Below are 115,343 nucleotides of genomic sequence, written 5' to 3'. Positions count from 1 at the left end.
AAGCATCGGTTGCGGTCACATTTTCTGGGGAAGCAGCCGACATGATGTACGAGAACGAGCACATTCATTACGTGATCCCTTCAGAAGGCTCCAACTTGTGGTTCGATAATATGGTCATTCCTAAGACCTCACAAAACGAAGCCGGCGCCTACGCCTTCTTGAACTTTATGCTGGAACCCGAGAACGCTGCACAAAACGCAGAATACATCGGCTATTCCACACCTAACCAAGCAGCCATGGCATTACTGCCAGACGAGATCACCGAAGACGAACAATTCTATCCATCCGATGAATTGATGGAACACCTCGAAGTCTATGAAAACTTAGGTGCTGAGTATCTGGGCATCTATAATGATTTGTTCTTGGAATTGAAGATGTATCGGAAATAAGCAAACTGCCATTAAGCAGGGAATGGATCCTGTTTAATGGCAGTTTTTTAGTAATGAATAGTCTATTTCAGCACTATACGAATATAATCATCAAAAAATTAAGTGTCTATTGATCCAAATCATTGGTAAAATATCTTCATTCAAGTTCTATTCCGCAATACTGCTTCCTCCTCCCAAGTTGCCGGATTCAATGGATCGTTAGAAGCTGTTTTCTGGTTGATGAGCTCTTGATAGGTATTGCTTTTCTTTTCTAAATAAGCGACTCGTTTTTGCGCTTCTGTAAGTTTAACGAGCGCTTTTTCTTTTTGCGATTGAATGATGTCGGCTCTTTCTTTGATCGTCGAATCGCCAAGGAGGCAAAGCGAAATATAATGCTTAATGGCTTCTAAAGACATGCCTGTTTCGCGCAAATTCTTGATACCAGTTAACCAATTGATGGAAGTCTGATTAAAAACCCGTCTGTTGTTTTTGTCCCTGATCAAACTAGGAACCAAACCCATATCGGTATAATAGCGAATCGTGTGTTCAGACAATTCAGTGATCGTGGCTGCTTCTTTGATAGAGTAAATGTTGGTCACGCCTTTCATAATTTGCTGAAGTCAAGCAAGTCGTTTGAACGTATTAGTAAAAACTGTTGTAGATCATTTTCTTTTTATATCGCGTATTATAGCACAGATAATTTTGTGGAGAAAAGTAGCTTCCTATTTGAGAGCCTCAAAAAGACAAAAGGTGGAAGAAAAATGATTGTTAGAAACTCCTTGACTTCGAGTGACTCGAAGATGCTAAAGTTTAGCTAGCTTAACGAGTGCATAAGGTATCGATGAAGGAGGGAATTGTAATATGAAGAATAGAAAAATCAGAAGTTTAGCAGTTTCGCCAATCGGAATGGGGTGTATGGGGTTTTCTCACGGATATGGAAAGGTGCCAGAAGAAAAAGAGAGTATTGCATCTATTCGCAAAGCTTACGAATTTGGCTGTACATTTTTTGATACAGCAGAAGCTTATGGAAAAGAAATGTTTTATTCTGGACATAATGAGGAGTTGGTGGGTAAAGCACTGTCGCCTTTTCGAAACAAAGTTGTTCTTGCCACCAAGTATCATCTCGACGAAAAAGAAGTGAATGAAAGCACAACTCTTTACACAGCCATCCGTAACCATTTGATTGCTTCAATGGAAAAATTGCGCACCGATTATGTTGATCTCTATTATCTTCATCGAATCAATGAACAGCTTTCTTTAGAAGAAATAGCTGATGTGATGGGACGATTGATCAAAGAAGGTATGATCAGAGAATGGGGACTCTCACAAGTTTCCGTGGAGACACTTGCTAAAGCACATGGGATTACCCCCGTTGGTGCTGTGCAAAATCTCTATTCAATGGTTGAGCGTGATTGTGAGCGAGAGATTTTCCCCTATTGTCTTGAGAACGAGATCGCCGTCGTTCCTTTTTCACCAATCGCTAGTGGGTTTTTATCTGGAAAAGTCACACCAGATACATCCTTTGAAGGGGATGATGTTCGCAAATTCGTCCCTCAGCTGGCTAAAGAAAACCTCGTAGCCAATCAACCGATTTTAAATATGCTAGCAGAAGTCGCTCAAGCAAAGCAGTCGACAAATGCCCAAATTTCATTGGCGTGGATGCTTCACAAGTACCCGAATGCAGTGCCGATTCCTGGATCAAAAAATCGAGGCAGGATTTTGGAAAATCTAGCTGCTTGGGATGTACAGCTTACAGATACCGAGTTTCAAGTAATTGAAAACCAATTGAATCAAATACCTGTATATGGCCATCGAGGACATGTCGAATCACAACAACAATCTTTCGGAAAACAGTGGGACAAACACTAAATAAAGAAAAAGTTGGAAAAGCAGACTGCATGACAAATGTAGTCTGTTTTTTTGCGTATAGTTCATTAACAGAAATTTTTGCCATCTTACTTCTCGCAATAAATGATTCTTGTTTCACCCACTAAAAAAGCTGATCAAAATATTGCGCGATGCTTAAAAAAGAATTATGATGTGCTTATCTATTATATCTATCAAGATCCTTTTATTGCTTGGAATTATACGAAGCAACGTGAAAAAATAGAAGGACGCTTTGTTCCTAAAGAACATTTTATAAATGCTTTTTTTCAATCAAGATATAACTTGATTAAAATGAAGGAATTGTATAAAGAAAATGTGACCGTTAATATTTTTATAAAAGATTTTCAGAATCGCCATTCTCATACGTTGATGGCAGTTGACAATGTATCGTTCGCTTTGCCATTAACATACACAAAGGAAGAATTGGAGGAGAAGCTCAATGACTGAGAAAGAAAAAGTAGAAACAATCATGATACAATATCATCGAAACTTCTCGATCTTACAGAAAAAGGCAACGCCTAGCGAATTGAAAACAGTTTTAAACTTTGTTGCAGAAGAATCGAACCGTAAACAGCGAGTGCTTGTTGGCTTAGAGAAAGAAGAATAAGTGGTCAATGAAAAAATTTAGGTTTCTTAAGAATGACCATTGAACAAGTAAAACCCGAGATAAGAAGCAAGCGCTTCTTATCTTTTTTTGTATCATTATGGCGGCGTGCCATAACGTTAGGATCAAAATAGAATAAATTCACAAAAAGTGCTTGACCTAAAGTTAAATCTAGGTGGTATCTTTTTAGATAGAAGAAATGAGCAGCGATTGTTGAAACTCAAAAAATCACGATTTCCCTTTAGGATAACTTGCTATTTCTCGGTTTGATAGGAATTCTAAAAAGAGCGTCTAGCTCCGATTGCCGCATTTTTTTATTCCAGAGAGCGATCCACTCATTTCGACTTCGTGTCTTTTTCCTTGTGAGTAAACACACGAATCATTCAAACATTTCTACAGGAGGTACGTACATGTTATTAGAAAAAATCAAAAGCCCTAAAGAGTTAAAAGAATTGACCAGTGGGCAACTTCAAGAACTGGTAGTAGAAGCACGAACTGCTTTATTGGAAAAAATCAGTCACCATGGGGGGCATAATGGCCCCAATCTGGGGATGGTTGAGATGACGATCGCGTTGCATAAAGTCTTTGATTCTCCCACAGATAAGCTGATTTTTGATGTGTCTCATCAGACTTATATCCATAAAATGCTGACAGGACGCGCCCATGCCTTTCTCGATGCTGCGAAGTTTGATGCGGTTTCTGGTTACACGAATCCGAAAGAAAGCGAGCACGATCTCTTTACGGTCGGTCATACCTCCACCTCAGTTTCGTTGGCAAATGGTGTGGCGAAAGCCCGTGACCTAAAAAATGAAACGTATAACGTCGTTGCCGTGATTGGTGATGGTTCTCTATCAGGCGGTTTAGCGTTTGAAGGCTTGAACAATATCGTGGAATTAGGCACCAATACCATCGTGATTCTCAACGACAATGACCAATCGATTGCAGAAAACCATGGGGGGATGTACCAGAATTTGCGGGCATTGCGGGAAACCAAGGGGCAAGCAGCAGACAATCTGTTCAAAGCGATTGGTTTTGAGTACCACTATTTGGATGAAGGAAATGATCTCGCTGCCTTGATCGCTTTATTTGAAAAAGTGAAAGACATTGATCATCCTGTTTTATTACACATTCATACGATCAAAGGCAAAGGCTTCAAGTTTGCGGAAGAAAATCGTGAAAAGTTTCATGCAGGCGGTCCCTTTCATTTAGAAACCGGCGAATATATTTCTACTGGCGGCAATCAAGTAACGTACAATAGCTTAACGACGGATTATTTATTAGAAAAAATGGCGACAGATCCTACAGTCGTGGCAGTAAATGCTGGTACACCGATGCTGCTTTTTTCTCCAGAACAACGAGAAAAAGCAGGTAAACAATTTGTAGATGTGGGTATTGCAGAAGAACATGCGGTATCGATGGTTGCTGGGTTAGCAAAAAATGGAGCGAAACCTGTCTGGGCCGTTTTTTCTACCTTTATGCAACGTAGTTTTGATCAAATTTCCCATGATTTGGCCTTAAATCATCTGCCGGGAACGATTCTGGTATACGGTGCATCGATTCATGGAATGAATGACGAGAGCCATCTGGGAATTTTTGATATTCCATTTTTGGCACATATTCCCAACCTTGTTTATCTTGCGCCAACCTCTAAAGAAGAATATCTAGCAATGTTGGATTGGTCGTTGGAACAAACTAACGCTCCAGTTGCGATCCGGGTACCGGTTGGACCTGTCAACGAAACGGTACGAGCAGCCTCTACTGACTACAGCGATCAAAAAAATGAAGTGACTCAAGCTGGCACGCAGGTAGCCATCGTCGGTGTTGGGAACTTTTATGCGCTAGCGGAAGAGATCGCAGAACAATTGAAAATGCAACATGGAATTACGCCAACGGTGATCAATCCTAAGTTTATTTCAGGGGTCGACAAAGAGTTGTTGGATGCTGTGGCACGATCGCACAAACTCGTTGTCACGTTGGAAGATGGCATACGAGAGGGTGGCTATGGACAAATGATTGCCAGCTACCTAGGTGATCGTGAGATTGTCGTCAAAAACTATGGCTTAGAAAAGAAATTTTATGATAATTACCGGGCAGCGGACGTTTTATCTGAACTTGGTATCACCGTTGAGACAATTACGAAAGACGTTATGGAACAGTTACAGCAATCAATTCACTAAAGCATTCTGAGTAGTTACAGTCGATTTATGAAAAGAAGGAAACCTTGCAGAAAATATACTGCAAGGTTTCTTTTTTTTAGACAAACATAAATGAGTTCCAGCAATCGCCATAGAAACCTAGCAAAATACAGAAGACCAATGCTTTTCAAGCATAAAGCCCAAGCGCGTTAAGCATTGGTCAACGAGGACAATCTAGCGAATAATAAGGTAGTGAAAGGATCACTTTGTCATCTTGGACTATTGGGTTCAGAGACAAGGAAGAAAAGGTGTTTTTAAGGAAAGGGGTATTTATGAAATTTTTTTCTATGAAGTTGTTGGCACTGCTGTCGGTGGCAATGGTTGTCTATTCGGCACCGGCGATTTCTGCCAATGTCCCAGCGATTGCGGCAAGCTTTCCAGAAGTTGATGCGGTCTACATTGGGTTACTGACCACGATTCCATCATTGTTTCTTTTACTGGGGATTTTTACTACCAGCATGATCGAAAAAAGGATCGGCAAAAAATACACGATGGTCACCGGCTTGGTCATTGTGGCGGTTTTTGGCACGCTGCCGGCATGGTATCAGGGGAGCTTTCCCGTCTTGTTTCTTTCTCGAGGGATTCTTGGCTTCGGGATCGGCTTATTCAATCGTTTGGCGATTCAAATGATTAGTTTGCTGTTTCAAAATGAGCCGCAAAAGAAAGCCAAAGCTCTTGGATTAGAAAGTGCCGTTGGTGGTTTAGGTGGTATCTTTATGACTTTGCTGGTTGGGCAGCTAGTGAAAATCAGTTGGGAAATGTCCTTCTTGGTTTATGGCTTTGCCCTGATCAGTCTCTTCTTTGTCCAGCTGTTTATTCCAAACGAAACACAGGCTGTGACTAATGAGACGTTATTGGCGAACGTCACGGTTTCAAAAGAACGGAAACAGCGATCATTCGTTCTGGGTGTGCTCTTGTTTCTAATCGTTGTCTTATTTATTAATTACAATTTACAGATCACACCATTGTTATTGGAAAAAGGAATCGGGGACGCCACTGAAGGCAGTAACATGATTGCCGCCATTGCGACGGGAGCATTCATCGCCGGCAATGCCTTTGGCTTGATATACAGTCGCCTACATCGCTGGTTGCTGCCCATTGCGGCATTGCTTGCAGGAAGCAGCATCTATTTGACTTATCCATTGCAGACAGTGGGGCTACTCTTGGGTTGTTCTTTATTATTAGGCTTTGCCTTTCGCAGCATCATGCCTTTTTTCACCCACTTGCTGACGACTGGTGGTGAAGCAGAAGCTAAGTTTGGCACGATCGTCTCGATCGTTGCTTACAATTTAGGGGTCACGCTCGCACCCTATGCATCACGCTTGCTGATACTAGTCAGCGGCAATGAAACAGCAGGGATGCAGATGATCTTATCAGGGGGCATGCTATGCCTGATTGGTATGATCGCCCTTTTGGGAAATAAATTCTTTTTGTATTTTGAACGAGGGTAGGCATACGCTGGCGTGCTCCACGCTTTTCTGTCTTCAATTCATCACTTTCAGTGCTTTTAGATAGAAAGAAACGTGAATGAATGGGACGTGTAAAACTAACAGCAGCAATCAGAAGGGAGAACCAGATGTATCTTTTTCAAAAAATTGAAGAAGCAGCGTTTAAACAAAATGATGCAAGAAGGACGATCGGTGATTTTTTACTAGGCAATCGGGAAAAAGTCAGTGAGTATACTATGGAAGAAATCGCAAAACTGACCCATACCTCAAAGCCGACGTTAGTCCGTTTTGCAAAATATTTTGGCTTTTCCGGTTGGAAAGAATTTGTGTATGCCTTCGTGCATGAACTGGCACACTTTGATGATGGCTCAGCAACGATCGATGTGAATATCCCTTTTGGTGAGGCGGCAGACACATTAGAAATCATTGAAAACTTGGCGAACTTACGCATGCAGACGATTAAAGAAACAGCGGCACTTATGACGGTAAAAGACCTGAATCAAGCCGCTCGACTCATCAATGGCGCTCAAAACGTTGTCATCTATGGGCGTAGTCCAAATTCGTATTTCGGGCAGCTGTTTAAACGCAACTTAAACACGATTCATAAAAAAGCCTTTGTTGCGGATACGGACGAAGCGGGCTTGATTTCCCAAACGCTGACCCCGAAGGATTGTGCCATTCTTATCTCTTATTCTGGAAATAATTCAGAGACCTATCCTATGAAAAATGTGAAAACATTGCTGAAAAATGGTGTGCCAATTATCAGTCTTACGAGTGGTGGGGACAACTATTTGCGGGACTATTCGACGATCGTCTTGACGATTGCTAGCCGAGAAAAACTATATTCTAAAATCGGAAATTTTTCCACAGAAGAATCGATTCAATTCCTTTTGACGGTTTTGTTTGCTCAGATTTTTTCCCTCGATTATCAGGAGAATATCCAAATGAAAATCAGCAACGCTCGTTATTTAGAAACGAGCCGCAAAACGACGTTTAAAGAGATGGCAGAAGAATAAAAGGACCACACCAAAAACGGTGTGGTCCTTTTTCCCTATTCTAAATTGTTGGAAGTGGTTGATTTCAATTCGATCGGCTCACCGGCAGCAACTAGACGAATCCGTTTCGGATTGACGATCCGATCGTACAAAGCTTCAGGGTCCCCATTAAAAGCATCGATATGCGGAGCATCCACTGTTCCCCAATGGGAGAGGATCAATTCAGCATGAGGATAGGTATTTGCCAGTTTCACGGCGTTCTCAAAGCCGATATGCCAAGCGTTGTCGTTAAAGTCAAACAAGATCGCATCTGGTTGAGGCATCTCTAATTGTTCTGGTAAAAGACGAGAATCGCCAGGAATCCACAAGGAACCATCCGGAGTATCGATCCAAAAGCCGCAATAGTCCTCAATTTGGAAGACACGGTCAAATTTTGTCGTCTCATTTTGCCAAAGGTGATACGCCTTTGTTAAAGAAATCTCCAAATTTTTAACGGTGAATGAATCATAGATTTCGTGACCTTGGGCAGCAACTTGAAAGTGCTCTTGCATAAGTTCGGCAACATATTTGGGTCCATGGAAGCTATCGGTAACCGGGACTAATTTTTCAATCGTCGGAATGCCGTAGTGATCATTATCTGAATGGGTGATCAATACCGCATCTAAGTGAGGGACTGCCGCCGGTTTGATTGGCAGATCGATCAGTAACGGCAGGTCAAATCCTTCTAAGACCGGATCGACCATGATACATGTACCACGGCTGTTTAGAAGAATACCGGAGTTTCCTAACCAGCGAATGATCGTTTGATCTGTTTTTTGAAAAGCTTCTTCATGAAAGAGAATCGTTTTTGGGGGTATTGCTTGTTTCGCGTTTGTCATGTTTCTTCGTTCCCTTCGCCTTTTTTTTATAAATCCAACCTAGAATAGCCGTTCATAACAGGCTAGACCAAATCGTTGATTCAGTAAGGATTGCTTCAATGGTTGGGGGAAGAAGCAGTGGTTTGATCCGTTGTTGCGGGATCATCGGGGCGCTCTTTTTCGGTTGGTGGGGCCATTACGTTGAAAAAGCCTATTATGATCGCGATAAATCAAAAGTAACACAATCATCTAGTAAATTATATCATTGTTTCTAGTGGCTTCGTCAAGGCGATGTTTGGTCTTTTAATGGAATGGATTTCGAAAAAAGAGCGGTTTTTAATGAAAAGATGAAATCCATTTCGTCTTTAGGAAAATATATTGGAAACGCTCTCTATAAATGGTACATTGCTGGCAGAAAGAACAGTATGTTATACCGGTAAGCACATACAACATAGATTTTCTTTGAAATTTATTTAGGGGTGGAATGTATGAGTGAAAATTATCAATCATTAGCAAAAAAAATCGTCCAGTATCTGGGGGGACAAGAAAATATCACGGATGCCTATCACTGTCAAACCCGATTGCGCTTTAAAGTCAATGAAGAAAAGCGTATAGATCAAGGAGAACTAGAGGCGCTCGATGGGGTTGCCAAATACATCAATAACGCAGGGGTACATCAAGTCGTGATCGGAACACATGTCAAAGATGTCTATGAAGAAGTCACAAAATTGGTTTCGCTTCAATCATCAGGGGCGTCGGAACCTGGGGAGAAAAAAGGACCAGCAGCTGCAGTGATCGATTTTGTGGCAGGAACGTTTCAACCAATTATTCCCGCACTGTCCGGTGCCGGAATGGTTAAGGCAGTTTTGGCTTTATTGATCGTTTTTGATGTGATCACGGCTGATTCGCAAACCTATTACATGCTGAATCTTTTTGCAGATGGTGTTTTCTTCTTCTTACCAATGATCCTGGCCTTCACTGTGGCACAAAAATTGCGATGCAATCCGATTTTAGCGGCTTCAGTGGCTGCTATGATGATGCATCCTAATTGGGGTGCCTTGGTCACAGCAGGCGAACCCGTTCACTTTTTTGGGGTTATTCCTTTTACATTAGCAAATTATACGGGATCAGTCATTCCGATCCTGATCGTGATTTTTTTCCAATCGTATGTCGAAAAGTTTTTGAACAAAGTGATTCCAAAATCAGTGGAGCTGGTTTTTGTTCCGATGCTAACATTCTTGATAATGGGTACATTAGCCTTCTCGCTATTTGGACCGATCGGTAGTATCTTGGGTGGTTATTTGGCAACATTCTTTACCTTCTTAAGTGTCCATGCTAGCTGGGTTCCAGCGGTTTTGATTGGGGGCTTTTTGCCAATCATGGTGATGTTTGGATTGCACAATGGGATTGCTCCTTTAGGGGTGATGCAAATGGCAGAACTTGGGTATGACAGTATTTTTGGTCCAGGGGCATTGGTCTCAAACATTGCTCAAGCAACCGCAGTAGCAGTTGTCGCATTGCGTACGAAAGAGAAAAAAACTAAGCAGTTGGCGGTATCAGGGGCAATCACTGCCTACATGGGGATTACCGAACCCGCTTTATATGGCATCAATTTGCCCAAAAAATATCCGTTGGTTGCGGCAATGATTGGTGGGGCTTCTGGTGGTTTGTATGCTGGCTTGACCAATACGCATCGCTTTGCGACCGGTTCGTCTGGTCTCCCAGCAGTCTTACTATATATCGGTGATGATACGATGCGCTATTTTTGGAACATCATTATCGCATTGGTGATTGCAGCTGTGGTGAGTGGGGCCGTTACCTATGTCTTAAGTTTCAAATATGAAACAAAAGTGACAATTGATGTTCCGGAGATGAAAGCAGTAGTACTAGAAGATACCGGCTTGATCAATCCTGTACCGGGAATCGTGATTCCGTTGAATCAAGTCAAAGATGACGCATTTGCTTCTGAAGCACTCGGAAAAGGATTTGCGGTCGATGAACCCATCGGTGAAGTCATTGCGCCTTTTGATGGAAAAGTCGCTGCTGTTTTTCCTACCAAACACGCGATTGGCTTGGTTTCAGACACCGGAATCGAATTGTTGATCCATGTCGGTTTAGACACAGTGGAACTAAATGGTCAGTATTTTGATGCTTTAGTAGAAGCAGAGCAAAAAGTTACAAAAGGGCAGCGATTGCTGACGTTTGATGTACCGCAGATAAAAGCTGCAGGATATGTCACACAAGTACCGATCATCGTTACCAATACACCACAATATACCGCAGTCGAACGTGTGAAAGAAGGTTTGGTAGCTAAAGAAGAGGAAGTACTTGTAGTCAAAGTTTAGGAGGAAATAACATGGGATTATCAGATGATTTTTTATGGGGCGGTGCAACGGCTGCCAATCAAGCAGAAGGTGGTGTATTAGCAGGAGGACGTGGCTTATCAAATGTCGACCTCTTACCAACTGGTCCTGATCGCGCAAAGGTCGCTGCGGGTGAACTGGAAATGTTGGAATGGCAGGAAGATTCTTTTTATCCAGCCCAAACGGCCATTGATATGTACCACCATTATATGGAAGATATTGCCCTTTTTGCCGAAATGGGGTTTAACGTGTATCGGATGTCACTTTCTTGGTCACGGATTTTTCCGAATGGCAATGACGAAGCGCCCAACGAAGAAGGACTGCTTTTTTATGAGAAAATCTTCAAAGAATTGAGAAAACATCAAATCGAGCCATTAGTCACGATTGCCCACTTCGATGTTCCGCTGCATTTGATCAAGGAATTTGGTGGCTGGAAAAATCGCCGACTCATTGATTTCTATGTGACTTATGCGGAAACCGTCTTCCAACGCTATCGCGGGTTGGTCAAATATTGGCTGACGATCAATGAAATCAATATTTTGCTGCATCAGCCCTTTGTAGGTGGCGGGATCGTCTTTAAAGAAGGGGACAATCGTCAAGAAATCAAATACCAAGCAGCGCATCATCAGTTAGTCGCCAGTGCCTTAGCAACCCAAAAGGCTCATGAAATCGATCCGACCAATCAAGTTGGTTGTATGCTGGCTGGTGGCAGTCATTATCCTTATACTTGCCGACCTGAAGATTATCAAGAAGCAATCGATCGTGATCGCGAAGGCTATTTCTTTATCGATGTGCAAGCCCGAGGCAAATACCCCAATTATGCCTTGAAAAAATTTGAGCGAGAAGGCTTAACAATCAAAATAACACCTGAGGACGAGGCGATTTTAGAGGCTTCTCCTGTTGATTTTGTCAGTTTTTCTTATTACTGTTCGCGAACGGTCAGTGCCCACCCAGAAGACTATGCGCAAGCGACAGGGAATCTCTTTCCATCAATTAAAAATGAACATCTATCATCGACTGAGTGGGGGTGGCAGATTGATCCGTTAGGACTGAGAAATTCATTGAATCAATTGTATGATCGCTATCAAAAACCGTTGTTTATCGTAGAAAATGGGTTAGGGGCGATCGATACCCCTGATGAGAATGGGTTTGTCGCAGACGATTATCGGATCGACTATTTAAAAAAACATATTCAAGCCTTCAAAGATGCAGTGACGATCGATGGCGTGGAACTACTTGGTTATACTACTTGGGGTTGTATTGATCTTGTAGCAGCCAGCACCGGTCAAATGAGTAAACGCTACGGCTTTATCTACGTGGATCGAGACGATCAAGGCAACGGCACCTTGAAACGAACCAAGAAAAAATCCTTTGAGTGGTATAAAAAAGTGATCGCTTCAAATGGGGAAGTTTTATAGCATACAAAAAGAATGACACATTTCCTCGTGTCATTCTTTTTGTATTGTGTCATCTAACATCAGGAAAGGGAAGCAGCAACTCTTTTTTCACGAGCCAATGATTGGCGCTTTGCAACGGCTTGCTATTTTTTCCCTGCAAAATGCGTAAAACGGACAAACTGATTTTGGGCTTCTTCTTGTAAAAATTCTTTTGGTGTCAGCTGAAATTCTTGTTTAAAGCAGCGTAAAAAATGGGTATAGGAGTTGAAGCCGCAAGCTTCGAACGTGGCGGTGGCGCTTCTGGTTTTACGTAAAATTTCTTTGCTCTTTAAGAGTCGTTTCTTTACCACATAGGCATGAAAGGCGACGCCAGTTTCTTTTTTGAAGGTCCTTGAAAGCGAGTATGGGCTCATGAAAAGGGCTTTGGCGACGGTCTCTAAGGAGAGATCAGCGGTCAAATGCTGATTGATATAGGTAATAGCAGCCAAAATGTCTTTATTTTTATAGAGTGAGTCGGATAAAAATAGCGGTTCTTTTTCCTGATAGGCAATCGTATTGATGGAAATCAAAAACGCAATCAAATGATTTTGATAAAGTAAGTCGGTGCCATAATTGCTATCCGTTTTTTTGCGTAAAGGACGCAATAGCTGGTCTAGTTGGTCGGCATCGATCGATAAAATACGACTGTTGATGCCGCCGTTGCTACGAAAACAGGCAGTGAGATCTGTTTGGGTAGTGGAGAGGGCAGCGAGATAACTAGGATTGATATACAGGTAGGTTCGCTCGAAAAAATCAGAAGTTTGATGAACGATTCGATGCAAGACGTTTGGAGGAATCAAGATGATCGTACCAGGTTCTAGAGGGAATTCTCCGCCATCGATAAAGAAGACCGCTGATCCTTTTAAGGTACAGTGAATCTCATAAAAACTATGGTAATGATAAAGGGTATTGTTTTCTTCTACGATGTCTTTGATATGAAAGGCCTCAAAACGATCGTTGATCATCGTATCCGCACTTTGCTTCTCCATGATTGGCTCCTTTCGTACTCGTTTGTTTTTATCATACAAGAATAGATAGTAAAGTGTCAATAACTGCTATTTTTGTGTAAATGTAAGCGTGTTACGATCAATCTATCAAAGAGAAATGAGAGGATGAACCCAATGGTGATTTTAGAACAGTTATTTGTGGAAAAACGTGTTGTAGAAGAAAAAATTGATCGCATGATCGAAAATTTAACGACGATCAAGGATGATAATGGCGAATTTCTATTAGACTTTGACGGCTTGATCGTTGATGATAAAAGCTGGGGGATTTGGAACTGGCCGCAAGGGGTGGGACTATACGGCATTTATAAAAACTACCAAATCACCAAAAATCCCAAAGCGCTCCAAGTTGTGGAAGAATGGTTTGAGCAGCGGATGTTAGAAGGCGCGCCGCCTAAAAATGTCAACACGATGGCGCCGCTTTTGGCAATGGCGTATCTTTATGAAGACACCAAAGATTCTCGTTACTTGCCGTACCTTGAACAATGGGCGGAATGGGTCATGCATGATATGCCGCGAACCGATGAAAATGGTCTGCAGCATGCGACCTATGGACCAGAAAATCGCAACCAGCTTTGGGACGATACCTTGATGATGACCGCTTTGCCTTTGGCGAAAATTGGCATGTTGCTGAATCGTCCGGCCTATATCGAAGAAGCAAAACAACAATTTATGATCCATATCAAATACTTAGTTGATAAAAAAACTGGTCTTTGGTTCCACGGCTGGACCTTTGAAGAACGCCACAATTATGCGCAAGCGCTTTGGGCAAGAGGCAACTGCTGGATCACCATTGCGATTCCTGAGATCATTGACATTCTCGACTTGCAAGAAGGAGATGCGTTACGAGGCTTCTTGATCAATACCCTCTTAGACCAACTAGCTGCCTTGCAAGAAATGCAAGATGAAAGTGGTTTGTGGCACACCTTGTTAGATGATCCTAGCTCGTATGTGGAGGCTTCTGCGACGGCTGGTTTTGCCTATGGGATTTTAAAAGCCGTTCATAAGCGTTACATTGACAAAGCTTGGGAAGATGTTGCCTATAAAGCGTTAGCCGGTTTGATCGAACAAGTCGCAGAAGATGGAGAAGTCCAAAATGTTTCCATCGGTACTGGAATGGGAGAAGACTTGGAGTACTACAAAAACATCGCGATTACAGCAATGCCTTACGGGCAATCACTGACAGTTTTAGCATTTACTGAACTATTGGTTTCATTTTGTTAAGTTAAACACCTTACGTAATAAAGAGAGGAGCAGACAAAGATGATCAAAAAAGCGATTCGGATGAAGCTACATCCTGGTTATGAAGCAGAATATGAAAAACGGCATCGCGAACTATGGCCAGAACTAAAAGAGCAGCTCATAGCACACGGGGCGAAAAGCTACCAGGTTTTCTTAGATCCAGAAAGCCTTGCGTTGTTTGGCTACCTTGAGATTGAAGATGAAACCCGCTGGCAGCAGTTAGCGGCAACCGAGATCAACCAAAAATGGTGGCAGTACATGGCAGAACTTATGGAAACAAATCCGGATGATTCGCCAGTGACACAGGAGTTAAAGGAAGTCTTTACGCTGTAAGCTAGACAAAAATGTTTATTTCTTAAAACGAACACGGTCGCATCAATTGTTTGACATCAATTACTGGTTAGTCAAAGAGGTAGTTCGCTCACGAATGTGAGCGGACTACCTCTTTTGTTGAAATAGCAACACAGTCATTTCGGATAGAAGAAACGTTAAGAGAGAAGTGCTTTTTCTTGCTGCTTCAAAAATTTCTTTGGTGTCATACCGGTAATCTTTTTAAACGTTTGAACAAAATATTCGGGGGCATTACTAAAGCCCGTCATCGCTGCCACTTCGTAGACTTTGTAGTTTTTCTTCAGCAGTTCTTGTGCTTTTTGGATGCGGTATTCGGCTAATTTTTGATTGAAGCGAATCCCGGTTTCTTTGTAATAGGTTTTTCCTAAGTATTCAGGATTTAAGTACAAAAGATGGGCGGCGATCCATTTCAATGACAATGCTTCATGGTCATAATATTCTTCGATGATCAGGTTGACTTTTTGGGACAGCTGCATGTTCTCGCTATCGTCTAAGCTGCCCCGCATCAAATCGATACAGTGAAGCAGCATAAACTGGAGTTCGTGCCAATTATTCAAGAGCATGATCTTTGGGGAATAGTCATCAAAGTAGATGTCTTTTTTGATGCGATGGTTTTCAAAAATTGCCGATAACAAATCGTTGACCTGCAGCCGCAATAGTTGGACAGGGTAAAGCTCCATGCGACAGGTAGAAAAAAAGTTTTCCGTAAGAACTTGGGCTAAAGTCAGTTCGCCTTTGTCGATCAATGCCAAAAGTTTTTCACGGTATTCCATATAGAGACTATTTTCATAGACATTTTCTTGTGAGATTTGGGCTTCTTGGATGACTTCAAAGGTATCAAAATAAAACTCCTTATCCAAGTTCCGCTTGCCTAAATGATAACTGAGTAAAAATTTTTCGGGGGTTTCGACCCAGCAATTGATGGCGATCCCTTTTCCTAGATGCGCAGCCTGTACCTTCGTTTTAAAAAAGAGATTAAAGGTATTTTCCGTACTGAAGTTCAGGATATAGCCAACTTTGTTTTGATGACCGATCACCAACTCGTGATGGTTCTCATAGCTTTCGATCCGCTTGGCGATGGCGTGATAGAATTTCGAATCAAATAAGTACATACAAAATGGAAAAACGAACGATTCAGGCAGCGGTTCTTCTCCGCAGCTATTGATGTATTGTTCAATTTGTTGTTTTAAATAGAGGGTAGATTCCATTTGACGACGTTCAGAACGTTCGATCGTCTCAGCCAACGCTTCTGAAAGCTTGCTCGGAAAAACAGGTTTTTCAAGGAAAAATTTGACCCCTAAAGCCATCGCTTCTTTGGCAAAGGAGAAGCTGCCAAAGCCTGTCAAAATAATGATTTGAATCGCAGGATTGATGGCTTTTAATTTTTTGATCAAGGCAAGTCCATTGACTTTAGGCATATTGATGTCGGTAATCACGATGTCGATGGTGTTTTGCTGACAAAATGCCAAGGCTTCTTCACTGTCTGTGTAAATTCCTTTGACCACTAATGGGAAATCAAAAGAAGCAACGAGGTTAGCCACACCATTTGCTATCAAGGGTTCATCGTCAACAACGAGGATATTTTTCATGTTTCACTCACTCCTTTTAAGGGGATCACAAAGCGCACCGTCGTCTTTTTGAAGGGAATCGAGGAGACGATGGCTAAGGACGCTTGATCACCATAATGCAGTTGCAATCGTTTTTGAATATTGGTCAATCCGATGCCGCCTTCTTTTTCAATCGAGAAGTTGGCTTTAAAACCAGGGCCATTGTCAGAGACACTGACTTGGAGAAAGGTTGCTTGTTGTTCAATCGTAAGGACGAGGCGACACGTCTCCTTCATATCATTGACGGCGTATTTAAAGACATTTTCAATCAATGGTTGAATCAGTAACTTAGGAATTTTAAAGGACAAGTCATTCACCAAAATTACTTCGATATACTCGATCCGTTTCCCGAAGCGAACGTTTTGAATATTGATATAGGCGTGCACGATATCTAATTCATCTTGTAGCGTTGTGAAGTCAGACTTGGTATCGATTTTTTTTCGAAACAAATAGGCAAGGGAGGTGACCATCTCTGAGATCTGCCACTGCTGATTTTCAATGGCGATCCAGTTGATCGAGTCTAACGTATTGTATAGAAAATGTGGATCTAATTGCGCTTGCAATCCTTTAAATTCGATTTCTTGGGACAATATACGCATTTCATAATTGTCCTTGATCAAGGCATTTAATTCATCGATCATCGTATTGTAGCTTTCATAAAGGACCATGATCTCTTCTTGACTATTTTCTGGGACAGCGAGGGTCTTTAAAGAGGCCAGTTTTTTCGTTTTCCGCAGAACGGCCATTTGCGAAGCCAAGTCAGCTAAAGGGCGGGTCAGCTGATTGCTTATTTTCCGAATCACAACAATAATCAAACATAAAAAAGGCAAACTCACAGCGATGGAAAGGCCTTGTAGTTTATAAAGATCAGCTAAGACTTGATTTTCAGGCAGTAAATAAATGAAGGTCATATTCGGCATCGTCTTCCGATCCATTGCGTAGTAGTACTGGCGATTATCAAACGTCATGGAGCCGATCGATCGCTGGAAGGTTTCCATTTTTTGCTGCAAGGTATTTTGATCCGCAGCGAGGGTTTGCTCGTCATTTGCGGTACTATAAAATTGGTTCTGATACGCCATGAAAAATTGGTTTTGTTCGGAGACAATGGGAAGACTTTCGATCTCGTTACGAAAGAAGGACGTATTCACTAGAAATATCACCGTACCAATATAGGTTAAAGAAAGATCGGCTGTTGAATAGATTTTTCGCAGGTAGACACCTTGAGAAAGGTCCTTTGCAAAAAACCAACTCCCTTTGGCAGGCTTATCGGGCAAAGTCTCGATCATATCTTTGATGGTTTGGCCATTAAAGATATGGTCGGTCTCGGCTAGAAAGTTGATCATGTTTTCGTTCGTTGGGGTAAAGAGATAGACGTTTTGAATCGTTGATTCATTGCGTACGAGGGCGTTGATTTCTGCACTTAAGGCATTCTTTTGGTCGATCGCCTCTAAGGATTGCAAGGAATCTTGTGCCAAGATCCTTTGTAGGCCATTTTGGATCGGTGCACTATCGATAATGCGAAAAGAGAGGGTTTCGACGGCAGTTAAACGCTTGGCGATATTTGTTGAAATGATCGAGACATCTTTATACGCGGCTTCTTTCAGCTGCGCCATGTAGACTTGTCGCCAAACTAAGGTCAGGAGAACAGCCAATGAGACGATAATTGCCACCGTCGCAAAAAAGACAAAATGTAACTGTCGCTCAAAAGGCTGCTTTTTAAAGTGATTGATCAGCTTCTGGGACTTCATGGACACTGCCTCGCTTTGCTTGCAATTGTTTGGTTTTTTCAATCATCTGACCATGAAAAAATTCAGCGAAGAACAAGAAAATCACCAGTCCAAAGACGAGTAACAAAGAGGTTTTGGCAGTCAATAAGAGAAACAATAAATACCAGGTAAACAACAAGGCAAGGCCTTGCAGTGGGTAGCGAAAGACTAGAAAGATACTGACGTACAAGGTCTGTTTCCAAGCGTGTTGTTCGGCTTTGGCATAGGTCATAAAGCTGATGAATGCAGTGTAAAGGAGGAGAATCGTTAAAAGTAAATAGACAGGACGCAGCCAAGCCATTTCAGTCGGGAAAAAATGAGTAATCCGTAAGTTAAACAACAACAGGAGTACTGTACTTAATAGTCCAATGCCAAAAAGGGAAAAGGTGCGAAAGGCTTGCTTGTAGGCTTGCCAGAAGGCAACAGCTGAATAGTCATGACCAGTTTTACGAAAATCATGTAAACATTTGATCGTGACAGCGGTGGCAGGACCGAAGCCAAAAATCCCCAACCCTAAAAGGGTAAAGAAAAGCCATAAAAGGTTTAATTTAGCAAAATAAGCTGTTACCGTAAAAAGACGAAACAGTCCGGTTTGTATTTTTTTCATTGTTTCCACCTACCTTGTTTTTTGAAAAGTAAGCCTTTTCAACGCTAGTATAGCATAGTATATTGGAAAAAATAGAGCATGTCTGTTTTTTTACATTTTTCATCTGTTTTTCTATTTTTTTCTAGCTATTGCCCGTGAAGGCTTAGCCTTCAGCAAAAACGACAGTCTAGTTTTTCACATATTTGCTCTTGTTTTTTCATTTTTATTAACGAGGATTTCCATTACAATCACCTTGTAAGCGCAAACAAAAAGGAGTGTAGAAGAATGAAGAAAACTTTTTTAAAAGCAGCGAGCTTGTTGTTTCTTGGTGCGACCTTAGCAGCTTGTGGCAATAACGGCAATAGTAGCGGAAGCTCAGAAGCTGATGCAGATGGGAAAACGACGATTTCCTTTACCTGGTGGGGCTCAGAAGTCAGACACGAGAAGTATATCGAATCGATCAAAGAATTTGAGAAACAAAATCCTGACATCAAAGTTGAATATGAATATGGTTCTTGGGATGACCATTGGAAAAAACTAGCGACAAAAGCGGCTTCTGGAGAATTACCTGATGTGATCCAGATGGATGTGCAGTACATTGCGCAATATGGAACGAAAAATCAATTAGCAGATATGTCGGAATTTATCGGCAATGAGATTCAAACCGATGATATCAAAGAATCGATTTTAGCAACAGGCGAGTTAGATGGAAACGTTTTCGGCATACCAACTTCTGTCAATACTATGGCGATGCTCTACAATCCATCATTGGTAGAACAAGGGGGCACTGGGATTGACTTTAGCAATTATACCTTCGATGACCTTGTAGAAAGTACGGCAGCGATCGCTGAAGCAACAGGTGATTACGGTTGGAACGATAACAATGACAACAGTACGATTTTGCAATACTTTTTACGTACTAAAGGCGAAGATCTATACCAATACGATGCAGACGGCAAACCAGAGATCGGTTTTACCAAAGAAAACTGGGTTGAATTTATGGGGGCTATCGCAGATCTTACGGAAGCCAAAGCAATGCCAACCGCAGAAGTGACTAGCAATGCCAACAGTATGGATCAATATCCGTTTTCACAAGGAAAAGCAGCTTATATGATGACTTGGTCCAATCAATACTTGACCTATAAAGCCTCCGCCGCAGAAGATGTCGAAATCAATTTGGCTCGTCCTTTTGACTCAGAAAACGGGGCGATGGCGTATCGACCAGGGTTCTTTTATTCGATCGCGAATGCTTCTGAATCAAAAGAAGCAGCTGCGAAGTTTGTTGACTTTTTAGTGAATAGTGAAGAAGCCAATAAGATCATCGGTACTGAGCGGGGGATTCCTTCCAATGATGCCATCAAAGAATTGCTTTATGCCGACATGACACCAGAAGAACAAGAGTCCTCTGATTTCTTAGATGATATTGCAGACATCGTCGGTGATCCATCCCCAATCCCACCAATTGGGTTTGCTGAAATCAACACGTACTTTAAAGAGCTGTACGCAGAGATCACTTATGGCACGATGACACCAGAAGAAACTTATGATGCCTTTACGCAACGCTGCGAAGAAATTTTTGCAGAAAACTATCAATAAGCATAGCTGTGGCGCCTTTACTGACTTTTTCAGTAAAGGCGTTTTTTTAGGAGAAGCACTGGAGGAAAAAAATATAGGTCCTCTAGTTTTTCACATTTCTGTGCTTTTTTTTCTATTCATTCTTAAGAAGTACTTCGTTAAAATCAACTTGTAAGCGTAATCAACTATAGGAGGTAGGAAGTGAAAATTATGGAACTACAATCAAAATCACCCACGGCCAAAGAACCTGGGAAACTCAAAAGCTGGTTTAATCGATTACCAGAATCAAAACAGAATATGGTTACAGGCTACTTATTTATCTCACCCTTCATCATTGGCTTTTTTGCTTTTATAATCGTCCCGATGGGGATTTCTCTTTTTATGTCTTTTCATGACTATGATCTATTGACAGAGGCGCAATTTGTTGGCTGGAATAACTTTATAACGATTTTTACGAATGATCCCAAGTTTGTTCAGTCACTGACTGTTACGCTGAAATATGTTGTGTTGGCAGTCCCTTTACGGCTGATCGTCGCATTAGCAGTGGCGATGCTGATCAACCGCCCATCGAAATTAAGCGGCGCTTATCGGGTATTATTTTATATCCCTTCGATTTTAGGTGGGAGCGTGGCGGTATCGATCATGTGGCGGAATCTTTTTGGCGATTCAGGGTTGATCAATGGCGTGCTAGCGGCGATCGGCTTAGACCCGATCTACTTCTTTAAAAGTCCTGGCTTAGCGTTGATGACCTTGATTTTATTAGCAGCGTGGCAATTTGGCTCGTCGATGTTGATTTTCTTATCCGGTTTGAAAAATATTCCGAAAGATTATTACGAAGCGGCGGAAATTGATGGGGCAGGAAAAATCAGACAGTTTTTCAATATCACGGTCCCAGTCCTGACGCCAATCATCTTTTTCAATCTGATCTATCAAACGATCATGGCCTTTTTGACGTTTACACCTGCGTTTATCATTTCGAATGGGACGGGTTCACCCCGTAACGGCACGTTAGTCTATTCCTTGTACATGTATCAACGAGCCTTTACCGATTTCAAAATGGGCTATGCTTCAGCCTTAGCGTGGATTTTACTGGTCATCGTTGGGTTGATTACGATTCTGTTGTTCGCAACATCGAAATTTTGGGTGTTTAAAGAAAACGAGGAGGTTTGATTGATGCGTGAACAAAAACAAAATTATTTCTTTGATGCCGTGATCTTAGTTGCTGCATTACTGATGCTTTATCCGATTTTCTGGCTGCTGTTTAGTGCCTTTAAACCTAGTAGTGACATTTTTCGAACGGCAACGGAGTTGATCCCCCGCAGCTGGACGTTAGAAAACTTTACCAAGGGGTTTGAAGGGATCGCAGGGATTCCCTTCATTCGCTATATTTTCAACTCATTGCAAATCGCGTTGATTTCAATGGTAGGGGCGGTCTGTTCTTCGGCTGTCATTTCTTATGGATTTGGTCGGATTCCTTTCAAAGGAAAAGGCTTTTGGTTTGCTTGTATCTTGGTCACGATGATGCTACCGCAAGAGATCATCATGGTGCCTCAGTATCTTTGGTTTAATCAATTAGGCTGGCTTAACTCGATTCGTCCAGTGACCGTTCCTTCATACTTCGGACAAGCCTTCTTTATTTTCATGATGGTCCAATTCGTCTCTGCGATCCCGACAGATTTAGATGAAGCAGCAAAAATGGACGGCTGTGGACGGGTCGGTATTTTCTTCCGCGTGATTCTACCGTTGATGAAGCCTTCCTTGGCAAACGCTGCGATCTTCTCTTTCTATTGGAAATGGGAAGAACTGATCGGACCGATGCTGTACCTCACACGTCCGCAAAACTACACGGTATCGATTGCCTTGAAGCAGTTCCTGGATGCTAGCAGCACCTCCAATTGGGGAGCCATGTTCGCGATGTCTGTGGTCTCCTTGCTGCCTGTGTTGATCATCTTCTTTATTTTCCAAAAATACATTGTTGAAGGCATCAGCACGACTGGTCTTAAATAAGTATGGAAAAAGATATTCGCTGTTTTGGAATATCTTTTTTCTATTGAATGAATTCGTTGAAGAAAGGACAAACCGATGGAACCATTTCAAGTAATTGATTTTCATGTCGTACCAAGCACGATCGGCGCTCATCAAGCGACCCTTATTTGGGAGAAGCCGCTGCACGCTCAAGCTATTTTTGGTTATCAATTGTTTTTAGACAACGATTTGATCCAAACCAGACCAACAAACAAGACGCATTGGACGTTGACAAACTTATCTGCCGATCAAACGTATCAAGTAACGATCATCTGCCTCGATCTTCAGGGATGTCTGCTTACAAATACCGCAGTCACGACGACCTTTCGTACAAAGAAAAAAAGTGTTGTGTTAGATGTTACGCAAGCACCATACCATGCTGATAGCGAAGGCAAAGAAGATAGTACCGCCATTCTCCAGCAAGCGATCAACGATTGTCCTAGCAACGGCACAGTCTGGATCCCAACAGGGGCGGTGATCCTTTCCGGTGCGTTGGAGCTAAAAAGCAATATGATTTTTCAGGTAGATGGCACATTGCAAGCAAGCCTCGACATAGAAACGTATCGGGTTGCCCCTCACGATTATTTAGGAAGCGTGAATCAAGAGGGGTTGCCATTAAGCCGTTATGAAGGCTGGGAATTGTTTTGTTTTCGTTCATTGATCAACATTGGGTATATCGATCGGGGCGATCGAGGGCGTATCGTTTGTGAAAATGTCCGTCTTTGTGGCAAAGGAACGATCATTGGTGGCGGGAATCCATTAGGACTAGCGATGCGAAACCCTTATGCAGACCGTGAACAGTATCCAGAATATGTTTCTGATGGAAAACCTGGAAGACGAGTAAGGGGACGTTTGATCTGTATGATGCAGGCCAAAAACATCCATTTGACAGAGCTGACGTTGATTGATCCACCATGCTGGACTGTTCATATGATTTACTGTGACACCGTTGTGACCCATGGGGTGACTATTCAGTCCAAAGGCATCGACAATGGCGATGGTTGGGACCCAGATTCTTCGCAAAATTTGCTGATTTTTGACACCGTTTTTGATACGGGCGATGATTGTATCGCAATCAAATCTGGCAAAAATCCAGAAGGAAATCAGATCAATAGACCAGCGAAAAATATTCGGCTGTTTGATTTGACTATTCGAGGGGGACATGGCATCGCGATTGGTAGTGAGCAATCTGGTGGTGTTGAAAATATCGCTTTTCGAGATTGTCAACTGACCAATACGCTTTATGGACTAGAATTGAAAGCGCAGAATGATCGTGGTGGCTATATTCGTCAAGTGACGATCACCGATTGCCTGTTGGATCGTTTCATGGCTCATCCTGTTGCTTACAATGCCGATGGTCAGGCAGCACAACAGTTACCGATCATTTCGGATATTTTGGTCAAGAATACCCGTATCGTAGGGCAGAACCCTTTGGTCGAGCTAAAAGGGTTTGTCGATGAACAAACACAGCAGGTTTCACCGATCCAACGCGTTACTTTTGAGTCAGTTGCCTTTGAATCAGCTAAAGGGCAAAAGAAAATGATTTTTGAACAGTGTCAGGAGGTCAGCTTTAAAGAGGCAGCGATCATTGATCGAGCGGCCATAAGTGACGCAATAAGTTGCCAAGAAACAGTCGAACTATCCATGGTGGGGCAAAAGAAACGCACGTAGAACAAGCTTTTGGAAATGATCTGCGTTGGTTTTCCCAATGAGAAACAGTTAGTTAAGCACCTTATTTCCTTCCTTGACAGGTTGCGCCTTTTTGCTTTTGTAGACAAAAAGGCGCATTTTTCTAACAAGAAAGGACGTTACAAAAAAAGACGATCCTCAGAAATCAAAAAGGACTTTCTTTTGCCGCTAAGGGGACTATAGTAAAGAATGTAGGAAAAAAGGACGCCAGAAAGCACATGGGAAAAGACAACGAGATGTGCCAAGAGGAACGCTTTACTTGATGGACAGCGCCAGTAAGAAGCACTTAGTTCTATCCAAATAAATGATAGATGAAAAAAGGTTGGCGATGCGCAAATTTTTAAAAGTCATGGATATCGATAAACCTATTTGTAGCGTAAAACAAAAGCGTAGGAGGTAAGCAAGAATGGAAGACATCACGCAATTATTGCAACGAGAAATTGACCAAGCATCAACTGTGCAGGGAACAGTGATTACACCACCCGGCGCCTATCAAATCGGCGCGTTGTTTTTAAAAAGCAATGTGCACTTGATTGTCTCAGAGGATACGATTCTGTATGGTAGTCAAGAACTGGCCGATTATCCCGAAGTAGATAATCGGGTCGCAGGGATCAATATGAAGTGGCCTGCAGCGATGATCAATGTTTTTCACGCAGAAAATGTCATGATCTCGGGAAAAGGGAAACTTGATGGTCGTGGAGAAACATGGTGGCAAACGTTTTGGGGAACAGATGAAGCCAGCGGGATGATGGCGGATTATGCAAAGAAAGGCTTACGCTGGGCAGCAGATTATGATTGCAAGCGTCCACGAAATATCCTTGTTTATGAAAGTCAGCAAGTAACCATCAAAGATATTTCGTCGGTACAGTCGGGTTTTTGGAATACACAAATCACGTATTCTCACCACATATTGATCGACGGCATCACGATAGACAATGGAAAAGGGCCTAGTACTGATGGCATCGATATTGATTCCTGTGAAGAAGTCACCATTCAAAATGCCTACATTTCCTGCAACGATGACAATATCTCGATCAAGGCGGGACGTGGGGCAGAAGCCTTAGCCCAGCAAAGAAGCTGTCGGAAAATCACGATCAAAGACTGTCAGTTAGGGTACGGTTCAGGAATTGCCATTGGCAGTGAAACTTCAGGTGGGATCGAAGAGATCAAAATCCAAAAAGTCGTCTTTGAGCAAACTGGTGCAGGGTTTCGGATCAAATCCGCCAACAATCGAGGTGGATTTATACGCAAGGTCACTGCTTCGGATTTAACGATGAAGGATGTTGGCTTTCCTTTTCTCTTACAAACAAATTGGTACCCAGATTATAGTTATCCAGAACTGCCAGCTGATTATGCGGAAGAGATTCCCGACTATTGGCACAAATTGATGGCACAACCTGCTATTCCAGTAGGTCCAGCAAAGGTCTGCGACATTACTATTGAAAACGTGCAAGCTACCAAAATAGGACAACAAAGCGTGCGTGCTTTCTTCATCGAGGCCAGCCAAGCAGAACCGATCCGCAATCTAACAATGAAAAATCTTTCCATCCATGCCGACGAGTTCGGCAAGATTGCAGGGGTCGAAAACTTAAAGATGGTGGAAACGATCGTCACTGCGTTAGCGCCAACCTTGGATCAAAATGATGTGTATGAGCGGTAGTACTCTTTCTGTCGGATATGAATGAGTGGTGATCCGCTTAGTACTACAAAACTGATGAATTATCAAAAAAGACCAATGAGTTGGTCTTTTTTTCATGATAAGATGTTTCCAAATCTCTCACGAATAAGAACATCAGTACTTAGGCTACTTTTTCTACAACGAGAATTTAAGAATGATAGGAATCAGAAAAACTGCGATAATTAAATTAATTGAGCGAACTAAGAACACGAAGAACTATTTATTCTTTTTTCCTATAATTTACGATACCTGCAAATGTAGAGCAAAACTCCCTACCCAGCCATATATCAACGATTAACAAAAAATGTCAATTGCTGGAAATCCTGCTTTTCGTTATGCTTTTGGTATTGAAAGCGGTTTATTTTAATCGAGCTCAACAACAAAATCTAAGGAGGAAAAGTAGTGAAAAAATTAAGTACGATTCTTGGTTTGGGGTTACTATCAGTCGCCTTTTTGTCGGCATGTGGGAAGGAGGAAGCAGGTTCCACAACAGATTATGATACGATTTCGATTTTATCGCCGTACATTGAAACTGAACCACCTGCAAGTGACAACGAGATTTTGAAACAATTAGAAGCTTACACTGGCAAAAACATTGATATTACCTGGGCACCCAATACATCCTATGAGGATAAAATGAATATTACGTTAGCTTCAGATGATATTCCAGAAGTGATGGTCATTCAAGGAAAATCAGGAGGATTTATCAAGTCAGCAGAAAATGGGACTTTTTGGGATTTGACCGACTATTTAGCTGATTATCCTAATCTCTCTCAGTCTAACGAGGATGTTTTGCGTAATTCTTCTGTGAATGGCAAAGTGTACGGAATTTATCGGAAACGTGATGCGATGCGGACGGCGGTGATCATCCGAAAAGATTGGTTAGAAAACTTAAACTTAGAGGTACCAGAAACGATCGATGATCTTTATGAGATTGCCAAAGCATTTACTGAGAACGATCCCGATGGGAATGGTGAAAATGATACGTTTGGTTTGATTATTCCCCAATGGCCTGGCTCGATCAATTCAAATAGTCCTTACGATGTGTTAGCTACTTGGTTTGGGGCAGGAAATGCTTGGAAAGAAATAGACGGCACTTTAGAGCCATCCTTTATGCAACCAGAATACCTAGAATCAATGCAATTTGTTAAAGATATGGTGGAACAAGGCTATGTCAATCGTGATTTTGCAACCATGGCAGCAGATAAATGGGATGAGCCGTTTATCAATGGACGTGGTGGGATCATTATTGATACGTATTCACGAGCAGCACAAATCAGTAATAAATTATTGCAAGCTGGAGAAGAAGACCTCGTCGTCTTTACAGGGAATTTAAAAGATAATAGCGGTACGATGAATGCGTTACCGACAGATGGCTATTCTGGTTTCTTGGCGATTCCTAAGTCGAGTGTCCAGACAGAGGAACATCTAAAAGAGGTGTTGACGTTCCTTGATAAATTAAATGATAAAGAAGCACAGGTATTGCTGAACAACGGAATCGAAGGAATCAATTTTGAAGTAGTGGATGGAATGTCCGTCGCACTAGAAGGATCAGAAGCTGAAGCGTTAGCCAATGCGGTCAAAGGGTACTCACAAATTGGGATGAATGTAACGGAAGATACCCTGTACTATATTGCTAAGCCTGATACAGAAGCGGCTACTGAAAGCTATGAAAAACGATTGTCATTGATGGAAGCTGATTTAGAGCACGCTGTCTTTAACCCAGCAGCCTCCTATAATACAGATACGTATGTAACAAAAGGGGCACAGCTTGATCAGATCATTAGTGATGCGCGGGTTCAATTTATCGCAGGACAAATCGATGAAGCGGGTTGGGAAGCTGCGATCGAACTTTGGAAGAATCAAGGAGGCACGCAGCTGATGGAAGAAACGAATGCCCTTCATCAAGCACAATAACGACAGTCGAAGAAGGTTGAGTGGATCTTGCTCTCAACCTTTTTCTTTTTCAATAATTTTTTTCAGCTAATAAAATGGAGTAATAGTCAAGTGAGACGAGACAGGTAGTGAGAAATCAGAAAAGAAAAAATGGAAACAAGCAAATGAAAACCCTAATCTAACGCTTGATATCAAAGAATTCAAAAAAAGTCAATTGTTAGAAATGTAGGTCAAGTTTACTATGAAAAGAGAAAAGCAGCTCATATACGCATAAAAGGAGAAGAAATGTTAGCGAAATTGATCTATGAAAATCCGCTGAATCAAGCAGCAGATATTCAACACTTTATTGCTGAAGGAGAGCCCAAGATTACTTTCCAAGACGGGATGATTCTGGCGAATACGTATTCTGAAGAATCAAACAAACAACCACATTTTGTTTTATGGCTGCCTCAACAATTTCCAGCGGACCTACGAATCACCTGGCAGTTTCAACCACTGGCTGAACCAGGCTTATGTATGCTCTTTTTTGCAGCAGCCAATCGCAAGGGTGGCTCGATCTTCGATTCTGGAGTACCCAAACGAACCGGGGCATATCCCGAGTATCATTCTGGAGGGATCGATGCTTACCACCTTTCTTATTTTCGAAGAAAGTATGAGGAGGAACGGGCGTTTGAAACGTGTAATTTGCGCAAAAGCCATGGGTTTCATCTGGTCGCCCAAGGCGCAGATCCACTTCCGAGTGTAGCAGATGCCCGAGGGTTTTATCACCTAAGAATCGATAAGGTAGGTGCAACGATCTCCTTTTGGATCAACGACTTATTGGTGTTAAGGTACCTTGATGAGGAACAGTTTGGTCCCATATTAACCAAAGGAGCGATCGGATTTCGGCAAATGGCGCCAATGAAGGCCCGCTATAAAGACTTAAAGGTATATTCCTTAGAGGAGGAACGGTGATGAATTGGCAGAAAGTATATCAAGCAGCAGATTTTGTCTTTTATTGTTTGCTGATAAATGTAACCGTTATTATAGGTGCGCTAGTAGGTGGGATCATCTTTGGACTGGCGCCTAGCATACAAGCAGGATTCCACGTAGCAAAGAAAACCCTTAAACAGGAATCGCCGCCTTTTTTTCAAACGTTCTTTCGGTATTACCGCAGGAACTTTTGGCGATCGAATCGCTTGGGCTTACCGATCATTCTCTTTTATTTGTGCCCCATGGTAGTGATCCAGCAAGGATTTTTAGCGGCATTGACTCAAACAGGCTTGATCCTATTGATCGTTAGCCAATGCGTCGCGATCGCTGTGATTAATACATTGCTTAGCATGTACGAATATTATGTGCTCCCAACGAAGAAGTACCTAGGCGCTTCACTACGCTTTCTTTTCTTTCAACCTATTGGCACCTTTTTAGGCGTCCTTTGGTTTGGGATTTGTAGTACGATCAGCTTTTTTCTCCCCGGTCTCCTGCCATTTTTAAGTATTGGGATGTGGATCATTGGCACAATGGGGATTTACTTGAAATTATTTGATGAAAATGAACAAAAGCTAAAGCAACAAAACGATGCAGTTCAACCTGCAGAGAGGGAAGAGGAGGAAATCGAGCATGGCATTGAAATGGCTCAAAAATAAACCTAAGGGAAAACGTGGGCTGAGTTTTGGGTATCCATGGGAAAAAGGAGCTTTACAACCTGAGGTTCTAAGTGAGGAACTGTTTTTGCTGGGGGAGGAGCCGCTGCAAACGAAAGTACTGGCTTACTGGCCAGATGGCAGTGTGAAATGGACAGGACACAGTGGTCTGGTGGCAGAAACGACGCAGTTACTTTTTCAAAGAAAACAGCGTGTCCAGAAGAAACAGGCGATTGCTAGGGAAGCATACAACGGTATTTATTTTGACAACGGTACGATCAAAGGCTTCTTCCCGAAACATGGGGAAGGGAAAAATGTATTGGACTGGGTAGCGGTCAATGGGCAGAAAAAATTGCAAGATCTTCACGCAATCCTGCAATACCAAAACAAAAAGGTGCAGTCCAAAGTAACGGACTTGATGTTGGAAGAAAATGGTTCAGAAAAAGCCGTTATCAAAGTATCGGGCGTCATTGAGATCAATCAAGAAGTGGTGCAAGAGTTTATTTTACGGTTCCGTATCTTTCGCGAAATCAGCAAATTGGAAATCATTCATACGGTCATTATCATCAAACCACTTGCTTATGAAGGCATGGGGGTAGCATTTGATTATGCGTTGACAGGTGAAAATTGGAATCGACAAGTCAAATTTATTGCAGATGCTGTGTATCATGAAGCGGCGCAATTGTTACTTTCACGGCGACACTATCAACAAAACATTCCCTATCAAGAACAAGCCAGTGGACAGCTCGTTTCATTGACCCCAGCGGACGAGCCGATGCTGTCTCATGCGGTGGAAAATGCTATTTGGGACAATTTTCGGGTCAATCAAATCAATCATCGGTCATTTGAATTAGAAAAACAGACAGAACCTGGGTACTGTTGGTTGCCCATTGGGGATGGTGAGCGTTATTCAGGTACCTTTTACGCTGGGGGAGAAACCGGCGGCGTTGCTTGCAGTATGGAGAAATTTTGGGAAAAAGCACCATCTGCGATCGAGGTGGCAGGCATCACCCAAAAAGCAACCCGAATCACGATGTGGCAGTGGTCACCGAATGCCAAGCCAATGGATTTTCAGCACTATTCCAAACGGGATCATGTGCTTAGCGGATACGAAGGAATGGAAGAGATTCGTTCGACGGCAGTTGGCGTAGCAAATACGACGCGTTGTTGGTTGGATCTTTATGAGGAAGCCCCGTCAGAAGAAGTGTTGCTGGACTTAGCTCAAGAAAACCAAGAACCTGCCCAGATCGTTTCATTGCCAGAGCGTTATCAAGAGACGAGGGTTTTTGGCAAGATCAGTTTACCAGACGAATCAACGAAAACGAAACAGTTGCTGGAGCAACAATTGGCTGAGATGCGTCAATTCTATTTAGCAGAAGTCCAACAAAGAAGTTGGTATGGCTATTGGAACTATGGTGATGTCATGCATACCTATGATCAGTTTCGACACCAATGGCGCTACGATCTTGGTGGGTACGCTTGGCAAAACACTGAATTGGTCCCTAACATGTGGCTTTGGCTAGATTTCTTACGGACTGGTGATCCAAGCGTCTACTATCTGGCTGAAAGCATGACGAGACATACTTCAGAAGTCGATCAGTATCATGCTGGGGAATACAAAGGATTAGGGTCACGGCATAATGTCGTTCATTGGGGTTGCCAAGCCAAAGAAGTTCGAATTTCAATGGCGGGTCTCCATCGCTACTACTACTATTTGACAGCGGATGAACGCATTGGAGAGATTATGGAACAAGTCAAAGACAATGAAACCTATGCTTTTGATGCGTTACCACCGATGCGCGAGTTTTATGAACGAGAAACGAAGCGGATACCGATTCGCATCGGACCAGATTGGGCTGCGCTAGTCTCAAACTGGTTTACCCAGTGGGAACGGACGAATGATCCTGTGTACCTTGAAAGAATTCGCACCGGCATCACCTGCATCAAAGCCATGCCCCAGCGCCTATTGTCTGGTCCCACAGTGTTATTTGATCCACAAGACAAAACCTTATCTTATATGGGAACAGGGAATTTTGGCGGCTATCACATGGTCATCTCCTTTGGGGCGCCGCAAGTTTGGTTAGAACTTGCTCAAGTGCTGGAAGACCCAGAGTGGACAGAGATGTTAGGGGAGTTTGGCTGGTTTTATAGCTTGAGTCCTGAAATAAAAGCAGAAGAGTCAAACGAGGTACTGACGGAACCTCATTTTGCCTGGCCAATGTTTGCGTCGACGATGATGGCCTTTGCTGGGCGAGTGCGTAACGATCGAGCAATCAGTCAAAGGGCTTGGCAGTTATTGCTTGATAATGACAAATCGGGTGTTCCATTGCCGATCGAAGCGACCATTGAAGCAGCGACAACGTGGAAAAAAATAAAAGAAATGCCGTGGGTATCGACCAATGTGTTGTCACAGTGGGGGCTAAATACGATTTGTTGTTTAGCACTGATTGGAGCGGAATTAGAGGAGGAGAATGAATGGAAACAACAATAAAAAAAGTGCCGAAAACGAAAGAGCAATGGGGGAGTTTTCTCAACCATTTTAAACAAAATAAATGGCTCTATATTTTGACGATTCCCGGGATCATCTATTTTGCAGTATTTCGTTATGCGCCGATGTATGGGTTGATCATTGCTTTCAAAGATTATGTGCCCTTTTTAGGAATCGCAGATAGCCCATGGGTAGGAACACAAAATTTTATGGATTTCTTCAATAATCCTGATTTCTTTCGAATCTTGTGGAACACGTTGATGATTGCCTTTTTAAACATTTTCTTTTCGTTTCCAGCACCAATCTTTTTGGCACTGTTACTGAATGAATTACGCAACAAGCTGTTTCAGCGGACCATTCAAACCTTCGTCTATGTACCGCATTTTCTTTCATGGACGATCGTCGTTAGTCTTTGGCATATTTTATTCAACATCGATCATGGAGCGATCACTCAATTTATCGCTTCGTTGACAGGCGTGGAAATCGATTTTCTCTCAGACCCGCAATGGTTCCGCCCCATGATCGTGATGCAATCGATTTGGAAAGAGATCGGTTGGGGGACCATTATTTATTTAGCTGCCTTATCAGGTGTGGATCAGGAACAATACGAAGCCGCGATCATGGATGGTGCAGGACGTTTTCGTCGTGTGTGGCATATCACTTTGCCTGCGATTCGTTCGACGATCATCATTATGCTGATCATGCGGATCGGGTCGATTTTGTCTACTGGGTTTGATCAGATTTTCTTGATGACCAATCAGTTGAACCGAACAGTAGCAGATGTTTTTGATACGTATGTGTATATGATGGGGATCACCAATGGCGCTTACAGTTACTCAACAGCCGTCGGATTATTTAAATCGATCGTTGGGATCATCCTCGTACTTTGTACCAATAAATTAGCGAAACGCTTTGGCGAAAGCGGCTTATACTAAGGAGGAAAAAGATGGATACTTTACACAATACGAAGGCAGGGAAAATATTTGACATTTTTAATGCACTATTTTTGGCATTGATTGGGTTATTCATGGTGATTCCTTTTATTTATGTGATCGCAGGTTCATTTGCTACGGAGTTAGAATTGACCACACGTTCGTTTTTCTTATGGCCAAATGAGATCAGTCTCGACTCCTATCGCTTTATTTTTTCAACCAACACCTTTATCCGTAGTTTGCTTGTAACGGTCGGCGTTACCATCGTTGGCACGCTGGTGCAGCTTTTCTGTACCTTCACCTTTGCCTATCCTTTATCACGCAAGCACCTAAAAGGACGGAACACCTTGTTGAATCTCGTGATTTTTGCAATGCTCTTTTCAGGTGGGATGATCCCAACGTTTATCGTGGTGAAAAATTTAGGACTGATCAATTCTTATTGGGCATTGATTTTGCCAATCGCGATCAATCCCTTCAACTTAATGATCATCAAAAACTTTTTCCAAGAAATGCCGATCGAGTTGGAAGAATCCGCCAAGATGGACGGCTGTACGGAACTAGGGATCTTATGGAAAATCATTTTGCCTTTATCAAAACCAGTGATCGCGACCTTCACCCTTTTTTACGCCGTTGGTATCTGGAACGACTTCATGAGTGGATTGCTCTATATCAACGATTCAGCAAAATGGCCGATTCAGTTATTGTTAAGACAGATCACGATGGCCTCCAGTGGTGCCAATGCGTTAGCAAGTATGGACCCAAACTATGTGCCGCCTGAACAAGGAATCAAATTTGCAGTCATCATTGTGGCGACTTTACCAATTTTGATCTTCTATCCGTTTTTGCAAAAACATTTTGCCAAAGGAATGCTGATTGGATCCGTCAAAGGATGATACACTTCAATAGTTGTGGATAGGTTGTCATGCGTTTTTTCGCATGACAATTTGTTACATAAAATCTATTACAAGGGTGTTTGGGAATGAAGTACTTTAAAACAGGCGGTTTTCATCGAAAACTGCAGCTAGCCAGTCTATGGATCGTCGTGCCGCTATTAGCCGTTGCAATCTTTTTGCATGCCTATTTGATCGGACCATTACAACGATCGTATCAAGAACTAAACAATCGCCAAGTCGAAGGAATCGTTAGTAACATCAACCAACAGTTCTCGCAGCTGGAAGTGACTTTAAGCGTTTGGGGGCAATCGTTTCAAAGGCGCTACCAAGAAGATTTATTGGAAACGACGAATTATCAGACGTTGATCCAGCTGTCGGAAGAATTGTTTTACTTAACCAATAGCTCCAATTATGTCAATCGAATCGGTATTTATTCGCTCGGAGAGGCGCCCTTTGGGATTGAAAGTGGCGGCACGTATGAATTAACGCTCGAGCAAACCAAAACAGCATTTGAACGCTATCGGATCGATAATGGTAGGCAGTATCAGTGGAAGATCATTGAAGAAGAGGATGAATTGATTTTTGTACAAAACATTGATAGCCAAGGCGAAGATCAGCCTAAAATTTTTTTAGTTGCAACGATCGACGAGCAATCATTGTTAAAGTATTTTTATGATACTCAAATTGAAAATGGACTCGCAGCGATTTCCTTTAATCATGAGAGTTTTCGTTTTATTGGCGATCAGAACTTAGCGAATGTTATCCAACCGCTGAGTGAGGAGCATCAAGGAACCTGGGTCGAATCGATCAATGGCAATGATTATAGCATGATCGCCGTAAACAGTACGCGACTCAACCAAATATGGACGTTTTATACCGTCGTTCCCTTAGCATTGATTACCGAGCCAGTCACTCATTTGGCTAGAGTGCTGATCGTCGTAAGCATTCTTTTTATTGCTTGTGTGGCAGTCATGAGTCTCTTTTTGGCAAAAAAACAATACCAACCTTTTGAAAAAACGATGGATCAGCTCTTTGGTAATACCCAATGGAAAAAAGAAAACGATCTGGAGTTTTTGGTGGACCGTTGGCAACAATTAAGTCGGGAAAAAGGATTGTTGCAAAATCAGGCGGAACGCTTTCAAGATTCGCTGAAGCGACAAGTGATCCAACATTTGATGGAAGGGTATTATGGCTATTTATCGGAGGAAGAATCGCAACAATTACTGCAGCAAAAAAACTGGTGCTTAAGTGACCAAGGGTATCGCCTGTTTTATTTCCAACTCAATGATCTATTAAGCAATCAAGCAAATTCACAAGATGAAACCCACATTTTGTTTGCCTTAGAAAACATTATAGCGGATGTCACAGCCATGTTTTTCCCTGAATCAACCATTGTTTCTTCAAATGAAGGACGGATTTTGGTTTTTGTGGTCAATCAAGAGCAGCTACTGACAGATTACTTCACGATGATCACCAAGCAAATCAATTTGATCGTCTGCCGTTATGTCACCATCGTTAGTTCGCAACAAGAAACAGAGATTCGCAAGTTGCCTGAAGTTGCCCAACGTCTCAAAAAGCAAATCCATCTGCAACGGTTGATTCCCGAAAATCAAGTGCTTCAAGGAGAGAAAATGCGCCCGCTGCCGAAGTATTCTCTTTCGCAAGAAAATTTGATTTTAACAGCGCTGAAAAGTGGCTATCATGAAGAATTGCAACGAAGTGTCCAGCGGTTTTTAGAACAGGTCGTGGCAGAAAACAATCAACAGGCTGCGGTGATCTATGTGGTCAATCGACTGTACGATCAAGTCGATTACCTTTTAAATGAAAATGGGGTCTCACGAACGGATTATGTATCGAAAACGGTTGTGTTAGAGCGAATCGAACGACTTTTGGACATCAATCAGATCCAAGCCTTTTTGTACCATCATTTCTTAAAACCCGTCTCCATCCTCTGGCAAGAAAATGTCGCTAATTCTTATAGTGAAATGATCCAAAAAGTAGCGGAGTACATCCAATCTGATTTTCGCAATGAACAAATTTCGTTAGAATACGTTGCGGATCGTTTCGAAGTAGACCCAATCTTTTTGAGTAAGGAGTTCAAGCGTGCCAAGCAGGTCAACTTTATTGATTATTTAACCAATGTTCGCATCGTAGAAGCAAAACGGCAGTTGCTCGAAACTGATCACCAAATCAATGAAATTGCAGAAAACCTTGGGTATAATCCCAGTTACTTCAATCGTTTATTTAAAAAGTGCACGGGAATGACCCCAGGACAATATCGAAAAGGTCAGAGCTGATCACTGTTGGTTGCTGCGGAAAAGCTCGTATTTTCGCAGCTTTTGCTCTGATTTTTCCATGTTTTCGTCAGCAAATGTTTTGTATAATAGAAAAGAAAGCGATTTCTAATGCAGCTTATGTTCAGCAAGAAAACCAGTGGACTTGTCGAAGTTGTTGGAAATCTGATAGTAAATAGATGGAGGAAGAAAAGAAATGAAAATCGTTCTAGGCGGAGATTCAACCGTGGCGGATTATCCCCTTGATCAACAGCCAATGATGGGCTGGGGACAAGCTTTACCAAGCTATCTGTCCCCAGAAGTAGACGTACACAATTTTGCGAAAAACGGCAGTACGACTCGTTCGTTTATCGAAGAAGGGTTGTTTAAGCAACTCCTGCAAGAAGTCGAACCGAATACAGTCGTCCTACTGCAATTTGGACATAATGACCAAAAAGAGAAAAATCATGTCACGATGGAGGCGTACATTGCTCATTTGACAGACATGATCCGTCAAATCAAAGAAAAAGCAGGAATTCCTATCCTGTGTACACCTGTTGAACGACGTGTAGGGGAAGAGGGACGACTGGCGCATACGTTGTCAGCATTTTTACCTGTCTTAAGAGAACTTAGTCGAACGGAAGAAGTGGATTTGTTTGATTTAAATCGCTATACCTATCATTATTATGACACATTAGGACTAGAAGCTTCCAAAGCGCTCTTTGTTTGGTTAGCACCGGATGAGCACCCCAATTATCCTGCAGGTCTCGCAGATGATACCCACTTTTCAAAGGTCGGGGCGCATATGATCGCTCGCTATGTAGCGATTCGTTTACAGGCGTTTTTCCATGAGCAACCACTGTTTCCTGATATTTATTACGGCGCCTGCATGTATCCAGAAGTCTGGTCGGAAGAAATCATGCAAAGTGATAGTCAAACGATGAAAACGTTGGGCATGAATTTTGCTAGAATTGGGGAATTCATGTGGCGTGACTTGGAGCCTCAACCTGGAGAATATGATTTTGCGTTGTTGGAACGTGCGCTAGAACAGTACCAAGCAAATGGCATCGATGTTTGCTTATGTATTCCAACGCCAACTCCGCCCCGCTGGTTTACAAAACAGTACCCAGAAGCTTTAATCACTAATCAAGATGGGACGAAGATGCATCATGGCTCAAGACAGCATGTCTGTACCAACAACGAGGACTTTCGCCGCTATGCCTATCGTTTGACGAGAAAAATCGCTGAGATTGCCGAAAAACATGAAAATGTCGTTATGTTGCAATTGGACAATGAGTTTAAATGTCATGTCGATCTATGTTACTGTACGACGTGCCAAACGCGTTGGCATACGTATTTAAAAGACAACTATCAATCCGTGACCAACCTCAACGAGTGTTGGGGCACGAAGGTGTGGAGTGAGTGGTATGACGCATTTGAGGATGTCGTCTTGCCACTAACGACCCCGTTTTTGCATAATTCTTCCCTGATGAATGCCTTTCGCCGCTTTACCACCGATACGTTGAATGAGTTTGCGCATGATCTTTGTCATTTTATCCGAATGGAGACCGCGTTACCCATTACCCATAACTCCGCTTTTGGGTTTAACTTGCAAAATGATGAGCTATTTGCTGATTTAGATATTGCCGGTTTTGATACGTATGCACCGGCAGACAACTATCCAGCGTATACCATGAACTTGGATCGTTGGCGGAATGTCAAACCGCGCAACAAGGAAATGTTATTGTTAGAAACTTGTACCGCCAATGCCGGTCATATTGAAAACTATGCGGCACCTCGTCCTCATGGGTTTGTCACAAGTGAAGCGTTCATTGGCTATGCTGGTCATTTGAAATCCTTCTGTTTTTGGCATTTTCGTGGACATCGCTATGGTGTGGAGCAACCCCATAGCGCCGTGTTAACTGCTTGGGGAGAGCCAGATCGTGGGTATGAAGAGGTAGTTCGGATTGGCGAACTAAGACAACAGATCGCACCACTTTTAGCGGAAACGAAGTATGTATCTGCAAAAATAGCCATCATCTACTCGGACTACTCGAAACGCTTTTACACGATCGATCATGGGGGTATTTATGATTATCGCAGCCTGTTTACCGAATTTTACGGCAGTCTGATTCGCCAAGGGATTCGTGTAGAAATCATTCAAGAAAATAGTCCGTTAGAAGAGTATGATGTTGTTCTTGCCCCATTTGTTCGTTGGATCAGTCCTACCTTGCTGAAAAAATTTGCCGCCTTTACTGAAGCAGGAGGCAAGCTGATTTTAGGCCCGATGACGGGGGATCGGACAAAAGAGCTAGCGTGGCCAGCGACGAATGGCTTAGATCGTTTAGGAGAATGGCTCGGGTTTGACCAAATCCAGCAGTTTACGGTGAAAGGACTGACTTATCAGCTAACCTATGACGGCCTAAAAGAACCTTTGGATCATTTGGTCACAGTTTTTCATTGCCCAGAAGATTGGGAAACGATCGGACGAGGGAATGACCAAACGCTACTAGCTAAGAAACAACTGGCTCAAGGAGAGATCATCTATTTAGGTGCGCTACCTAGCAATTTACCAGACAGTTTGATATGGCAGTCGTTTTGTCACAAAGAACTTTTCCCTTATGAATCAGAGCGCCTGTTGATCAAATGTTCGGAAGGTGTGATGAAGTATCGCCGAGAGTCAGCGACCCATGTCCAACTCTGGATCAGTAACTTAGGGATGACGACAGCTGACTTTACCTTACATCTCCCCGGTTTCGAACGCTTATCAGGTGAAGCGCTGGCGCGGGGTAACCATAGGCTAGAACCTTATGAAAATTTGATTATTGAATGGGAAAAAACAGTAGAAAGCGAGGAGTCAGATGATTCATTTAGCCATCCGAGGGCATGACCTCTCAGGAGAATATACACCCAAGCAGCTAGCACAAGCGGTAGGAGCAAAGAAAATAAGAAACGTTCAGTTTGCCTTGAATGCGTCTTTTCCAGACCTAAGTGCTCCTGAAAAAATGAGTCCAGGTATGGGGACCTTCTTCAAGAATGAATTCCAAGAACAAGGCGTTCAAATCGCTTTGTTAAGTTGTTATAGTAACTTGATTCATCCCGAACCAGAGGAACGAGAGAAAATCTTACAGAAATTTGAGCGCTACTTATTCCATGCCCGTTATTTTGGTGCCAGCATGGTGGCTTCAGAAACAGGCTCAGTCATTGCCGCGCTGGGATATAGCGAAGAGAATTTTTCGGATGAGGTTTTTGAAGACTTGATCCATGTGATCCAGCGACTCGTTCGAGTAGGAGAAAAACATAAAACCATGGTAGGGATCGAAGCAGGAATGAATCATCCGTTGTATTCGAATCAGCGCATCGCCGAGCTGATTGAACGTGTTCCTTCTGATTATCTAGGGATCATTTACGATCCAACGAATTTGATCACCGCAAAAACGGCTGCTGATCAAGTTGCATTGGTAGAAGAAGCGTTTACTCTTTTTGGCGAGAAAATCGTCTGCTTGCACCTAAAGGATTTTCAACTCTCGAGAGAAGAAGTGATCCCTGTCCCGTTAGGTGAAGGACAAATACGGTATCCAGAAATTTTACAGCTTCTGATCAAACACAAGCCATACTGTTACGTGGTGTTAGAAGAAACAAAAGACGCTGGGATCGATCGTGCGGTGGCGTTGATTGAAGGCTTAGATTTAAAAAATTAGCTGGGTGCTTGTGTAAATGATTGTTTAAGAGAACACGGGAGTGATTTTCTTGTTTTCTTCAAAGACGCTGACATTAATGCAAACTTTTATCTAGCATAGAAAAGTTGTTTATGGTGAGATTTCATCTAAACAGCTTTTTTATTTTCATAAAAATAGAAAATGTAAGGTAAGGTTTGCTATTATAGAATAAAAAGAAAGCGTTTTGGAATGTTGCATTCGGATAATAGATCAAATGGAAAAGGATTTAATATTTACGAGACATGTAAAAGAGAGAAAGGAGGGACCAATGGCAAACATGCAAGACGTGGCAAAACTTGCCAATGTATCTGTGACCACCGTCTCACGAGTGATCAATAACAGAAAATATGTCAATGAAGAAACAAAGCAGATTGTGCTAGAAGCAATTCAAACACTTGATTATGTACCAAATGAATTAGCACGGTCCTTTTATTACAATTCCTCAAAGATGATCGGCTTGCTGATCTATGATTTGAAAAATGATTTTTATAATCAATTTATTACCCGAATCGAGTCGCAACTGATTGAGAAAGGCTATAGTTTGATGATTGGTACCACACAAGGAAATCCTGAAAGAGAAGCCTATTTTTTGAACTTGTTTCTCGCAAATAATATTGATGGGTTGATCTTATGTACCAATCTTTGTACGCAAGGTCCATTGTTGCAAAAGGTTCTCAAATTACCTCTAGTGAGTGTGGGTAGAGTCCTTAGCGATGAAGTATCCTCCGTTTCTGCGGATAATACCTCAGGTGGACAGTTGGCAGCACAGATCTTAATCCAAAATCGTTGTCGCGAGATCCTCTTCGTTAATGGACCAAAGACATTACATTCCGTTCAAGAAAAATCAGCTGGTTTTTATTAAGTGATGGACCAATACCCAGAGATCCATGTTCACGAGGTCATACTCGATTTTGTAAATGTCACGCAAACTTCCTTTGATCAACTTTTTCGTCAATGGCCTTCTATCGATGGCATTTTTGCGGCAAGTGATTTTTTGGCAGCCTGCGCTTTACGTTCCCTTCATTCACTGGATAAAAAGGTTGGTGAAGCGATTCAAGTGATTGGTTATGAAAACACCAATGTTTGTCTTTGTACTAACCCTTTGCTTTCGTCCATCGCACGACCTTTAGAGGAGATGGTGGATTGGACGACCCAGCTACTTTTTCAAGAGGTACAAGGAGACAAAACCGCACCAAGACACGTCCTCTTGAAAAATTCATTTGTCCCAAGAGAAACGACTCAATGGAAGTGATGGGAAAAGAAGCAACCGCTTGCAGCTTTCTTTTGATTGTCTTGGGATAGCCGCAATTCTATAATGAAATGGACTGGAATAAATCCAGACTGATGAAGTTGCTAAGTGATAGGTGTTGATAGCTAGTACTATTTTTTCGAAAAAATGGTTCCGTTTACAAAAGATTCTGTAAAATAGCGAACGGTTTGAAGGATAACGCCTCAAGAAGAGTGTACCTAAAATGCGATCACAAAAACAAATTAACCTAAATGTAATAAGAAGGAGTGAATAACCATGTGGAAAGCAAACTATCATACCCACACAACTCGATGCAAACATGCACGGGATTCTGATGAAGACTATGTGATCAAAGCCATCCAAGCTGGCTTTAAGGAAATCGGCTTCGCTGATCATTGTCCCTGGCCCTTTGAGGATGGGTATGTCTCGCCCATGCGGATGGATGTTGCGCAATTGGAAGATTACGTTTCATCGGTGAAAAGCTTACGGGAAAAATATCAAGGACAAATCGATGTGAAATTAGGATTAGAGTGTGAATATTTTGAAACAATGATTCCTTGGCTAGTTGCAGAGAAAGAAAGGCTGTCGATCGACTATTTGATTTTTGGCAATCACTTTCCTGAAATCGAAAGCAATCACTATTACGACCATACACCCGGGGATTCGGTAAAAGCGATCAAAGATTATCTCCGTGTTTCTTTACAAGGGATCGAATCAGAAATTTTTGCTTATATGGCACACCCAGATGTGTTTATGCGGGGCTATAAAACCTTCGATTCCCATTGCGAAGAAGTTGCTTACCGTTTATGCGAAAAAGCCAAAGAGTATCAGCTGCCATTGGAGTATAATTTGGCGGGCTATACGAATGGTGGCTATCCGCATCCTGAATTTTGGAAGATCGCTAAGGAAGTCGGCTGCTCTTGTATTATTGGGATCGATGCCCACGAGAGTGCGGCTTTCACAAATACAGAAATTTACGAAAGAGCTCTTTTAGAAATCGATGCCTTAGGATTAACAAGGATCGATCGGCTCTTCTTTGCGTGAAGGAAAGAAAGTTGATTGTTTTGGAAATAAACATGGACGCCAGTGGGGATCACTAGCGTCCATGTTTATTAGAATTGCCATTCTTGAATTTTTTTCAAGAGTACCGCTTTGTCGGCAGCTTCCGCAAAGGAATGCTGAGCGGCAGTTTCGTTTATGAAGCGCATCTCTGATTCGGACATGTCGCAATGATGAGCCATTTGCAGGTATTCATTGGTCAATGTCGTATTTGAGACCGTTCGGTTATCGGTGTTCAAACAAAAAGGGACCTTGGCTTCCAGCCATTCTCTTAATGGGTATGCCGAGTATGTGGGAATCGCACGAGTATGAACATTGCTGGTAGGACAGCCTTCGATACAGCGCTTTTGTTCTCGAACAAACGCTTGAGCAGTGTGATCTCCTTTTAAGGCGATGCCGTGGCCAATCCGCTGCGCACCGCTTTCGATGGCTTGATAAATGTTTTGCACACAGCCGCATTCGCCTGCATGTAAGGTCAGCTGGACACTTTGGTTCTTGAGGAACACTTGATAGCTGGCAGCTAAATCAGGGACGTACCCGTCTTCTTCTGGACCTGCTAGATCAATACCGACTACTTTTTCATCGGTAAGAGCGATCGCTTCATCAAAAATCGCCGTAATAGCTGGTAGGTCTTCTTGACGCATCCCAATGACCAAAACATTGCCTTTGATTGGGTAGCGTTTTTCTGCTCGTGCGATGCCTTCGATCACGGCTTGGATGGTCTGGCTGCAAGTGAGTCCTTTGTCCATCGATAAGCTGGGGGCAAAGCGGATCTCAATATAAGCGACCCCATCTTGAGCGGCTTGTTCCATCACGTCATAGGCAGCAGCTGCTAAAGCTTCTTGTGTTTGCAAATACGGCCGAACGAAATCAAAGCAGCGAAGATAATCCCTCAGGTCATGACAATCTTTGGGGGCTTGCATCTGTGCTTTCACAGCTTCGATGTCTTGAGCGATGGGAAGCTCTTGCTGATTGGCGATGGCGATCAATGTTTCTGGACGAATGGAACCGTCGAGATGGCAATGAAGTTCTACTTTGGGAAATGCTTGGATTTGTTGTTGAGTAAGCACAGTGTTCCTCCTGTCTAGGTCGAATTTTTTTTAAGTATGAATATAGCATACTTCCAAAGCCCATGCTACCCAAAAAAGGAAATTCTCATAGAAAGCAAACCAGCAGCCGCGAATTACTTGTGCGGCTGCTGGTTTTATTGTGGGAGAGTGGCTCAAATCAACTCCGATAGATCGGTAAAAGGCAATGACAGATCATGAGCGGCTTCTTTTGAAGTAAATGCGCCCTCATAGGCGATGACCCCTTTGGCAAGGGCCTCGTTTTCTCGCAACGCTGCTAAAGGGTCTTTCGCTAGCTGCTGGGCATACGGTAATGTGGCAATGCTCAATGCGATGGTTGCCGTTTGCGGCACAGCACCCGGCATATTCGCCACTGCATAGTGAATGACTTCTTCCCGGATATAGGTTGGCTCGTCGTGGGTGGTGACTTTGTCTTCGGTCTCGAAAATTCCGCCTTGGTCAATGGCAATATCGACGATCACGGATTTTTCAGGCATCTGTTTCACCATGTCGCGGGTCACTAAGCACGGGGCTTTTTGTCCTGGCAATAAAACGGCTCCTACCACCAAGTCTGCGGATTGGATCGTTCGCTCGATATTCAAACGATTGGAATACAAAGTTTGGACTTGACCAGAAAATTGTCGATCCAGCTCTTGTAAGCGTGGGATTGAAACGTCTAAAATTGTCACTTGTGCGCCTAGACCTACGGCGACTCTCGCGGCATTCTCGCCGGCAACGCCACCACCAATGATCGTTACCCGACCTTGACGGACGCCGGGAACACCCGAAAGCAGGATCCCTTTTCCGCCATAAATTTTTTCGAGAAATTGCGCGCCAATTTGAACAGACATTCTTCCAGCGATCTCACTCATGGGAGACAGTAAAGGCAGGGTGCCGTTCGCCAGCTGGACGTTCTCATAAGCAACAGCGATCACTTTGCTGTCGATCAACGCTTGAGCAAGCTGTTGATTGGCGGCTACGTGGAAATAGGTGAATAAAACCAGTCCCTCATGCAAAAAGGGGTATTCTTCTGGTAAAGGTTCTTTGACTTTCATAACCAATTCAGAGGCCCAAACCTCTTCAACGGTAGCAATCGTAGCGCCGACTTCCTGATACGCTTGATCAGAAAAGGTTGATCCTGCACCAGCGCCTTGTTCAACGAAGACTTCGTGTCCGTCTTGGACTAACTCATAGACTCCGGAGGGCGGCAATGCCACACGATTTTCATTGTTCTTGATTTCTTTGGGGATACCGATTTTCATAGACTTCACACCTTTCTTTCTTCCATTATAATAGAAAGCGGATTCCCAAGGGGAGAAAAAAGGGTTTTTTTATTAAAAAAGTAAGATCCAGTTGCTGCTTTCGGGACGACAAAGAAAAAAGCCCCACAATGGGACTTTTTTCGAACAATCAGCTGAAGGTCCAAAAGCGTAAGCTTTGATCAGCGATTTCATCTAGTGTGTAGTAAGTAGCGTAGTGGGATTTTTCCGGATCATCATTGGGATCTAAGACAAACACTTGATCGCCCATCATTCCACCTAAGACCATGATATGGCCGCCATCTGTAAATTCCCCTGGGGTCATAGAAACGATGACGGGATGATTTTGTTGCAAGTAGGCTTCAACGCTAGCTATGTCAGTACTAAGATCATAATAGTTGTAGCCGTTTGCATCGGCAAAGTCAGAAAAAATCCGCCAGTCCGTTCCTTGGCCGTCAACGTAATAATGATCTCCTGCCCAATCAAGGACTTCCGGTGGCGTAATGTAATAGCCTTCAAGATAGGATTGAACCATCGCAAGAGAAGCGATCGCACAGCCGTTTTCTGCTAAGGTTTGGCTGCCGTCATTGCCATAGGATCTATCGGCCCATTCTTCGTTCGTCTGCAGGAAAATCGGTGTTGTGATGTCCATTTCCCCTAAGTAAGCATTGATATCTTCACTAAAAATAGCTTGAGAGTAAATATATTCGTCGTCATAACTCTCATCATAGGCAACGACGGTGTGCACGTGTTCGGACAACTCTCCGTACAACACGTGATGAGAGATTCGATTGAACCCTATCCAAATCAACACCAATCCTGCTAAAACAATCATTGGCCGACGCTTTCGATAAACATCTGTCTGTTTTTGCATTTTTCCCTCCTTGTTTTACGAATCGTACGTATTCATCCTGTTCTTTTAAGTAAAACAAAGGAGGGGGAGCTTGTCATCGGCCTACAGACCGATTCCACGATCAACTTTCAAATGCCTCTAGTTCTAAGCTAGTATGTTCCCATGCTTCTAATAGGGCTTCTTGTTCAGTGCGGGCTTGTTCTAACGCTTGATTCAACGCGGTCAATTTTACATGATCATTCAACGCTTCTGGTGCGGTCATGTCTTGTTCCAGTTGCTGGATCGTTTCTTCTATCGTGGCAAGCTCTTCTTCGATTTGGGCGACTTTTCGCTGTAAGGTTCTAACGGCTTTTTGCTGTTCTTTGCTTTGGACAAAGTTTTGCTTGCCCGCTGAGATGGTGGTTTCGGTTGTTTTTGCTTCCAACATTGCTGCGATCTCAGCTTCTTCTTGTTTCTTTTCTAAATAATAATCGTAATCGCCTAGATAGAGCTTGCTGCCGTTTTCAGACAGTTCCACGACCTTGGTGGCGATTCGATTGATAAAGTAGCGGTCATGAGATACGAAGAACAACGTGCCTTCATAATCGATCAGGGCATTTTCTAAGACTTCTTTGCTGTCGATGTCTAAATGGTTGGTTGGCTCATCCAAAATCAAGAAATTGTCATGGTCCATGGCTAATTTTGCCAAAGCGACACGGGCTTTTTCGCCACCGCTTAACAGCGTGATCGGCTTTTCAACATCTTCTCCCGAAAATAAGAAGCTGCCTAATATATTGCGAATCTCGACTTCAGGTGTGGTACTGTGGTCATCCCAAAGATCATGGAGGATCGTTTTTGTTGAGTGCAGATCGGATTGAGTTTGGTCATAGTACCCGATTGAAACATTGGCGCCAAAATGCACCTTTCCTTGAATAAAGGGGATTTTATGAATCAGCGATTTCAGTAAGGTTGACTTGCCGATCCCATTCGGCCCCACTAAAGCGATCGCATCTTTGCGACGAACATCTAAGTCGATGGGCGCCGATAAAACTTCTTCTTCAGAATAACCGATAGCGGCATTTTCTACTTGCATCACAACATTTCCTGAAGGTTTTTCAATGGAAAAAAGGAAGTGGGCGGATTTTTCATCTCCTTGCGGGCGATCCAACCGGTCCATTTTCTCTAATTGCTTACGGCGACTTTGCGCGCGTTTGGTGGTAGAGGCACGGACAAGGTTGCGGGCAACAAAGTCTTCCAGTTTATTGATTTCTTCTTGCTGCTTTTCAAAGGCTTTCCATTCGCTTTGCAGCTGTTCAGCTTTCAAGGTCAAATAGCGGCTGTAATTGCCTTTGTAGTGGCGCATTTTTTGCCGACTCATTTCGTAGACTTCGTTGACAACTTTGTCTAAGAAGTAACGGTCATGGGAAACGATCAGCAACGCACCGGCATATCCTTGTAGATAGTTTTCCAACCAAGATAACGTTTCGATGTCTAAATGGTTGGTCGGCTCATCGAGGATCAAGATATCAGGTTTTTGCAGCAGCATTTTTGCTAATGCCAAGCGGGTTTTTTGACCACCGGAAAGGGTATCGATCGGCTGTGTGTAAAAAGAAGGATCAAACTGAAAACCGTGCAAGACGGAGCGAATTTCATTTTCATAGCCATAGCCGTTTTTTTCTGCAAATTCATGTTGCAATTGATCGTATTCTTTCAGAAGATTGCCAGAGTCAGCAGCAGGATCTGCTTCGGAGATGGCGATCTCTAAGGTACGCATGCGCTGCTCCATCTGTCGAACCGTTGCAAAAGCTCCTAGCATTTCTTCCCAAACGGTGGCCTGACTAGCAAGTCCGGTATCTTGAGCTAAGTAGCCCATCGTAGCGGTCTTGTTTTTAGCGATCGTTCCTTTATCAGGACTTTCGAGTCCAGCAATAATTTTCAGCAGCGTTGATTTACCAGCACCGTTGCGCCCAACAAGCGCGATTCGGGAATTGCTGGCAATCTCTAATTGGATATTTTCAAATAAAACCTCGGCTCCGAAAAGACGGGCGATTTGGTTGGCTTGTAATAAAATCATGTGTATGTCATTCCTATCTTTAAGAAACTTGTCTGTATCAAGGTTACAATACTACAAGTCTATCATATTTTAGGGGAAACGGCGATTGGGAAAAAGTTTGATTTTACCATTATAAAATTTATATTTCAAATTATGAGCATTCAAATTGATTTTTGAACAATGTATTTGTTATGATAGCTTCATCACAAGTGAATTTTTCACAATGGGGGAGTATTCTTTGAAAGATCATCAAATTCCAAAGGCAACAGCGAAGCGATTGCCTTTATATTATCGTTACTTGCGTATTTTGCACCAAGCTGGCAAATTAAAAGTTTCTTCGACCGAACTAAGTGAAGCTGTTCAAGTTGATAGTGCGACGATCCGCCGCGACTTTTCCTACTTTGGTGAATTAGGAAAACGCGGCTATGGCTATGACGTTGAAAGCTTGATGCAGTTCTTTGCGAAGACATTGAACGAAGACCACATGACGAATGTAGCTTTAGTCGGTGTCGGAAACTTGGGGAGCGCCTTGTTGAAATACAAATTTCACCAAAGCAACAGCATTCGGATCAGTGCTGCATTTGATGTCAATGAAGATCTAGTTGGTCGAATCGTAGATGGTGTGCCGGTCTATCCAATGGATGACATGAAGGAACAAGTGAAGATCCAGCAGATCGATGTGGCTATTTTGACGGTTCCCGCACAACATTCACAAGATTTAGTGAACGAGCTTGTGAAAGCTGGCATTAAAGGAATCTTGAACTTTACACCTGCACGGATCACTGCACCAAAAGGCGTGCTGATTCAAAACGTTGACTTAACCAATGAATTGCAAACATTGATTTATTTCTTGCATTCAGGCAACGTCTTGTCCCATGAAGAACCAGTAGAAGAACCATCACTAAGCGAATAATCGCATCACATAAATAGGAACCAGCAAAACAGCTGCCAGATCGTAGTATATACAAGGATCTGACAGCTGTTTTTTGCTTTCATTCACTGAACTTACTCGTCTAACTGGTCAAAAAGTGATTCGTAAGAATCTTGCTCTTCAACGCTTGTGAGTGCTTCTTGATACCGCAAGATTTGTTGAGTCAAACGTGTGAAATCGATGATGCGGGCTTCGCGATGCACTTCTTTCCCATTTGCGAACAAGAGGACGACGGGAACCGTCAAGACCGAAAATAAACTGGCTGCTTCTGGCTCTGTCAGCGTGTTGATGGTAAATAGTGGGAGTTGTTGGGTTTGTGCCAGTGTTTGGATGCGTGGTTTGTCCGCAACACAAATACTGCAATTTGGTTGAGAGAGATAGAGTAGTGCCAACGGATGTTGGGCGAGCCTCTCTTGGATCGGTTGATTTTTTTGCATAAGTCATTCCTCCATGGAAAATGTACGCTGTTCTTGAGGAAAAGTCAAAATATCTGATAGTTGCTGATCATTTAGGTGAACAAGAAGGATTTAAAGATAAGGAAAATCTAAAGCAACGATTAAAAAAACAGACTGCTTTAAAAAAAACGTTGTATAAAAAAAGGAAAAAACGTATAGTAATTCCAGCGTTTCGAATTTATTGATAAAGAAGGTTAAAGTTATGTTTCAGGCATTACCGAATTCTGTCCTGCAAATGAGTGTTATTTTTTTATCTATCGTCATTGAAGCCTTGCCCTTTGTCCTATTGGGCTGCTTGATATCAGGTGCTTTACAAGTCTTCTTGACGCCAGAAAGAGTCACGAGACTCTTACCAAAAAACAAATTGGCATCGATCACTGTTGGTTGTGGCCTGGGGGTCTTTTTTCCTTCCTGCGAGTGTGGGATCGTACCGATCGTTAATCAGTTCGTAAAAAAAGAAGTGCCAGTGTATACGGCGTTTGCCTTTATGCTGACTGCACCGATCATCAATCCTATCGTGATTTTTTCGACATTCATTGCCTTTGGAAATTCCGCGAAGTTCGCCTTTTTGCGTGTACTGGGCAGCTTATTGGTCGCAATGGTCGTGGGGATCTGGCTGGCGTATTTTAACAAACAAGAGGTCTTAAAAACACGGCTTGCCAATCAATTAAGTGGCGGGAATGAGCAAGTAGCTCACCCACACCATCATGGGCATGATCACGCCCACCATCAAACAGAAAAGACCAGTCATCCGCTTCTTCGGCAGATTCGTCATTTGCTACAGCATAGTTTGGATGAGTTTTTCGATACTGGGCGTTATTTGATCATTGGTGCGTTGATCGCCTCAGCGATGCAGACCTATCTGCCAACTGGCTTGATGCTGACATTAGGCTCCACGAAGCTGTTAGCGGTTTTCGTCATGCTGCTGTTGGCACTGACATTATCCCTATGTTCCGAAGCAGATGCCTTTATCGGCTCTTCGTTGTTGAGTTTATTCGGCACTGGACCAGTCGTCGGTTTCCTGGTTTTTGGTCCAATGGTAGATATTAAAAACCTGTTGATGATGAAGCGGTACTTTTCGGGGCGTTTTATTGCTTCTCTGGTTGGTTTAGTCGCAATCGTCGTTTCAATTTATGCATGGGTGGTGTAAAGAATGATTCGTTTTTTGATCTTATCAGGCTATTTTGAATTAATGATGTATTTGCAAGTGACGGGCAAACTCAATCAGTTTATCAACATTCATTATCGCTATCTCGCTATTTTATCTATGATCATTTCTTTATTGTTGGCTTTGGTCCAGCTGTACTTTTGGGTCAAACAAGAGCCCGAGCATCATCATGACGACGAGCACCAGCATGGATTAGAGAAAAAATACCAACGAGTGATTGCGTATTTTCTATTAGCCTTACCGATCATCGTGGGTCTCTTTTTTCCCACCGTTAGCTTGGATACGACGATCGTTGAAGCAAAAGGGTTTAATTTCCCCCTAAGTGAAGAATCTGTGGGGGATCCAGAAATGACGACCCAATATCTGAAACCCGATACAAGTCTTTATTTTAACAAAGAAGATTATGACACTCAGATGGATGCAGCCTTGGCACGTTACGCCAAAGATGAGACGATTGCGGTAACGGAAGAAAATTACTTGGAAGTCATGGAGTTGATCTATACGTACCCGAGTGAATTCATTGGTAAGAAAATCACCTATGATGGATTTGTGTACCATGCAGATCAAGATGATGCCAATGAAATCTTTTTGTTTCGTTTTGGCATTATCCATTGTGTGGCTGATTCAGGCGTTTTCGGTTTACGGGTGGAATTGCCGCAGCAAGCGACTGCAGAAAATAACCAGTGGCTCCACGTGGAAGGGACGATCCAATCGAAGTACTATCAACCCTTCAAACGAGACTTGCCGATGGTGGTAGCAGACCAAGAGAAGACGATTGAAGCACCAGAAAACCAGTATGTCTATCGCGCTTTCTAGCTTTTTTTAAGAAAGTTCATAGAAACATCATAAACCTTTGTTATAATGAAGAAAATCTAAGCATATGTTTGTAGTTTTATCAAACGTTTAGTACAATATAGTAGGAACATATGCTAAAATCTATACAAAAGAGAGGTGTCGTGAAATGGGTTTTACAGATGAAACAGTTCGCTTTGATTTTGATGATAGCCGTAAAAAAGAAGTCAGCGAAACATTAGCTATCGTCTACCGAGCATTAGAGGAAAAAGGATACAATCCGATCAATCAAATCGTCGGTTATCTCCTTTCTGGCGACCCGGCTTACATTCCTCGTTATCGGGATGCCCGGAATTTGATTCGTCGTCACGAACGGGATGAGATCATGGAAGTTCTGATCCGTTATTATTTAGGCAATCACGGGATCAACCTATAATGAGAATCATGGGATTGGATGTTGGTTCGCGGACAGTCGGCGTGGCGGTCAGTGACCCAATGGGCTGGACAGCACAAGGGATCGAGATCATTCGCATCAATGAAGATGAAGGCAATTTCGGTTATGATCGACTTGCTGAATTGGTGAAAGAATATGAAGTCTCACGTTTTGTGGTAGGACTACCTAAAAATATGAATAATACGATCGGACCTAGAGCGGAAGCTTCTATGGCTTACGGCGCAGCGATCGAACAGCAATTCGGTTTGCCGGTCGTTTACCAAGACGAACGTCTGACGACCGTTCAAGCAGAACGAATGCTGGTAGAACAGGCGAATACATCGCGTGCCAAACGAAAAAAAGTGATTGATAAATTAGCAGCAGTCATGATTTTGCAGAATTATTTAGATGGTGCTGGGAAACAGCTGTTTTAATTTACAGAAAAGAGGAAAATAAATGTCAGAACATACACACGATCATAACCACGATCACGATCATGAAGGACATGAACACATTACTTTGATCGATGACCAAGGAAATGAAACCTTATACGAAATTCTATTAACGGTTGACGGTACGGAAGAATTCGGCCGCAACTACGTCTTGCTTTATCCAGCAGGCGTACCGGAAGAAGAAGACGTTGAATTACAAGCGTACGCTTATATTGAAAACGAAGACGGTTCTGAAGGTGAATTAGAACAGATCGAAACAGAAGCAGAATGGGATATGATTGAAGAAGTCTTCAACACATTCATGGCGGAAGAAGAAGAATAACAAGCTGCAAGTGCTGATCCTTTCCATAAGGGATCAGCACTTTTTTTGATTTTTAACGACTGTTTATTATAGAAGCAAGCCTGCTTTTTTGAAAGGAATGAGTAAAATGAATCACGTAACGATTTTTGAGCTTGAAAAGATCGCAGAAGAGCAGCTAGTTTTTGCGGTGATCATCAGCAAGTATCAAGAAAAGCTCGTCTATGTCAAACACAAAGAACGAGACACATTAGAAATACCCGGAGGTAAGCGAGAATCAGGAGAAAGCATCACAGCGTGTGCCGCCCGTGAACTAAAGGAAGAACCAGGAGCCAAGCACTTTACTCTAGAGCCGTTATTTATCTATGGGGTAGAAAAAGACGGGGAGACCGATTACGGCTTGGTGTTCGAAGCCCAGATCACGGACTTGGAGGATGAGTTGACCTCAGAGATCGAAGCAATCTATGTAAGGGCAAAGCCGCCTGTCAGTTGGACATATCCAACGATTCAGCCGTTGTTATTGGCAGAATATCTTAAACGAACAAAACAATAATTCAGCTAGTTCAAATGGAGGGCTGTCTTGAGTGGAAAAGTAAAGTAAGCCTATTTGACAGGAGTGAGCGAATGAGTTGCGTGATCCTACAATCAGGCGTAGGATAAAAATGTAAACGTTATCTTATCGGAGAGTAGGGAAAGGCATGGAAAAAATCTATCAAGCAAGTACAGCAGAAGGAGCAATTGATTTTATCAATATGCGCGATTTGGAGATCGCCGCAGAGGAAGTGATTCCTAAAGGTGGGTATGGCTATATCAGCAGTGGTGCGGGGGATATTTTTACCTATCAAGAAAATGAACGCGCCTTCAATCACAAATTGATCATTCCTCATGTCTTAAAGGACATTGAATTACCGGACACAACGTTGTCCTTTGGCGGTGACACGTTGTCAGCGCCAATCATTATGGCGCCTGTGGCTGCCCACGGCTTAGCAAATGTTGCGGCAGAGCAAGCGTCAGCCAAAGGTGTGTCACGTTTTGGCACGATCTATACGGCGAGTTCGTATGCCTCTTGTACGTTGGAAGAAATCCGAGCGGCTGGAGGTCAAGAAGCGCCGCAGTGGTTCCAGTTTTATATGAGTAAAGACGATGGTATTAACAAAGACATCTTGGCGATGGCAAAACGCAATGGCGCCAAAGCGATCGTTTTGACCGCAGATGCAACCGTGGGGGGCAATCGAGAAACGGATCGCCGCAATGGCTTCACCTTTCCGTTGGCAATGCCGATCGTTCAGGCTTATCAATCAGGGATCGGACAAACGATGGATGCCGTTTACGGCTCCTCAAAACAAAAATTAAGTCCTCAGGATGTCGCTTTTATCGCCAAAGAATCTGATTTGCCGGTTTATGTCAAAGGGGTGCAATCAGAAGAAGATGTGGAACGAGCATTAGGGGCAGGTGCACAAGGGATTTGGGTCTCAAATCACGGGGGACGCCAATTGGATGGTGGTCCAGCTTCCTTTGATTCCTTGCAGATCGTGGCTGAAGCAGTAGCAGGTCGGGCGCCGATCGTCTTTGATAGCGGGGTACGGCGAGGACAACATGTCTTTAAAGCGATTGCTTGCGGAGCAGATCTGGTGGCAATCGGTCGACCAGTGATTTATGGGTTGGCTCTAGGTGGTGCCACCGGTGTTCAACAAGTCTTTGATTTCTTCAAAAAAGAATTGGAGATGGTCATGCAGCTTGCGGGGACGCAAACGGTGGCAGATATCAAAAAAGCCGTCTTACGGGACAATCATTATTTATAAGCAATCCCTCAAAAAGCACTCGAGTCGTTGACTCAGGTGCTTTTTTCAATGATCCTTTCTGATCCTGAAGAGCAGAGCCAACAGTTCTTTTTGCCGTAAAAAGTGTATATGATTTTGAAACAATTGCAAAATCCGCTACACTTAAAAGAGACCAATAAACTAAAGGAGAGAGATTGATGATTCCAAAAATTATTCATTATTGCTGGTTTGGCGGCAATCCATTAGGTGAACAAGAAAAGAAATACATGGATACCTGGAAAAAATATTGTCCGGATTATGAGATCAAACGTTGGGATGAATCAACGATCGACCTTTCAAAATTCGGTCCTTATCTAAAAGAGGCCTATGACCAAGAAGAATGGGCATTTGTGTCAGATGTGGTTCGTTTGTATGCGTTAGTGACAGAAGGCGGTATTTATATGGATACTGATATCGAGGTGGTCAAACCTTTAGATGAGCTCTTGACACTGGAGGCATTTATGGGCTTTGAGATCGAAACCAAGATTTCTACTGGGATCATTGGAGCGGTGCCGCACCATCCCTTTATGGAAGAATGGTACCACGATTACGATGACCGAAAATTTGTCCGGGCAGAAAAAACGGAAGATGTCGTCACCAATGTGATCCGAGTGACGGAACTGCTGCAAAACCACGGATTAGAATTGAATAATCAACGACAAACCGTTAAGGGCGTAGAGATCTTCCCGCAAATGACGTTTTCACCAAAAAGCTATATCACGGGTGAGGTCGAGGAAGATCCGAGTACGATGGTGATCCATCAGTTTTCTGGCTCTTGGTTATAAAAGAGTAAGTCTATGAAAGGACGGACAGTGGGGAAAGCTGTCCGCCCTTTTTGCTTTTGCAAGGGATAATGGAGATGTGATAGAATAGCTTGATAAAAAAGGAGGCGTTTTGATGGCTATCAAACGATGTACTTTGGCAGATTTAGAAGAATTGGGAGAAATCAGCGTATCCACCTATTACGATACATTTGCTCCTTTCAATACGGAGGAAAATACTCGTATCTATCTAGAAGAAGCCTACAATCTGCCGAAACTGACCCGAGAGTTAGAAAATCCGCAATCGGCGTTTTATTTTTTACAAGAAAATGATCAAACCGTAGGATATATCAAACTTAACTGGGGTGAGGCGCAAACGGAAGCGATTGCCCCAGAGGGGTTGGAAATTGAACGAATCTATATCAAAAAAGAACATAAGCGCAGAGGCTATGGCAAAACACTGCTGCTGTTTGCTCAAGAGACCGCCAAAGCGCTGCAGAAAAAGTCGATCTGGTTAGGTGTTTGGGAATTTAACGACAATGCGTTGGCTTTTTATCATACGATGGGCTTTGTAAGAGTTGGCAGTCATTCCTTTTTTATGGGGGATGATGAGCAGACGGATTTCTTGATGCTGAAAGAACTTTGAAATCTGCCTTTGTATGAGGAATTAGAAATTACTTTCCATTTTTTTGGCAATCAAGTATAGTTAAAGGGATTGATGAAAAAAGAACGATTGGTGAAAACCATCGCTAAGGAGAGCAATTGTAAATGGAAAAACAGAGAAACGAAAGTATTTTGTCACGTTTTCTTAAAGGCGTGGTGATTGCCTTGGGCTTTATCTTGCCTGGTGTTTCAGGTGGCGTATTGGCAGCCATCTTAGGCATTTATGAGCGGATGCTGCGCTTTATGGCACATCTGACGAAGAATTTTAAAGAGAATCTCCTCTTTTTCCTGCCAGTAGGGATCGGGGGAATCGTAGGGATCGGGCTTTTATCAAAGCCATTAGAGTGGCTGCTGCAAAACTATCAAATCATCGTTTTGTGGGGCTTTGCGGGGGCAATTATTGGGACGTTACCAGCACTTGCTAAAGAATCGACCTTGAAAAGCAAACGGACAACCGGCGACCTGCTTTGGTTCTTCGGCAGTATGGTCATCGGCTTCTTGTTCCTCTATTTTATGGGCGATATCTTAGGAACGATCCCTGCCAATTTCATTGGTTTTGTGATCGCCGGCGGTCTGATCGCGTTAGGTGTTTTGGTTCCCGGCTTGAGTCCTTCAAACCTTTTGCTCGTTTTGGGCCTTTATGATCCGATGTTGAAAGGCTTTAAGAGCTTTGACATCATGGGGGTCTTTCTACCGATCGCCATTGGCGGCTTGGCAGTGATGCTGCTGTTTTCGAAATTGATGGAGTGGCTATTGAGCCATTATCATTCAAAAGTCTATCACTTCATTTTAGGGATCGTTATTGTCTCAACGATATTGATCGTGATTCCTCCGGTGGCAAACTATAGCGGCTTTACTTGGGTAACAGCCGTCATCGGAATTATCTTGTTTGTCTTGGGGGCTTGGTTAGGTCTTTGGATGAGCAAGCTGGAAGAAAAATACAAGTAAATCAAAACGGCACATCGTTTGGCGATGTGCCGTTTTTGTTAGGTAATGATTCGGGCAGCTAAGAGAAAGCGTTGGTGGACAGCCAGTAGTAAAAAGATTGGAACGTTTGATAACGATGTGATACAGGTTTAAAAACTGTTCTATTTTTGTTGAAAGATTTCCTAGTGTTTGGTATATTGTAGTCTATATAAAGAAGAATTTTTCATGTGTTACAGTTTAGATAATTGTTTGAGGTTATTGAGAAAAAGGAGGGACAAGCATGCAAGATGCGACCTATTGGGCGGAACAATTGCGGCAAGGACAAATCAGCTTTGCCGAGCGGGTGGCGATGATCGAAGAAAAAGTCAATCAACAAAATTCGCTTTTGAATGCGCTTGTAACATTTGATCCGCAAGCAGCGATCCAGCATTACGAGCAGCATCTTCAAAAAACGGTTTTTGGTGGACAACCCATGCCGTTAAAAATACTCGGCCAAACCAAAGCAGGGTGGCCAGCAACGTCAGGAGCCAAACTGTTTGCAAAAGCACGAGCCAGCCGCACGGCTCATTTTGTCTCTCGTTTAGAAGAGGCGGGCTTTGTGCCGTTAGGGCAAACCAATGCACCAGAATTTGGATTCAAAAATATCACTGATCCAACATTGTATGGGCCTACACGTAATCCGTGGAATCCTGCCTATTCAGCTGGTGGTTCCAGTGGTGGTGCGGCAGCGGCAGTGGCTTCGGGGATGTTTCCGATTGCAGGTGCCAGTGATGGCGGCGGATCGATCCGCATTCCAGCTTCCTTTAGCGGATTGATCGGTTTGAAGCCAACCCGTGGCACGATGCCAGTGGGTCCTAGTGAATGGCGCAGTTGGCAAGGCGCTTCCATCAACTTTGCGTTGACGCTTTCTATGCGTGATACGGAACAGTTGTTTTATGCGTTGCGGACGTCACAGCCGGCAGCCCCTTATCAGGCACCGCAAGTAGAATGGCATCATCAGCAAGCGAGTCAAAAACCGCGGTTGAAGGTTGCTTTTACTACCGCATCGCCGACCGGTGGACAAGTGTCTGAAACTGCCATCCAAGCAGTCCGAAGTGCAGCCGCATTTTTAGAAAAGCAGGGGCACGAAGTCATTGAAGTGGGCTATCCAGTGGATGGTCAGCAAATGATGACCACTTATTACGCCATGAATGGTGGCGAAACAGCTGCGATGTTTGCTGAGATCGATGCTGCTCGTCAAGAACCGGTCAGACGGGAAGAGATGGAATTGATGACCTGGGCACTTTACCAATATGGCAAAAAACTGCCGGCCGCCGATTACGTTCTTGCCTTGCAGTGGTGGGATCAGCTGGCAGAAAAAATGGAAGAAGTCTTTTCGACCTATGATCTCTTTTTAACACCGACGACGGCTTTTCCAGCCCCTTTGATCGAGGAAGACTTACAAAGCGATAGCATTCGCCAAAGACTGCATGAGATCGAATCGCTTGGAAAAAGTGCTGCGGGTGAGTTGATCGAAGAAATGTTTGCCAAGAGCTATACTCTGACACCTTACACTCAATTAGCCAATTTAACGGGGCAGCCAGCCATCAGCTTGCCAACTGCTCTTAGCGAGGAAGGGTTGCCGCTAGGGATCCAATTTATGGCGTCTAAAGGCAGAGAAGATCTGCTTTTCCAAGTCGGCTATTTATTTGAAACACAGCAACGATTTCTGTTGCCAAAACAAGGAAACTAAGAGGAGGATATTATGAAACAAGTTAGAAAAGGGAAAATCGTTGCAATGGTTGGCTTTTTAGGTTTATTTACGGGGGTCCTGTTAAGTGCCTGCAGCAAACCAACGGAAGAAGACTCAAGTCTAAGCAAGGTGGAAGAAGCCAAAACATTGGTTGTTGCTACTTCGGGAACCTTGTATCCATCGTCTTACTATAACGATGAAAATGAATTAGTGGGCTATGATGTCGATGTGGCAAAAGAAGTCGCCAAACGATTAGGCGTAGAGATCACATTTAAAGAGTACAATGTCGATGGACAAGTTTCTTCTTTAACACGTGGAGAAGCCGATTTTGCTGCCAACGATTTTGGTTTGACGGATGAACGGGCGGAAAAATTCAGTCTCTCAACGCCTATCAAATACTCGTTCGATAGTATGATCGTGCGTAAAAGTGATGACTCAGGGATTGCTTCTTTAGAAGATTTGGATGGCAAAAAAGCTGCTGGTGAACCGAATACCAGCTACATGCGCTTAGCCGAATCTTATGGGGCAGAATTAGTGACTTACGACAACGCAACGAATGATCAGTATTTGACAGATGTTGCGAATGGTCGAACGGATGTGATCTTGAATGATTACTATTTGCAAAAAATGGCGGTTGCTGCTTTGCCAGATATCCCTGTAAAAATTTTAGAAGATGTCTACTTTAATCCGAATGAAACGGGCTTCTTATTTGTGAAGGATCATAAAGCATTGCAGGAAAAAGTGGATGCTGTTTTAGCAGAAATGAAAGAAGACGGCCGTTTAAAAGAACTTGCAGAAACGTATTTTCAAACCGATATTTCAGTAAAATCTGATCAAGCGATCCAAACGGTTGAAACAGACTAATGTATATTCCAACCCTTGATTTGCCGTTGATGTGGGACTCATTGCCCTATTTGCTGTCGGGCTTGTCCTATACGGTCGGCATTGCTGTCGTTTCTTTTCTAGGTGGCAACCTCTTAGGGATCATGCTCACCTTCTTAGGGATGCTGGAAAACCCCATCATTAGAGGGTTCGTGCGGGGCTATCTCTCATTTCTAAGAGGCGTCCCAGCGTTGGTCTTGTTGTTCCTACTGTATTTTGGCTTGCCTTATCAATTGTCGGCGCTTAGTGCTGCGATCATCTGTTTTACATTGACCAGCAGCGCATTTATCGGGGAAATCTACCGAGGATCAATTGCTGGTGTGGATCGTGGGCAATTTGATGCTGCCTATGCGTTAGGGTTATCCTTTACGAAAACGATGCGTCTGATTATTTTGCCGCAAGCCTTTCGTATTTCTGTACCGGCTTTGAGTAATGTGGCAATGGATTTGTTGAAAGGGACCTCCTTGGCAGCAATGATCACGATTCCTGATATTTTTCAAAAAGCTAAGATCGTTGGCGGACGAACTTTTGATTACATGTCCATGTACGTGCTAGTTGCCATCATCTATTGGCTGTTGTGCATTTTGATTGAAGCCGGGCAAAAGCGATTAGAACAACATTTTTCAAAACGCTTTGCTGCTAATGATACTGTAAGACAATAAAAAAAGAGCCGAGGCCCTTCAACTGCTGTCAATGTTTCCTTGTGAGACATTGACAGCAGTTTTTTCTTTAGGTAATGAAGCAGCACCACAAGTTAGCCAGAGAAAAAAGGCAGAATAGTATCGCGTTTACTCTGGACGGTTTTTTATAAATTCGATAAAGGTAATGATTTCAGATAGTTGATATTCAGTAAAGTCCTCATTGATTCTTGAAGCCACACGAATCTGTTTCATAGAGAGGGCTTCCAAATCATTCGGACGTCCATGTAAATAATCGAGACTGACATTGAAGTAATCAGCAAGTTCTTTTTGGATCTCAATATCGGGCATCCGATTGCCTTGCTCATACGAAGCATAGGTTGTTTTGGCGATTCCTAAATATTTTGCCATTTTTGCTTGTGTTAAACCAGATCGCGTTTTCCGCAACTGTCTTAAACGATCTTTAAACATGAAATCCCCTCCACAAAATTATTCTACTATGACACGATAGAAGCAGAAAGAAATTAATGTTTTATATCACTAATAGAGTTTTATTGCATTTACAAAGTACTCGATATGTAATACTATTTATGTGAAGAAGGATTACTACCTGTAAGAATCAGCAGATAGTGAATCGTTCTCAAGGATTTTTTATAGCACGAAGGAGGGGAGAAAAAAGGAACAGATACAACAAAATGGAAGCGTTTCATAGAAGGAGGAAGGGAAATGAAAAAAGTATTGATAATTTGTGCAGCAGGCATGTCTTCATCGTTGATCGCCAAAAAAGGAACAAGCTTTTTAACCACAGAAGGTTGGTCAGTGAGGATCGATGCCATCTCTGCTTCAGAGGGGATCGCTACGATCGCCAAGGATGACTACGATTTATATCTAGTTAGCCCGCAAACGAAAATGCATTTTGCCAATTTAAAGAAAAGCGCCGATAAATACGGCAAACCAATCGTGAATATTCCCCCGCAAGCGTATATTCCGATCCCAATCGGAATCGAGAAATTAGCACAGTTAGTCAAAGAAAGCATTGCATTAGAAAAAAGTACGAAATAAATGGAGGCAGGCTATGGATAGTGAAAAAATACAAGAAATATCCTTTGAACTTATTTTAGCAAGCGGTGATGCCCGCACGATGATTCATCAAGCCTTTGAACAGATGCGAATCAGTAGTTGTCAAGAAGCGCAAGAGTTGTTGGACACAGCCAATGATTCATTAGTCAAAGCCCACCGCATCCAGTCAAAAATGCTGCAAGAATATGCTTCAGGGACCTCATTTACCTGCGATATCTTGTTGATCCATGCACAAGATCATTTGATGACAACCATGACCCTCAGAGAGGTTGCACTAGAAATGCTAAGGATTTATCAAAAGATGAATCGCCTTGAAGAAGCGATCCAATGCAGGAGTGCAGATGGCGAGTAAGCAAGCAAAAGTCGCGCAAAGAGATGCATCGCAAAAACTGACGAAGAAAAATCTCTATTTTCAACGTCTGTTGTTTTTGCGGTACTTAGTCGCATTCTCTTTCTTTTTTAACCTATATTGGCTGTTAGCTGCTTCTTTGGCAGGGCAATGGCTGCGTGTGGTTCCACTGAGCCTGTTGCTTTTTTCAATGGGAGCGATCAGTGAGTTTATCCGCTTATATGGACACCACGCAACCATCGTCCGCAAGCAACTCTTTTTTACTACTTGGTATTTACGCCTTCAAATGGGGACAATGGCCATTCTTTTTTTATTGACTTTTTTTGGAGTGACAGAAGTTATTTTCCCCTATTTCACCTCGCAAAGTACGGAGTATGTTCGCATAGTTCTCTGGATAAGTGGCGTCTTTGCTTGGAGTGGTATCAGAAAACTGAAGAAAATTTTTCGTAATAAAGATCGACAATGGCAATGGATACGTGAATTTGAAGAGATAGAAAGAAAGGGTGATTGAATTGACAGAATCGAACAATAAACTATTTCAACTTTTGGAAAAAGCAGTAATGGGTCCGATGGGAAAGATTTCCCAATACAAAATCGTTCGTAGCATCATGGCGGCAGGGATGGCGTCGATTCCTTTTACGATCGTAGGCTCAATGTTTTTAGTATTCAACATTTTACCGATCACGTTTCCGTTTTTAGCTGACTTTTTTGAAGTGACTTTTTTGAATTTCAGTGATTTGTATATGTTAGCAAATAGTACGACCATGGGGTTATTGGCATTATATTTTTGTATCGTTCTGGGCTATGAGTATTCCAAGATCATTCAAGTCGAGGAGAATCTCGACCTGACGCCGATCAATGGGGCGTTGTTAGGTGTTTTTGCTACATTGATGTCGATTCCTCAGCTTGTTTTTGACGGCGGAAAAATGACACGGATGAATGATGTGGAAGAAGGGCTGATCAATGGCTGGTTGATTGGTGCCGATGGAGTCGCACGTCTAGGAACTGTTGGTATTTTCACCGGTATCGTGATGGCGGTCGTTGCCGTTCAGCTGTATCGTCTCTGTGTAAAAAACAACTGGGTCATCAAAATGCCCGAAGAAGTGCCTGAAGGTGTGGCTCGTAGTTTTACAGCACTGATACCAGCCTTTGTAGTGGCAGTTGTGGTTCTGACCATCAATGGTGTTTTAGTTGTTTTTGGGACGGATATTTTTCAACTAGTGGCAATTCCGTTTGGGTTTGTTACCCACCTTACGGATAGTTGGTTGGGAATCATGGTGATTTACTTCCTCGCGCATGCCTTGTGGTTGGTAGGGATTCATGGATTCAATATCATTAGTCCACTGATCACCCCGATCATGTTAGCTAATTTAGCTGCCAATGTTGAAGGGGCGAGTTTCCCATTAGCAGGCCAATTTACCAACGGGTACGTGACATTAGGTGGTTCGGGAGCAACCCTTGGTTTTACCTTATTTATGATCTACATTGCTAAATCGAAACAGATGAAAGTATTAGGGAGAGCTGCCATCGTCCCGTCGATTTTCAATATCAATGAACCGATTATTTTCGGGGTGCCGATCATCTATAATCCTTATTTAGCAATTCCTTTCTTGTTAGCACCGATGGCATCCGCCACGATCGCGTATTTTGCCACAAGGATGGAATTGATTCGTCCCATGATCGCCAATATTCCTTTCCCAACACCCGTTGGACTTGGTGGTTTTATTGGCACCGGTGGAGACTGGCGTGCAGGCGTCGTTGCCATTGTTTGTGCAGTTGTTTCTTTCTTGATCTATTTTCCATTTGCGAAGTTTTATGACACAAAATTGCTGAAAGAAGAACAAGAAGCCGCATAAGACGAGCAGTTGGGGAAACAGCAAGTAGCTACATTATCTCTATAGAAAAAACAATCGTCCCTTTGCAGTTGAGGGGATAACTGTTTTTGCGATGTCCCTTCTTTTTCATGGTAAAATAAAGAAAAGCAAATCGAGGAGGGTCTTTTATGAAGTATGAATGGCGCAAACTAGAAAAAGAGCTTTATCTTCCCAAAAAACCAACAGTGATCGAGGTGCCAACGTATCAATTTATCAGTTTGAGCGGCAGCGGCGATCCGAATCGTCCTGAATTCAGCGAAGAAATCGCCGCTTTATATACGATTTCTTATTCACTCAGGATGGGGTTAAAAAAAGGAGCTTTTGGCAATGAACCCTTTGAATACACGGTCTTTCCTTTAGAAGGTGTGTGGACCTCTCTGACAAAGCCAGAGGGTGCCATCAACAAAGAAGAATTGATCTATAAAATCATGATTCGCCAACCAGAGCCAGTCACGGAAACACTGTTTCAAGAACAGCTCTTGGCAGTCAAAGAGAAGAAAGACAATCCAAATCTAGAGAAGCTCATCTTTGAACGTTATGAAGAAGGACTGTGTCTGCAAGCAATGCATACAGGCTCTTTTGATACTGAAGCGGAAACATTTGCGCAAATGAAGGAGCTGTTAAAACAAGAACAGTTAGTGATCCGTCCAACGATGGACACGTTCCAGCATCGAGAAATCTATTTGTCTGATCCGCGAAAAGACTCACCAGATAAAGCCAAAACCGTCCTGCGATGGGCAGTAGAATCAGAAGGTGGGATTCAGTGAATAAAAACTATTTAAGCATCGACATCGGCGGCACGAAAATCAAATCGGCTGTCATTGATCGCTCGGGGAATATTCTGACACGAGGACGGATGGATACGCCGAAAAGTCTTGCGGAATTTTTGACGGGGATTGAAACGATCGTTGAGGACGTTCATGGAAGCATTCGGGGCATTGCGGTTAGTACCCCGGGAAAAGTCAACCCAGAGACAGGGACAATCTCGTTTGGCGGGGCATTGCCTTTTTTAGATGGGGTCTCCTTAAAACAGCTGCTGGCAAAGTACCAAGTGCCGCTGGCTTTGACCAACGATGGCAAAGCAGCCGCATTAGCTGAATGGTGGCTAGGAAACCTTAAAGGGATTCAAAACGGAGCTGCCATAACATTAGGTACTGGTTTGGGCGGTGGCGTAATCGTTGAGGGAAAACTGATCCAAGGTGCACATTTTCAAGCCGGGGAATTAAGTTTTCTACTAAATGCCACTAAGAGAAGCGATGCTCCAGAAAACGCTGAGCAACCAAATAATCAGGGATTGACCCTGCAGCAATTGGCAGGTTTTAGCGGTTCAGCGGTCGCCATGATTCGCCGCAGCGCCCAACTGCTAGGCTTAGCTGATCTTGCGGATGGTGAAGCAGTTTTTGACGCCATCAATCAGAAAGAGCCACAGGTCTGGGCGCTGTTTACAGCGTATTGCCGAGAAATCGCGTGTGTCATGCTCAATGTTCAAGCCGTGATCGACTTAGAGCGCTTCGTGATTGGCGGTGGCATCAGTGCCCAAGCGATCGTAGTGGAAGAAATCGACCGTCAGTATCAGCAACTGCTAGCTAGTTTACCGATTTTGCAGCAGACTTTGACGAAGCCGGAGATCCAAGCGTGCAAATTTCAAAACGATGCAAACTTATTAGGGGCACTCTATCATTTCTTTTTGGAACATGAGATGAAATAAAATAGACCAAAAAACTGCCGCGAACCAACGATTCGCGACAGTTTTTTTAAGCTTTTTTCTTGGTGTCTTTGTCTTCGTCACCTAGGTAATCTTTGCTAGTGAAGGCACTGTGGAAGTATTTGCCTTCTTGACCGTAATAGCGGTTATAGCGCTGCTTGAATTTGCGGAACACGTAAACGACAAGAACTTTTAGCAGACAATAAATTGGAATCCCGAAAATCACCCCAACGATCCCCATCAAATCACCCATCACTAATAAAACAACCAGAATCGTAATAGGATGAATTTTCAATCGGTCACCCATCACACGGGGCACGACTAAATCCCCATGAAGCAACTGTACAGCAAACCAAGCAATCAAAAATTTAACCAACATCCCGGTGGAGTCTTGTGCGGCAATGAAAAGTCCCGGGAAAAAGACGATAAAAGGACCAATATAGGGGATGATGCAAAGCAGACCAGCGGCGATCGCCAGAATACTGGCATACTCTAAGCCAATCAATAGGAAAACGACCCAATAGATCGCCCCTAAAATCAAGGAAGAAATGATTTGTCCTTTCAAAAAGGCACCGACTTGTATGTCAGAGATCTTGACGATTTCATTAAAGTCTTTGCGAAAACGTGGTGGCACTAACGAGAGAACTGAAAAATAAAACTTGTTGGGGTTGCGCAATAAGAAAAAGGCAATGATCGGTCCCGTAAACAAAGCGATGAACAAGGTCGAAATCGTTGAAAACAAACTGCTGAGCCCAGCAGCACCAGTTTCCCAATAGTCTCCAATAAAACTCATGATGTTGTTGGTAATATTTTGCAATGTGTCTGTAATTTGTGCCATCTCATCTTGAAACGGGGTATTTTCTAAAAAGGCGGTCGCGTTTTTCTCAAAGTCACTGACCAAACTCGGTAAGCTGTTGATCAGATCGGTGGTTTGCTGCTCCAAAATCGGGTAAAGCTGGAAACCAGCAAAGACGATCAATAAAAGAATCAAAAGATAGATCCCAGCAATCGAAACACTGCGGGGAATTTTTTTCGATTCCAATTTATCGACTACCGGGTTAAACAGATAGTAAAGGATCAGCCCAAATAAAAAGGGTGGGATAATAGCTGTAAGTATGGCTGAAAAGGGTGTAAATAAAAAAGAAATCTGATTTAGCAAAAAGACAGCAACTGCCGACAAGATAATCAGTCCTAAGACATAATAGCTTGTTTTGCCGCCTAAAAAGTGGATCAATCGGTTATTTTTCATAATAAGCCTCGCTTTCTTAGCTACATTATAACGAAAGACCCCTATTCTGTAAAAAAACAACGTACCTTTTGAAAAAACTACGCTCATATTCTCAATATCTTTATAATGAAAGAATATCTTTGATAAGGGGTTAACTGATGGCATCTTTCTTCAAAGCAGGCCAAAAATGCTCCCGTGTTTACAACACAGGAGCGAAAAGAATTATTTGCGCACTGTCGTCAAGGTACAGCGACCAACGGCTGTTTTTAACCCGCTAGCTAACCAAATAGTGGCTTGCCAAGTTTGGATACGAGCGCCGATACGATCAGGACTAGCTTCTACGATCAGGGTTCCTTCTTGAGCGGCGGCTAGATGGTTGACTTGTAGGTCAACGCCGGCGGCGAAGGCTTCTTCTTGAGCCAAAGCTTGATTGGCGCCGATGCTGCAGGCAGTCTCGATCAAAACGCCGTTAATGCCACCGTGAACGAGACCAAAAGGCTGTTTGTGCTGTTCTTTGATTGGCATCCGTAAACGAACAAAATCGGCTGTTGCTGCTTCTACTTCGATTTCTAAAGCTTCTAGTAAGTTCATTTTTTGCTCCTTTTTCTAAGAAAGTTACCATGATTATAGCACGAGTTTTGGTAGAAATAGCCGAAGTTCTAAGAAAGACAGCAACAGGTGGAGAAGTCTTAAGAAATTCCCTTAAACAAAGCAATTTCTAACGAAAAGCGACTAGATATGTGTATAATAGAGCTATGTGAATTGAGGAGGAACAAGTAATGAGAGAATGGAAAACCTTAAAAGAGTACGATGAAATTTTATTTGAACAACATGGAAAAGTGGCGAAAATCACGATCAACCGCCCAGAAGTCCACAATGCGTTTACACCAAAAACGGTGTTTGAAATGATTGATGCGTTTTCAATCAGTCGCGATGAACCAGGCATCGGCGTGATTATTTTGACAGGCGCCGGCGACAAAGCCTTTTGTTCAGGCGGAGACCAAAAAGTCCGTGGTCACGGTGGCTATGTTGGGGAAGATCAGGTTCCTCGCTTAAACGTATTGGATCTGCAACGCTTGATCCGCACGTTGCCAAAACCGGTGATCGCCATGGTCAAAGGCTGGTCGATCGGCGGCGGGAATGTTTTACAATTAGTTTGTGATTTAACGATTGCCGCTGACAATGCTAAATTTGGTCAAACAGGACCAAATGTCGGTAGTTTTGATGGTGGCTATGGTTCGGGCTATCTTGCACGGACGATCGGACATAAAAAAGCCAAGGAAGTTTGGTTCATGACAAAACAATATACTGCCGAAGAAGCATTGGCGATGAACTGGATCAATACAGTCGTTCCTCTTGATCGAGTAGAAGATGAAACGATGGAATGGGCCGAAACGATGCTGCAAAAGAGCCCGTTGGCGTTACGTATGATCAAAGCATCAATGAATGCCGATACGGACGGATTAGCTGGCATTCAGCAATTGGCCGGCGATGCGACCTTATTGTATTACACGATGGATGAAGCCAAAGAAGGTCGTGACGCGTTTAAAGAAAAACGTCAACCAGACTTCGACCAATTCCCTAAATTCCCATAATGACTGGGAGTTGGCTGCAAAGGCAAGCACAACTTCATCCAGAACGACCAGCTTTTTATTGGCATGAAAAAAGCTGGTCGTTTGCTGCCTTGCAAAAAGAGGTTTATGCTTATGCTGCTTATTATCAAGCCCAATTCGTTGTTCTGCCAAACCGGGTAGCCCTTTTTAGCAATAACTCCCCTGAAATGGTCTTTACGATCCTTGCATTGTGGGAGTTGGGGATCGAAGTCCAGCTGTTGAATACGCGATTGACAGCCGCTGAAATCACCTTCCAATTGCAAGATGCCCACTGCGACTGGGTGATCACGGCGGATCAGGCAGCGGTCCCGGGTGTTCGCAGCCTGACCTTTGGACAAGCGATGGAACAGGCGAAGGCTCTTGCCAGTTCTTTTGATCCTTCGTTTGTTCCTAATAAAGCAATCTATCAAGCAGAACAAGTAGCTTCGATTATGTATACATCCGGTACGACGGGCAATCCCAAGGGTGTGCCGCAAACCTTTAGGAATCATCTAGCAAGTGCCGAAGCAACTCAAAAGAATTTAACGATCACTAGTGAGGATTGTTGGCTTTGTGCAGTTCCGCTGTATCATATCAGTGGATTATCAATTCTCTTGCGTTCCTTGCGACTTGGAATGAGTGTTCGTTTGTATGAGCGCTTTGATGCTGGAGAAATGGCGAAAGATCTTGAGGCAGGAAAAGGGACGATCGTTTCTTTGGTGGCGAAAATGTTGACAGATTTGCTGCCGTTGGTGCCCCAACAAGGCTTTGATTCGTTGCGTTATGTACTGCTAGGCGGCGGTCCGATTGCCAAAAGTGTATTGGAAAAATGCCAGCAAAAACAGCTTTCTGTGATCCAATCCTATGGGATGACAGAAACCTGTTCACAAGTGGTGGCATTGCCGCCAGAAAAAGCTTCAGAAAAAATCGGCTCCTCAGGGGTTCCCCTGCAAGGTGTCCATTTACGAATTGCGGTTGATGCGAAAATGGCAGATCATCAGACTGCTGAAAGTACCCAGTCGATCGGAGAGATCCAACTGCAAGGACCGGCGATCACGACCCGTTACTTAAACGATCGCAGTCCACAGCAGTGGGATCAAGAGGGCTGGTTTGCCACAGGAGATCTAGGGTATCTTGATCAAGAGGGCTTTTTGTATGTAGTCAGTCGTGCAAGCGAACTGATCATATCTGGTGGAGAAAACATCTATCCCGCAGAAGTGGAGCAAGCCTTGTTGCAGCATCCAGCGGTCAAAGAGGCAGCTGTGGTGGGGGAACCAGACGAGGAGTGGGGACAATCTGTCGCGGCTTATTTAACGTTAAATGAGTCCGTCCGACTCCAAGCGTTGTTGGATACATTAGAAGGGCAGATCGCCCATTATAAATTTCCGCGCCGTTTTTATCACGTGCGAGAAATGCCGCGCACAGCAAGCGGCAAACTTTTAAAACGGCTATTGCTGAGTGAAGAAAGAGTGAACTACATTGAACAGCAAATCATCAAGTAATTATGAAGCAGCGATCGCTGCCGGGAAAACCTATTTGAGTGAGTATCAGCCTTTAAAAAGGTGTGACTTACTGGCTCTTTATGCAGCGGCACAAGAATATCAAGGGGAACGCTATTTCTGGCGTACCCCTGATGAAACGACTAGTCTGGTAGGGTTGGGTTGGTTAGCCACTTTTTCGCAACCCAAACTTGCAGACTTTTCAGAAGTCCGCTCTCTCTTAAAGCAAGCCCATTATCAACCAGAGGCACCTTTGCAGGCGCAGTTGGTTGGTGGTTTTGCTTTTGATGAACAGGCAGAAGTCAGTCAGGATTGGGCTGAGCTAGGTGCCGGTCTCTTTGCGTTGCCAGAAATACTGGTCAGCAAAACTGATGATCAGTGTGGCGTCGTTTATACAGTAGCCGCTTCTTCCGAGGAACAACGACAACAAAAAGTCGCTGCCTTACAGGAAAAAGTCGCAAGCTGGTTGAATGCCAACCCGGACAAGAGTCTTGTAGCAGAAACGCCTGCTTTTCAGGCACAAGAGGAACTAGAGGTGCCCCAATGGCTGCAAGCGGTCGAAGAGACAGTGGCAGCCATTCGCTCGACTGAAACACCGTTGAAAAAAGTGGTTCTGGCCAGGAGAATGAAGATAGAAACGAAGCAGTCGATCATTAGTGCTGGGGTGTTGCAACGGTTGGCGCAACAGCAGCCGAATACCTATCTTTTTGCCATCGAACATGGGGGCCATGTTTTTGCTGGTGCGACGCCAGAACGCTTGCTAAAAGCGACTGTCGATCAGTTTGAAACGGTAAGTATCGCAGGTTCCGCGCCAAGAGGCAAAACCAAAGAAGAAGATGAGGCACTGGCACAAGCCCTCTTAGCGGACGCAAAAAATACCCATGAACATCAAGTAGTTGTCGATCGCTTGGAAACGGCATTGGCTACTTTGTTAGCTGACGGTTTTCAATCAGAAGCCCGCTCCGTCATCAAAAATCGTGACATTCAGCATTTGTTTGTTCCTTTAGCAGGGCAAAGAAAAGCAGGAGTCAACTTTCTGAGCGCCGTGCAAAAACTACACCCGACCCCAGCATTGGGGGGAGAACCGAAAGAAGCAGCCGTCTCTTGGATTCGTACCCATGAACCAGCCAGCAGAGGGATGTACGGTGGACCGATCGGTTGGTTGGGTATTCAAGAAGATATTGGCGAGTTTGCAGTGGCCATCCGCTCAGGATTCTTTAGCGGCAATCAAGCAACGCTGTATGCAGGCTGTGGGATCGTTGCCGATTCAGATGCGGAATCCGAACGTCAAGAAACACGGTTAAAATTTCAACCGATGAGGAGAGGGATCTTAGGAGATGAATAACCAGACAGTCATGACAGACTATTTATTAGCGGCAATCCAAGGACTAAAAGCAGCGGGTGCGAAGCGAGCGGTTATTAGTCCCGGTTCACGCTCAACGCCATTGGCGCTACTATTGCATCGTGATCCTGAGATCACCTGTATGGTGGCTGTCGATGAACGTTCGGCTGCTTTTTTTGCTTTAGGGATGTCCAAAGTTGATCTCCAACCGACGATCTTACTGTGTACCTCTGGAACTGCAGCAGCCAATTATTATCCAGCAATTTGTGAAGCAGAGGCCACCAACTTGCCATTGATCGTCTTAACGGCTGATCGCCCGCCAGAACTGCGGGGCGTTGGGGCGCCACAAGCAATGGACCAACAGAATTTGTATGCCTCTCACGTCAAAAAGATGGTAGAGATGACGGTGCCAGAAAACGATCCTGCTTTGTTGCGTTATAGTTTTTGGCAAGCTACAACTTGCACGATCGAAGCGCAAAAACAGCCGAAAGGCCCGGTCCAAATCAACTTTCCATTACGGGAGCCGCTGTTGCCTGACTTTAGTCGCCAATGCAGTATTCAGCAAGACGTGAGCTATCTGGCACCACAACAAGAGCTGTCAGCTGAGATGATCACCCAGCTAGCCCCTTACTTTGATAAAAAAGGTATTCTGATTGCTGGAGAAAGCCTTACGATCGAAGAAGCGCAGCAGTTGCTGGCTTTTTCAGAGAAATTAGGCTGGCCGATTGTCGGCGATCCATTGACCAATTTGGCGACAGCCGGTACCAAAGTAGGAACATTTATCAGTCAAGCCGATCTTATTTTCCCGCAATTGACTTCTGCCTTCCAACCAGAGGTGGTCGTGCGTTTTGGTCGCTTACCAGTCACTAAAAATGTCCTGTTATGGTTGAACAAAGCAGCGGATACGACGACGTGGCTCTTTGTTGATCCATCGGGGCAGTGGCAAGACCAGTTGCATCGGGCAAACTATTTGATCGAAGCAGCGATCAGCACTTTCGTGGTGGCCATCACCCAGTTGCCGATCGTCAAACATACGGCGTGGCAACAACAATGGCAAGCACTTCAAGCGCGGGCAGATCAGGTGATTGCTGCAAGTCCGCAGTTGAAACAATGGGATGAGAGCAGCGCTGTGCGCATGCTCCAACAATGTCTACCTGAAGAAGCGCAAATTCTTTTGGCAAACAGCAATGCGATCCGTTTCTTTGATCGCTACGGCAGCAAAACTTCCTCCACTTATCGAGTGTATGGAAATCGGGGCGTCAATGGGATCGACGGCCTTGTCTCGACCGTAGCTGGGATTGCTTCAGCCAGTCAAAAGCCTACCTACTTGTTGATTGGTGATTTAGCGTTGTACCATGATATGAACGGCCTACAACTACTGCGTCAGTATCAATTGCCAGTAACGATCATTTTACTGAATAATAACGGTGGTGGGATCTTTTCCTTTTTGTCACAAAACACCTTAGAACCAAACGACTTTGTCCCGCTCTTTGGCACGCCGTTAGACCTTGAGTTTCAAAAAGTGGCGGCCTTATATGAGGCAGATTGGCACACACCGACCTCTTTGCTAGAGTTTCAAACGATTTTAACGGAAACAAGCCAACAGCCGCGTTTTCAAATAATCGAAGTGAAGGGTGAGCAAAAAGATCCGGTCAACACTTGGCAAGCACTGCAACAGCAGTTTAGCGAGGCGGGAGCGCAGCAATGAGGGACACGATAAATGGCGTCAGTTATTTTTATCAGTGGTTGCAACCGTACCGACCAGCCTTACCAACCCTTGTGGCATTGCATGGCTTCACGGGTTCTTCGGAAAGTTTTCGACCGGTTTTTGTAGAGGAAGGTTCTTATAATGTATTGGCAGTCGACTTGATTGGACATGGACGGTCATCGATTTATGTCCATCCCATGCGTTATGAACTTCCTTTACTGGTGGAGGATCTCGCACAGCTTTTAGCGAAGTTAGGGATTGAACGCTATGGTCTTTATGGCTACTCGATGGGGGCACGAATCGCACTTGTCTGGGCAGTCAAGGAACCAGCTGCAGTGACCCATCTTTTGCTTGAGAGTGGTTCCCCCGGGTTGGCTGATCCAGCAGAACGACTCGCTCGTCAGCGGCACGATCGCCGCTTAGGATTGCGCTTACTAAGGGAGCCTTTGGTCGATTTTGTCGATTACTGGCAAGAACTGCCGTTGTTTGCTAGTCAAAAGGAGCTGCCCTTAGTGCAGCAGGCTGCTGTACGCCAAGGACGCGTGCAGCAAAATAAATTTGGCTTGGCAGTAAGCTTGGTTTACGGTGGTACTGGCAAACAGCCAAGCTGTTGGTCGGCACTTCCGCAGCTAGCTTGTGAAATTCTTTATTTAGCCGGGGAAAAAGATTTAAAGTTTCGGAAAATCGCCCACCAAATGAAGCAGCTGCAACCAGAGATGACCATCAAAGTCGTTGCTAATGCTGGACATTGTATCCATTTAGAACAGCCGACACAGGTTCGTCATGAAATCGATCAATGGTTTGTAAAAGGATCGGGGCCACAGTCAGCTGATTGACAAGGAGAGAACGCAATGAAGATTGAGAAAATTGAACGCATCGCCTGTCGCTTGCCCCTCAAACAACCCTTTGTGACAAGTTACGGACAATTAACAGAAAAAGCCTTTGATCTTTATTTGGTGACGGCAGAGGAGGGAACGGTGGGCATCGGTGAATTGGTCGCTTTTGAGCAGCCAGATTACATTGAAGAAACCCTCTTTTCTGCTCGACAAGTGATTGAAACAGCACTGATCCCATTATTGATTGACCAGGAGATCGAGCATCCGCAAGAAGTTTGGCAATTGTTTCAAACGGTCCAAGGAAACTACATGGCAAAATCGGCTTTGGAAACAGCAATTTGGGATCTATATGGCAAGCAAACGCATCAAAGTGTGAAAGAGCTGTATACCGCGACCCGACCGAGTGTCGCGGTTGGCGTTAGTATCGGCATACAATACTCTGTCGAAAAACTAATGGCTCTTGTTGCCGCTTATGTCGCCCAAGGGTATCAACGAATCAAGTTAAAAATCAAGCCGGGGCAAGATGTGGCACCCTTGCGAGCGATTCGACAAGCCTTTCCAGAATTGCTTTTGATGGCGGATGCGAACGGGGCCTATCAAAATGAGCCTGAACGCATTTTGGCACTTGATGACTTAGGCCTGGTGATGATCGAGCAACCCCTTAAGGTACGAGATCTGGTGGGGCACAGTCAGCTACAGCGACAGATGAAGACGCCTCTATGTTTGGATGAAGATATTCGAACGGCAGAAGACGTCGATACAGTCGCAGCACTGGACAGCTGCCGTGCGATCAACCTGAAAATCCCTCGTGTCGGTGGGATCACCGAAGCTTTGCGAATCCTTGATCGATGTCAAACCCATGGACTACTCGTTTGGTTAGGCGGCATGTTTGAGTCTGGTGTAGGACGAGCCATGAATTTGCAATTTGCGAGTCAAGATATTTTCCATTTTCCCGGGGACCTTTCCGCTTCTGACCGTTACTTTTATGATGATGTCATTACACAGCCTGCAACTTTGCATGAAGGAAAGCTGCTGGTACCTGATGGAAAGGGCTTTGGTATCACATTAGCTGAAACAAAGCTAAGTCAATATGGGCAATCTAAAGAACGTATCTACTCAAGAAAACGGTCAGCGAAAGAATAACCGCAGCGAAAGAAAACACAGCGAAAGCAAAAGAAACGGCCAGCAGGGAAATCTGTTGGCCGTTTCTTTTGTTTTAGTCTGCGTTTTTGAATTCTTTTTCAATTTGTAGTCGTTGAACTTTCATGGTTGCTGTTCGTGGGATATCTTCGTAGTCGCGTAAAATTGGTTGATTGAGGTGAGGGAGATCTTCCACCATTTTCCACCAAGCATCCCAATCCATTTCACGATTTGGCGCTAAAGCAATGATTGGTTGTGGTGAGTTTTCTTTGTCGCGAACAATCACAACTTCGGCAAGGAAGTCTAAATGATCCAGCAAAAGGTCTTCCAAGGCAAGATTGCTTTCAATATTTTTGATCAAGTCCACTTGACGGTCTTTTAAGTAAAGATGTCCCTGATCATCCATCATGCCGTAGTCTCCACTGTCCCACCAAGCGCCATAGACATTGTCAGCAAAACGCTGATCTTCTTTATAATAGGTCAACGCGCGTCCTTTTGAAAGGAAATGGATGTGCCCATCGGTATTGGCTGGCAGCTCGTTGCCCTCTGCATCGGCGATCCGTGCTCTCGTTAAGTCCTCGAGACCCACACCCATATCACGGGCATCGTTGGTAGCGATGCTTTCTAAGGTATGTGCTTTTAGGATCATTGGCCCGCATTCACTTTGACCATAGACTTGCAAAAAGATTGCTTCTTTTGTTGCTGAAGTATTTAAAAAAGTGGCCATTGTTTGGTTGTTGATGGCATCAAAGGTTGAATGGTAATAGCGAATATTGGCGAAAGCATCTGGTTGTTCTTTTGCCACAAAGCTCCATTGGACAAAATTGTTTGGATGAGTTTCCAAAGCGATTGGTGGATATTCTTTTAGCATGCCTACGACATGAGCGCCGTTGGCATTGGCTAATGGCATCATCGGAAAACCCATCGCCATCAAGGATGAGATGCCGATATTGAAGCGGGAGTGCACCGGTGAAATATGGAACGCCACTAAATCAGAGTCTGCCTTGGTGCGATCAATCTTGGTGAAGATCGTTTTTTGCCATTTTGTCCGCCAGCCCATGGAGTTTGCCGAATGACAAATCAATTTTGGAATACCCGTTGTTCCAGAAGTGTGGGTCATATAAGAAATTTGATCCACTGGTAACTCAGTTTGGGCCACTGGTTCCGCGGGTTGTTGCAGCAGATGACGAACAGCAATCTGTTTGTCAGTACTGCTATTTTTCACTTGTGCGACGCGGCCTTCGGTTTCTTCATCAAATAAGATGAATGGATCTTCTAAGCGATCCACAAACACTTCGATGGTTTCAGCAGGGAAATGGTAAGAGATCATAGCAGGCACTGCGCCAAGGTAAGAAGCAGCCGTTGCTAATAAATAGGTATCGAATTTTGAAGATTTATAAAGAATGATTTTATCGCCGGCTTGCACGCCTAGTGCAGCAAGTTGGTAAGCACGTTTTAAAATCATTTCATGGCTCGAACGGTAAGTACTACGATAGCCAAGTTCAGGAAATGCTGGCAGCACTTCATCGTGGATGATGGTTGTGTCAGGAAATGCCTCGGCAGCTTCGCGGTAATTGGTGTAAAGATTTAATGGACGATAGTCTAAAATGGTCAAATAGAACACTCCTTTAAAAGTTCGTGAAAAATTTCATTTGATTTCTCCATTTTAGCACAGGAATTTCTCGATACAATAGATTTTCAGTGTTTTTTATATATTTCTAAAAAATCCTTCCCTCAAAGACTTTCGAAGAATGAATGACTGTGATGTGTTATCATTCATTCCTCGTACTAAGCGGAAAAAGCGCATAATCAACGGGTGTATTTTACTATAAAATCTTCGATTGGGAGCCGGAAATCCAGATAGCGTGCTTCTAATTCTGCACGACTCCAATTCCACCAAGCGATTTCTTGTAAAGCAGTGATCGTTTCTGGATCAAAGCGGTATTTGATCACTTTTGCTGGAACCCCGCCGACGATCGCATAAGGCGGCACATCTTTGGTTACGACTGCGTTTGAGGCGATCACGGCACCATCACCGACGGTCAAACCAGATTGGATCACGGCACCGTGGCCGATCCAGACATCATTGCCAATGACGGTCGTTTTTGCTTTGCGTTTTTCTAAGAAGGACTCGTCCTTTGGCGCAAATCCATAGCCTTCGCCATTATAGGCAAAAAGATGCTGACTAGGGCGTTCATAGGGATGATTGGTGGGGCCGATGCGGACCATCGCTGCGATACTGATAAAACGTCCTAATTGACTGTTCTGAATAAAGCAATATTGCCCCGTATAGGTATAATTGCCGATGGAAGAATGATCAATGTGATTGGCTTCGCCAATTTCGACATAGTCTCCTAAAGTTGTGTCTTGAAGCTGCGAGTCTTTGCCAACGATCGGCTGTTCATCTGGAAAATTTGTGATCGATAGGTGCATAGTAATCATCCTCTCTTGCGTATTGCTATCATTTTACCGCACTTTTTTGTACTATTTGACTAATACGCACTAAAGACAAAAGGAGGTCTGCTTTATGGAGACGATTTATCAGTTAGATAAGATGACCGAAACGATAGGTAAGCGAGCAATCAAAAAAGGATACTCGTTAAAAAATCAAGCGGCCCCAGAGGCGCTGTTTGTACGCAGTTCAACGGTTCCTAACGAATTGATCACACCAGAATTAGCTGTGATCGCTCGCTCAGGAACAGGCACCAATACGATCGATTTGGCACGGTGTACTCAAAATGGCACAGTAGTCTTCAATAGTCCAGGTGTCAATGCCAATGCAGTCAAAGAATTGGTGCTCTCCAATTTGTTTCTCAGCGTTCGCCCCTTATTCAAAGCCATCCAGACGGTAGCTGATTTGCAAGAAGAGCTAACGTCAGGTCAAATTGAAGCAGAAGATGTGTTGAAGGTAGCTGAAGAACGGCGAAAAGAAGTGATCGGCGAAGAATTAGCTGGAAAAACCATCGGTATTTTAGGCTTAGGAGAGATCGGTGAACGGGTGGCAAAAGCCTGTCACCAGTTAGGAATGGAAGTCCTCGGCTATGCCCGTACGAAAAAAGCGGCCCACGATTACGAACAAGTTAGTGACTTGCACGTGCTGTTGGCCGAATCAGATTTTGTGGTGGTTTTGCTTCCTTTGAGTCAAGAGACCCACGGCTTGCTGAATCGACAAACGATTCAGCAGATGAAAAAAAATGCAGTGTTGATGAATTTTGGGCGCGGGGAGATCGTGGAAGAAGCAGCCGTCTTAGAAGCACTAGCCAAAAATCAGCTCAAACAATACATCACCGACTTTCCTAGTGCCGGCTTGATCGGACAACCGAAAGTGTTGTGTTATCCGCATATCGGCGGCAGTACTACCAATGCCTTGGAAAAGGGGGATCACGTAGTTTTTGATCGCATGCATGCCTATTTGCGCGCTGGGACGATTCAAGAATCGGTCAATTTTCCTCATGCAGAGTTGCCTTTTTTGGCACCGTATCGCTTGGCGCTGTTTTATCACGACAAGCCTGGTGCTTTTGCCCCGCTATTGCGGATCATTTCTGAAGCAGGCGTAGATATCGATAATTTGGCGAGTGAGAGAAAAGCCGGAGTCGCCTATACCTTGATTGATCTTGATGAGACAAATGAAATACTGTTGCAAGATCTACAAAAGCAGATACAGCAAGAAACAGCGATCATCCGTGCCCGCTTGATCAAAAATTCGCGAACCAGTGAATAGTTGCCACCAACAATGTTTCTTGTTATGATGAAAAAAAAGTAAAGGAAGTTCATCATGACGAATAAGTTTCAAGATAAAAAGAAGGTCGCTTTGCCTCGTTATCAGCAGATTGCCGTGGCGATCGCGGAACGAATCGTTGAAAATCGCTACCAAGTTGGGCAAAAGATCCATGCGCGCTCAACGTTAGCCAGCAATTTCAATGTCTCTCCTGAAACAGCCCGCAAAGCGATCAATGTATTAGTTGATTTAGAAATCATGGATGTCCGTCATGGCAGCGGCGCCTATATCGCTTCAAAGGAAAAAGCACAGGCCTTTGTTGAACAATACCAAGATGTGCAGTCGATCCAAGAAATCAGACAAGACATTTTAGACAGTGTGGAGCGGCAGCAGCAAGAGCTGGATAATTTTTCTGACTTGTTGAACACGTTAGTGCAGCAGACCAAAAAGGTACACCATATGAGTCCGTTTGTGCCCTTTGAACTTCAGTTGACGGTACAAGCGCAGCATTTGGAAAAAAGTATCAATGAATTGAATATTTGGCAAGCCACAGGGGCGACGATCATCGCAATCCAAACAACCGAAGAATTGTTGTTGTCACCAGGACCTTATGCGAAATTCAGTGCAGGCAATACGATTTATTTTGTCGGAAATGAACTGGCGTTGCAGCGCATGACCAATTTCTTCTATCCAACGGACCATTCAGCGTAATTCTTTTTCCTGATTCCCATGCTTTTTTTGCAAAAGAAAAAGCATTGGGAAATTTTTTTTGACAAAGTGACCACATCTTGTTAAGATAGTATGGTCACTTTCGTGAAATTTTTCAGAAAAAGGAGTATTAATCATTTGAGTAAAGTTAAAGTGGAACACTTAACCAAAATCTTCGGTAAGAAAAAGCAGCAAGCTCTTGCCATGGTCAAAGAACAACGCAGCAAAAACGAGATTTTAGAAAAAACAGGTGCCACCGTCGGGGTCTATGATGTGAACTTTGAAGTCAACGAAGGCGAGATTTTCGTCATCATGGGCCTTTCTGGAAGCGGGAAGTCAACATTGATTCGACTATTGAATCGATTGATCGAGCCGTCTGGCGGAGATATTTACATAGATGGCGTAGATGTTGCCAAAATGAGTAAAGAAGAACTGCGAGAAGTTCGTCGTCACAAAATCAACATGGTTTTCCAAAGCTTTGGCCTTTTCCCTCATCGGACGATTTTAGAGAACACCGAATATGGACTAGAAGTCCGTGGGGTCTCGAAAGAAGAACGAACAGCGAAAGCGGAAAAAGCGTTAGAAAACTCAGGATTGCTTTCTTTTAAAGACCAATATCCTGACCAGCTGTCTGGAGGGATGCAACAGCGTGTGGGACTTGCCCGTGCGTTAGCCAATGATCCAGAGATCCTCTTGATGGACGAAGCCTTTTCAGCACTCGATCCGCTGATTCGCCGTGAAATGCAAGATGAACTTTTAGAACTACAAGCCAATGTTCAAAAAACGATCATCTTTATCACCCATGATTTGAACGAGGCCTTGCGGATCGGTGACCGGATCGCTTTAATGAAAGATGGTCAGATCATGCAGATCGGTACAGGAGAAGATATTTTGACGAATCCTGCCAACCAATACGTGCGTGATTTCGTGGAAGATGTCGATCGTTCCAAAGTCTTGACTGCGCAAAACATCATGGTTCCAGCATTGACGACGAACATCGAGATCGATGGACCAAGCGTAGCATTGAACCGGATGCGGAAAGAAGAAGTCAGCATGCTGTTAGCCGTCGACAAACGTCGTCACCTAAAAGGAAGCTTGACAGCCGAGTCTGCTCGTGAGGCGCGGAAAAACAATCTGACCTTGAAGGAAGTTATTGATAAAAATGTTAAAAAGATTGATAAAGATATGCTGGTAACGGATATCTTCAATTTGATCTATGATTCGCCTACACCTTTAGCCGTGGTAGAAAACGATCGTTTGATCGGAGTCGTGATCCGCGGAAGCGTGATTGAAGCGTTGGCTGAGACCGATTCAGCCGCTCTAGCAGAGGAAGGGGTAGTGACAAATGGATAATTTCTTACAACATACGATTCCGGTGGCTGATTGGGTCGAAAACTTTACTGATTGGCTAACAGGAACTTTCAGTGGATTGTTTTCAGCCTTACAGTCTTTCGGACAATTTATCATGGACGCTATTACAAATGTATTATTGTTTGTACCACCGTTGTTAATGATCGTCTTATTGACGGCTGCTGCCTTTTTCGTTTCACGCAAAAAATTCGGCTTGCCAGCCTTTACTTTTGTTGGGTTGCTGTTCATCTATAACCAAGGGTTATGGACAGACTTGATGAACACCGTGACGTTGGTCTTGTTGTCAAGTTTGGTTTCGATCATCATTGGGATTCCACTAGGGATCTTAATGGCGAAAAGCGAAAAAGCGCAAAGCATCGTGACGCCAATCTTAGACTTTATGCAAACGATGCCTGGTTTCGTTTATTTGATTCCTGCGGTTGCTTTCTTTGGGATCGGCATGGTTCCTGGGGTCTTTGCCTCAGTGATCTTTGCTCTACCACCAACCGTTCGGATGACGAACTTAGGGATTCGCCAAATTTCTCGTGAATTGGTAGAAGCCTCTGATTCCTTCGGTGGGACTGGCTGGCAAAAACTGATCAAATTAGAATTGCCACTAGCCAAAAGCACTATTTTGGCTGGGGTCAACCAAACCACGATGCTGGCATTATCAATGGTCGTGATCGCGTCAATGATCGGTGCTCCTGGGTTAGGGCGCGGCGTCTTGTCCGCCTTGCAACGAGCACAAGTCGGTAACGGATTTGTCAGTGGGGTATCCTTAGTTATTTTGGCGATCATCATGGATCGCTTTACCCAGAATTTGAATCGTTCGGCACATCAAAAAGCAGCCAGCAAGACAAGTCGCAAACAAAAACGTCTTTTTGGCGGGATTGCTGCAGCGGCAGTCGTTGCTTTGATTGGCGCATCGTTTGCCTTTGGAAATGTTTCTGACAGCAAAGGCACGGTGAACTTGGCGTATGTCGAATGGGATACGGAAGTCGCATCTACCCATGTGGTGGCAGAAGTCTTGTCGCAAATGGGCTACGAAGTCAACACGACGCCTTTGGATAATGCCATCATGTGGGAATCGGTGGCAAAAGGGGAAGTTGACGGGATGGTTGCTGCTTGGCTGCCATCTACGCATCAATCCCAGTATGAACAGTACCAAGACCAAGTCGAGAACTTAGGTCCTAACTTAGAAGGAGCAAAACTGGGGATCGTTGTACCAAGTTATATGGATGTAGATTCCATCGCAGACCTTTCTGACGAAGCTGGAAAAACCATCACTGGTATCGAACCAGGCGCTGGTGTCGTAAATGCAGCGGAAAATACGGTTGCAACGTATGACAACCTTTCCGATTGGAATGTCGCTACCTCTTCTTCAGGAGCGATGACAGTGGCATTAGGCCAAGCCATCAAGAACCAAGATGAGATCGTTATTACTGGCTGGTCTCCACATTGGATGTTTGCGAAATATGATCTGAAATATCTGGATGATCCAGAAGGAACAATGGGTGAAGCAGAAAGCATCAACACTGTTGTACGCCAAGGATTAGCAGATGACATGCCAGAAGTTTACGAAGTACTTGATCGTTTCAACTGGACACAAGAAGATATGGAAGAAGTCATGTTAGCAATCAATGACGGAACGTCAGCCGAAGATGCAGCCAAAGATTGGGTAGCCAATCACCCAGAAGAAGTTGCTGCATGGACGAACTAATGTCTAAAAAAAGAACGACCGTAGATTGAAGCGGTCGTTCTTTTTGTTGTTTAAAATACTTAGGTTCATAACGAAAGACGAGGGGATGATTTTTGCAAAAGACGGAGCTTTTGTGCAGGTTAAGCAAAACGATGAAAAATCGGCTGCATCTGTTCAAACGTACAGAGTTCAGTAAATCCTAATGATCGTAAAAGTTCTTGTCCCTCTTTGATTTGAAACCCGAGCTGCTCTGGTTTATGACTGTCGCTGCCGATGGTTAGCACGCTTCCCCCCAAGTCACGATAAAGCTTGAGGATCTCGATCGATGGCGTATACCCATTGATTCCGTAACGGTGGGAAGAGGTATTCAGTTCAATGCCTTTGCCATCTTTGATCACGACTTTCAAGATCTCTGCGATTTGTTCTTTCGTTTGTTCAAAAGCATCCTTCTCTTTATCTAAATAACGACGAATCAAATCCATATGAGCTAAGACGGAATACTCTTTATATGTCGTGACCAGCTGATACATTTCATCATAATAGCGCTCGTAGCATTCCTGTTGGCTGCGTCCTTTTTGAAATTCTCCAGTCCAAAATTCTTGATCGTCTACCTGATGAACGGAAAGTAAAATGAAGTCAAAGGGATGCGAATGATAAAGACGGGTAAATTGTGGGATCGTGTGCATTTGCATCCCAAATTCCAGCCCAGTTTTTAGCTTGATTTGGTCACTGTATGTTTCCTTTAAGCGTGCCAGTTCGGTAAAATACAAGTCGTAGTAGACATTTTTTACGACTTTATTGGCTCCGACGAGGTACGCATCCGTCGCTTGCCAGTCTTCTTTGACCCCATAATCCACATGATCGGTAAAGCAGATTTCTGCTAAGCCTAGGTTAATGGCGTCTTTGACTACATCTTCCATCAAATACCAAGAATCATCGCTGTAATCACTATGAACGTGATAGTCTGTAAAAATCATGGCGTCTCCTTTTGTTTCGTTATTTTTGCTGCTTCTGCCAGTCTGCTCGTTTTTGATAATAAAGCTGGGCGGCCGTTTCCCAATGCTCTTTGTCAGTCGGCTGAATCTCACGGATCAGACGGGCTGGATTGCCGCCGACGATCGTATTCGGCGGCACATCTTTTGTGACGACGGAACCAGCAGCGACGATGGCATGTTTGCCGATCGTGACACCTGGTAAAATCGTACTATTGCCTCCGATCCAAACGTAATCTTCGACGGTGATCGGTAGGCCAAATTCCAAATCTTGACTGCGGACCACAGAATCGATCGGATGGCCGGCTGTATAGAAGCTGACCCGTGGTCCCACCATCACATGATCACCAATCAGAATCTTATTGACATCTAAAAAAATGCAATCCATATTGGCATAAAAGTGATCACCAATCTCAACATGGCGACCATAGTCGACAAAAAGGGGTGGTTGGATAAAGCAATGCTGCCCAAATTTGCCAAAGAGTGCTTTTTCTTTGGCGATGATTCCTTCTCGGTCATCGACTGGTAAAAGGTTGATTTCCTGGGCCCGTTTTTTCCCCTCCACTGAGCCATTCTCAGGGAGAATACCGGCAGCTTGATACAGTTGACCAGCCAACATCGCTTGATAATCAAAATCTTCTTTCATTGCAAAATCCTTTCTAAGACGGTAAATCGTCGGTGGTTAATTCAATCAAATTGCCTTCGGGGTCTTGGACAACTGCTTCATAATAGCCATCGCCTGTCGTACGAGGACCATTTAAAAGAGGGTAGCCATCTTCAGCAAACCGTTGAGCGTATCGATCAACGTCAGCTTGATCACCTACTGCAATCGCAAGGTGAGTGTAGCCTAAGCTCTCACTGACACGAGGGCTTAAAAATTTCTTGGTCGTTAATTCTAAACGACTTCCAGAATCAAAGGTCAAAAAATAGGACTGAAAGCCTGTTTTCGGATTATGGTATTTTGGGTTGCTGACCGCCTGAAAGTAGGTTTCATAAAATGTCCTCATTTTTTCCAAATCATTGACATATAGTGCGATGTGTTCAATTTTCATTATCGACAACTCCTTTAATAAGCAATATAGATCGTTTTTTTTTTTGAACTTAGTAAACTTTGTTTAATAAGTTGCTTCTATTATACCTTTGTTAACAAAATTAATAAAGGTATATTCCCAGCTTTTTATCTGTTAAAATAGGAGCGTTGAGGGGGAGAAAAATGAAAGCTTATCAGCCAACGACCATTAAATTACATAATCAGGCAGTATTGCTGGATTTGCTAAAACAGCAGCAAGCGCCTATGACCAAGCGCCAACTGGCAGATGCCTCTCAATTAAGCGTGGTAACGATCAACAAGCTGCTTCCTGAATTGATTGAAAAGCAGTTGCTTTTGACGACGGATCAACCGCAACGAACGGGAGGACGTCAAGCTGCGGCTTACCAGTACAATGCGCAACGGACACTGTTGTTGATCATTCAGTTTATCGAAGAAGACCAGCAGATCGTGATTCGTTTTTCAGTCGTCGATCTCGTCGGGAACATTTTGCATCATGAGCAGTCAGCAGAGGGCCGATTGCCGCAGTTCTTGCAAGTGATTCGTCAGATAAAACAGGAATACCCGAAAATCAGCTTGGCAGTCGTGGGAATTCCTGGTGTGGAAATTGCTGGAAGACTGAAGATCATGGATGCTCCAGCATTTAAGGACATGGCGCTAGGGGAATTGATTGAAAAGGAGATCGCTGTAAAAACGCTTATTGAGAATGACGTGAATGCTGCGGTATTTCATTTCAAAGAAGAGAAAAAAATCGTGGCTGGCATTTATTTTCCGAAAAATTATCCGCCAGGTGCGGGACTGGTCATCGACCAACAGCTCTTTAAAGGAGCCAACCATTTAAGTGGCGAAATCAAGCATTTGCCGCATCTCTACACGGCTTCTTACCCTTTGGCAACAGAGGCGATCCCAGAACAAGTGACTGCCACTCTTCAAGCGATCGTGGCAGTGACGGACCCGCATCAAGTCATTTTGTTTTTGCCCTCTGAATGGCAGGCGCTCGTGTCGCGCTCCTTTTTGGAAAAGCAGCTGGCAGCAGTGTTTCAATATGGCGTCTTGCCAAAATTACACTTTTCCGATCAGTTTTCAGAAAATTATTTGGATGGGTTGATCACGATGGGAATCGAAGCAGCTGGCTTAGGGCTTTGATTCCCAGCATTCAACTGGTACTGAGGACAAAAACTGCCGCTGCTTCCTTTATTCAGAAGTAGCAGCAGTTTTTTTGAAAATACGAGAACTCACAGCTTGGCGAGTTTCTGTGCTTTTTCGGTATTCGCAAAATGCAGTTTGGCATATTGGCCTAATAGTGCTATGCCACCTTGCTGCAGTAATTTTGCTGCAACTTGATCAGCAGCTGCGTGGGCGCCAGAAGGCAAGCGCAAACCGACTTCTTTAGAGGCTGCATCTAATTCATCCAAAAAGACTGTACGACATAAAATAGAGGCTGCCGCTACTGCTAAATGATATTGTTCACCTTTCGTCGCAAAATAGAGCTTTTCAGTGACCGCTACTTGTTCCGACTTTAAATAGGTGCGATAATTTTTTTCGCTCGTGAACTGATCGATCAAAATGGCATCTGGTGTCTCAGGAGCAATCTTTTGCAAAAGCAAACGAATGGCTTGATTATGCAAAGCAACTTTCATTCGGACTGTGTTGTATTTTGGTTGGATCTCGTTGTATTTGCTGGGCGTGACGGTGAGCAATTGGTAAGGAACCAATTCTTTGATTTTCGGCGCCATCTTACGGATCTCTGGATCTGTCAGCATTTTTGAATCCTTGACACCTAAGGCTTTCAGCTGTGGCAATTGCTCTTTTTTGGCATAGACGGCACAGACCACCAAAGGACCGAAATAACTGCCGTTGCCGACCTCGTCACTGCCGACGACGCTTTTTTCGCTAAATCCTGCTGGCAACGCAGTGGTTGAAACAGTCGCTTTTTTCTTATCCGGTACAGCACTTGCCGTATCGCCCCATAAGGAAGCTTCTTTTTCAGCAGTCGCTCCTTGAAACATGACTTTTCCAGACGTATAAGCAGTGATCGTCGTTGGCCCTTTTTTGGCGACAAACGCTGTATAAGGAACTTTCTTAGCCAGCAGTTCTCGTTGGTAAAATTGCTGCATCTTTTTGATAGTTGAAGTTGGTACTTTGATAACGATCGTACTCATTTGATTCCTCCTGTTTTTTTGTCTTTTCTTAGGTAGACAAAAGGATACTTTAAGATTTTACCATACTTCTTATTCTTTTTTACTAAGACGATCAGCAAACAAACGATTGGCATGGAAATTCATAAGAAAATCACGTATAATAGTTAAGAGTTTGCGACACATGTTCAATAAGTGATAGAATAGAGCAGAATGTAAGCAATGGGAGGAAATATTCCTATGACGGAGCAAAAGAAACGCTATAAAGCAGTTATCGCGAATCAAAGTTACACGATTATTGGACGCGAAAGCAAAGAACACATGGATATGGTGACAAGATTGGTCAATGACCAACTGCTTGAGATCATGCAATTATCGCCACAAACCGATCAAGAACAAGCGTCGATCTTATTAGCGATCAACGCTGTTTCCGACCAGCTGAAAAAACAAGAACAGCTTTTGGTCCTACAAAAAAAAGTGGACGAGTTGCGGGGACAAGCCATTAAAGCAACGGAGCTTGAGAATCGCATCAAGCGGATCGAAGCAATCGAATCCGAAGCACGGAAAGTTCTCGATGAGACAGGTCGCAGTGATGTGGAGATCCATAATCATGTGGAAGCACAACAGATCTTAAATGAACAAAGGAAACGAAAAATTCAAGAAAAGACAGCCCATGGGTAGTGCGGCGTAGAAAGGATTCCTAAATGATTGGATTATTTGTCTTGGTTTTGTTGTTGGCAGCCTTTTACGGCGGCGCGCGGCGCGGAACCAGTTTACAATTGGTCTCAGTTTTGGGCTATTTGATCTCTTTTTTCTTTGCAGTTGCGAATTACCAAGAAATTGCGAAAAAAATTGAGCTCTATGTTCCTTATATGTCAGTAACGGCGGATTCAAAGTTAAAATACTACGATATGGAACTGGCTTTAGATTTAGACAAAGCCTATTATGCGGCTATCGCTTTTGTGATGGTACTCTTTGCTGGTTGGCTGATCACAAAACTATTAGTGATTTTTGCAGACAGTTTGCGTTACAAACGCCTACGTTTTTTAGGTGGCTATGACTGGGCAGTTGCGGGTGTTTTGAATGTCATCTTGATGTATATCAATTTATATATGTTTTTTATGATTCTCTCAATGATCCCGTTTGCCACGATTCAAAATCTGTTTGAAACGAGCGGAACTGCGAATTTCATCGTTGATCGGTCACCGATTCTCTCAGATTATTTCTATCGATTGTGGATCACAGATGTGATTGGGTAAAAAGCAGGCAGATGGTTGCAGAGCCATTCTGCCTTTTTCTTAGGAACAAAAAGTTAAAACAAAGCAGGTGAGAAAAGAATGAATACTAAGATCCTTGATGTTTTAGGATTTGAACAAGTAAAGAGTCAAATCGGTCAGTATATCGTAACAGCCCAAGGAAAAGAAGCCTTAGCAAAGCTTGTGCCATCAAGTGATGCGCAAGTCATTTCCTCTTGGCTAGCAGAAACAGAAGACGCGATCAAGATCCAGCGTTTAAGAGGCGGAATCCCTGTACCAAAAATTGAGAATATTCGTCCCCAAATGAAACGGATCGAAATCGGCGCAGATTTAAACGGCGTTGAATTGGCACAAGTTGCCCGCGTCTTATCAACTACGCAGGAATTGAAACGCTTTTTTGCTGATTTGTCTGAAAGTGAGATTGAATTTTCCCGCTTGTATCACTGGGAAGAACAGTTGGTTTCTTTACCAACCTTGAATCGTCGCTTGAAAGAAGCTATCGATGAGGATGGCCGAGTCACAGACGATGCCTCTCCAGCACTTCGGGGAATTCGTCAATCGATCCGACGAGCAGAACGGACGATCCGTGAGACATTGGATGGCATCGTCCGAGGTGGCAATGCAAAGTATCTAAGTGATACGATCGTAACCATGCGAAATGAGCGTTATGTGATTCCAGTCAAACAAGAATACCGAGGTGTTTTCGGCGGCGTGGTTCACGACCAAAGTTCATCTGGTCAAACCTTGTTTATCGAACCGAAACAAGTAGTGGAACAAAATAACCGCTTGCGTCAGCATCAAATTGCGGAACGGGACGAAATCACTCGTATTTTGGCGGAATTATCAGCAGAGTTAGCTCCGTACCAAAGAGAGATCCTCCATAATGCATATGTGATCGGAATCATGGATTTCATGAATGCCAAGGCTCGTTTTGGGAAAGAGATGAAGGCAATCGTACCAGCGATCAATCAAGATAACCATGTCTTTTTTAAACAAGCACGTCATCCATTGATCGATCAAGAAAAAGTCGTTCCTAACGATATTACGATTGGAAAAGACTATCAAGCTGTTGTCATTACTGGGCCGAATACCGGCGGGAAAACCATCACCTTAAAAACATTAGGGCTATTGCAGATCATGGGCCAAGCCGGCTTACCAATCTTGGCAGAAGAAGAAAGCCAAATGGGGATCTTCAATGAAATTTTTGCGGACATTGGTGATGAACAATCCATTGAGCAAAGTCTATCGACCTTTTCTTCACATATGACAACGATCGTTGATGTGTTGAAAAAAGTCGACGAAACAAGTCTGGTGCTTTTTGATGAACTAGGTGCTGGGACCGATCCCCAAGAAGGGGCAGCACTAGCAATTGCGATTTTGGACGAACTTGGGGCTAAGTCGGCTTATGTCATGGCGACGACCCATTATCCAGAATTGAAAGTTTATGGCTATAACCGATCCAATACGATCAACGCCTCTATGGAGTTTGATGTCGATACCTTAAGTCCGACCTATCGCTTGTTGATCGGGGTTCCGGGACGAAGCAATGCGTTTGAGATTTCGAAAAGACTTGGCTTGCCAGAGACGATCATTGATCAAGCCAAAGAGATCATGGACGGAGAAAGCCAAGACCTGAATGAAATGATCGCTGATTTAGAAAATCGAAGAAAAATGACGGAAACCGAGTATCTGGAAGTTCGTCATCATGTAAAAGAAGCAGCCCGCTTGCACCAAGAATTGGAAGCAGCTTATAGTTATTTCTTTGAAGAACGCGAAAAAGAATTGGCAAAAGCCCGTCAAAAAGCCAATCAAATCGTAGAAGAAGCCAAAGAGGAATCTGAAAAAATCATTGCCGATATTCGTAAAATGCAGTTAGCTGGCGGTCAAACGAAGGTCAAAGAACACGAACTGATCGATGCGCGCACCAAGCTATCAGGACTGCAGCAAGAAGAACATCTGCAAAAAAACAAAGTTCTGCAAAAAGCCAAAGCAGCCAAGACGCTGAAAGAAGGAGACGAGGTACTCGTAACTTCTTATGGGCAGCGCGGGGTACTGTTGAAAAAAGCCGGCAAAAATCAGTGGCAAGTCCAAATTGGCATTCTGAAAATGAATTTGCCAGAAACAGATTTACAACCGGCAGCACCGGTGAAGGAACCAACACAACGCATCGTCAATACGATTCGTTCTGCTGACAGCAGTCCAGTGGTCAACCAGTTGGATTTACGCGGCAAGCGGTACGAAGAAGCCCTCAATGAAGTGGATCAGTATTTGGATGCAGCAATTTTGGCAGGCTATCCGCAGGTGACGATCGTTCACGGTAAAGGAACTGGCGCATTGCGTCAAGGGATCACTGACTACCTAAAAAATCATCGCTCGGTGAAAAGTTTTGAATTTGCGCCAGCAAACCAAGGGGGCAATGGAGCGACCATTGTGAAGTTTAACTAAACGTTAAGAACCCTTACCTTTTGTAAGCAGACGATTTTAAAAAACTTACGATACGTGGTATACTTTTTTTAGTTTTAAAAATGGAGGGGAAGTACGATGGCAAAAGAAATAACCGATAAAACTTTTTCAGAAGAAACCGATAAAGGCTTAGTCCTTATTGATTTTTGGGCAACTTGGTGTGGCCCTTGTCGTATGCAAGCGCCGATCTTGGAACAATTAGCGAATGAATATGAGGAAGACGAATTGAAGATCGTGAAAATGGATGTGGATGAAAATCCTGAAACACCTGCTTCATTCGGGATCATGTCTATTCCTACTTTGTTGTTGAAAAAAGACGGTCAAGTCGTTGATAAAGCAATTGGGGTGCATACAAAAGATCAATTGAAAGCTTTAGTTGCGGAACATATGTAATAGAATAAGTGTTTTTGAAGCAATAGCCGAAAGAGGCTATTGCTTTTTTGTTTTTGGGAGGTTTTTTTTAGATATTTCTTTCGGCAGTGGTATACTTAAAGTGGGGAGTGGCACTAAAAAATATCTCGTTTATATAGTAAGAAAGTGATACCAAAATAGGATTGAAGGGGGAATAAAAATGAAAAAGTTGAAACGCGGGTTGTTTCAAGGCGTTGCGATTGTTGGGGTACTGGTTGCACCCACCGTAGGAACGATCACACAAGTCTATGCAGCAAATGAAGGGGATTCGACAACAGCTTCTTTCGCTGCGCAAGAGACGACGTCAGAAAGTTTCTCAGAAGAAAGCACAGCATCATCTCAAGAGGCCAGCACTGAGAGTATAGAGTCAAGTACGGCAACAGAGTCCTCATCAACGTCTACCTCTTCATCAGAAACAACGTCAAGTACTGGCACGGCTACGACTGAGACCAGTCAGACCGAGATCACCCAAGATTCATCTACTCAATCGACGGAAGAAACTTCGGAAGAACCAGACTTAGGGATCATTGATGTTGAATCAATTGCAGATAAAAACCAATATGTAAAAATCAATCCGGTTGCAGCAGCCAATCCTGAAACGCAAAACATCCTTTACCGTTTTGAGAAGGATCAATTGATCGAACAAGGAACGATCGATGAATTAGCTGGCAAGGTATACCGTAGTGTCAAACGGTATCAAGATACCGATAAGCAGACCTATCTTGAAATTCGCGACGATCAAAAGGTTATCGGTGTCGTAGCAGAAGCAGCAGTGAAAGTTGCCGGCGGAACCTTCAAAACCGAGAAGAAATATGCAACCATCACAAGTGCGAAAGAACCGCTTTGGCAAGATGTGTTTTTAGATAAAAAAACGAGCACCTCTTCAAGCATTAATGGTCAAACCTTTGAAATCAAAGAAGTATTCACGACGAATAATAACGTAGTCTATTACGCATTGTATTCAAATAAAAATGTTCTCATCGGTTGGATAAAAGCCGCCGGTGTTAAGTTAGCGACAACTCCTGGTGGTGCATGGCAGTCTGAATCAAAATATGCCACGATCATCAGCGGGAATTATACGCTATGGCAAAATTTTAATTGGACAGCGAAGAAAGGAACGACAGCCGCTTTAAATGGCAAAACAGTCAAAGTTACTGGTAAATATCGTCACTTGAATGGGTCGACGTACTATTCCCTTTATACAAATAACAATAAATGGCTAGGCTATATCAATGCCTCGGGTGTTAAGTTAACGACGGATGCACAAGGTGCCTATCAATCCTACGGAAAATATGTGACATTGACCAAGAAAAATTACACGATTTGGGGCAATTTTCGCTGGTCGAGTAAGAAAAATACTACAACGAAATTAGCGGGAAAAACCTATCTTGCAAAAGGAAGATATAACCATGTCAATGGCGGTGTCTACTTGTCCCTTTATGATGCTAACGGAAAATGGATCGGCTACTTAAATGCCGATGCAGCAACGGTTGCCAACAATCAAGGCGGTACTTGGCAAAGTGAAAAACGCACAGTCCGCCTAAAAAGTAAGAATTATACCTTATGGCAAGATTTAGCTTTTGCGAAGAAAAAAGGCAGCAGCGCTGATTATATGAACAAGAATATTCAAGTTACTGGGAAATATCAACATTTCAACGGCTCCACCTACTATTCACTTTATCTCAATAACAAGTGGCTGGGTTACATCAATGCAAGTGGGGTGACTAATGCCCATACGATCACCTCTCAAAGCAACATTAGCCGCTACGTGGTCGTCAAGAATGGGGATGGCAATTTCTTTGAAAAAGCTGATCCAAATAGTACGAAACTTGGGAAAAAGAGTGCCTACAAAGGGTATATGGCACAAGCGACCAAACTAGCAAAAACGAGTGATGGCAACTACCTGTATCTCGTTTCGCCAGCCGGTCGAATCGGTTGGGTCAAGGAAAATCAAACCACAAATGTAAATAGTAACTTTTGGATGTATACTACTGGAGGAAAATATCCTTCATTAAACGTTCAAAACTTAAATATTGAAGTATCCATCAGCAAACAGCGGGTTTATATCAAATCAGGGAATAAAGTGATTTATACGATGCTTTGCTCGACCGGTGCCTTCAATACACCAACACCTTTAGGGAATTTTCGCATCCAAGCAGAAAAAGGCTTAGCTTTTTCAGGAGCCGCCTACTACCGTTCCTTTAAAGACCATGGGGTCTATTTATTCCATACGATCCCAACGAGTATCGCTTGGTCCACCAATGCTTTTAGTTCCGTTGAAGGACGAAAATTAGGCACTCGGGCTTCTCATGGCTGTATTCGATTAGCAGTGCCGGATGCCAAATGGTTTTACTATAACATGCCTTATAATACGCCTGTCAAAATTGCTAATTAATGATCAAAAGTCGTTTCCGTCAACGGAGACGGCTTTTATTTTCCCAAAAAAAAGATTGACGCTGGCTATATCATTCGATAATATATCATTAAGTGATATAGTTAGTGGGATGGAGGAATCAAATGGATGAGGCATTGACAGATTCAACCTATTTGATTTTATTAGCGCTTTTAAAGCCAAAACATGGGTATGTCATTATGAAACAAATCCATGAGCTAAGCCAAGGAACATTTGAGATTGGCCCCGCGACGATGTATACGATTTTGAAAAAGCTGACGAAAAAGGGGTGGATCGATTTAGAAGAAAGCGTCGATCGAAAAAAAATCTATCAGATTACACCAGAAGGAAGACAGGTTCTGGAGAAAGATATTCAGCGACGCAAACTATTTTATCAAATCGGAGAACAGGTCTTCGAAGCGTTAGGAGGGGAACAAGATGGGCATCAATAAGAAATATCTTCTTTCTCTTGGAGTCGCCTATTATCCGGAAAAGGAAATGGTTCGTTTACAAAAACAAGCGTCAATGGGCTGGCATTTTGTGAAGATGAATCGGTTAGGGTTTTTGAAGTTTATCAAAGGAAAATCGGAAACGACCAAATATGCAGTGGACTTTTTCGAAGGAGATCCTTCTGAGATCGTTGATTACCTAGCGATGTATCAAGCTGGGGGCTGGACCTATATCAGCAATTATAAAGATCGGTATTTTTATTTTAAAGCATCTCCGGATACACCAGCGATTTTCAGCGATCAAGAAAGCTATCAAGAACGAATCGATAATGAGACGCGCTATTTGATGAAAAAATCGATTCTGTTTTCAGTGGTCAGTTTAGCAATTTTAGCAGTAATTTATTTTTCCATTCGTTATTTCAATATTCGTACAAATCCCTTTTGGTCCTTTGGGCTAGGATTGATTACTGGGCTAGTATTTATTCCGATAGGGGTAGGATTGACCACGATTTTGATGAAATTTTTATACAAAAATCGAGCAAGTTATTACAATGAACCAGAGAAACTGGCGAAACGCCAACGGGTGATCCGCGACTCTATCATCTTGATGGTTGCAGGAGCAATCGTTGGTGCCATTATCGGTTTTTTCTTTAGTGACATATTTTATTAGACAGGGAAGGTGAGCATGTGTTAGAAGCAAAACAGCTAGTAAAAACATTTGGGGATTATACAGCAGTCGATCAATTGTCTTTTACCATCAATGATGGTCAGATTATGGGATTAATTGGTCAAAACGGAGCAGGAAAAACGACGACATTCCGATTGATCTTGGATTTTTTGAAAGCCGATCAAGGAGAAGTATTATGGGATGGTCACAAAATTAGTGAAAAAGAATACAATCTTATTGGCTATCTGCCAGAAGAACGCGGCTTGTATCCAAAAGTCACGATTGAAGATCAATTGATCTACTTCGCGCGTTTACGTGGCAAAAAGAAAGAAGACATCGTACCCAAAATCGACTATTGGATGGACAAGTTTAAAGTCAAAGGCAAGAAAACTGATAAAGTCAAATCTTTATCAAAAGGAAATCAGCAAAAAGTTCAGCTAATTTCAACGTTGATCCATGAACCAAAATTAGTGATTCTAGATGAACCGTTTAGTGGCTTAGACCCAGTCAACGCGGAACTGTTGAAAAACGGGATCATTGAACTGAAAAAAAATGGCTCTTGTGTCATCTTCTCCAGTCATAATATGGATAACGTAGAAAAAATCTGTGACCACTTGATTATGCTAAGGGATGGTCAAACTGTCTTAAACGGAAAGGTCCATGAAATTCGTGAATCCTTTGGACGAACGAAAGTTTATTTGGAGTCTAATTTGACGAAAGAACAGCTTTTGGCAGTGGCAGGTGTTGAGGAAGTCATTGCCAGAGAAGACGGCAGCTATGATATTACGATCGCTGATCCTGCAGTAGGAAAAACCTTATTTGATTTAGCGACGGCGGATGGTTATATCCCTATGTTCAATCAACAACCGCCAACGTTAGAAGAAATCTTTAAGCGGAAGGCAGGAAAAACAAATGAATAAGTTTTGGGTAATCGCATTAGATGTTTATAAGAAAAATATCAAATCAATTTCGTTTTTGATTATGATATTGGTTCCATTCATTGCAATGGGCGGATTTTATCTGATTAGTTACTTTGCCGATGGTATGAGCAGTGTGGATAAAATTGCCGTTTATGCGAATGAACCAGCCATTGCGCAGACCTTTGTGGAGCAAAGTAGCGATGATTATGAATTTGAAGTTGTGGAAAGCGAAGAACAAGGACAACAACAGTTGGCTGACAAAGATGCTGATGCCTTGTTAGTTATTACTGCTTCAGGGGATACGCTGCAAGGGGAATTATTAAGCGAGTCCTCAATGGGGCAAGCTTTAGAGCTGACGATCCAACAATTATTGACGGGCATGCAGTCATCCTTTCGAGCTAGCGAGCTTGGTTTGACTGCTGAGCAAGTGGCAGTTCTTAGTGAAGTTGCACCGCTTGACCGGCAAAAAGTTTCCTTCAGTGAAGGTGGCGAAATGACCTATGGAGAAGATAATACCGCGATGCAAGCAGCAGTTAGTACCATCGCAACAATCGTTCTCTTTTTCTTTATCATCACTTACGCACAAATCATTGCGCAAGAAATTGCTTCTGAAAAAGGAACGCGCATTATGGAAGTCATTTTGTCTAGTACCCGGGCGCAAACCCATTACTACGCCAAATTAACTGGGGTGATCATGGTTGCAGCGACCCAGCTAGTTGCGTATGTTGCGATTTTTGGCGGGAGTTATTTCTGGATCAAGGACAACTCCATGGTAAAAGACTTATTGGCAAGTTTTTCATCAGATGGCATTTTTGGTCCTTTCCTCGTGTTTGCGATCGTTTTCGTCTTCTTAGGAATCTTGATCTATTCTGTCTTGTCAGCCCTTTGCGGGTCGTTAGTGAACAAAGCAGAAGATACGGCGAAAGCCATTATTCCAGTGACGTATCTTTCGTTGGGCGGGTATATGCTAGGAATCGTACTAGGCGGTATGGATCCGCATAACGTTGTTTTACGAGTAACTTCTTATATCCCATTCTTGTCCTCGTATATTATGCCAGTACGGCTTGCTAATGATACAGTGGGGATTGGCGGAGCGTTGATTTCAGTAGGGATCCTTGCTGTTACCACGATCGTCCTGATGCTGGTTTCTGCAAAAATGTACAAATCAAATGTCTTGATCTATAACGACAATGGCATCTTGGCAACGTTGAAACAATCACTGGTGTTAATGAAAAATGAGAAATAAACAAAACGCCCGATCCTTTTTGTGATCGGGCGTTTTTTATTGGCTAGAATCTAGAAAACAAGGTGCAGGCCTTTAGAATTCCTGCACAAAAAAGTCGAAGATCGATTGCTCAGAAGGCAGCTTGTGAGCGGCTAGCTCAGGATGCCACTGAATGCCTAAGATCGGTGCGCCATAGGCGGTGGATTCAATGGCTTCAACAACACCATCAGGAGCGGTGGCGGTCACATTGAAATCATCTGCAACTGTTTTGACTGCTTGGTGATGAAAAGAATTGACTTGATAGGTTGTGCCTAAAAGAGCAGCCAAACGACTGTCTGCCTTGATTTCCACCCGATGTGTAGGGAATTGAAAGAACGTTGGCAATTGCACGTGTTTGATCGTTGGGTGATCGATCAAAGAGAGATCTTGGTACAAACTCCCACCAAATGCGACATTTAGTAACTGCATGCCGCGGCAGATTCCAAAGATGGGTTTGTTTTGAGCCACTGCTTCTTTGATCAATGCCAATTCAAAGACATCACGATCAGGATGAATGCCTTGAATCAAAGGATGAGGATCTTCGCCATAATGATCAGGGGAGACATCATGACCACCGGCTAACAAGAGTTTATCGATTTTGCTGATGTAAGTCGCAGCATCTTCCACGACACCCATTGGTAATATTAGGGGAATGCCTTGGGCTTGTTGGATATGGGTGACAAAATTTTTGGGTGTATAGGACAACCAATGTTCTGCTTCTTCAATCATTGGCCGTTCATTAGCAGCGATGCCGATAATGGGTTTCATTTGATCAAACCTTTCTATAAGTAAATGGAACGAAAAGAAAAAAGGACACGAGGTCCTTTTTTCGAGCATCTTCGCTTTATTTTTCGCGAATAACTTCGATTTTATAACCATCAGGATCTTTCACAAAATAGTAAGATGGAGAAGTCCCTGGTAGTCCTTTCAAGTCAGTGACGTCAAATCCGGCAGCTTGGTGCTTCTCATGAAGCGCTTCTAGATCATCGGTACTGATGGCGATGTGGCCATAGCCGTCGCCTAACTCATAGCCAGGATGGTCATAGTTATATGTCAACTCTAGCTCGTAGTCATCTCCAGGCAATGTTAAGTAAACCAAAGTAAATTGATGTTCAGGAAAATCACGACGGCGAGATTCTTCAAAACCAAAGGCAGTTTGATAAAAATCTAGAGAAGCCGTTAAGTCTTTGACGCGGACACAAGTGTGAGCCATTTTCATGGGTAAATCATCCTTTCGATCTTGATAGTTGTATGATAACATATTTTCTCATTTTATAACGAATAAAAGACAACAGAGCGTTATTTCCAGCTTGTCCAGACTATTGGCATAGGGTAAAATGGAAAGAAAGTGTTGGTGGAGGGAATCATGCCAGAAAAGGAAATTGTGTTCGGGGAAAAAGAAGCGGGGAAACCATACAAATCAAGATATGGCGCGTATGTCGTTCTTCCAAATGAAAAAAATGAAGTGATCTTGGTACAAGCACCCAATGGCGCCTATTTTTTACCAGGCGGTGAAATTGAACCAAATGAGACCAAAGAAGAAGCGATCCAGCGAGAATTAATAGAAGAACTTGGATTTGAAGGGGAGATCGCTGCCTATTTAGGGGAGGCAGTTGAATACTTCTATTCACGCCATCGCGATACATTTTACCATCATCCCGGCTATTTCTATTTAATGACCAAATGGAAAAAAGTCTGTGAACCGACAGAAGAAAACAATCAGTTGTCATGGCATACGCCAGAAGAAGCGATTCAGCGATTGAAACGCGGCAGCCATAAATGGGCAGTTGAACAATGGTTGGCAAAATAAAAAAGGCAGGCTTCCGATAAAAAGGAAACCTGCCTTTTACACTTAGTTATTTGCTAAAACATACTTGTTGATTACTTCTGCCACACCATCTTCTTCGTTTGATGCAGTTAGGACATCTGCGGCATTTTTCACGTTTTCAGTGGCATTGGCCATCGCCACACCGATACCAGCGTATTCCACCATGGTTAAATCATTTTCGTTATCGCCGATCGCCATGACTTCTTCTTGTTTGATGCCTAAGTGCTCCGCCAATTTTTTGACAGCAGCCCCTTTATGGGCTTGTTTATTTAGAACTTCCAAGAAGTAAGGAGCACTTTTGACCACATTGTAATTGTCCGTCAAACTGCTCGGCAATTGTGGGATGATCTGATTAAGTTTTTCGGGATCATCGATCATCATCATTTTGATGATATTCAAGTCAGCAGTCATTTCTTCTGGTGTCCGATATTTCAATGGCATGTTGACTAAGAAGGCTTCATAAATCGTATAAGGACTGATATCGCGGTTAGCGGTATACATGGTATCTTCGGTTTCTACATGAAGATGAACCCCTAATTTTCTCGCAGTCATCTCAACAAAGAGATAGTCATCTTGGGACAAGCCGAATTCAGAGATGATCTCTTGGTTTTTGGTTTTTTGAACCAAAGAGCCATTATAAGTAATAACGAAATCATTGTCCGTAAATAAGTCTAGTTCCTTTAATAAATCTTGGACACCAGTTAAAGGGCGTCCCGTACACAAAACGATGCGTACACCTTGCTTTTCAGCGTCTTTCAATGCCTTGTAAACGGCTGGGGTGATCTTGCGGTCGTTGTTCAACAGGGTACCATCGATATCGATGGCGATCAATTTGATACTCATAAGTTCCTCCTAGTGGCTTGGTTTGATCAAAGCACCATTGCGAATGTGCTTGGCAAACTCTTGATACGTCTCTCCAAATAAATCATAGTGATTTTGGATGTTGGGGTCAATCATTTCTTTTGGAAAATAAAAGCGTTGGTCACCTTGGGTTTGTCCCGCTAAAGCTGCAACTAGCTGACTGGCTTGGGATAATTCCACAAGGGAACCATCTTTTTCCTGTAATTCGATTTGTGTCCGATGTTTGCCTGAAGTCGGCCGATAAAAATCATAAGGCAGATCGAAGCTTGAATTGATGGCAGTATAATAGCGGGGATTGAAGCCGACTTTTTCCACCAGTCCCTGCATTTCTTCAATCATAGGCAACTGCGTCTCATCGTCAAAGCGGGCGGATTTCAACGGTTTACGATTTAAGAACCGCTTGGCCAAATCGCTGAGGATCGGATCATTTTCTTCCGTCCATTGGGTAAAGTAGGTATTCAGAACGCCATCGTCGAGTTTCAAGTATTCATCTAAGGTGAATTCTTGTTTTAAAAATGGGAGAAGCAGCTGCGAATGGCCTTGAAACAATTCTGAATCCACTTGATACAGTTCTGCAGCTCGATCCAGCAAATGGGCTAAGATCACTTCCATCCCTCGAGAACTCGCATGGAAATAAACTTGCACATACATCTGGTAACGACTGACGATGTAGTCCTCCACAGCGTGCATGCCATTCATAGAAAAAGCAATACCGCCTTCGTACGGACGAATCACTCGTAAAATTCGGGTCAGATCAAACGTGCCGTATTCAGTGCCGGTAAAATAAGCATCGCGCAGCAAGTAGTCCATCCGATCAGCATCGATTTGACTAGAAATCATTTGAACGACTTGAGGATTTGGATAAGTTTTAGTGATAACACTTGCGACTTTCTCAGGAAATCCAGCTTCCACTCGGTTCAATATCTGATGAACTTCCGTTTCAGGAGAAGTAATGATCGCCACTGTGATGGCTTCATGGTCTGTATGGAAAATGTGCTCAAAGGTGTGGGAGTATGGTCCGTGGCCCACATCATGAAGCAATGCTGCACACAAGGTCACTAAACGCTCTTTATCATCCCAGCCGTTTGGTCCGACTTTTTCAAGGGAATAATTGCGTTGGAAAATATCGCAAATGCGACGGCTGATTTCATAAACGCCCAAGGAGTGAGAAAAGCGGCTATGTTCTGCTCCGTGAAAGGTAAAGGAAGCAGTTCCCAGCTGTTTGATGCGCCGCAAACGCTGCACTTCTTTGGAATTGATCAAATCTAAAATCACTTGGTGCTGTACATGGACATAGTTATGAACAGGATCACGAAATACTTTTTCTATCGCTAAGGTTTGATATTTATATGGTAGGCTCATCGCTAAACTCCTTTATTGGTTGGTTTCGCTTTTCCATGCCAGCTAAGCGTTGCTGCATTTGTTCGCTAAGGTTATTTTCTGTCCGCCATTGATCCAGTGATTCAAGCGGATATAGGGATTGGTCTGTGATCAAGGAAAGCAGGGCTTTTTGCAAGCGGTCAGTCACCTCGTGTGTGGTAAACTTACGGCCGAGGGCCGCTTCTAAAGTGGTCATGCTCGCAGGATTGACGGCTGGATAGCCATCTGTACCAAAGCGCTCTTTCAAACCTGCTTGGTAAAAACGACGAACGAGAGAGCCGCGGGCTGGTTGGTCGCCGTTGACACTCAGATACATCATGACAGCCACGCCGTCTTTGATTCGTCGTTGTGCTGTACCAGCAATTTTTTTCCCATCAATACTCAGGTCATAGGTGCCTGGGCAATACGAGTCAGCAATTTCATAAGCCAAAATTGTCCGCTCAGGAAAGGCGGTTTGCAGCAATGTCGCCATCATTTCATAGGCTGCATCTGTGGTGGCAGCCAAATGTTTAGGGAAGATGAGGGAGACATTCAAAATACCGGCATCATTAATTACGCCAAGCCCCCCTGAGTTGCGGATGATCGAGGCATAGCCAGCTTCTTTCAAAACCTGCAGACCATCTGTCAAAAAAGGCAGCCGGGTATCTTTCATGCCTAAAATCATCGTATCGGACAACTGCCAAAAATGACAATAAACTTGTTCCTGTTTGCCAGCAACTTCGGTGGCAACATCGGTGAAGGCAAACGGCTCATAAGGATTGTGGATACGTGGTAAGGTTTGATCCATTACATAGATAGTCAAATCGGTTAAACTCCTTTAAAATACCTGTTATCCTTATTATATACGATTCTTGGAAAATTACTTGGAGAAAAGAATGAAAACTTGCTATTGTTTTCTTTTTTTATTTTCAATGAAGAAATAGACTAAGGAGAATCAACTGAAATGATTGACAAACGAATGAAAAAAAGCAAGAATGAAACTGAAATCTTCAAAGGAGGCACACGTACATGCAAGAATTATCAAAAGGAATCCCAATCTCGATTCATTTAACAACCAATGTACGTCAAGCAGGGGAAACAGAGAACTTTCTGTTTGATCTGCAAGGACAAGCAGTCAAGATCGGTGATACCTTATATCTCCGTTACAAAGAGATCCAGCCAGACGGCACCGACATTCCCGTTACGATGAAAATTATGCCAGACGGATTGATTCAATTGATTCGCTCAGGGGAAATGCGCATGCGCTTGAAATTTTCTTATAAGGAACGTTTAGAGACGAGTTATCAAACCCCGTATGGCTTGATGATGTTCCACACCTTCACCAATCACTTGCACGTTAGCTTGAAAGACCGTCCATACTCGGGAAAGATCGATATCGATTATGACTTGTTCATGGCTGCTGACAAAGTCGGCGAATACAAACTGTCTTTAGAATTTACCGCTTAATCAAAGGGAAATTGAAAGAAAAAATTGCAATTTGAGACGTAATTTTGTATGATTAGGAGTAGACTGTGAAAGGACGTGTCCCGTTTGGAAATTAATGTATTTGAAGGTGTAAATAAAAACGAATTGTCGATGATTGAAGTTGCCCATGCGATTTTAGAGCAGCGCGGTGACGTGATGGATTTTTCTGATTTGGTCAACCAAATTCAAAACTATCTTGAAACTTCAGACAGCGAGATTCGTGATTCATTGGCGCAGTTTTATACAGACTTGAATATCGACGGTAGTTTTATTTCTTTAGGCGACAATCGTTGGGGCTTACGTTCATGGTACGCCATTGATTCGATCGATGAAGAAGTCAACCATGGCATCGAAGACGAGGATGAAGATACACCACGTCGTCGCAAACGTAAAAAAGTCAATGCCTTTATCAACGATGATGAAGATGCAATCGATTATAACGATGATGATCCTGAGGATACTGATTTGTCAGATGACGAAGAAGATGATCTCTTTGATGATGATGATGACGAGGATGAAGAAATCTCGGCATACAATTCAGACTTGCAAGAAATCGGCGCCGACAATAGCACCGATGATGAAGAAGAATTACCTGACAGCATTGAGGAAGATCTCACCATTATCGATGACGATGATGAAGATGATTTTGCGGATGAAGAGGAAGAAGAGGAGTAATCCTCTTCTTTTTTTCGCCTTATGGCTGCAAGCAGCTTTTAATCGTTGAAGGACGAGTTCGCCTTCTTACATAGATACAAATAAAAAAGGAACCGCATCAGCGGTCCCTAAGTGCTTTTGAATTATTGATTTGAATCGAGTATACTTGTAACGAAAAGAAAAAACGCGCCTTGAGGGAATCGAACCCCCGTCTCAAGAACCGGAATCTTACGTGATATCCACTACACTAAAGGCGCGAAGCACAAATATTAGTTTAACCAATTTCAGTGAAAAAAACAAGAGGTAGAATGATGAAATTTCAACAGCAATTTTCACAACAACAAAAACAGACGCAAAAGCTTGCTATGACGCAGAAATTACAGCAATCGATCCAAGTGCTGCAATTTTCTGCAGATGAATTATTGTCCTTCATAGATAACCAGGCATTAGAAAATCCGTTGATTGATCTGGGGGAATATGATTCGCCCATCACACCAAGCAAGAGCAGCGGCTCGTCAGAACAAATAATGGATTACTTAAGCCAGATCCCTGATCAGCACACGTCTTTATTCGAACACCTCATTGATCAAGTTCATTTAAATTACCGCGACACCTTTTTGCGGACGATCGTTTTATTTTTAGTCGAGTACATTGATTTAAACGGCTTTTTGACGATTGATTTGGAAGAAGCTGGGAAGCTTGTCGGGGGGACGCCGATCCAAATGCTTGATGCTTTAACCTTGATCCAGCAACTGGATCCGGCAGGAGTCGGTGCTCGTGATCTAAGAGAGTGTTTGATGCTGCAAACGGAAAGAGATGACTATGCGCCGCCAATGGCTTATCTCATTTTAGAAGAATTCTTCACGGAAATGGCAGAGCGCAAGTGGGACAAAATCAGCAAAGCGCTGCAGATTCCATTAACTGAGATTCAAAAGGTCTTTGATTATGTTCAAACATTGACCCCCACACCAGGGGCGGCGTTTGGGTCGACCGATGGGCTTTACATCGTTCCTGACCTGCGAGTGACGGTTGAAAAAGGACAACCGATCGTGAAATCAAACAAACGCGCCTTACCAGAGGTTCGCTTTCAGCAGCAGTACTTTGACCAATTGAAGCAAAGCGGTGATCCAGAAGTCTTAAGTTATTTAGACAATAAAGCCCAAGAGTTCGAGTGGTTAAAGAAGACCTTGCTGCAACGAGGGGATACCATCTATCGTGTCGGGGTGCAGATCGTTGCGCGGCAAAAGGAGTTTTTCACTCAACCAGATCGACCATTAAAGCCATTGGTTTTAAGAGAAGTTGCCGAAGAATTAGGAATTCATGAATCAACGGTCAGCCGGGCAGTCAATGGGAAATACTTGGAGACCTCCTTTGGGGTGTTTGAATTAAAACTATTCTTTGGACAGAAAGTTTCGACGCAAGAAAGCGGTGATGACCTGACGACGGCATCGATCAAACAGCAGCTAAAAGCACTGATCAATGAAGAAAATAAAAACAAACCATTGTCAGACCAAAAGTTGACAGATGCCCTCAAAGCCCAAGGCATCGATATTTCTAGACGAACGGTGGCAAAGTATCGTGAAGCCATGAATATCCCTGGTTCTTCCAAGCGGAAACGATTCGAGTAAAGCAAAACTTACTATTAACGATGAGTAGGGAAGGCAGCAAAGCCTTTCCTTTTTTTATCGATCCTTTCCTCTTTTTCAAATTATGACGATTTTATGAAAAGCAAGATTTTGTGACTGAAATAGTTGCGTATCAAGGCGATAAGTGCTACTATTATTGGTGTAGGAAACAGATTTAAATTTTTTTTGCAATCGATGGGTCATTTTAAGTCATTGTAGGACGAAAATTGTCCAACGGGAGGATATAAAATGCTCGATGAATTAAAATTGATTGAGGCAATCACCCCGGATATTCTCGCTGTACTCCAGGAACGTTACCGTATCTTAAGAAATATTTATTGGATGCAGCCCGTTGGCCGCCGGACACTTTCGGAAAGTTTATCAATGACGGAACGCGTGTTGAGGACGGAAACAGATATCCTTAAAAAGCTGAAACTGATCGACTCTTCAAAAAGCGGCATGCAATTGACCGCCTACGGAGAAGAAGTGTACACGAAGATTGGTGCACTGATGGATCAGCTGTTCGGAATGCACCAAATCGAGAAACGATTATCAGAGACCTTTGGCATCGAACGTTGTTTGATTGCGAGCGGCGATGGTGATCGACAACCGAAAGTTATTGCTGAATTTGGCCAGTTGCTGAATGAATCGTTGGATCTCTTATTGCCAGAAGGCAAAAACACCATCGCAGTAATGGGAGGGACGACAATGGCGAAAGTTGCCGAGGAATTGGGTAATTTGGAAACCGCCAAACGTCATAACTTGTTTGTTCCAGCCCGTGGTGGTATCGGAGAATCAGTCAACGTGCAAGCAAACTCTGTCAGCTCGGTGATGGCAATGCAGACAAATGGCGATTATCGCTCCTTGTTTGTACCAGAACAATTAAGCATGAACACCTACGAGTTTCTCTTGAAAGAACCCGCCATCGTTGATGTCTTAAACTTGATAAGTCAAGCAAATTGTGTTATTCATAGTATTGGACGGGCGTTGCATATGGCGGCTCGAAGAAAAATGTCAGAACAAGAAATTCTGATGTTGAAACAAAAAAATGCAGTTGCAGAATCCTTTGGGTATTTCTTTAACGAAGCAGGCGAGGTCGTTTACAAAGTTCCTCGAATCGGACTTCAATTAAAAGATTTACAAAAAGTCCCAATCATTTTTGCGGTCGCTGGCGGACAATCAAAAGCCAAAGCGGTCAATGCATACATGAAAAATGCACCAAAACAAACCTGGCTCATCACCGATGAAGCTTGCGCAAATGAGATTTTAAAAGGGGCAACCCTTTAAAATAAATATTTTTATGATTTTCATAAGGAGGAAATCTTAAATGACAGTTAAAGTAGGTATTAATGGATTTGGACGTATCGGACGCTTAGCATTTCGTCGTATCCAAGAAGTAGAAGGAATCGAAGTTGTGGCTATCAATGACTTAACAGACGCTAAAATGTTAGCTCACTTGTTAAAATATGATACAACACAAGGACGTTTCAACGGTACAGTTGAAGTTCACGAAGGTTCATTCAATGTGAACGGAAACGAAATCAAAGTTTTAGCTAACCGCAACCCTGAAGAATTGCCTTGGGGCGAACTAGGTGTTGAAATCGTGTTAGAATGTACTGGATTCTTCACTTCTAAAGCAGCTGCTGAAAAACATTTAACAGCTGGTGCAAAACGTGTAGTTATCTCAGCTCCTGGTGGAAACGATGTTCCAACAATCGTTTACAACACAAACCATGAAACTTTAACAGGTGAAGAAACAGTTATCTCTGGTGCTTCATGTACAACAAACTGTTTAGCTCCTATGGCGAAAACATTGAACGACAAATTTGGTGTGATTGAAGGATTAATGACTACAATCCATGCTTACACAGGTGACCAAATGACTCTAGACGGACCACACCCTAAAGGTGACTTCCGCCGTGCCCGTGCTGCTGCTGCAAACATCGTGCCTAACTCAACTGGTGCTGCTAAAGCGATCGGCTTAGTAATCCCAGAATTGAACGGCAAATTAGATGGTGCTGCTCAACGTGTTCCTGTTGCAACTGGTTCATTAACTGAATTAGTTACTGTTCTTGACAAAGAAGTAACTGTTGATGAAATCAATGCAGCAATGAAAGAAGCTTCAAACGAATCTTACGGTTACAACACAGACGAAATCGTTTCTTCTGATATCGTTGGTATGACTTACGGTTCATTATTTGATGCAACTCAAACAAAAGTTATGACTGTTGGCGACAAACAATTAGTTAAAACTGTTGCTTGGTACGACAATGAAATGTCATACACTGCACAATTAGTACGTACTTTAGAATACTTCGCTAACCTATAAGAGTTGCGAACGACTTTAATTTAAACCATCGCAAGAGAAAGCGGGGAAGCATCGCGCTTCTCCGCTTTTTTTAACAATTATGCTAGGAGGAATCTGTTCATGGCTAAAATGACAGTTCAAGATATCGATTTAAAAGATAAAAAAGTTCTTGTACGTGTGGACTTCAACGTTCCATTGAAAGATGGAGTGATCGGAGATGATACACGGATCAAAGCAGCATTACCAACAATCAATTATGTGATCGAAAACGGCGGAAAAGCAATTCTTTTCTCACACTTAGGTCGTGTGAAAGAAGAAGCAGATAAAGCTGGAAAATCTTTAGCGCCAGTTGCGAAACGTCTTGGCGAATTGTTAGGCAAAGAAGTAACATTCGTTGATGAAACCCGCGGCGAAAAATTAGAAGCAGCGATCAACAACATGCAAGATGGCGATGTCGTTGTTTTTGAAAACACTCGTTTTGAAGACATCGATGGCAAAAAAGAAAGCAAAAACGATCCTGAACTAGGCAAATACTGGGCTTCTTTAGGCGATGTTTTTGTAAATGATGCCTTTGGTACCGCACACCGCGCACACGCTTCAAACGTAGGGATCGCTTCAACAGGTATCCCAACAGTTGCTGGTTTCTTAATGGAAAAAGAAATCAAATTCATCGGGGAAGCAGTCGAAGAACCAAAACGTCCAATGATCGCGATTCTTGGTGGAGCAAAAGTATCTGATAAAATCGGCGTAATCGAAAACTTGATTCCTAAAGCAGACAAAATCTTGATCGGCGGCGGAATGACGTATACGTTCTACAAAGCAAAAGGCATGGAAATCGGTAATTCTCTTGTGGAAGCAGATAAAGTAGAATTAGCAAAAGAATTGATCGAAAAAGCTGGCGATAAATTAGTATTACCAGTTGATTCAATCACTGCTGCTGAATTTTCAAATGATGTCCCAACAGAAGAACATACTGGTGATGTTCCTGAAGGACAAATGGGCTTAGATATCGGACCTGAAACCATCGCTTTGTTTGCTGAAACATTAAAAGGCGCAAAAACAGTCGTTTGGAACGGACCTATGGGTGTGTTTGAAATGTCTAACTTCGCAAACGGTACGATTGGTGTTTGTGAAGCAATTGCCAACCTTGAAGATGCAACAACGATCATCGGTGGCGGTGACTCTGCAGCTGCAGCAGAACAATTAGGGTTTGCTGACAAATTTACCCACATCTCAACAGGTGGCGGTGCCAGCCTTGAATTGCTAGAAGGAAAAACACTTCCTGGCCTAGCTGCGATCAACGATAAATAATCAATGACAAGCCGTGCAAAGAACTTTCTTTGCACGCTTGATAACGAAAAGGAGTGCCAGAACATGCGCAAACCAATTATTGCCGGAAACTGGAAAATGAACAAAACTGCGAAAGAAGCAAAAGAATTTGCTGAAGCAGTCAAAACAAAAATTCCTAGCAACGAGACAGTTGACTCTGTGATCGGTTCGCCAGCTTTATTCTTAGAAACATTAGTGAATGCTGCTGAAGGAACAGAATTAAAAATTGCTGCTCAAAACAGCTACTGGGAAAATGAAGGTGCCTTTACTGGCGAAACTTCACCAGCAGCTTTAGCAGATCTAGGTGTTGACTATGTCATCATTGGTCATTCAGAACGTCGTGAATACTTCCATGAGACAGATGAAGACATCAACAAAAAAGCCAAAGCAATCTTTGCAAACGGCATGATTCCAATCCTATGCTGTGGTGAATCTTTAGAAACCTATGAAGCTGGCAAAACAGCGGAGTGGATCGAAGGACAAATCACTGCTGGCTTAGACGGTTTAACAGACGGTCAAGTAAGTAATCTTGTGATTGCTTACGAACCAATCTGGGCAATCGGTACTGGTAAATCAGCGGATGCAAACATCGCAGACGAAATTTGTGGCGTTGTCCGCAAAACCGTTGAAAAATTATACGGCAAAGAAGTTTCAGATAGCGTGCGTATCCAATACGGCGGTTCTGTAAAACCTGAAAACATTGCTGAATACATGGCAAAAGAAAATGTTGACGGAGCATTAGTTGGCGGCGCAAGCTTGCAAGCTGATTCATTCCTAGCATTATTAGATGCTGTAAAATAATTTCATTTTCATGAAAATAACATTTGCAGAATCGTGATTTTTTCACTACAATTAAGTTGTTCGCAAGGGGTATTCCCCTTAAGATAAAACAAACTCAAAGGAGAGACAAAACATGTCAATTATTACTGATGTTTACGCACGCGAAGTCTTAGACTCACGTGGTAACCCAACTATCGAAGTAGAAGTCTACACAGAATCAGGTGCTTTCGGCCGCGGAATGGTTCCTTCAGGAGCTTCAACAGGTGAACACGAAGCAGTTGAATTACGTGATGGCGACAAAGCTCGTTATGGCGGTAAAGGTGTAACGAAAGCAGTTGACAATGTAAATAACATCATTGCAGAAGCTATCATCGGCTACGATGTACGTGACCAAATGGCTATCGATAAAGCAATGATCGCTTTAGACGGAACTCCTAACAAAGGCAAATTAGGCGCAAACGCGATTCTTGGTGTTTCTATCGCTGTTGCTCGTGCAGCTGCTGATTACCTAGAAGTACCTTTATACCACTACTTAGGCGGATTCAATACAAAAGTATTGCCAACTCCTATGATGAACATCATCAACGGTGGTTCTCACTCTGACGCACCAATCGCTTTCCAAGAATTCATGATCTTGCCTGTAGGCGCACCTACATTCAAAGAAGGCTTACGTTGGGGTACTGAAGTATTCCACGCTTTGAAATCAATCTTGTCTAAACGTGGTTTAGAAACTTCAGTAGGTGACGAAGGTGGTTTCGCTCCTCGTTTTGAAGGAACTGAAGACGGTGTTGAAACAATCTTAGAAGCAATCAAAGCTGCTGGTTTAGAACCAGGTAAAGATGTATATCTAGGATTTGACTGTGCATCATCAGAATTCTACGAAAACGGTGTTTACGACTACTCTAAATTTGAAGGCGAAAACGGCGTAAAACGTACTGCTGCTGAACAAGTTGACTACTTAGAAGAATTAGTTAACAAATACCCAATCATCACTATCGAAGACGGTATGGATGAAAACGATTGGGATGGTTGGAAACTATTAACTGAACGCTTAGGCGACAAAGTTCAATTAGTAGGGGATGACTTGTTTGTTACAAATACTGAAATCCTTGAAAAAGGAATCAAAAACGGTATCGGTAACTCAATCCTTATCAAAGTTAACCAAATCGGTACATTGACTGAAACATTCAATGCAATCGAAATGGCGAAAGAAGCTGGATACACTGCAGTAGTTTCTCACCGTTCAGGTGAAACAGAAGATTCAACAATCTCTGATATCGCTGTTGCAACAAACGCTGGCCAAATCAAAACTGGTTCTCTTTCACGTACTGACCGTATTGCAAAATACAACCAATTACTACGTATCGAAGACCAACTTGGTGAAGTTGCTGAATACAAAGGCTTGCAAGCTTTCTACAACTTAAAAAATAAATAATCTTTCGATTATTGCTTTGCTCTGAAAGAGCAGCGGTTGATTTAACAGTCAGCTGCTGCGATTTCAGAGCTTTTTTGTTGCCTCGATTCATTCAGTGCAGACAATGACCAATCATTTAAGATAACAGAAGGTAGTCATTTCTTCTATATTTTCTTTTTCAAAAAAAAGAAATTATAGTTCTGACTTATCAAAATCCTATAATAAAAGAAAATAGTTTTTAGGAGAAAAAAATGGCTTATGATTATTTGATCGTTGGTACAGGTCTTTTTGGCTCAGTTTTTGCTCATGAAGCAGCGAAACGGGGACATACAGTGAAAATGTTGGAAAAACGGACACATATTGGCGGTAATTGTTATACAGAAAAACAAGCAGGAATCGACGTACATAAGTATGGTGCGCATATTTTTCATACATCGAGTAAAAAAATTTGGGACTATATCAATCAGTTTACTGAATTCTATCCCTACATTCATGCTCCTATTGCAAACTATCAAGGCGAGCTATATAATCTTCCTTTTAATATGAACACATTTTACCAACTGTGGGGAACCAAAAATCCTGCTGAAGCTCGTACCAAAATAATGACTCAAATTGAAAAGACAAGAATAAAAAGACCACGAAATTTAGAAGAACAGGCTCTTTCTTTAGTCGGACCAGACATCTATCATAAGCTGATCAAAGGCTACACTGAAAAACAGTGGGGACGAGAATGCGATCTTCTTCCTTCTTTTATTATCAAAAGGCTGCCGATCCGGTATACCTTTAACAACAATTATTTTACGGATATTTTTCAAGGAATACCTAAATTGGGTTATACACAAATGATTCAAAAAATGCTTACACATCCACTGATTGATGTTTCTTTAGAGACTGATTTTTTTGCAGATCGCACACGACATGAATCCTCTTCTAAGAACATTGTTTATACTGGAATGATTGATCAATATTTCGATTATTGTTATGGCGAGTTGGCCTATCGGTCTTTACATTTTGAAACTGAAGTCTATAACACGGATAATTACCAAGGAACAGCCGTCATGAACTTTACAGACAGTCAAACGCCCTATACGCGAATCATTGAGCATAAACATTTTTGTCCAGTGGTGTCAAAAAGAACAGTTATCACTAAAGAATACCCGAAAGAGTGGAAGAAAGGAGATATTCCTTACTACCCAATTAACGATCAAAGCAATAATGCATTGTATCGCAAGTATGAAAAATTAGCGCAACAGCAAAAAAATTGTTTGTTTGGTGGGCGCCTAGCCAGCTATCGCTATTATGATATGGACGATACGATCGCAGCTGCTTTAAAGCTTGTCCAACAGGAATTTCAAGTGGAGTAACCTCTTCTATTGGAGAGGTTGCTTTTTTTTGTCCCGATTCTGGGACAAAACGTAACTTTTTTACTAGCTATGAAATAATTAGTTATCCTATCTTCTAAATAAATAGGACTTGGGGAAGTTTATAAAACATTTTTACGAAAGGGGAGAAAAATAAACGTAATGAGTAAAAAGAATAATTATCGAAAGTTGTTACGCTCCAATAAAAGTGAACGCTACAAGATGTATAAAAGCGGAAAACATTGGGTCTATGCAACGATCACTTCTTTTACTGGCATTGCTGGATTGAGTATCGCGCCAATCGTGGCACATGCTTCAGAAATCACACCGCCATTAGATGCAAGTAAAGAAGCAAATGCCGAGAATGTCTTGGCAAATAAAACGACGACCAAAATACCGGCTTCATCGACACAAGAAAGTGAAGCTACTTCTCAATCTGAAAGCACACAGCCATCGGATAGTTTTTCTGAATCCGAAAGTATTACCCAGTCACAAAGTGCAACAGAGTCAACTAGTTTAACCGAATCACAGAGTGTGAGTGATTCAGAAATTGAAAACAATGTTACCACTATTGAAGAATCCCAAAGCACTTCTGAATCAATGAGCCTTTCCGAGGAGGAGAGTGTGTCTGAATCAGAGAGTTTGAGTATCTCAGAAAGTACCTCGATTTCAGAAAGTGGTTCGTTGTCGTCAAGTGCATCAGAATCGACTAGTCTATCGATCTCACGATCTACCAGCGTCTCTCATTCAACGTCAGTAAGTCAAAAGAACCCACCAAAACAAACAGTCTCCGAAAAAAATAAAGTAGAATCACAAAAAGCACAAGAGCTCTTTGATCAATTAGTGCCGAAGAAAGTACAAGCGTCGGTTGACACTACAACGAATTCATTAGAGATAGTAGTCAAAGATGGCAATTCGCCAAGTACATCTTTGATACGGGCAGCGCAACAATATGCTAGTGCCAATAATTTGATTGCAAGTTTTGCAATTACCACCCAATCGGGGCAGATCATTAAAATCAATGTTTCTGCAGATCCGGATATGGGTCGAGAAGAATTTGAGCAGGCAATCAATGATGGAAATAAAACCAATTCACCTTCTGGGGTAACAGTTGATGTGCCAGACCAAGTGAAGAATAAAGATTTATATAAGCAAACCGCTATTGCTAATGGCACTTATGCCGCAGTTACTGACTGGGCTACCTTAAAAGCAGCATATGGAAATTCTTCGATTACCTATATCGAGGTAACCGCCAATATTACAGCAGCTACCAATGTGGCAACTCGTGATTTGGGTTGGCGCGAAACGAGTGTGATTATTGACGGGAATGGTTTTACAGTCAATATGGCAGGAGCAGCGTTTAATGTAGGGGCAAGTTCTACGGTTCGCGGTTCAATTTTTACGATCACAAATATTAACTTGATTCATTGGCAGTCAGGCACCAACTCAGGAGACAGTGGGACAGGTACAGCGGACGCTGTGATCGATTCAAGGTCGGCAACAGGTGGTTATGGATACTGGTACTTCAATATCGATAATGTCACTCTCGAAGGACGAGATGGTGTTAGCGGAACAGATACTGCTTATCAACCACGACGACTACTGGATGCTGAGGATAGTCAAGTGACTTTATCAGGCAAAATCGTTGCCAATGTAAAACAAGAATTGATGCAAATTGGGGAAGTAGCTATCGCTAACGGATCCCATGTAGAGTTGAATCGAACAGCTGGTACCACTGGTTATTCCATGTTTTACTATATGGCCATCCGAGGGAACAATGCGAGTGATACAGGATTCAACCATACCTTTAAAGTAGGTGATGGAGCGACAATTATTGGGAACGAACTTAGTACCTATAATAGTAACAACTATCCCCTTGTCTATTATGGATTTAACTCAATCACTGTTGGAGATGACGTAACCTGGAAACAAGACGGCTTCCAAATGCTCCTTGATTTTTCTCGTTATTCAGGAAGTCAATCAAATGACCGAACTGCAACTTTTGGACAAAATTTACAAATGACGGCTACGCGTACAGTAGGTTCTAACTCGCTGAATGTCACAAATAGAGCGGTTGTTACATTTAATGCAGGAACGGTACTTGATTTGCAACAATGGAATGCCAATACTGTTGTAAACGTTGATTCTGGCGCAACCATTCGCTTTATTTCACCGCGAGCATTGCACTTAGCACGTTTAACTTCTTCAGGAGCTGTTTCGGCTGGCCGATTGATTACAGGTTCGGGAACATTTGTCATGAATAATTCTCAGATTAGTACATGGCAGGGCAGCAGTAGCCAAACCGCTGCTCCAGAAGGAAACCGTAACTTAAAATTCGTAGAGATGACTATTTCAGGTACGACAACCACCATTAAAGATACGGCTGGAAATGTTACTACATCTAATATTGTAGATACTTCTACCCGTGAATTAGCGACTGTTGCTATTGCACCAGGAACTGTAACTGTAAACTATGTTGATCAGTATGGCAATATTATCAAAACTGTTGATATGCCAATTGATCCAGACGTTAATTACATTGGTGAGTATCTTGATTTGCAAACGTTGGAGTATGCCAATGATCTAATGCCTGATAATTATATGTGGGCAATTGGTACTCAAGTCGCTAGTTCTGCGAAAAACGATGGCCAAAGTGGCGGAGATAGTACGACTAATGCCGATAATGGGGATAGTTATGGACAAGCGACAGTTGCGATCGTTCCGATGGAAAACACCAATTATACCTATAATATTTATGTATACGGTGTTGCTAATAATTCGGTTCAGTACCAATATGTTGACGTTAAGACAGGTCAAGTGATCTCTTCTGAGTACATGAATGCTGGTACCGAAGCTTCAGGAACAGATAGAGTTCCTGCAAACTACGGGAATGTTATTGATTGGACCAATAGTTACTATACTTCGACGAATTTACCTCCTGGTTACTATTATGCAACAGGTGCAGTATTAAATGGTAATGTACAGCCTGGATCTACTACAGTCGGTACTGGAGCGAGTCTAACCACTATTTATGTTGTAGCAGACACACAAACAGTCAACGTAACATTTGTTAATTCAGATGGTCGTCCATTACAAAACCAAACTGGCACAGTTGCCATCAATGGGACGACCGGCCAAGAAATAAGTTATGAGGATTTAATTGCGGATTACCTCACTCAAACCGGTTATTATGCAGATCAAACAGGGACATTTGTTTTTGATAATACTAGCAATAATGGTAGTACGACAGATAGTGATCAACAGTTTATTACGATCACTCTCTATCCGTCTTATCAAGAAGTCGGTGTCGTTGGAAATAATCAACCGGAATCAGATCCTGCTACAGGGGAAGCATTTGAGCAAATCCCGGGAACAGTCACTGTTGGAAAATATGGTACTTCTGGCGTTTCAAACGAAAGTATCACTCTTGGTGTAACAGATGCAGATTTAGAGAGAAATGGATACATTTATACGGTTACAGGACCAGATGGAGTAGTCTACAATACATTAGCGGAAGCTATGGCTGCCAATCAAACTTTTGACACCACCAGTAATGGAGCATCTCAAATGGATTCTTCACCTCAGATGTTCACGGTCAATTATGAACAAGATCCGGTATCTTTGTCTACTTCAGAGTCTGTTTCGGGAAGTGAATCATTATCAGAATCCATTATTACTTCTACTTCAGAATCAGAAAGTGTTTCTCTTTCTCAATCGATTTCAGAAAGTGACTCTTTATCAGAATCGATCTCTGTTAGTGATTCAGAATCAATGTCTACATCAATGAGTGAGTCTGTTTCAGTTTCAGAATCAGAGAGTGACTCGTTGTCATCGTCTATTTCAGAAAGTGAATCTGATATGAATGATTCGACATCTGAATCATTATCAACATCAATCTCTACTTCAACTTCTTTAAGTGATTCAGAATCGGTTTCGATCTCATTGAGTGACTCAGAATCAGCGTCTCTTTCAACAAGTGAATCTATTTCAGTGTCGGACTCAGAGAGTGGCTCGTCATCGACCTCTATCTCAGAAAGTGAATCAATGTCTCTTTCAATTTCGCTTAGTGATTCAGAATCTTTATCAGAATCCCTATCTGAAAGTATTTCAACATCGATTTCATTGTCGGATAGTGATTCAATGTCAGAAAGTCTTTCAGCATCAGAATCGTTATCCATATCAGCTAGTGTTTCTGAGTCAGATTCAGAAAGTGATAGTTCTAGCTTTAGTGCCTCTGTTTCTGGATCATTGAGCAACAGTACGAGTGATTCTGAAAGTTTATCTTTATCTGAGTCAGTATCAGTTTCACTCTCGCAATCACTCAGTGAATCCACTTCACTATCATTGTCAGAGAGTGATTCAGTATCAGAAAGTATTTCAGCATCAGAATCATTATCTGTCGCAATTAGTGAATCTGATTCTTCTTCGCTTAGTGAGAGCATTAGTTTCAGCGAATCTATTTCTGATTCATTGAGTGCTAGCATGAGTTTATCAGAAAGTTTATCGGAATCAGACTCGATCTCAAATTCAATTAGTATGTCGATGTCATTGAGCATTAGTGAAAGCAATAGTGAGTCTACTAGCGAATCAGCAAGCTTCAGTGGCAGCACAAGTGTAAGTAACAGTGATTCCACAAGTGTAAGTACGTCAGCTAGTGCATCAACATCTGTAAGTATTAGCGAGTCAATCAGTACCAGCACATCAGTTAGCGATTCATTATCATTAAGTAACAGTGAGTCAATGAGTTTGAGTACCTCGCTTAGTGATTCATCCTCATTGAGCGCCAGCATTTCGACATCATTAAGTGCAAGTGACTCTGCAAGTTATAGCGGCAGTACGAGCGTAAGTAATAGCGATTCGGCAAGCGAAAGTATATCTGCAAGTAATTCACTTTCAGTAAGTATTAGTGAGTCAACAAGTGAAAGTACGTCAATCAGCGATTCTGCATCATTGAGTACAAGCATTTCGACATCCCTAAGTGCGAGTGATTCTGCAAGTTACAGTGGTAGCACAAGTGTAAGCAACAGTGATTCCACAAGCGCAAGTACGTCAAGTAGTGAATCAACATCTGCAAGCATTAGTGAGTCGACAAGCACCAGCACATCGATCAGCGATTCGTTATCAGTAAGTACAAGTATCAGTAACAGTGATTCGGCAAGTGCAAGTACATCAGTGAGTGAATCAACATCTGTAAGTATTAGTGAATCCACAAGCACAAGCACCTCGATCAGCGATTCATTATCATTGAGTACAAGTGTTTCATCTTCCCTAAGTGCGAGTGAATCAGCAAGCTTTAGCGGTAGCACAAGTGTAAGTAACAGTGATTCGACAAGTGCAAGTACGTCAAGTAGTGAATCAACATCTACAAGTATCAGTGAGTCGACAAGCTTGAGCACCTCGATCAGCGATTCATTATCATTGAGTACAAGTGTTTCATCTTCCTTAAGTGCGAGTGAATCAGCAAGCTTCAGTGGTAGTACAAGTGTAAGCAACAGTGATTCCACAAGCGCAAGTACGTCAAGCAGTGAATCAACATCT

General features: G+C 43.0%; 105 protein-coding genes and 1 tRNA gene (1 of these 106 running past the window's edge). 80 read left to right on the top strand and 26 right to left on the bottom strand.

Annotated features, from left to right (window positions below; all coding sequences use genetic code 11):
• Window positions 1-389, top strand: the end of a protein-coding gene (locus A5877_RS05295) for a PotD/PotF family extracellular solute-binding protein (protein WP_086316510.1). It extends 685 nt beyond the left edge of the window; only the last 389 of its 1,074 coding nucleotides appear in the window; its start codon lies off the left edge, out of view; its stop codon occupies window positions 387-389.
• Window positions 390-529: 140 nt separating this feature from the next.
• Here the strand turns inward: A5877_RS05295 and A5877_RS05290 are convergent, their stop codons facing one another.
• Window positions 530-976: a MerR family transcriptional regulator gene (locus A5877_RS05290; protein WP_016612709.1), complete on the bottom strand. Its 447-nt coding sequence runs from the start codon at window positions 974-976 to the stop codon at window positions 530-532.
• Between the two features lie 253 nt (window positions 977-1,229).
• Here A5877_RS05290 and A5877_RS05285 point away from each other — a divergent pair, with 253 nt between their 5' ends.
• The 6 genes from A5877_RS05285 (at window position 1,230) to A5877_RS05260 (ending at window position 7,518) form a co-directional block, all read left to right on the top strand.
• A complete protein-coding gene (locus A5877_RS05285; RefSeq protein WP_086316509.1) occupies window positions 1,230-2,237 on the top strand; it encodes an aldo/keto reductase in 1,008 nt (335 codons plus the stop codon).
• A 102-nt stretch (window positions 2,238-2,339) separates the two neighbouring features.
• Window positions 2,340-2,702 (top strand): zeta toxin family protein, encoded by a 363-nt coding sequence (locus tag A5877_RS05280; protein ID WP_016621603.1) that lies wholly within the window; start codon window positions 2,340-2,342, stop codon window positions 2,700-2,702.
• Window positions 2,695-2,862: a hypothetical protein gene (locus tag A5877_RS17175; RefSeq protein ID WP_086316508.1), complete on the top strand. Its 168-nt coding sequence runs from the start codon at window positions 2,695-2,697 to the stop codon at window positions 2,860-2,862. The genes A5877_RS05280 and A5877_RS17175 overlap by 8 nt, the downstream gene beginning before the upstream one ends.
• Before the next feature lie 407 nt (window positions 2,863-3,269).
• Window positions 3,270-5,036 (top strand): 1-deoxy-D-xylulose-5-phosphate synthase, encoded by a 1,767-nt coding sequence (locus A5877_RS05270; protein WP_086316507.1) that lies wholly within the window; start codon window positions 3,270-3,272, stop codon window positions 5,034-5,036.
• Window positions 5,037-5,326: 290 nt separating this feature from the next.
• Window positions 5,327-6,505 (top strand): MFS transporter, encoded by a 1,179-nt coding sequence (locus A5877_RS05265; RefSeq protein WP_034872112.1) that lies wholly within the window; start codon window positions 5,327-5,329, stop codon window positions 6,503-6,505.
• 125 nt (window positions 6,506-6,630) lie between these two features.
• Window positions 6,631-7,518, top strand: coding sequence for a MurR/RpiR family transcriptional regulator (locus tag A5877_RS05260; protein ID WP_228085039.1), 888 nt, complete (start codon window positions 6,631-6,633; stop codon window positions 7,516-7,518).
• Window positions 7,519-7,553: 35 nt separating this feature from the next.
• Here A5877_RS05260 and A5877_RS05255 read toward each other — a convergent pair whose 3' ends face one another.
• Entirely contained in the window at window positions 7,554-8,375 is an 822-nt protein-coding gene (locus tag A5877_RS05255) for an MBL fold metallo-hydrolase (RefSeq protein WP_086316505.1), read from the bottom strand.
• Window positions 8,376-8,473: 98 nt separating this feature from the next.
• On the opposite strand from A5877_RS05255, the gene A5877_RS17170 reads away from it, so the two are divergent.
• The 3 genes from A5877_RS17170 to A5877_RS05245 all read left to right on the top strand — a co-directional run bounded on the left by A5877_RS17170 (window position 8,474) and on the right by A5877_RS05245 (window position 12,135).
• Entirely contained in the window at window positions 8,474-8,629 is a 156-nt protein-coding gene (locus A5877_RS17170; RefSeq protein WP_176273423.1) for a hypothetical protein, read from the top strand.
• A gap of 213 nt (window positions 8,630-8,842) precedes the next feature.
• On the top strand, window positions 8,843-10,699 hold the full coding sequence (locus tag A5877_RS05250) for a beta-glucoside-specific PTS transporter subunit IIABC (RefSeq protein WP_005234172.1): 1,857 nt from the start codon (window positions 8,843-8,845) through the stop codon (window positions 10,697-10,699).
• An 11-nt stretch (window positions 10,700-10,710) separates the two neighbouring features.
• The gene (locus tag A5877_RS05245) at window positions 10,711-12,135 is read left to right on the top strand and encodes a 6-phospho-beta-glucosidase (protein WP_086316504.1); all 1,425 of its coding nucleotides are present in this window, start codon (window positions 10,711-10,713) and stop codon (window positions 12,133-12,135) included.
• A 122-nt stretch (window positions 12,136-12,257) separates the two neighbouring features.
• Here A5877_RS05245 and A5877_RS05240 read toward each other — a convergent pair whose 3' ends face one another.
• Window positions 12,258-13,142: an AraC family transcriptional regulator gene (locus A5877_RS05240; protein WP_008380738.1), complete on the bottom strand. Its 885-nt coding sequence runs from the start codon at window positions 13,140-13,142 to the stop codon at window positions 12,258-12,260.
• A 132-nt stretch (window positions 13,143-13,274) separates the two neighbouring features.
• On the opposite strand from A5877_RS05240, the gene A5877_RS05235 reads away from it, so the two are divergent.
• Together A5877_RS05235 and rhaM are read left to right on the top strand one after the other, a co-directional pair.
• Window positions 13,275-14,381: a glycoside hydrolase family 105 protein gene (locus A5877_RS05235; protein ID WP_008380741.1), complete on the top strand. Its 1,107-nt coding sequence runs from the start codon at window positions 13,275-13,277 to the stop codon at window positions 14,379-14,381.
• 39 nt (window positions 14,382-14,420) lie between these two features.
• A complete protein-coding gene (gene rhaM, locus A5877_RS05230) occupies window positions 14,421-14,732 on the top strand; it encodes an L-rhamnose mutarotase (protein WP_086316503.1) in 312 nt (103 codons plus the stop codon).
• Between the two features lie 155 nt (window positions 14,733-14,887).
• On the opposite strand, the gene A5877_RS05225 is transcribed toward rhaM, so the two are convergent.
• Genes A5877_RS05225 through A5877_RS05215 form a run of 3 tightly spaced genes read right to left on the bottom strand, consistent with a single transcriptional unit; the run spans window position 14,888 to window position 18,730 of the window.
• Complete coding sequence (locus A5877_RS05225; RefSeq protein WP_005234181.1) at window positions 14,888-16,339, bottom strand: response regulator; 1,452 nt, start codon at window positions 16,337-16,339, stop codon at window positions 14,888-14,890.
• Complete coding sequence (locus A5877_RS05220) at window positions 16,336-18,105, bottom strand: sensor histidine kinase (RefSeq protein ID WP_008380747.1); 1,770 nt, start codon at window positions 18,103-18,105, stop codon at window positions 16,336-16,338. The genes A5877_RS05225 and A5877_RS05220 overlap by 4 nt, the downstream gene beginning before the upstream one ends.
• Window positions 18,074-18,730 carry a DUF624 domain-containing protein gene (locus tag A5877_RS05215; RefSeq protein ID WP_010749870.1) on the bottom strand — a complete coding sequence of 219 codons (657 nt, stop codon included), beginning with the start codon at window positions 18,728-18,730 and terminating at the stop codon, window positions 18,074-18,076. Before A5877_RS05215 ends, A5877_RS05220 begins: the two co-directional genes overlap by 32 nt.
• Before the next feature lie 264 nt (window positions 18,731-18,994).
• Between A5877_RS05215 and A5877_RS05210 the strand changes: the two genes are divergently transcribed.
• The 17 genes from A5877_RS05210 to A5877_RS05125 all read left to right on the top strand — a co-directional run bounded on the left by A5877_RS05210 (window position 18,995) and on the right by A5877_RS05125 (window position 41,795).
• Window positions 18,995-20,305, top strand: a complete 1,311-nt coding sequence (locus tag A5877_RS05210) for an ABC transporter substrate-binding protein (protein WP_016612696.1) — start codon at window positions 18,995-18,997, stop codon at window positions 20,303-20,305.
• Window positions 20,306-20,494: 189 nt separating this feature from the next.
• Window positions 20,495-21,454 (top strand): carbohydrate ABC transporter permease, encoded by a 960-nt coding sequence (locus A5877_RS05200; RefSeq protein ID WP_016621592.1) that lies wholly within the window; start codon window positions 20,495-20,497, stop codon window positions 21,452-21,454.
• A gap of 3 nt (window positions 21,455-21,457) precedes the next feature.
• Window positions 21,458-22,291: a carbohydrate ABC transporter permease gene (locus A5877_RS05195; RefSeq protein ID WP_005234188.1), complete on the top strand. Its 834-nt coding sequence runs from the start codon at window positions 21,458-21,460 to the stop codon at window positions 22,289-22,291.
• A gap of 75 nt (window positions 22,292-22,366) precedes the next feature.
• Window positions 22,367-23,980 (top strand): glycosyl hydrolase family 28 protein, encoded by a 1,614-nt coding sequence (locus tag A5877_RS05190; RefSeq protein WP_086316501.1) that lies wholly within the window; start codon window positions 22,367-22,369, stop codon window positions 23,978-23,980.
• A 424-nt stretch (window positions 23,981-24,404) separates the two neighbouring features.
• Window positions 24,405-25,658, top strand: a complete 1,254-nt coding sequence (locus tag A5877_RS05180) for a glycoside hydrolase family 28 protein (RefSeq protein WP_086316500.1) — start codon at window positions 24,405-24,407, stop codon at window positions 25,656-25,658.
• A 420-nt stretch (window positions 25,659-26,078) separates the two neighbouring features.
• Window positions 26,079-27,593: an extracellular solute-binding protein gene (locus A5877_RS05175; RefSeq protein WP_086316499.1), complete on the top strand. Its 1,515-nt coding sequence runs from the start codon at window positions 26,079-26,081 to the stop codon at window positions 27,591-27,593.
• A 264-nt stretch (window positions 27,594-27,857) separates the two neighbouring features.
• Window positions 27,858-28,526, top strand: a complete 669-nt coding sequence (locus A5877_RS05170) for a DUF1961 family protein (RefSeq protein ID WP_008380760.1) — start codon at window positions 27,858-27,860, stop codon at window positions 28,524-28,526.
• Window positions 28,526-29,200: a YesL family protein gene (locus A5877_RS05165; protein ID WP_008380762.1), complete on the top strand. Its 675-nt coding sequence runs from the start codon at window positions 28,526-28,528 to the stop codon at window positions 29,198-29,200. Before A5877_RS05170 ends, A5877_RS05165 begins: the two co-directional genes overlap by 1 nt.
• A complete protein-coding gene (locus A5877_RS05160; protein WP_005234198.1) occupies window positions 29,175-31,688 on the top strand; it encodes a hypothetical protein in 2,514 nt (837 codons plus the stop codon). Before A5877_RS05165 ends, A5877_RS05160 begins: the two co-directional genes overlap by 26 nt.
• Window positions 31,673-32,620, top strand: coding sequence for a sugar ABC transporter permease (locus tag A5877_RS05155; RefSeq protein ID WP_005234199.1), 948 nt, complete (start codon window positions 31,673-31,675; stop codon window positions 32,618-32,620). Before A5877_RS05160 ends, A5877_RS05155 begins: the two co-directional genes overlap by 16 nt.
• Window positions 32,621-32,631: 11 nt before the next feature.
• Window positions 32,632-33,510 carry a carbohydrate ABC transporter permease gene (locus tag A5877_RS05150; RefSeq protein WP_005234200.1) on the top strand — a complete coding sequence of 293 codons (879 nt, stop codon included), beginning with the start codon at window positions 32,632-32,634 and terminating at the stop codon, window positions 33,508-33,510.
• A gap of 86 nt (window positions 33,511-33,596) precedes the next feature.
• On the top strand, window positions 33,597-35,807 hold the full coding sequence (locus A5877_RS05145; protein ID WP_008380767.1) for a helix-turn-helix transcriptional regulator: 2,211 nt from the start codon (window positions 33,597-33,599) through the stop codon (window positions 35,805-35,807).
• A gap of 193 nt (window positions 35,808-36,000) precedes the next feature.
• A complete protein-coding gene (locus tag A5877_RS05140; RefSeq protein WP_086316498.1) occupies window positions 36,001-38,673 on the top strand; it encodes a beta-galactosidase in 2,673 nt (890 codons plus the stop codon).
• The gene (locus A5877_RS05135) at window positions 38,645-39,484 is read left to right on the top strand and encodes a sugar phosphate isomerase/epimerase (RefSeq protein WP_008380772.1); all 840 of its coding nucleotides are present in this window, start codon (window positions 38,645-38,647) and stop codon (window positions 39,482-39,484) included. The genes A5877_RS05140 and A5877_RS05135 overlap by 29 nt, the downstream gene beginning before the upstream one ends.
• Window positions 39,485-39,770: 286 nt before the next feature.
• Window positions 39,771-40,364, top strand: coding sequence for a LacI family DNA-binding transcriptional regulator (locus tag A5877_RS17340; protein ID WP_254907430.1), 594 nt, complete (start codon window positions 39,771-39,773; stop codon window positions 40,362-40,364).
• 3 nt (window positions 40,365-40,367) lie between these two features.
• The gene (locus A5877_RS17335) at window positions 40,368-40,754 is read left to right on the top strand and encodes a substrate-binding domain-containing protein (protein ID WP_254907506.1); all 387 of its coding nucleotides are present in this window, start codon (window positions 40,368-40,370) and stop codon (window positions 40,752-40,754) included.
• A gap of 273 nt (window positions 40,755-41,027) precedes the next feature.
• Window positions 41,028-41,795 (top strand): histidinol-phosphatase, encoded by a 768-nt coding sequence (locus tag A5877_RS05125; protein ID WP_086316497.1) that lies wholly within the window; start codon window positions 41,028-41,030, stop codon window positions 41,793-41,795.
• Window positions 41,796-41,863: 68 nt separating this feature from the next.
• Here the strand turns inward: A5877_RS05125 and add are convergent, their stop codons facing one another.
• From add to A5877_RS05105, 4 genes are all read right to left on the bottom strand, one after another.
• Entirely contained in the window at window positions 41,864-42,880 is a 1,017-nt protein-coding gene (add, locus tag A5877_RS05120; RefSeq protein ID WP_086316496.1) for an adenosine deaminase, read from the bottom strand.
• 152 nt (window positions 42,881-43,032) lie between these two features.
• Window positions 43,033-44,139, bottom strand: coding sequence for an alanine dehydrogenase (ald, locus tag A5877_RS05115; RefSeq protein ID WP_016612688.1), 1,107 nt, complete (start codon window positions 44,137-44,139; stop codon window positions 43,033-43,035).
• Window positions 44,140-44,287: 148 nt separating this feature from the next.
• Window positions 44,288-45,010, bottom strand: coding sequence for a C39 family peptidase (locus A5877_RS05110; RefSeq protein WP_086316495.1), 723 nt, complete (start codon window positions 45,008-45,010; stop codon window positions 44,288-44,290).
• Window positions 45,011-45,110: 100 nt separating this feature from the next.
• Entirely contained in the window at window positions 45,111-47,042 is a 1,932-nt protein-coding gene (locus tag A5877_RS05105; RefSeq protein ID WP_086316494.1) for an ABC-F family ATP-binding cassette domain-containing protein, read from the bottom strand.
• A gap of 217 nt (window positions 47,043-47,259) precedes the next feature.
• On the opposite strand from A5877_RS05105, the gene A5877_RS05100 reads away from it, so the two are divergent.
• On the top strand, window positions 47,260-47,934 hold the full coding sequence (locus A5877_RS05100) for a redox-sensing transcriptional repressor Rex (RefSeq protein ID WP_005228549.1): 675 nt from the start codon (window positions 47,260-47,262) through the stop codon (window positions 47,932-47,934).
• A 92-nt stretch (window positions 47,935-48,026) separates the two neighbouring features.
• Here the strand turns inward: A5877_RS05100 and A5877_RS05095 are convergent, their stop codons facing one another.
• Window positions 48,027-48,389 (bottom strand): thioredoxin family protein, encoded by a 363-nt coding sequence (locus A5877_RS05095; protein WP_008380790.1) that lies wholly within the window; start codon window positions 48,387-48,389, stop codon window positions 48,027-48,029.
• A gap of 220 nt (window positions 48,390-48,609) precedes the next feature.
• Between A5877_RS05095 and A5877_RS05085 the strand changes: the two genes are divergently transcribed.
• The 13 genes from A5877_RS05085 (at window position 48,610) to A5877_RS05025 (ending at window position 58,997) form a co-directional block, all read left to right on the top strand.
• Window positions 48,610-49,557 carry a permease gene (locus A5877_RS05085; RefSeq protein WP_008380792.1) on the top strand — a complete coding sequence of 316 codons (948 nt, stop codon included), beginning with the start codon at window positions 48,610-48,612 and terminating at the stop codon, window positions 49,555-49,557.
• Window positions 49,558-49,560: 3 nt separating this feature from the next.
• Window positions 49,561-50,391: a TIGR03943 family protein gene (locus A5877_RS05080; RefSeq protein WP_008380795.1), complete on the top strand. Its 831-nt coding sequence runs from the start codon at window positions 49,561-49,563 to the stop codon at window positions 50,389-50,391.
• Window positions 50,392-50,536: 145 nt separating this feature from the next.
• Window positions 50,537-50,803, top strand: coding sequence for an IreB family regulatory phosphoprotein (locus tag A5877_RS05075; RefSeq protein ID WP_005228556.1), 267 nt, complete (start codon window positions 50,537-50,539; stop codon window positions 50,801-50,803).
• Window positions 50,803-51,234, top strand: a complete 432-nt coding sequence (ruvX, locus tag A5877_RS05070) for a Holliday junction resolvase RuvX (protein WP_005234242.1) — start codon at window positions 50,803-50,805, stop codon at window positions 51,232-51,234. Before A5877_RS05075 ends, ruvX begins: the two co-directional genes overlap by 1 nt.
• A gap of 22 nt (window positions 51,235-51,256) precedes the next feature.
• Complete coding sequence (locus A5877_RS05065; RefSeq protein WP_005228559.1) at window positions 51,257-51,574, top strand: DUF1292 domain-containing protein; 318 nt, start codon at window positions 51,257-51,259, stop codon at window positions 51,572-51,574.
• Window positions 51,575-51,680: 106 nt separating this feature from the next.
• Window positions 51,681-52,103, top strand: a complete 423-nt coding sequence (locus A5877_RS05060; protein WP_008380800.1) for an NUDIX domain-containing protein — start codon at window positions 51,681-51,683, stop codon at window positions 52,101-52,103.
• 145 nt (window positions 52,104-52,248) lie between these two features.
• Window positions 52,249-53,352, top strand: a complete 1,104-nt coding sequence (locus tag A5877_RS05055; protein ID WP_008380802.1) for an alpha-hydroxy-acid oxidizing protein — start codon at window positions 52,249-52,251, stop codon at window positions 53,350-53,352.
• Between the two features lie 176 nt (window positions 53,353-53,528).
• A complete protein-coding gene (locus tag A5877_RS05050) occupies window positions 53,529-54,155 on the top strand; it encodes a glycosyltransferase family 32 protein (RefSeq protein ID WP_010749841.1) in 627 nt (208 codons plus the stop codon).
• Window positions 54,156-54,267: 112 nt separating this feature from the next.
• Complete coding sequence (locus A5877_RS05045) at window positions 54,268-54,777, top strand: GNAT family N-acetyltransferase (RefSeq protein WP_016612680.1); 510 nt, start codon at window positions 54,268-54,270, stop codon at window positions 54,775-54,777.
• 122 nt (window positions 54,778-54,899) lie between these two features.
• Window positions 54,900-55,742: a DUF368 domain-containing protein gene (locus A5877_RS05040; protein ID WP_086316493.1), complete on the top strand. Its 843-nt coding sequence runs from the start codon at window positions 54,900-54,902 to the stop codon at window positions 55,740-55,742.
• 259 nt (window positions 55,743-56,001) lie between these two features.
• On the top strand, window positions 56,002-57,453 hold the full coding sequence (locus A5877_RS05035) for an amidase (RefSeq protein WP_005234274.1): 1,452 nt from the start codon (window positions 56,002-56,004) through the stop codon (window positions 57,451-57,453).
• A 12-nt stretch (window positions 57,454-57,465) separates the two neighbouring features.
• Window positions 57,466-58,317, top strand: coding sequence for a transporter substrate-binding domain-containing protein (locus tag A5877_RS05030; RefSeq protein WP_005234276.1), 852 nt, complete (start codon window positions 57,466-57,468; stop codon window positions 58,315-58,317).
• Entirely contained in the window at window positions 58,317-58,997 is a 681-nt protein-coding gene (locus A5877_RS05025) for an amino acid ABC transporter permease (RefSeq protein ID WP_086316492.1), read from the top strand. The genes A5877_RS05030 and A5877_RS05025 overlap by 1 nt, the downstream gene beginning before the upstream one ends.
• 126 nt (window positions 58,998-59,123) lie before the next feature.
• On the opposite strand, the gene A5877_RS05020 is transcribed toward A5877_RS05025, so the two are convergent.
• The gene (locus tag A5877_RS05020; protein WP_005228576.1) at window positions 59,124-59,444 is read right to left on the bottom strand and encodes a helix-turn-helix domain-containing protein; all 321 of its coding nucleotides are present in this window, start codon (window positions 59,442-59,444) and stop codon (window positions 59,124-59,126) included.
• Window positions 59,445-59,699: 255 nt separating this feature from the next.
• Here A5877_RS05020 and A5877_RS05015 point away from each other — a divergent pair, with 255 nt between their 5' ends.
• The 6 genes from A5877_RS05015 to A5877_RS04990 all read left to right on the top strand — a co-directional run bounded on the left by A5877_RS05015 (window position 59,700) and on the right by A5877_RS04990 (window position 63,984).
• Entirely contained in the window at window positions 59,700-60,035 is a 336-nt protein-coding gene (locus tag A5877_RS05015) for a PTS cellobiose transporter subunit IIB (RefSeq protein ID WP_086316491.1), read from the top strand.
• A 13-nt stretch (window positions 60,036-60,048) separates the two neighbouring features.
• Window positions 60,049-60,405 (top strand): PTS lactose/cellobiose transporter subunit IIA, encoded by a 357-nt coding sequence (locus A5877_RS05010; protein ID WP_016612677.1) that lies wholly within the window; start codon window positions 60,049-60,051, stop codon window positions 60,403-60,405.
• Window positions 60,395-60,913, top strand: a complete 519-nt coding sequence (locus A5877_RS05005; protein WP_016612676.1) for a hypothetical protein — start codon at window positions 60,395-60,397, stop codon at window positions 60,911-60,913. Before A5877_RS05010 ends, A5877_RS05005 begins: the two co-directional genes overlap by 11 nt.
• Complete coding sequence (gene celB, locus A5877_RS05000) at window positions 60,906-62,258, top strand: PTS cellobiose transporter subunit IIC (protein WP_086316490.1); 1,353 nt, start codon at window positions 60,906-60,908, stop codon at window positions 62,256-62,258. The genes A5877_RS05005 and celB overlap by 8 nt, the downstream gene beginning before the upstream one ends.
• 146 nt (window positions 62,259-62,404) lie before the next feature.
• Window positions 62,405-63,043, top strand: coding sequence for a GyrI-like domain-containing protein (locus A5877_RS04995; protein ID WP_086316489.1), 639 nt, complete (start codon window positions 62,405-62,407; stop codon window positions 63,041-63,043).
• Window positions 63,040-63,984 carry an ROK family protein gene (locus A5877_RS04990; RefSeq protein WP_086316488.1) on the top strand — a complete coding sequence of 315 codons (945 nt, stop codon included), beginning with the start codon at window positions 63,040-63,042 and terminating at the stop codon, window positions 63,982-63,984. Before A5877_RS04995 ends, A5877_RS04990 begins: the two co-directional genes overlap by 4 nt.
• 46 nt (window positions 63,985-64,030) lie before the next feature.
• Here A5877_RS04990 and A5877_RS04985 read toward each other — a convergent pair whose 3' ends face one another.
• Window positions 64,031-65,230: an AI-2E family transporter gene (locus tag A5877_RS04985; protein WP_060792815.1), complete on the bottom strand. Its 1,200-nt coding sequence runs from the start codon at window positions 65,228-65,230 to the stop codon at window positions 64,031-64,033.
• 201 nt (window positions 65,231-65,431) lie between these two features.
• Window positions 65,432-65,800, bottom strand: coding sequence for a PaaI family thioesterase (locus A5877_RS04980; protein ID WP_005234285.1), 369 nt, complete (start codon window positions 65,798-65,800; stop codon window positions 65,432-65,434).
• A 188-nt stretch (window positions 65,801-65,988) separates the two neighbouring features.
• Between A5877_RS04980 and menB the strand changes: the two genes are divergently transcribed.
• Genes menB through menC form a run of 6 tightly spaced genes read left to right on the top strand, consistent with a single transcriptional unit; the run spans window position 65,989 to window position 73,329 of the window.
• Window positions 65,989-66,804, top strand: a complete 816-nt coding sequence (menB, locus tag A5877_RS04975; protein WP_005228595.1) for a 1,4-dihydroxy-2-naphthoyl-CoA synthase — start codon at window positions 65,989-65,991, stop codon at window positions 66,802-66,804.
• Complete coding sequence (gene menE / locus A5877_RS04970; RefSeq protein WP_086316487.1) at window positions 66,804-68,303, top strand: o-succinylbenzoate--CoA ligase; 1,500 nt, start codon at window positions 66,804-66,806, stop codon at window positions 68,301-68,303. The genes menB and menE overlap by 1 nt, the downstream gene beginning before the upstream one ends.
• Window positions 68,281-69,645, top strand: coding sequence for an isochorismate synthase (locus tag A5877_RS04965; RefSeq protein ID WP_005234289.1), 1,365 nt, complete (start codon window positions 68,281-68,283; stop codon window positions 69,643-69,645). The genes menE and A5877_RS04965 overlap by 23 nt, the downstream gene beginning before the upstream one ends.
• Window positions 69,638-71,350, top strand: a complete 1,713-nt coding sequence (gene menD / locus A5877_RS04960; protein ID WP_086316486.1) for a 2-succinyl-5-enolpyruvyl-6-hydroxy-3-cyclohexene-1-carboxylic-acid synthase — start codon at window positions 69,638-69,640, stop codon at window positions 71,348-71,350. Before A5877_RS04965 ends, menD begins: the two co-directional genes overlap by 8 nt.
• Window positions 71,347-72,186 carry a 2-succinyl-6-hydroxy-2,4-cyclohexadiene-1-carboxylate synthase gene (gene menH / locus A5877_RS04955; protein ID WP_086316485.1) on the top strand — a complete coding sequence of 280 codons (840 nt, stop codon included), beginning with the start codon at window positions 71,347-71,349 and terminating at the stop codon, window positions 72,184-72,186. Before menD ends, menH begins: the two co-directional genes overlap by 4 nt.
• A gap of 15 nt (window positions 72,187-72,201) precedes the next feature.
• A complete protein-coding gene (menC, locus tag A5877_RS04950; RefSeq protein ID WP_086316484.1) occupies window positions 72,202-73,329 on the top strand; it encodes an o-succinylbenzoate synthase in 1,128 nt (375 codons plus the stop codon).
• 73 nt (window positions 73,330-73,402) lie between these two features.
• On the opposite strand, the gene A5877_RS04945 is transcribed toward menC, so the two are convergent.
• Together A5877_RS04945 and A5877_RS04940 are read right to left on the bottom strand one after the other, a co-directional pair.
• The gene (locus A5877_RS04945; protein WP_086316483.1) at window positions 73,403-74,941 is read right to left on the bottom strand and encodes an AMP-binding protein; all 1,539 of its coding nucleotides are present in this window, start codon (window positions 74,939-74,941) and stop codon (window positions 73,403-73,405) included.
• A 194-nt stretch (window positions 74,942-75,135) separates the two neighbouring features.
• Complete coding sequence (locus A5877_RS04940; protein WP_008380829.1) at window positions 75,136-75,759, bottom strand: DapH/DapD/GlmU-related protein; 624 nt, start codon at window positions 75,757-75,759, stop codon at window positions 75,136-75,138.
• A 94-nt stretch (window positions 75,760-75,853) separates the two neighbouring features.
• Here A5877_RS04940 and A5877_RS04935 point away from each other — a divergent pair, with 94 nt between their 5' ends.
• The 4 genes from A5877_RS04935 (at window position 75,854) to A5877_RS04920 (ending at window position 80,822) form a co-directional block, all read left to right on the top strand.
• A complete protein-coding gene (locus tag A5877_RS04935; protein WP_086316482.1) occupies window positions 75,854-77,047 on the top strand; it encodes an NAD(P)-dependent oxidoreductase in 1,194 nt (397 codons plus the stop codon).
• 54 nt (window positions 77,048-77,101) lie between these two features.
• The gene (locus A5877_RS04930; protein WP_086316481.1) at window positions 77,102-77,755 is read left to right on the top strand and encodes a GntR family transcriptional regulator; all 654 of its coding nucleotides are present in this window, start codon (window positions 77,102-77,104) and stop codon (window positions 77,753-77,755) included.
• Between the two features lie 135 nt (window positions 77,756-77,890).
• Window positions 77,891-79,105, top strand: coding sequence for a glycine betaine/L-proline ABC transporter ATP-binding protein (locus tag A5877_RS04925; RefSeq protein WP_042890221.1), 1,215 nt, complete (start codon window positions 77,891-77,893; stop codon window positions 79,103-79,105).
• A complete protein-coding gene (locus A5877_RS04920; RefSeq protein ID WP_005228611.1) occupies window positions 79,098-80,822 on the top strand; it encodes an ABC transporter permease/substrate binding protein in 1,725 nt (574 codons plus the stop codon). Before A5877_RS04925 ends, A5877_RS04920 begins: the two co-directional genes overlap by 8 nt.
• A 119-nt stretch (window positions 80,823-80,941) precedes the next feature.
• Here the strand turns inward: A5877_RS04920 and A5877_RS04915 are convergent, their stop codons facing one another.
• From A5877_RS04915 to A5877_RS04905, 3 genes are read right to left on the bottom strand one after another with little or no spacing between them, the layout of a single operon-like run.
• Window positions 80,942-81,778, bottom strand: a complete 837-nt coding sequence (locus A5877_RS04915) for a histidinol-phosphatase HisJ family protein (RefSeq protein WP_086316480.1) — start codon at window positions 81,776-81,778, stop codon at window positions 80,942-80,944.
• A 19-nt stretch (window positions 81,779-81,797) separates the two neighbouring features.
• Window positions 81,798-82,439: a sugar O-acetyltransferase gene (locus A5877_RS04910; protein ID WP_016612655.1), complete on the bottom strand. Its 642-nt coding sequence runs from the start codon at window positions 82,437-82,439 to the stop codon at window positions 81,798-81,800.
• Window positions 82,440-82,452: 13 nt separating this feature from the next.
• The gene (locus tag A5877_RS04905; RefSeq protein ID WP_086316479.1) at window positions 82,453-82,845 is read right to left on the bottom strand and encodes a VOC family protein; all 393 of its coding nucleotides are present in this window, start codon (window positions 82,843-82,845) and stop codon (window positions 82,453-82,455) included.
• 161 nt (window positions 82,846-83,006) lie between these two features.
• Here A5877_RS04905 and A5877_RS04900 point away from each other — a divergent pair, with 161 nt between their 5' ends.
• Window positions 83,007-83,987: an ROK family protein gene (locus tag A5877_RS04900; protein WP_081116353.1), complete on the top strand. Its 981-nt coding sequence runs from the start codon at window positions 83,007-83,009 to the stop codon at window positions 83,985-83,987.
• A gap of 89 nt (window positions 83,988-84,076) precedes the next feature.
• Here A5877_RS04900 and rnhC read toward each other — a convergent pair whose 3' ends face one another.
• Entirely contained in the window at window positions 84,077-85,003 is a 927-nt protein-coding gene (gene rnhC, locus A5877_RS04895) for a ribonuclease HIII (RefSeq protein WP_086316478.1), read from the bottom strand.
• A 216-nt stretch (window positions 85,004-85,219) separates the two neighbouring features.
• On the opposite strand from rnhC, the gene zapA reads away from it, so the two are divergent.
• The 9 genes from zapA (at window position 85,220) to A5877_RS04850 (ending at window position 94,783) form a co-directional block, all read left to right on the top strand.
• Entirely contained in the window at window positions 85,220-85,660 is a 441-nt protein-coding gene (gene zapA, locus A5877_RS04890; protein ID WP_005228634.1) for a cell division protein ZapA, read from the top strand.
• Between the two features lie 23 nt (window positions 85,661-85,683).
• Window positions 85,684-86,238: a CvpA family protein gene (locus A5877_RS04885; RefSeq protein ID WP_005234314.1), complete on the top strand. Its 555-nt coding sequence runs from the start codon at window positions 85,684-85,686 to the stop codon at window positions 86,236-86,238.
• A gap of 78 nt (window positions 86,239-86,316) precedes the next feature.
• Window positions 86,317-88,680, top strand: a complete 2,364-nt coding sequence (locus tag A5877_RS04880) for an endonuclease MutS2 (protein WP_016612651.1) — start codon at window positions 86,317-86,319, stop codon at window positions 88,678-88,680.
• Between the two features lie 96 nt (window positions 88,681-88,776).
• The gene (gene trxA, locus A5877_RS04875; protein ID WP_005228645.1) at window positions 88,777-89,091 is read left to right on the top strand and encodes a thioredoxin; all 315 of its coding nucleotides are present in this window, start codon (window positions 88,777-88,779) and stop codon (window positions 89,089-89,091) included.
• A gap of 178 nt (window positions 89,092-89,269) precedes the next feature.
• Window positions 89,270-91,504, top strand: a complete 2,235-nt coding sequence (locus A5877_RS04870; RefSeq protein WP_086316477.1) for a L,D-transpeptidase — start codon at window positions 89,270-89,272, stop codon at window positions 91,502-91,504.
• 122 nt (window positions 91,505-91,626) lie between these two features.
• On the top strand, window positions 91,627-91,953 hold the full coding sequence (locus tag A5877_RS04865; RefSeq protein WP_005234324.1) for a PadR family transcriptional regulator: 327 nt from the start codon (window positions 91,627-91,629) through the stop codon (window positions 91,951-91,953).
• Entirely contained in the window at window positions 91,940-92,620 is a 681-nt protein-coding gene (locus A5877_RS04860) for a DUF2812 domain-containing protein (protein ID WP_005234326.1), read from the top strand. The genes A5877_RS04865 and A5877_RS04860 overlap by 14 nt, the downstream gene beginning before the upstream one ends.
• A 17-nt stretch (window positions 92,621-92,637) precedes the next feature.
• The gene (locus tag A5877_RS04855) at window positions 92,638-93,537 is read left to right on the top strand and encodes an ABC transporter ATP-binding protein (RefSeq protein ID WP_005234329.1); all 900 of its coding nucleotides are present in this window, start codon (window positions 92,638-92,640) and stop codon (window positions 93,535-93,537) included.
• Window positions 93,530-94,783 carry an ABC transporter permease gene (locus A5877_RS04850; RefSeq protein ID WP_005234336.1) on the top strand — a complete coding sequence of 418 codons (1,254 nt, stop codon included), beginning with the start codon at window positions 93,530-93,532 and terminating at the stop codon, window positions 94,781-94,783. Before A5877_RS04855 ends, A5877_RS04850 begins: the two co-directional genes overlap by 8 nt.
• A 72-nt stretch (window positions 94,784-94,855) precedes the next feature.
• Here A5877_RS04850 and A5877_RS04845 read toward each other — a convergent pair whose 3' ends face one another.
• Complete coding sequence (locus A5877_RS04845; RefSeq protein WP_008380852.1) at window positions 94,856-95,569, bottom strand: gamma-glutamyl-gamma-aminobutyrate hydrolase family protein; 714 nt, start codon at window positions 95,567-95,569, stop codon at window positions 94,856-94,858.
• Between the two features lie 76 nt (window positions 95,570-95,645).
• Entirely contained in the window at window positions 95,646-96,020 is a 375-nt protein-coding gene (locus A5877_RS04840) for a VOC family protein (protein ID WP_005234340.1), read from the bottom strand.
• Window positions 96,021-96,167: 147 nt separating this feature from the next.
• Here A5877_RS04840 and A5877_RS04835 point away from each other — a divergent pair, with 147 nt between their 5' ends.
• The gene (locus tag A5877_RS04835; RefSeq protein WP_008380853.1) at window positions 96,168-96,611 is read left to right on the top strand and encodes an NUDIX hydrolase; all 444 of its coding nucleotides are present in this window, start codon (window positions 96,168-96,170) and stop codon (window positions 96,609-96,611) included.
• Window positions 96,612-96,653: 42 nt separating this feature from the next.
• Here A5877_RS04835 and yidA read toward each other — a convergent pair whose 3' ends face one another.
• Genes yidA through A5877_RS04820 form a run of 3 tightly spaced genes read right to left on the bottom strand, consistent with a single transcriptional unit; the run spans window position 96,654 to window position 99,672 of the window.
• The gene (gene yidA / locus A5877_RS04830; RefSeq protein ID WP_005234343.1) at window positions 96,654-97,472 is read right to left on the bottom strand and encodes a sugar-phosphatase; all 819 of its coding nucleotides are present in this window, start codon (window positions 97,470-97,472) and stop codon (window positions 96,654-96,656) included.
• 9 nt (window positions 97,473-97,481) lie between these two features.
• Window positions 97,482-98,852 carry an HD domain-containing protein gene (locus tag A5877_RS04825; RefSeq protein WP_008380856.1) on the bottom strand — a complete coding sequence of 457 codons (1,371 nt, stop codon included), beginning with the start codon at window positions 98,850-98,852 and terminating at the stop codon, window positions 97,482-97,484.
• Window positions 98,836-99,672 carry a lipoate--protein ligase family protein gene (locus A5877_RS04820; RefSeq protein ID WP_005234345.1) on the bottom strand — a complete coding sequence of 279 codons (837 nt, stop codon included), beginning with the start codon at window positions 99,670-99,672 and terminating at the stop codon, window positions 98,836-98,838. The genes A5877_RS04825 and A5877_RS04820 overlap by 17 nt, the downstream gene beginning before the upstream one ends.
• 206 nt (window positions 99,673-99,878) lie before the next feature.
• Between A5877_RS04820 and A5877_RS04815 the strand changes: the two genes are divergently transcribed.
• Both A5877_RS04815 and rpoE read left to right on the top strand, forming a co-directional pair.
• Complete coding sequence (locus tag A5877_RS04815) at window positions 99,879-100,316, top strand: DUF1934 domain-containing protein (protein ID WP_005234346.1); 438 nt, start codon at window positions 99,879-99,881, stop codon at window positions 100,314-100,316.
• 84 nt (window positions 100,317-100,400) lie between these two features.
• On the top strand, window positions 100,401-101,009 hold the full coding sequence (gene rpoE, locus A5877_RS04810; RefSeq protein ID WP_005234347.1) for a DNA-directed RNA polymerase subunit delta: 609 nt from the start codon (window positions 100,401-100,403) through the stop codon (window positions 101,007-101,009).
• A 164-nt stretch (window positions 101,010-101,173) separates the two neighbouring features.
• Here the strand turns inward: rpoE and A5877_RS04805 are convergent.
• A tRNA-Arg gene (locus tag A5877_RS04805) sits at window positions 101,174-101,245 on the bottom strand.
• Window positions 101,246-101,296: 51 nt separating this feature from the next.
• Between A5877_RS04805 and rpoN the strand changes: the two genes are divergently transcribed.
• From rpoN to A5877_RS04765, 8 genes are all read left to right on the top strand, one after another.
• Entirely contained in the window at window positions 101,297-102,616 is a 1,320-nt protein-coding gene (gene rpoN / locus A5877_RS04800; RefSeq protein WP_176257008.1) for an RNA polymerase factor sigma-54, read from the top strand.
• 246 nt (window positions 102,617-102,862) lie between these two features.
• Window positions 102,863-103,900: a sugar-binding transcriptional regulator gene (locus A5877_RS04795; protein WP_005228675.1), complete on the top strand. Its 1,038-nt coding sequence runs from the start codon at window positions 102,863-102,865 to the stop codon at window positions 103,898-103,900.
• Window positions 103,901-103,940: 40 nt separating this feature from the next.
• Window positions 103,941-104,942 (top strand): type I glyceraldehyde-3-phosphate dehydrogenase, encoded by a 1,002-nt coding sequence (gene gap / locus A5877_RS04790; RefSeq protein ID WP_008380858.1) that lies wholly within the window; start codon window positions 103,941-103,943, stop codon window positions 104,940-104,942.
• Between the two features lie 99 nt (window positions 104,943-105,041).
• Window positions 105,042-106,232: a phosphoglycerate kinase gene (gene pgk, locus A5877_RS04785; RefSeq protein ID WP_005234355.1), complete on the top strand. Its 1,191-nt coding sequence runs from the start codon at window positions 105,042-105,044 to the stop codon at window positions 106,230-106,232.
• A 63-nt stretch (window positions 106,233-106,295) separates the two neighbouring features.
• Entirely contained in the window at window positions 106,296-107,051 is a 756-nt protein-coding gene (gene tpiA, locus A5877_RS04780) for a triose-phosphate isomerase (protein WP_008380860.1), read from the top strand.
• Window positions 107,052-107,163: 112 nt separating this feature from the next.
• Window positions 107,164-108,465, top strand: coding sequence for a surface-displayed alpha-enolase (gene eno, locus A5877_RS04775; RefSeq protein ID WP_005234360.1), 1,302 nt, complete (start codon window positions 107,164-107,166; stop codon window positions 108,463-108,465).
• 230 nt (window positions 108,466-108,695) lie between these two features.
• Window positions 108,696-109,808: a UDP-galactopyranose mutase gene (glf, locus tag A5877_RS04770; RefSeq protein ID WP_086316476.1), complete on the top strand. Its 1,113-nt coding sequence runs from the start codon at window positions 108,696-108,698 to the stop codon at window positions 109,806-109,808.
• Window positions 109,809-109,967: 159 nt separating this feature from the next.
• Window positions 109,968-115,343 (top strand): KxYKxGKxW signal peptide domain-containing protein (locus A5877_RS04765; RefSeq protein WP_176273421.1); only part of this gene is annotated, 5,376 nt, incomplete at its 3' end.

Origin of the sequence: Enterococcus sp. 3C7_DIV0644 (assembly GCF_002141235.1) — a bacterium.
Taxonomy (GTDB): Bacteria; Bacillota; Bacilli; order Lactobacillales; family Enterococcaceae; genus Enterococcus_D; species Enterococcus_D entomosocium.
Note: the sequence above shows the minus strand (reverse complement) of the source record. Positions and strands in the feature narration are given on the sequence as shown.

Coding starts and splice junctions, on each gene's coding strand:
- A5877_RS05290 (WP_016612709.1), bottom strand. CDS start 976: ATGAAAGGCGTGACCAACATTTACTCTATCAAAGAAGCAGCCACGATC.
- A5877_RS05285 (WP_086316509.1), top strand. CDS start 1,230: ATGAAGAATAGAAAAATCAGAAGTTTAGCAGTTTCGCCAATCGGAATG.
- A5877_RS05280 (WP_016621603.1), top strand. CDS start 2,340: ATGATTCTTGTTTCACCCACTAAAAAAGCTGATCAAAATATTGCGCGA.
- A5877_RS17175 (WP_086316508.1), top strand. CDS start 2,695: ATGACTGAGAAAGAAAAAGTAGAAACAATCATGATACAATATCATCGA.
- A5877_RS05270 (WP_086316507.1), top strand. CDS start 3,270: ATGTTATTAGAAAAAATCAAAAGCCCTAAAGAGTTAAAAGAATTGACC.
- A5877_RS05265 (WP_034872112.1), top strand. CDS start 5,327: ATGAAATTTTTTTCTATGAAGTTGTTGGCACTGCTGTCGGTGGCAATG.
- A5877_RS05260 (WP_228085039.1), top strand. CDS start 6,631: ATGTATCTTTTTCAAAAAATTGAAGAAGCAGCGTTTAAACAAAATGAT.
- A5877_RS05255 (WP_086316505.1), bottom strand. CDS start 8,375: ATGACAAACGCGAAACAAGCAATACCCCCAAAAACGATTCTCTTTCAT.
- A5877_RS17170 (WP_176273423.1), top strand. CDS start 8,474: ATGGTTGGGGGAAGAAGCAGTGGTTTGATCCGTTGTTGCGGGATCATC.
- A5877_RS05250 (WP_005234172.1), top strand. CDS start 8,843: ATGAGTGAAAATTATCAATCATTAGCAAAAAAAATCGTCCAGTATCTG.
- A5877_RS05245 (WP_086316504.1), top strand. CDS start 10,711: ATGGGATTATCAGATGATTTTTTATGGGGCGGTGCAACGGCTGCCAAT.
- A5877_RS05240 (WP_008380738.1), bottom strand. CDS start 13,142: ATGGAGAAGCAAAGTGCGGATACGATGATCAACGATCGTTTTGAGGCC.
- A5877_RS05235 (WP_008380741.1), top strand. CDS start 13,275: ATGGTGATTTTAGAACAGTTATTTGTGGAAAAACGTGTTGTAGAAGAA.
- rhaM (WP_086316503.1), top strand. CDS start 14,421: ATGATCAAAAAAGCGATTCGGATGAAGCTACATCCTGGTTATGAAGCA.
- A5877_RS05225 (WP_005234181.1), bottom strand. CDS start 16,339: ATGAAAAATATCCTCGTTGTTGACGATGAACCCTTGATAGCAAATGGT.
- A5877_RS05220 (WP_008380747.1), bottom strand. CDS start 18,105: ATGAAGTCCCAGAAGCTGATCAATCACTTTAAAAAGCAGCCTTTTGAG.
- A5877_RS05215 (WP_010749870.1), bottom strand. CDS start 18,730: ATGAAAAAAATACAAACCGGACTGTTTCGTCTTTTTACGGTAACAGCT.
- A5877_RS05210 (WP_016612696.1), top strand. CDS start 18,995: ATGAAGAAAACTTTTTTAAAAGCAGCGAGCTTGTTGTTTCTTGGTGCG.
- A5877_RS05200 (WP_016621592.1), top strand. CDS start 20,495: ATGGAACTACAATCAAAATCACCCACGGCCAAAGAACCTGGGAAACTC.
- A5877_RS05195 (WP_005234188.1), top strand. CDS start 21,458: ATGCGTGAACAAAAACAAAATTATTTCTTTGATGCCGTGATCTTAGTT.
- A5877_RS05190 (WP_086316501.1), top strand. CDS start 22,367: ATGGAACCATTTCAAGTAATTGATTTTCATGTCGTACCAAGCACGATC.
- A5877_RS05180 (WP_086316500.1), top strand. CDS start 24,405: ATGGAAGACATCACGCAATTATTGCAACGAGAAATTGACCAAGCATCA.
- A5877_RS05170 (WP_008380760.1), top strand. CDS start 27,858: ATGTTAGCGAAATTGATCTATGAAAATCCGCTGAATCAAGCAGCAGAT.
- A5877_RS05165 (WP_008380762.1), top strand. CDS start 28,526: ATGAATTGGCAGAAAGTATATCAAGCAGCAGATTTTGTCTTTTATTGT.
- A5877_RS05160 (WP_005234198.1), top strand. CDS start 29,175: ATGGCATTGAAATGGCTCAAAAATAAACCTAAGGGAAAACGTGGGCTG.
- A5877_RS05155 (WP_005234199.1), top strand. CDS start 31,673: ATGGAAACAACAATAAAAAAAGTGCCGAAAACGAAAGAGCAATGGGGG.
- A5877_RS05150 (WP_005234200.1), top strand. CDS start 32,632: ATGGATACTTTACACAATACGAAGGCAGGGAAAATATTTGACATTTTT.
- A5877_RS05145 (WP_008380767.1), top strand. CDS start 33,597: ATGAAGTACTTTAAAACAGGCGGTTTTCATCGAAAACTGCAGCTAGCC.
- A5877_RS05140 (WP_086316498.1), top strand. CDS start 36,001: ATGAAAATCGTTCTAGGCGGAGATTCAACCGTGGCGGATTATCCCCTT.
- A5877_RS05135 (WP_008380772.1), top strand. CDS start 38,645: ATGATTCATTTAGCCATCCGAGGGCATGACCTCTCAGGAGAATATACA.
- A5877_RS17340 (WP_254907430.1), top strand. CDS start 39,771: ATGGCAAACATGCAAGACGTGGCAAAACTTGCCAATGTATCTGTGACC.
- A5877_RS17335 (WP_254907506.1), top strand. CDS start 40,368: ATGGACCAATACCCAGAGATCCATGTTCACGAGGTCATACTCGATTTT.
- A5877_RS05125 (WP_086316497.1), top strand. CDS start 41,028: ATGTGGAAAGCAAACTATCATACCCACACAACTCGATGCAAACATGCA.
- ald (WP_016612688.1), bottom strand. CDS start 44,139: ATGAAAATCGGTATCCCCAAAGAAATCAAGAACAATGAAAATCGTGTG.
- A5877_RS05110 (WP_086316495.1), bottom strand. CDS start 45,010: ATGCAAAAACAGACAGATGTTTATCGAAAGCGTCGGCCAATGATTGTT.
- A5877_RS05105 (WP_086316494.1), bottom strand. CDS start 47,042: ATGATTTTATTACAAGCCAACCAAATCGCCCGTCTTTTCGGAGCCGAG.
- A5877_RS05095 (WP_008380790.1), bottom strand. CDS start 48,389: ATGCAAAAAAATCAACCGATCCAAGAGAGGCTCGCCCAACATCCGTTG.
- A5877_RS05085 (WP_008380792.1), top strand. CDS start 48,610: ATGTTTCAGGCATTACCGAATTCTGTCCTGCAAATGAGTGTTATTTTT.
- A5877_RS05080 (WP_008380795.1), top strand. CDS start 49,561: ATGATTCGTTTTTTGATCTTATCAGGCTATTTTGAATTAATGATGTAT.
- A5877_RS05075 (WP_005228556.1), top strand. CDS start 50,537: ATGGGTTTTACAGATGAAACAGTTCGCTTTGATTTTGATGATAGCCGT.
- ruvX (WP_005234242.1), top strand. CDS start 50,803: ATGAGAATCATGGGATTGGATGTTGGTTCGCGGACAGTCGGCGTGGCG.
- A5877_RS05065 (WP_005228559.1), top strand. CDS start 51,257: ATGTCAGAACATACACACGATCATAACCACGATCACGATCATGAAGGA.
- A5877_RS05060 (WP_008380800.1), top strand. CDS start 51,681: ATGAATCACGTAACGATTTTTGAGCTTGAAAAGATCGCAGAAGAGCAG.
- A5877_RS05055 (WP_008380802.1), top strand. CDS start 52,249: ATGGAAAAAATCTATCAAGCAAGTACAGCAGAAGGAGCAATTGATTTT.
- A5877_RS05050 (WP_010749841.1), top strand. CDS start 53,529: ATGATTCCAAAAATTATTCATTATTGCTGGTTTGGCGGCAATCCATTA.
- A5877_RS05045 (WP_016612680.1), top strand. CDS start 54,268: ATGGCTATCAAACGATGTACTTTGGCAGATTTAGAAGAATTGGGAGAA.
- A5877_RS05040 (WP_086316493.1), top strand. CDS start 54,900: ATGGAAAAACAGAGAAACGAAAGTATTTTGTCACGTTTTCTTAAAGGC.
- A5877_RS05035 (WP_005234274.1), top strand. CDS start 56,002: ATGCAAGATGCGACCTATTGGGCGGAACAATTGCGGCAAGGACAAATC.
- A5877_RS05030 (WP_005234276.1), top strand. CDS start 57,466: ATGAAACAAGTTAGAAAAGGGAAAATCGTTGCAATGGTTGGCTTTTTA.
- A5877_RS05025 (WP_086316492.1), top strand. CDS start 58,317: ATGTATATTCCAACCCTTGATTTGCCGTTGATGTGGGACTCATTGCCC.
- A5877_RS05020 (WP_005228576.1), bottom strand. CDS start 59,444: ATGTTTAAAGATCGTTTAAGACAGTTGCGGAAAACGCGATCTGGTTTA.
- A5877_RS05015 (WP_086316491.1), top strand. CDS start 59,700: ATGAAAAAAGTATTGATAATTTGTGCAGCAGGCATGTCTTCATCGTTG.
- A5877_RS05010 (WP_016612677.1), top strand. CDS start 60,049: ATGGATAGTGAAAAAATACAAGAAATATCCTTTGAACTTATTTTAGCA.
- A5877_RS05005 (WP_016612676.1), top strand. CDS start 60,395: ATGGCGAGTAAGCAAGCAAAAGTCGCGCAAAGAGATGCATCGCAAAAA.
- A5877_RS04995 (WP_086316489.1), top strand. CDS start 62,405: ATGAAGTATGAATGGCGCAAACTAGAAAAAGAGCTTTATCTTCCCAAA.
- A5877_RS04985 (WP_060792815.1), bottom strand. CDS start 65,230: ATGAAAAATAACCGATTGATCCACTTTTTAGGCGGCAAAACAAGCTAT.
- A5877_RS04980 (WP_005234285.1), bottom strand. CDS start 65,800: ATGAACTTACTAGAAGCTTTAGAAATCGAAGTAGAAGCAGCAACAGCC.
- menB (WP_005228595.1), top strand. CDS start 65,989: ATGAGAGAATGGAAAACCTTAAAAGAGTACGATGAAATTTTATTTGAA.
- menE (WP_086316487.1), top strand. CDS start 66,804: ATGACTGGGAGTTGGCTGCAAAGGCAAGCACAACTTCATCCAGAACGA.
- menD (WP_086316486.1), top strand. CDS start 69,638: ATGAATAACCAGACAGTCATGACAGACTATTTATTAGCGGCAATCCAA.
- menH (WP_086316485.1), top strand. CDS start 71,347: ATGAGGGACACGATAAATGGCGTCAGTTATTTTTATCAGTGGTTGCAA.
- menC (WP_086316484.1), top strand. CDS start 72,202: ATGAAGATTGAGAAAATTGAACGCATCGCCTGTCGCTTGCCCCTCAAA.
- A5877_RS04940 (WP_008380829.1), bottom strand. CDS start 75,759: ATGCACCTATCGATCACAAATTTTCCAGATGAACAGCCGATCGTTGGC.
- A5877_RS04935 (WP_086316482.1), top strand. CDS start 75,854: ATGGAGACGATTTATCAGTTAGATAAGATGACCGAAACGATAGGTAAG.
- A5877_RS04930 (WP_086316481.1), top strand. CDS start 77,102: ATGACGAATAAGTTTCAAGATAAAAAGAAGGTCGCTTTGCCTCGTTAT.
- A5877_RS04920 (WP_005228611.1), top strand. CDS start 79,098: ATGGATAATTTCTTACAACATACGATTCCGGTGGCTGATTGGGTCGAA.
- A5877_RS04915 (WP_086316480.1), bottom strand. CDS start 81,778: ATGATTTTTACAGACTATCACGTTCATAGTGATTACAGCGATGATTCT.
- A5877_RS04910 (WP_016612655.1), bottom strand. CDS start 82,439: ATGAAAGAAGATTTTGATTATCAAGCGATGTTGGCTGGTCAACTGTAT.
- A5877_RS04905 (WP_086316479.1), bottom strand. CDS start 82,845: ATGAAAATTGAACACATCGCACTATATGTCAATGATTTGGAAAAAATG.
- A5877_RS04900 (WP_081116353.1), top strand. CDS start 83,007: ATGAAAGCTTATCAGCCAACGACCATTAAATTACATAATCAGGCAGTA.
- rnhC (WP_086316478.1), bottom strand. CDS start 85,003: ATGAGTACGATCGTTATCAAAGTACCAACTTCAACTATCAAAAAGATG.
- zapA (WP_005228634.1), top strand. CDS start 85,220: ATGACGGAGCAAAAGAAACGCTATAAAGCAGTTATCGCGAATCAAAGT.
- A5877_RS04885 (WP_005234314.1), top strand. CDS start 85,684: ATGATTGGATTATTTGTCTTGGTTTTGTTGTTGGCAGCCTTTTACGGC.
- A5877_RS04880 (WP_016612651.1), top strand. CDS start 86,317: ATGAATACTAAGATCCTTGATGTTTTAGGATTTGAACAAGTAAAGAGT.
- trxA (WP_005228645.1), top strand. CDS start 88,777: ATGGCAAAAGAAATAACCGATAAAACTTTTTCAGAAGAAACCGATAAA.
- A5877_RS04870 (WP_086316477.1), top strand. CDS start 89,270: ATGAAAAAGTTGAAACGCGGGTTGTTTCAAGGCGTTGCGATTGTTGGG.
- A5877_RS04865 (WP_005234324.1), top strand. CDS start 91,627: ATGGATGAGGCATTGACAGATTCAACCTATTTGATTTTATTAGCGCTT.
- A5877_RS04860 (WP_005234326.1), top strand. CDS start 91,940: ATGGGCATCAATAAGAAATATCTTCTTTCTCTTGGAGTCGCCTATTAT.
- A5877_RS04850 (WP_005234336.1), top strand. CDS start 93,530: ATGAATAAGTTTTGGGTAATCGCATTAGATGTTTATAAGAAAAATATC.
- A5877_RS04845 (WP_008380852.1), bottom strand. CDS start 95,569: ATGAAACCCATTATCGGCATCGCTGCTAATGAACGGCCAATGATTGAA.
- A5877_RS04840 (WP_005234340.1), bottom strand. CDS start 96,020: ATGAAAATGGCTCACACTTGTGTCCGCGTCAAAGACTTAACGGCTTCT.
- A5877_RS04835 (WP_008380853.1), top strand. CDS start 96,168: ATGCCAGAAAAGGAAATTGTGTTCGGGGAAAAAGAAGCGGGGAAACCA.
- yidA (WP_005234343.1), bottom strand. CDS start 97,472: ATGAGTATCAAATTGATCGCCATCGATATCGATGGTACCCTGTTGAAC.
- A5877_RS04825 (WP_008380856.1), bottom strand. CDS start 98,852: ATGAGCCTACCATATAAATATCAAACCTTAGCGATAGAAAAAGTATTT.
- A5877_RS04815 (WP_005234346.1), top strand. CDS start 99,879: ATGCAAGAATTATCAAAAGGAATCCCAATCTCGATTCATTTAACAACC.
- rpoN (WP_176257008.1), top strand. CDS start 101,297: ATGATGAAATTTCAACAGCAATTTTCACAACAACAAAAACAGACGCAA.
- A5877_RS04795 (WP_005228675.1), top strand. CDS start 102,863: ATGCTCGATGAATTAAAATTGATTGAGGCAATCACCCCGGATATTCTC.
- gap (WP_008380858.1), top strand. CDS start 103,941: ATGACAGTTAAAGTAGGTATTAATGGATTTGGACGTATCGGACGCTTA.
- pgk (WP_005234355.1), top strand. CDS start 105,042: ATGGCTAAAATGACAGTTCAAGATATCGATTTAAAAGATAAAAAAGTT.
- tpiA (WP_008380860.1), top strand. CDS start 106,296: ATGCGCAAACCAATTATTGCCGGAAACTGGAAAATGAACAAAACTGCG.
- eno (WP_005234360.1), top strand. CDS start 107,164: ATGTCAATTATTACTGATGTTTACGCACGCGAAGTCTTAGACTCACGT.
- glf (WP_086316476.1), top strand. CDS start 108,696: ATGGCTTATGATTATTTGATCGTTGGTACAGGTCTTTTTGGCTCAGTT.